Origin of the sequence: Streptomyces sp. NPDC005866 (assembly GCF_040629895.1) — a bacterium.
GTDB lineage: Bacteria > Actinomycetota > Actinomycetes > Streptomycetales > Streptomycetaceae > Streptomyces.
The window spans coordinates 1-113,014 of sequence record NZ_JBEXWP010000013.1 but is presented as its reverse complement, the minus strand read 5'-3'; the positions used below and the strand labels follow the sequence as shown (position 1 = coordinate 113,014).

The window sequence follows — 113,014 nt, the reverse complement described above, 5'->3', positions numbered from 1 at the left end:
GCAGAACACTGCGTGGCTCGAAGTCGTGGACCTCGCCGGCCATGGTGCGCGGGAAGCCGCTCGCATCGAACCCACGGATGGGCGACACACCGCTGCGGCCTTCACGAATCCCGGCGGCAAATATATGAGCACCGATACCCAGACTGCTGACGGCGCCGAGCCCGGTCACCACGACCCGGCGTCCGGTGGTGTCACGCATTCGGTATCTCCCAGCCGGCGTTGCGGGCAACGACGTCGTAGACGGCGGTCAGCGTGACCATCTCCGGCAGCTCCTCCTGCGGGATCGCCACCCCGAGGTCGAGTTCGATCCGTGCGAGGATCTCCAGCGCCAGCAGAGAGTCCGCGTCGTGGTCGTTGACGAAGTGGCTGGTCTCCGTGAGCTCGTCCGGTCCGAGCTCGAGCACCTGGACGACGATGGTCCGCAGGGCCTCCAGCCGCTCTGTCTGGATCAGGTTCTCGCTGGTCTGAGGCATGACGTTTCCCTTCGCTGATAGGTGGGGGTCTAACGTGCGCAGGCGAGGCATCACGCGCCGCCGGCGTGCAGCCCTGGGGCAGGCCGCAGCCGGTGGCGGAGGTTCACCAGGGTCGCCTTGGCGATCGAGGACGGTGAGAGGAACGCTCCGGTTCCGATGAGGCGTGAGCCGAAGCTGTGGAAGTGCCGGGCCATCTTCGGGTCACGCGCAGCCGCCGAGAACATCAGCTTCTCGACGGGGTTGAACGGCCGGCTCGAGGCGTAGTCGGAGATCAGGAACTGATAGCCCTTGAGCTTCGAGCGGCGGCTGCGGTAAGCGGCCAAGGACCGGTCAAGGTCCCTGGACCCTTGCGCAGCGGCCGATGTCGAGGCAACGAGCCACTGCGCGCTCTGCAGCGCCCAGCCGCAGCCGACCCCCCACAGGGGGTCACTGGTGAGCGCGGCATCGCCGATCAACGCCCAGCCCGGACCTACGGGTTCACGAACGATCAGAGGGTAGTTGACGGTTCCCACGATCTTGCCGACGAGCTCGCCCTGGTCCAGGTCGGGTGCCTCGGGAAGAGACTTCACGAAGGCGCGGTAGGAACCCTCAAGATCGGCCTTGAACTGCGGGAGTTTCGCCTTGGACGGGATGCACGCGACGAGCGTGATGTCGCCGTCGTTCGGCATCGCGTAGGCGACGTCGGGCTCGCGGAACCACGACAGCGTCATGTCGCCCGCAGGGCGCGGAAGTCCTTTGAAATGGGCGAAATAGCTGAAGCGCTCGTTGTCGACGGTCTTGGTGGCGGCCCCGGCGAACTTGCCGATCGCTGAGTCCTTGCCGTCGGCACCGACGACCAGCCGCGCGCGGAACTCCCGTCGCTCGCCGCTCGCCGACGCAGTGACCCCGACAACCTTCTCGCCCTCGGTGAGCACGCCGTCGACGGTGTGCCCCAGGAACAGGTCGACTCCGGCGGTGCCTTGTGCGAGCCGTCGCAGGATCGGGTCCAGGGTCTGGCGCCGGACGTTGTACCCGTAGGGCAGACTCCGCTTCAGAGGATCACGCTCGGGCCGTATCCAGCCCCAACGGGTCCAGTAACGAGCCGAATTGGGGACCGCGCCCGCAGCTTCCAGCTCTTCGGTCACACCGAGTTCCGCCAGCGCGGGGTACCCGCAGGCCTGGATGTAGTGCGTGCACAGCACCTTGTAGGCGGACATGTCGGAGCGGCGTTCCAGGAGGGCGACTCTGGCCCCGCGCCGGGCGTAGAGGACGGCTGCCGTGCACCCCGCGATGCTCGCTCCGTTCACGATGACGTCGTACGACTCGCTCATGATTCCCCTCTTTGGGACATGCGTGAGAAGGCCACGGCCGACACAGGCCGTGCGAGGCCTCGGCTGATGTCAGCTACCGGGCCGCAGATAGCCGCACGCAATCGGTGGGCGCATCCGGCTGCGGGAAGCAGCAGAGTCGGGCGATTGTGCACAGCATTGGGCACACTGGAATGCCCGCCGGTCTATACCCGCGATGGCCACGCTGATAGGCGTTTAGCGGTGCTAGTGCAATACTGATCACCCAGCTTGACTACATCGTCAAGTAAGGGAGTCAGTCGACGGGGCGTGTAACGCAAAATTATTGCGAGAACCGGCCCCGGTGAATGGAATGGGAAGTTCCGCTCAGTGTCGGCCGGGGCAGGGTCGGTCTTTCCTGCAGACCCGGGCGGACGACGCATGAGGCTTGGTCAGGGGCCCTGTGGCCGCGCTGGCGCCTGCGTCCGAGATGGAAACTTCGGCGGGTGTTCCGTGCGGATCTCCGCGCATTCTGCTATGCCCCCGTGCGATGAAATATAGTAGGTGTTAACTACTTTCTTCGCCTGATCCTAGCTAGTCGCCGACTCGGGTGTCAAGGCGGATTCAAGGCACCTGCCCACTTGTCAAGAGTCAGTCATGAGCGAGCATTATCGAGTGAAAGAACGGCAGGTTTTCGTGCCACGCCTGCGTGCACTGCGCTAAGCAGGCGGACTGCCGCATGCCCCGTCGGGCGGCGCCGCGGAGAGCGGCAGGCCGGCGTTGACGCCGCCTCGTGAGTGAGGGACACGAGGCGGCGCACAAGCTGCTGGACATGCGAGGGGCGTCAGTGCGCGCCCTCTGCAACATCGCCCTCTGCCTGGTCGAACCGTCTGACGGCGTCGTAGACGGTTTGCCTCAGGGCTTCGGGAACTGTCCCCGAAGCCTGTACCAACGCCGCCAACAGGTCCTCGTCGGCCGGGCCAGCAGGCTGATCAGGAGACATCGGTACCCCCAGCTTCATCGGTGCCGAGCCGAAGTGGGGCCGTGCTCACAAAGCGATCCCCCCATCGACCTGGAACGTCTGCCCGGTGATGTAGTCGGCCCGGTCGGAGAGCAGGAAGGCGGTGATCTCCGCAACCGACTCGGGCGTACCGAACCGGCCCAACGGAACGCTGCTGAGCGCCTCTTGGCGGGCCTTGTCCGTGAGGCCTGCTGTCATGTCGGTCTCGATGAACCCCGGAGCAACGACGTTGACACGGATGCCGCTCCGCGCGACCTCCTTCGCCAGCGCCTTGCTCATGCCGATCACGCCGGCCTTCGCGGCCGAGTAGTTGGTCTGCCGGGCGTGGCCGAACACACCCGCCACGGAGGACATGTTGACGATCACTCCCGCCTTGCGCTTCATCATGGCGAACGCGGCAGGCTTGCAGAAGTTGAAGGTGCCGCTGAGGTTTGTGTCGATCACCGACCGCCAGTCCGACGACGGCATCAGCACCATCGGGTTGTCCCGGACGATGCCCGCCGAGTTGACCAGTGCGCTCACCGGCCCGAGTCCGGCCTCTGCCTTCGCCAGAAACGCCGCAGCCGCTTCGGCGTCGGTGACATCGCACGCGTCGTGATAGACGCTGGCTCCGTGCTGTCGCAGCTGCTCGGCGACGTGCTCGCCCGCCTCGCGGTTGGAGTGGTAGCAGAACGCCACGTCATAGCCGTCCGCGGCCAGACGCAGAGCCACGGCGGCACCGATCCCGCGTGACCCACCGGTGACCACGGCTACTTTTCGCTGAGGCATCGCGACTCTCCCAGTCCTGTGGATGACAGATGCAGGGCGATGCGCGAGCACGCCCACCTTCACAGAGCGCCGACCGCCGCCGGGAGATACGTTGCGGCCGCGGCGCGGTGGGGTCAGCCGCGCGGGGGCGCGATTCAGCCCGCCTGCCGAAAACAGACCGCACGCAGCTGTATCCGTGTCAGCCCCCTGCGGATCTGTGCTCATGAACGCGCCTGCTGCGCCCTGCTGCAAGGAGACCGCCGCGATGACACAGCCCATCGGCACCCCAACCGGCATCGAAGAATTCAAACTCATGGCCGAGGTCCTGCCGGACGATCTGCCGGACGACCTCGGCACGCTCATGCGCGAGGCCGGGGTCGGAGCCGGCGGCCTCTACTGGAAGCTGGGCATCCAGCTTGAGGAGGCCTCAGCGCAACTGGTCGTCGGCACCATGCCGGTAGAGGGCAACACACAGCCGCAGGGACTGCTGCACGGCGGCGCGTCGATCGCGTTCGCCGAGACTCTGGCGTCCACAGCCGCGGCCATGTACGCGGGCACCCGCCGTGTCGCCGTGGGCGTGGAGGTCAGTGCGACGCACCACCGTTCAGCCCGCAACGGAACAGTGCGCGGCAGTGCCCAGGCCGTCCACCTCGGCTCCTCCATGGCCACCTACAACGTCGAGCTCACCGATGAGCGGGGACGGCTCCTGTGCTCATGCAGGGTCAGTTGCATGCTCAAACCGCGCCCCGCCCTGAGGTGACCTGCCACCGCCTGGAGCCCCCTGCAAGCCACCCGACGCACATCGCCTGGGAACAGGAACTGAGATGGCTGGACATGCCGAACAAGGACCTCTGATCGCCTCTGAGATCATCGCGAGCTGGGTCGCGGAGTTCTCGGGCAGACTCCAGGCACTGTCCTGTGCAACGGGCTTCGGCCAGGGCGGGCCGACCGAGCGGCATCCCGGGCAAGCCCGGGTCACGGAGACCGAGGAATGATCTCTGAAGTGCTGCCGGCCGGTGCCAGGGGCGCGGAATCGTTCGGAGAGCAGGACGAGATCGCCCTCGAGACCTTGCTGCCGCAGGAGTCGGAAGCCATCTCGCATGCCGGTGTGCGGCGCCGGCAGGAGTTCGCGGCGGTCCGGCACGGCGCGCGGCAGGCACTCGCGGCGCTCGGACTCCCCCCTGCCGCACTTCTCCCGGACCAGGCAGGCGCACCCCTCTGGCCTGCCGGTGTGGTGGGAAGCATGACCCACTGCACCGGCTACCGGGCAAGCGCCGTGGCACTCAGGCAGGACATTGCTTCCCTCGGCATCGATGCCGAGCCTAACTCACCGCTTCCCGCCGGGGCCCGGCGATTGGTGCTCCTGCCACCCGAGGCCGAGCGTGCACGGGAGTTGGACAAGGTGCGACCCTCCGTCGCCTGGACCCGACTCCTCTTCTGCGCCAAGGAGGCAGCGTACAAAGCCTGGTACACCCTGACCGGACAGCCACTCAACAGCGGCGATGTGGAGATCGTGGTCAACCCGGAGGGCACATTGGCTGCAGCGATCTCGCTGACGCCGCGGGCCCGAACAGTCCCGACACTCCGAGGCCGCTGGCTGGCGCGGGAGGACCTTCTGCTAGTGGCGCTCGCCGTCCCGCGGCCGCGCCGGCTGTCCTCCGAGCCCCAACGGAACCGGGACCGTCCATAGTCGGCCTCAGGGGCAGGTCCAGGGCCTCGCGCAGACCCCGGGTCCATTGCACGTGCGAAGCCGTCGCAGGTGTTTCCCGGTATCTTCGACCGGCGCGAGCGCAGGCTCTACTCCTGCCGTGGCAGAGGAATTCTCATGTATTTCGGAAACGTCCTCGCCGTCGCGACAGCCGTTTTTGCGCCGGCTTCGTTTACGTGCGACCCCCGTGAAACCTGAGACACTCGCAGGATCGTCACCACGAACTTGGTTTCATTGGGCGCCCAGCGCATTCGCACTGTCGCTGCTGCCGACCTCGAATCAAACTCCAGGTCATAGCGGCGAAATCTAATTCTCGAAGAATGCGGAGCGAATTCGGGTGGGCGTCGGCTTGTCCGGCGGGCGCCAGTCCGTTCATGGCGTTCATGGCGTATTCCTGGCTCACACACAGGTTGAGGCGAAACGGCTGCCGGCAACCTTTGCGTGTGGTCGTACGGTTATATTTCGGTACTGTTCAGCGTCCCCAAAGCGGAATAGACAGAGGCGTCGATGACGGTGTAGGCATCGTGCACCCACTGCTCGTCGATGCTCGTCGACGTCTTGGCGTCGATCATCGTCAGGTTGTTCAGCAGCAGGCCAAGTGCCATGTAGATCTTCATTTGCACGGGCTTCACGCCTGCCTGCTCGGCCAGCTGGCGCCACTGATCGCTGTAAGCCTCTCGGACGGCCTCGCGTACCTCGTCGTGGGCGCATGCGGCGAAAGCCTGGGTCTGGATCAGCACATCGGGATTGTTCTCGAGGTTCGACCGGTACTGATTACCCATCGCGATGAGCGCGTTGACCCCGGACAGGCCTTCGGCCGCATCCAGCATTCGCGCCGTCGATTGTGCAAATGAAATTCGAACGCATTCGGTGAACAGTTTGGTCTTACTGCCGAACAGCCGGAAAACGTACGGCTGTGTAACACCCGCTGCCCTGGCGATCACTTCGACAGGGGTGCCGAAGAGCCCGGTTCGGGAGAACTCCAACATGGCGATATCGAGAATCTGCGCTCGTCGCTGTGCTGCTGACATGCGGATTTTTTGCATGGCTCAGTATGTCACACGGAGTGTTTCTCATTCCAGGAGTTCGTAACGGATCATGGGCGTCGCCGAGTTCGAGTTGTCGTTCCCAGCGCACGGCGGGGCGTTTGGACTGGTGGAGCGGGGCAACTGCTCGACCCGCGCGCCTTCCTGTACCCGCCTCCCGTGCCTCACTGCCACGGCACTCCCCTCGTCGCGATGACCTCACTAGTTGGAAGCTATCACTAACTACTCTGGTCTGGCGAAGATTCCAGAACCTCGCGTTCGGTCAAGTTTTGGCAGGTCAAAGCTATGTCATCAACGTCTAGGCAGTTGTGAACGCCTACTTACTTAAGGGTTGTGGAGGATGGTCGGGCTGGGCTACAGTAGGTCCTACTGGGCGGCGAGTCGTCGTCCCGCCGGGGTTCCGACGGCCGGCATCTGCGCGATCGGCTACGGCCGCGACCAACTGGTCCGCGGCGAGGATGACTTCACGCTCGTAAACGGCACGGCGATGTGGCGCCGCACCAGCTCATGCGGGTCCGTTGCGCCACTTTTCACCTCGATCGAGTCCGACGGCGGCGCGCGGCAATGATTCTGGCCGCCGACACCGAAGGAGAAGGACGATGCGAACAACATCTTTGGCAGGCAGCCCGTCAACCGACGTCGGGCAGGAGATCTGGGAATCCTGGACCGGTCTGTGGAACGGCACCGGCGGGCAGGACCCGGCCGAGTTCATCGCCGACAACGTGACAGTGCACCTGCCGACCTTCGGGATGCCGCCGTCTGCGTCGTTGACGACCCGCGACGACGTCACGCGCTGGATCGCAGGATTCCGGAGCTGCTATCGCCCCGGCGCGCGGTTCGCCGCCGAACTCGGGCCGTGGCTCGTAGGTGGCCAACTCGTCGTGGCGCGCTGGCGTTTCACCGGGACGTGGCAGGGCGGTGTTCCCGCGACGGCCACGGCCGCCGCGGGCACCGAGGTCTCGATCTGCGGCGTAGACATCCTGCGGCTCGAGAACCGACGCATCGCGGAGTACTGGCTCACCGACGACCAACTCGACTTGTACGGCCAGCTCGGCGCGACGATCCCGGCGGGAGCTCGGTCCTGATGAGGAGGACGACCATCGTCGTCGACACACGACAGGAGCCGTTACATGCGGTCGCCGGCTGAGTCGAGCGCCTTCGTGATCGGCAGCGCCGTCGTGCTGCCACCCGCGGTGGAGTCCGCCGCCGAGGCCGTGTGCTCAGGGCGGATCACCGAGGAGGAGCGTGAACTGCTGGGGGTGACGAGCGTGCACGTCGGTGGCGAGCCGGCGCCGGTACTCGCCGCGGCCGCCGCTCGTGCCGCTGCCGCCGAGGCGGGTGTCGAGCCCGACCGCGTCGGTCACCTGCTGCACGGCCACACGTACTACCAGGGGCACGACTTCTGGGCACCCGCGCATTTCATCGCGCACGAAGCCGGATTCGACAGTTGCGTTCCGATGTCCATCGCGCAGATGTGCAACGGCGGCGCCGCGGCGCTGGGCATCGGCGTCGAGCGGGTTCGGTACGCGGTCTCCGGCGAGCCGGTCCTGAGCGTGGCGACCACGGCTGACACGTTCGGCGGCAAGGGCTTCGACCGGTGGGGCAGCGACTACGACACCGTGTACGGCGACGGCGCCACCTGCGTGATCCTCTCCCCGGAGCTCGGCGACACGAGTGTGCCCGCCCTGCGCATCGTCGCACTGGACTCGCGCGCCCGGCCGCAGTTCGAAGCCATGTACCGCGAGGGCGACGCGTTCGGCACCACCCCCCACGAGTTGCGGGCGGCCATCGACGTGAAGGCCACCAAACGCGCCTTCTTCGAGCGTTCCGGCGGGACCGCCGAATTCCGCGCCGCCGCGCTCAAGACGATCGGCGAACTCGTCGCCGGCGTCATCGACCTGGCCGGTGTCGGCACCGCCGACGTGGCGGCGACGATGCTCCCCCGGCTGAGCCCCAAGGTGCTCGACCTCATGTACTCCGAGGCGATGGATCCTCGGCTGGTGCCGACGCTGCACTGCGAGCGCGACACGACCGGGCATCTGGGTGCGGGCGACTTCCTCGCGAACCTGGATCACCTGCGGCGCACCGACCTCATCGCCGACGGGCAGTACGCGCTCGTCATCGGTGGCGGCGGCGGGTTCACCTGGTCGGCGGCGCTCGTGCAGAAAGTGGCCGCCACCTCGCGGACTTGACCGCTCACCCTCCTGTCCAGCAATGCATCTTCACCTCGAAAGGACCCACCGATGTCTGACCCCGGCGCGCGCGACTGGTCGATTCTGGATGTCGATCCGCTGCAGCGGACCGTCACTGATGCCGACACATACGTGCGCACGCTCATGCAGTGGCACTTCGGGCCCGAGACGGGGTCGCCGTTCTGGCTGAAGCGCAAGGCCGCCCTGGCCTTCGACCCCCTCACCGACGTGAAGTCCGTCGATGATCTCGCGCTCTTCCCCAACCTCATCGACGAGTTCCGCGACGTTGCCGCCGAGGAGCTGGTTCCGCGCGGCCTCGGCGACTCGCCGAAGATCGCGGCCATCTTCGAGAGCGGCGGCACGACGGGCCGGCCCAAGCGGTTCATCATGTTCGAGGACTGGTTCACCCGGTACCTGGCCTGGGCGGGCCGCAAGGCCGCGTCAGGCCTCGGCGGCTCGGGCATCAACCTGCTCGCCACGACGCCGTCCGGCCCGCACATGATCGGCGAGGTCACCGTCCGGCAGTCGCATGCGCTGGGTGGCAAGCGGTTCACCATCGACATCGACCCGCGGTGGGTCAAGAAGCTCATCGAGCGCGGTCAGACCGACGAACTGCGCGCCTACGTCGACCACCTCGTCGACCAGACCGCAGACATCCTGGCGACCCAGGACATCGGCATGATCCAGACCATTCCGATTCTGCTGGCGAAGATCGCCGAACGCCCAGAGCTCGTCGAGCTCGTCCGCTCGAAGGTCAAGCGCATCGCCTGGGGCGGGGCGCACATGGATCCGGACACCCGCGCCATCCTGCGCGAGGAGGTGTTCCCCGGCATCCCGATCGTCGGCGGCTACGGCAGCACGACGATCCTCAGCGTCTCGGTGGAGCGGAAGGAGGAGCAGCCCTCAGGCCTGGCGACCTTCGACCCGTTCTCCCCTTACGTGTTCTTCAGGGTCGTCGACCCCGAAACCGGCCGGCCGGTGGCCTACGGCGAGCGCGGGCAGATCGTGATGAACCACATCACCAAGTTCGCGCTCATCCCCAACAACCTGGAACGCGACACCGCGATCCGGGTGCCGGCCGAGGACGGCCACATCGGCGACGCGGTCGCCGACGTCGCGCCGGTGCAGACCTTCGACGGCACGGCCATCACCGAGGGGGTCTACTGACGATGAGCGCCCACGAGGACGCGCCGGTGTTCGCCCACGTCGACGCCATCACCGACGCGGGCGAGTACCGGGCCCGGGCGAGGAAGCCGCTCCGCCTGCCGGACGGACGTGAGATCGGCGCCATATCCGAGGTTCCCCGGCTCTATGTCACCCGCGCGTTCGCCCGGCTGTCCCAGGCCCCGGTGCTGCCGTACGCGACGCGGCTGGAGATGCTCGCCAAGGCGGCGGATCTGTTCGAGAACGCCGTGGTCGAGGGGCAGTCGATCGACGACTACCTCGATCTGGTGAGCCTGTGCGCCGGTGTGCCGCGCGCGATCGCACACGCCTCGATCGCCGCCATCGCCCGGACCCTGCGCGCGTTGCCGGACACGCTGGCTCAGGAGATACCGCGGGGCGCGGTCACCGACATCGACGACCCCCGGGTGAGAGAGGGCGCGGCGTACTGGGCGCGCCACGGCAGGACGCTCGCGGTCCACGCCTCCGGCAACACTCCGGGCGTACATGCTCTGTGGCCCAGCGCGCTGGCACTCGGCTACTCGGTGGCGGTCCGGCCGTCGAGCCGCGAGCCGTTCACTCCGCAACGGCTCGTGCGCGCGTTCCGGGAAGCGGGTTTCACCTCGCACCTGGCCCTGCTGCCCACCGACCACAACGTCGCCGACGCGCTCATCGAGCACGCCGACCGGGCGCTGGTCTACGGCGGACAGGCCGTCGTGGACAAGTACGCCGCGAACCCGGCGGTGCTCACCCAGGGGCCGGGGCGCTCGAAGACGGTCGTCACCGATGACGTCGACTGGCGTGACCACCTGGACACCGTCGCCGCCTCGGTCGGGAGCCTCGGCGGCGCCGCCTGCACCTGCACAACCGCGGTGCTTGTCGAAGGCGATGTGGCGGAGGCGAACGCGTTCGCCTCCGCCCTGGCCGACCGGCTCGCCGAACTGGAGGCCGGCAAGCACCGCACCGAGCTGCCGCAGGCGACGGCCCGTCAGCTTGCCGACTACGTCGAGCGGGTCGGCGCGGGCACGACCAGCTTCGGCCGGGACGACATCGTGGAGACGGTCCGGCCGGGAACGGCGGTACTGCACCCGGTCGTCCGGGTCGCGCCCGATGCCAAGTCCCCGGTGCTGGGCGTGGAACTGCCCTTCCCGTGCGTCTGGATCGCGCCGTTCAATCGCGCCGACGGGATCGCGCCGCTGACCTCCTCGCTGGTCGTCGCCGCGATCACCGAGGACATGGAGTTGGCGCAGCAACTGCTCGACGAGCCGAGCATCACCAACGTCTACATCGGCGCCCACACCACGACGTGGATGAAACCGGGGGTGCCGCACGACGGCTACCTGTCCGAGCACCTGATGAGAACCAAGGGCGTCATCCGATGACCTGGCCGCTCTAGCGCAACCACCCCCACAACGGAAAGAACCGATCATGAGCGCTGACACGCCCGCCCTCGCCACCACCGCTCCGGTGGACAAGGCGGCCGACCGCCGCCGAGCGATTGTCTTCGCCGTCCTGTGCTGCGGATTCGTGCTGACAAGCCTCGACATGATGATCGTGAACGTCGCTTTCCCGGCGATCGAGCACGAGTTCCCCGGCTACAGCAATGCCGTCCTCAGCTGGACGCTGAACGCGTACACGATTCTCTACGCCGCTGCGCTGATCCCCGCCGGCCGGCTGGCCGATCATCTCGGCCGCAAGCAGACGTTCCTCGGCGGGCTGGTGCTCTTCACCCTGGCCAGCGCATTGTGCGCGTTCGCCCCGAGCCTGCCGGTACTGATCGCGGCGCGGGCCCTGCAGGCGCTCGGCGCCGCCGCCCTCACCCCGACGTCCATGGGCCTGCTGCTGCAGGTGAACCCGCCTGAGCTGCAGCAGCGCGCGATCCGCAGCTGGACGGCGGCTGGCGGGATCGCCGCGGCCATGGCACCGATCATCGGCGGCCTGCTCGTCCAGTACGACTGGCGGCTGATCTTCCTGATCAACGTGCCGATCGGCGCCCTGGCCACGGTCGTCGGGCTGCGTGTGCTGCCTGCCTCGGCGCAGCGTTCCTCGGCACCGAGCCCGGACCTGCTCGGTGCGCTGGCCGTCGCGCTCTTTGTCGGTGCGCTCGTCTTCGCACTGGTCGAGGCGCCGGATGCCGGATGGGGCTCGGCGACCACGCTGTCGGCGTTCGCCTGCGCGGTGGCGCTGCTCGTCGTCGCCGTCGTCCGGAACCTGCGGCACACGTCGCCGGTCGTCCCGCGTGAACTGCTTGCGTTGCCCGTCTACGTCCGGACGAACATCGCGGCGTTCGTCTACAGCGCGGCCTTCGCGGTGATGCTGCTCTCGGTCGTCCTCTGGACGCAGAACGTACGCGGCTACTCCGCGATCGAGACGGGCCTTGCCATCGCGCCGGGGACCGTGCTGATGCCGATCTTTGCCATCCTCACCGGGCGGATGGCGAAGAGCATCGGCCTGGCCCGCACCGCGGCGCTCGGCTGCGTCGTCCTCGGCCTGGGCATGGTCTGGTGGACGGTCACGGCTCCGACGGACCTGCCCTACGTGCTGGCGGTCATGCCCGGTTCCATGCTCACCTCCATCGGCACGATCGTGGCGATGGCGGCATTCGCCGGGCAGGTGTCCACAACCATCCCGCAGGCCTTCTACGCCTCTGGCTCGGCCGTGCACACGATGGCCAAGCAGATGGGCATCGCGATCGGTGTCGCCCTGCTGCTTGTGATCCACGACAGCGCCAACAGCGACGGGACGTCACCGGTGCCGGCCCTGCGCGACGCATGGATCGCCGCCGCCGTACTCACCGTCGTCGCGGCCGGCATCGCCCTGGTGGCTCCGCGTAAAACGGCTACCACTCCTGCTGAATAGACCACTCCTGCCGAATAAGAGGGAATCGTCACATGCTCACGTTGGACACGTCTGCCGCGCGCAAGATCTGGGAAAACTGGCTGCGCATGTGGAACGAGGATTCTGACGTCGCCCACGAAATCATTTCTCCGGCCGGGTACGTGCTGCACCTGCCCGACGTCGGCGCCACGATCGACCCGTCGAAAATCTCGGGCCCGGCGGAAATGTCGAAATGGGTTTCCGGCTTCACCGGGAAATTCGAGGGCCTGCGGTATTCGACGGACTTCGGACCATTCGTCGACGACTCCGAGCGTCGTTTCGCCTATCGCTGGATAGGCACCGGGACCTGGACCGGAGCCACCAACTGGCCGCACGACATCCCGGGCGAGGAGGCGATCTTCGTCGGGGTCGACATCTTCCAGGTCGACGAGGCGCTGCACATCACCGAGTGCTGGTCCCAGGGCGCCGTCACCAGGACGACGTGAGCGCCCACCCGCAGGCCCCCCAGACCGACGAGGAGTAGCCCATGGCACTGCACACAGGGACGACGGCCGAGCCGATTCTCGGTATCCGGGCAGCGCGCTGTTGGTTCCCGGAGAAGACGCGTACCCCCAAGGACGAGGTCCGGACCGGGAACCTCACCGCCGAGCAGGCGGCCCGGCACGGTGATGTGACGCTGCACATCAGCCGCTGGTGGGACACCGAGTCCGCGCCGGCGATGGCCGTGGCCGCCGGCCGCGCGGCGCTGTCGGCGTCGGGCGTGCCCGGCGACGCCATCGGGTTGCTGGCCTACGCGTGGACGAACTACCAGGGCAATCCCTTCTTCACCGCGGCGCACTGCGTCGCGGAGGGGCTGGATCTCCCGCGCTCGTGTGCGCCGGTCGGCATCCAGCAGGCCTGCAACGGCGCGGCGATGGCCTTCTCCCTCGCGGCCGGTCAGCTGCGGCTGGGCGAGCACTCCCATGCGTTGATCGTGGCTGCGGACCGGTTCGAGGCGCCCGCCGTCGACCACTGGCGCAGCCACATCATGCTCGCCTACGGCGACGGCGCGTCGGCCGCGGTCGTCGGGCAACCGGCCCCCGGCGACGCGTTCCACCTCCTGGCCATCGAGCACGTCGCCGCACCGGAGCTGTGGCGCACGCGCGACGACTACGACGGCTTCGGCCAGCAACCGGCGTTGGCGCCGCCGTACATCAACGCGATGCCGACCACGAAGTTCTCCGACGAAGGCGGGCGGCCCCGCCTGCGCGCGGTGTCGCACGAGTGCATCACCGAGGCGGTGGACAAGGCCTTGGACCGCGCCCGGTTGGCGCCGGGTGATCCGCGGATAGTCAGGGTGCTCGCCCCGCGGCTGAGCGACAAGGTGCGCGAGCTGATGATCGGGCCGATCGAGGAGAAGTACAGCGATCGGATCGTCTGCCACTACAGCGCGTCCGGCCACCTCGGCGCGGGCGACTTCCTCGCCAACATCGCCGAGGCCGAGACGGCGGGCGATCTCGCGCCGGGGGACATCGTGCTCGTCCTCGGGGCCGGCGGCGGCTACTCCTACACCTGCGCGGTGTTGCAGGTGCCGCAGGAGCGTGCGGCATGACCCGACTCGCGATCACCGGGATGGGATTCACGCTGCCGGGCGGGGTCCGCACCGCGGACGACTTCTGGCAGCGGGTGCGGGCCGGGCAGTCGGCGCTCACCCAGCACTCGGCGTTCCACGACCGCGGTGTGCCGACCGTCATGGCGGGACGGCTCACGCACGCCCCGGTGGTCGAGGGGCTGGACCCGAAGCACGCGAGCAAGTACTCGCGCGAGATCCTCGCAGCGCTCGCCAGCATCGACGAGGCGCTGGACGACGCTGGCATCGGCGACGTCGATCCGCATCGTGCCGGTGTCATCGCCTCGTCGTCGCGCGGCCCGCTGCAGTGGTGGGAACGCGAGTTCGCCTCGGCGTCCGGGATCGGTCGGGTCCTGGGCGGACTGCCGGGCGCGCCCGCGAGCATCGCGGCCATCCGCACCGGCGTCCAGGGCTACGTCAGCACCGTGTCTTCGGCCTGTGTTGGCGGCACCCATGCGCTGCGGTCGGCGGCCGCCGAGCTGCGGTCCGACGAGGCCGACGTCATGGTCGTCGTAGGCCACGAGTTCCCGCTGACCGCCGACCTGCTGCGGGTGTACACCGATCCGAAGTCACGGGTGCTGAGCCTGGGCACCACGGCGGCGGACTCGATCCGCCCCTACGATGCCGACCGCGACGGCACCGCCCTTGGCGAGGGAGCCGTGGCCCTTGTCTTTGAGCGGGAGGCCGACGCGGTGGCCCGCGGTGCGCACATATACGCGTTCGTACTGGCCACTGGGGTTGCCAACGAAGCGGCCCACCCGACGGCGATGGAGCAGTCGGGCGAGAAGACCGCGGCGCTCGCTGAGCGGGTGATCAAGAAGTCGGACCTGTCGGTCGGCGACATCGGCTATGTGTGCGGTCACGGCACGGGCACCCGACTGAACGACGTCGCCGAGAGCCGGGCGGTCCGGCGCGTCTTCGGCGACGACACCGATGTGCCGCTGACCTCGGTGAAGCCGATATTCGGGCATCTCTTCGGAGCGTCTTCGCTGGTCAACATCGCCGCCACGGCCTCCATGCTGAACGCGCAGACGATCGCGCCGACCGCCAATAGCGTGCAGACCGACGCCGAGTGTGGGCTCGACTCCGTCTTCGGCGGCGCACGTCGCGCCGAGTTGGCGGCCGCGCTGTCGTTCGCGTTCGCGCTGGGCAGCCAGTCCGCGGTAGTGGCCCTGGAGGCGGCGTGACGACCGCACTCCCCGACGAGGCCATGGCCAGGGCGACGATCGGGCACGAGTACGCGCAGGAATCGGTGCGCGCCGGCGAGCACGTGAGGTCGAGGCTGACGACGCTCTACGATGTGCCGCCGGGCATGACCTTTGCGCAGTACCGGGCGACGGTCCGCTTCGGCGACGACGCCACGGTGCCGGCCGCGCGCGACCTGACGATCGAGGGCGTACCCGTCCGTACGTTCACCCCGAACGGACCCTCCCGCGGCGACTACCTGCATCTGCACGGCGGCGGATGGTGCCTGGGCAGCCACACCATGCACGACGAGACGCTGCAACAACTCGCCGATCGCACCGAGTTGACGGTGACGTCCATCGGCTACCGGATGGCGCCCGAACACCGCTACCCGGCCTGCCTCGACGACATCCTCGCGGTCGCCCGCGCGGTCAGCGAGCGTCCGGGCACGGGATTCCTGGCCATCGGAGGCGAATCCGCCGGCGCCCACCTGGCCGCCCTGACCGTGATCCAACTCCCCGAACGCCTCGGGCGCCAGCCCTTCTCCGCGGTCTCGCTCAACTACGGCGCCTACGACCTCACCGCTGGCTTGGACCGCGCCCTCGCCCTCCTGATGCCCGACGCCGACACCGAGACCCGACGGGCCGCCTCACCCCTGCTCGCCGACCTGACCGCCGTGCCGCCGGCCCGCTTCTGTATCGGCACCGGCGACGCACTGCTCGCCCAGACCCTGTCGATGCAGGCCCGTTGGCGTGAACACGCACCGACCGAACTGGATGTCTTCGCTGGGGCGGCCCACGCGTTCACGACGATACGTTCGACGGCGGCGCGAGTGGCGAAGGAGCGTGAGGCGGAGTACCTGCGCCGTGGACGTGACGCCTCATCGACGCCGAGACCGACGTAGAACGCACAGGACACCGGATCCCACTGACACGGCAACAACAGACAACAACACGACAAGGCGGGACGCAGGAATGATCGACCTGAAGAAACTGGATCTGTGGAACGAAATGTGGAACGGCGAGCTCGCTCTGGCGGACGAGCTCTGCTCCCCGCAGTTCACCATCTTCTTCGGCCGCGACGCCTCGACCCACAACGGCGACGAGATCAACGATCCCGCCCAACTCAAGACGTTCATCAACGACTTCCGGGTCTCGCTGAACAACGACCTGGAGTTCACCTTGGTCCGCACCTACGCCGACCGCGGCGCGGGCGCAGAGTTCGCCGTATCCCTGTGGAACCTGCACGTCGGCCCGGACCGAGTGGTCGGCGGGATCGACGTCTTCGAGTTCGACGACGCCGGCCGGATCGGCAAGGTGTACTCGGTGACGGGGCAGCGCGGCATCATCGGTTAGGTGACGGAGAGCGACCGAATGCTGGGTGTATTGCGCATGCTCATCTGGTCGATCCGGTTGGCCGGCACCTGGCCAACCGGGAGTTCCCCGCCACGATCCACGGCTACGGGGACTGGATGCACTCGCACGGCGTTGACGGCGGCCGGGGTGGAGGGCACCGGCGCCCAGTACCCCAGCAGGACTGTCCTGCCGGTGCACTAGGTGCCGAGCCGGGCCGGGTGCTGACCGCGGCCGGGATCACCGTCGTCGACGTGGACCACTCCGACCGCAAGACGCGGCGGATGAAGGGCAAGTCCGACCCGATCGAAGCCTACGCCGCCGCGACGGCCGTGCTTTCTGGCCGGCCCACCGGCATCCCCAAGAGCATGGACGGCGTGGTCGAGGCCGTGCGCGTCCTGCGCAGCGCGCGCCGCAGCGCGGTCAAGGCCCGCACCCAGACGATGAACCAGATCCGCGGCCTGCTCGTCTCGGCCTCCGCGATGCTGCGCGAGCAGGTCGCGGGCCTGGACCGGGCCGCACTGACACGCGCCCTGGCCCGGCTGCGTCCCGGCGACGCCCTGTCCCTCCCGCTGGCCGCGACCCGGGCCTCGCTGCGGCGCCTGGCCCGCCGTCACCAGGCCATGGACGAGATTGCCGAGCTGGACACCGAGATCGCGCCGCTGGTCAAGCGGGCGTCTACAGCGGCCGGGAGCTGCTCGCGCTGGGCGTGGCGTGACCTGGGGGTCGCGGGTGGGGGCGTTGTCGCGGAAGAGGCCGGATGCGATGGAGATCGTGTAGGCGTCGGCGTCGACGGCTGAGCCGCGGTCGTGGGGGAGGGCGGCGACGCGGGTGCGCAGTTCGTCGCGAATCCGGGTGGCCATGGCGGCGGTGAGCTGCCGGTGGAGATGCGGGGCGGGCCGGCGCCGTGGCGGGTCAGGCGTATGGCTGGGAGGGGCAGAGGGCTCCCCACGTACTCGTAGCTGAGCGCGCTGCCTTACTCCCTGTCCATTGGCAAAACCACCGCAAGGTGAGTCCCTCTCTGGAGTGCCGGGATATTCAAGACGACGCCTTGGTAAACAATGAGCGTTGCGCGGTCAATGTGCGGGTGCCGGCACCGGCTGGATGGGGTGAGGGACATGGAGGAGCCGAGGATCGCGGTCGCCGTGGTGACCATGGGAAACCGGCCCGGCGCAGTCGACGCCCTGCTGCGGTCCGTGGCCAAGCAGGACCTCGCCCCCGCCCGCATCGTGATCGTCGGCAACGGCTGCCGGCTGCCTGAGTTCGCTCACCGCCTCGACCTGCCCGGCGAGGTCACCACCATCGATGTCGAGGAAAACCTCGGCTGCCCGGGCGGCCGCAACATCGCCCTCGCCCGGCTGCGCGCGTACGGCGACGTCGACATCGTCGTCGAACTGGACGACGACGGACTGCTCCTCGACGTCGAGGTGCTCCGGCAGGTCCGGGACCTGTACGCCGCAGACCCGCGCCTCGGCATCGTCGCCTTCCGCATCGTGGACGAAGGGGGCGAGACCCAGCAGCGGCACGTGCCGCGCGTCGGGAACGCCGACCCGATGCGCGGCGGTTACGTCACCGGCTTCCTCGGCGGCGGGCATGCCCTGCGCATGGCCATGCTCACGGAGACCGGGGACTGGCCCGCCGAGTTCTTCTTCGCGCACGAGGAGACCGACCTGGCCTGGCGGGCCGCCGACGCCGGCTGGAAGATCCTCTACGCGCCCGAGCTGCTCCTCCAGCACCCTCGGACCTCACCGGCCAGACATGCCGTCTACTTCCGGGTGACCGCCCGCAACCGGGTCTGGCTGACCCGTCGTCGGCTGCCCCTGCCCCTGATCCCGGTCCACCTGGCCGTGTGGACCCTGATCACCCTTCTGCGCACCCGTTCGACGGGCGGGTTACGGGCCTGGTTCGGGGGCTTTGTGGAGGGGGTGCGCGAACCCGCCGGTGAGCGCCGCCCCATGCGCTGGCGCACGGTCTGGCGGCTCACCCGCCTCGGACGCCCGCCCGTCATCTGACTCCGGGCGACGGATCGCCAGACGGACCTGGAAGCAGACCTGGAACCAGAGCTGGAAACAGACGTGGAAACAGTGCTGAAACGGGACGAGGGTTCCGGTCGTTCACCTCCGCCGACCGGAACCCTCTCGCGTCCCCGGATCAAGTCCTGCGGCGACACTCCCCCGAGTTACGCGGCAAACGCGCGCGCCGTCGGCCCGGTCCGATGCGAAGATCACATCAGGGTTCGCCAACGGATCGCTAACATATGGCCAGCGGTTCTCCCGGAGGTCGCCAACCGGTTGGCGTGAAGCCGTCGTGCGACTCCGGGAACAGGCCGGAAACCCAGCGGATTCCGGCCCCGACGGCACGGAGAAGGTGGCGGGAATTCGTCCTCGACGGGACCGGATTCCGCCAGGAGCCAGGTACCGGCGGGCACCCGCCGTACGGCGCGGTCGGCCAAGACCGCGCGGGAAGGCGATGGGCGGAGTGATGCGGCGGTACGAGCTGAGGTTCGGACTGCTGGGACCTCCGGTGCTGTATCTCCCCGGCGGCGAGGTCCGGCCCATCGGCAGCCCCAAGGTGCGCGCGCTGCTCGCCGCGCTGCTCCTGGAGGCCGGGCGGGTCGTCTCCGTCGAGTCGGTCAAGGACGCGCTGTGGGGCGGGGCGCCCCCGGTGTCCGCACAGGCCTCGCTGCACAACCACGTCACCCGGCTGCGCCGGCTCCTCGATGATCCTGAGCGGCTGCGGGCCGTACCGCCCGGGTATCTGCTCCGCGTCGACGACGGTGAGCTGGACGCCGACGTGTTCGACGCGCGGGTGGCGCAGGCGCGCGCGGCGCACGGGCGCCGGGAGTGGGCGCCGGTGCTGCGCGCCTGCGCCGCCGCGCTCGCGCTCTGGCGCGGCAGCCCGCTCGGCGGCCTCCCAGCCGAGTTCGGCGGCTACGCCTTCGTGCAGCGCGTGGAGGAGGCCCGGCTGCTTCTGATGGAATGGCGCTACGACGCGGAGCTCGCCATCGGCGGGCCGCGACTGGGCGGAGTCGTGCCGGAGTTGGCGGCGCTCGTCGCGGAGTACCCGCTCCGTGAGGCCTACCACCGTCAGCTGATGCTCGCCCTGCACCGCACCGGCCGGCAGGCCGAGGCCCTCGCCGTCCACCGCGACCTGCGCAACCGCCTGATCGAGGAACTCGGCGTCGAGCCGGGCGCTGCGGTCCGCGAGGCCCATGTGGAGGTGCTGCGGGGGAGTGGCGGGGTGGGGGAGGGCGGATGGTACGAGGGTGTGACCGACGGGGGTGTGCCGGACGCGGGTGTGCCGGATGAAGGGGTGCGTGATGGTGGTGAGGCTGCCGCGGGCGTGTCGTGGCCGGTCGCGCAGTTCCCCGCGTCCCCCGGAGGCGCGTCGACGGGCCGTCAGCCGGCAGCCGAGGGCGTCGAGGCCGGTGCGGAGTTCGACCCGGTCGGGGAGCAGCCCGCAGGCCCCGGTTCTGCGCGAGGCGACTCCCCGGTACCCAGGCCCGCCCAACTCCCCCCGTGCCCAGCTCACTTCACCGGACGCACCGCCGTCCGTGAAGAGCTGGTCGATGCCCTCACCTCGGCGCCCGCCCCGGCTGTCACCGTCGTCAGCGGTATGGCGGGTGTCGGCAAGAGCGCGCTCGCGCTGCACGTCGCCCATCACCTGCGGGAACGTTTCCCCGACGGTCAGCTCTACGTCAATCTGCACGGCGCCACTCCTGGCGTACCCCCGCTCGCCCCCGCCCAAGCGCTCGCCGCGCTGCTGCGGGACCTCGGTGCCGACCCCCGGCGCGTCCCCGAACACCTGGACGCGGCCGCCGCGTTGTTGCGCTCCCTGCTCGCACCGACCCGCACCCTGCTGCTGTTCGACGACGCCGCGAACGCCGCCCAGGTACGGCCGCTGCTCCCCGGCGGGCCAGGCTGCGCGGTGATCGTCACCAGTCGTTCGCCGCTCACCGCGCTCGACGGCGCCCGCCGGTTTCCGCTCGGGCCGCTGACCGGTGAGGACAGTGCGGCGCTGCTGCGCGCGGTCAGCGGGCGGGAGGAGATCGACGCCGGTCACCCGCTCGTCGGCCTCACCGGCCGGCTGCCGCTCGCCCTGCGCGTGGTCGCCGCCCGGCTGGCCGCTCGCCGCGCCCTCACACCAGAGGTGCTGGCCGGTCAACTCACCGCCACCGAGAGCAGGTTGCAGCACCTCGAATACGACGACCTGAGCGTCCGGCGCTCCCTGGCCGTCGCCCATGACGCCCTCGCCGCCTCCGACCGGTCACCCGACCGTGACGCCGCCCTCGCCCTGCGCCACATCGGCTCCCTCGACCTGCCCACCTACGGCGCCCCGCTGATCGCCCGCCTCACCGGCACCGACGAGCGCCGCGCCGAAGCCGCCCTGGACCGGCTGGTCGACGTGGCTCTCCTGGAGGAGACCGCGTACGGCCGCTACACCCCGCACGACCTGGTACGGGACTTCGCACGGGAGCTGGCCGAGGGCACCGACCGCACCGAGGCCTCCCTTACCGCCCTGCGCTGGTTCGCCGCCGCCGCCGAACTCGCCCTCGTCGCCATCGTCGAACCCGGCCTCGAACAGGGCGACCGCCGCCGGCCCACCGCCGCCCAGCCCGCCGAACACCAGCCGTACGCAGCCGCCTTGCCCCCCTTCGAGTGCGCAGAGCACGCCTTCGCCTGGGGCGATCTGGAGCTGGAGAACATCGTCGCCCTGGTGGAGCGGTACGCCGGCACGGCCGAACCCCGGATCAGCGCCTACCTCTCCACGCTCGTCCGGCTGCTCTTCCCCTACGTCCTGCGCAGCGGCCGGGTCGCCGAGATGGAGGTGCTCGGCACGGCAGCCCTGGCCGCCGCCCGGCGCCTGGGCGACGCGCCCGCCGAGGCCTACGCCCTGGGCGACCTCGCCGGCCTGCACTTCCTGACCGGCCGCCAGCGGGAGGCCCTCGCCCTGACCGACCAGGCCCTCGCCCTCTGGCGGCGGCTGGACGTGGCGTCCTGGATCCGGCGCAGCCTGAACAACCGGGGGCTGCTGCTGGAGGGGCTCGGACGGTACGACGAGTCGGGCGAGGCACTGCGGCAGAGCCTGGAGTACTCCCGGCAGCTGAACGACCCCTACGGCGAGGCCGTCACCCACAGCCACCTCGGCAACCTCTACGAGCACACCGACCCCCGCGCCGCAATCGAGCAGCACCGGCGCTCACTGGCGATCGGGGACGCCATCGGCGCCGTCATCGTGCAGCACTCGGCGCACTGCAACATCGGCTACGCCCATCTCGCCCTCGGCGAACCGGCGGCCGCCGCCGCGCACTTCGAGGAGAGCCTGCGCATCCTCGGCCGCCACGGCGACTGGCACGGCGAGTCCCAGACCCGGCTCGGTCTGGTCCGCGCCCTGCGCGGCCTCGGCCACACCGACCGTGCGCAACACGAGTGCGCCGAACTCCTGGACCGCGCCGACGCCCGCGCCGACCGCTACAGTGGCGGGCTCGCCCGCCACCAGCTCGGTCTGCTCCGGCGCGAGCAGGGGCGTATGAGTGAGGCGTACGACGCCTGGCGCGCGGCCCTGGCCGCCCTGGACGGCACGGACGAGGCCGACGTCCTCGTGGAGCTGCGCGAGCTGCTGCCGGCCGGTGACTGATCACTTCGCGTCGGCATAGCACTCCACCACCGCCGTCGTGAACGGGAAGCGGACCGGCGTCTCCCCGAACGTCAGCCGTCCCGCCAGGTCGGCCGCCTCCCCGATCGCCGCCGCGACCGCACCCGTCTCCTCCTCGGGACAGTGCACGATCACCTCGTCGTGCTGGAAGAAGACCAGCTCGGCCGCCATGTCCGCGCAGGTCCGGCGCAGCGCCGCGAGCATCAGCAGAGCCCAGTCGGCGGCGCTGCCCTGGACGACGAAGTTGCGCGCGAAGCGGCCTCTGGCACGGGAGTTGGTGGACGCGTAGCCCGGCACCCAGCCCTCCGCCGCATGCTCCTCCGGTTCCTCCTGGGGCATGCCCGCCTCCTCCGCGCCGTCGCCCGCACCGGCCGCCGGCGGACAGGTCCGGCCCAGCCAGGTCCGCACCAGCCGTCCCTCCTCGCCGGCCCGCGCCGCGTCGTCGACATAGGCCACCGCCCTGGGGAAACGGCGTCTGAGCGCGGCGAGGTTCTTCAGGCCGTCACCCGAGGTCTGGCCGTAGACCGCGCCAAGGACGGCCAGCTTTGCCTGCTGCCGGTCACCGGAGAAGGCGCGGTCGGAGACGGACTGGTAGAGGTCGGTCTCCCGCCCCGCGACCTCCATCAGCCCGGGGTCGCGGGAGATCGCCGCGAGCACCCGCGGCTCCATCTGGTCGGCGTCCGCGACGACCAGCCGCCAGCCGGGTTCGGCGACCGCGGCCCGCCGGATCACCTTGGGGATCTGCAGGGCGCCCCCGCCGTTGGTCACCCAGCGCCCGGTGACCGTGCCGCCGGCCTGGAACTCGGGCCTGAACCGGCCGTCGCGCACCCAGTCCTGGAGCCAGGTCCAGCCGTGCGCCACCCAGATCCGGTACAGCTTCTTGTATTCGAGCAGCGGCTTCACCGCGGGGTGGTCGATGCCGGAGATCTCCCAGCGGCGGGTGGACTTCACCTTGATCCCGGCCTGGGCGAAGGCCTTGATCACATCGGCCGGCAGATCCGGGCGGACCCGCCTGCCGAACGCGCCCGACACCTCGTCCGCCAGTTCGGCCAGCCGGCGGGGCTCGCCACCGCCCGCGTACCGTTCGCCGAGCAGTTCGCGCAGCACCTCGCGGTGGACCTCGGCGCTCCAGGGCAGGCCCGCGCGGTTCATCTCGGCGGCGATCAGCATCCCCGCCGACTCCGCTGCCGTCAGCAGGCGCATCCGGTCCGGGTGTTCGGCCCGGTCGTGCCGGCGTTGCTGCTCGGCGTAGACCGCGAGGAGTTCGTCGAGCGTCAGGCGGGTGGTGCCCTGAGGCTCGAACAGCGGGGACTGTGCGCCCGGTTCGGCCGAACGCTGCGGTGGATCGGGCGGTACGGGGCCGCCACGGAGGCGGGCCAGGGCGGCGGCGGCCGAGTGCGGCTCGCCGGACCTTCCCTCGTGGCCCAGCAGGAGTGTCTCGGCGTCCTCGATGTCGTAGCACCGCTCGACTCGCACCCCCGTGGCGAGCAGACGCGGATAGACCTCGGCGGTCGACCTCCACACCCAGCGCGTGACCTCCGGGCGGCCCCTGACCGCCCCGGCGAGATCGGACTCCCGCCGCACCGGCCCGGCGGGCAGCCCGTCCGGACCGAGGGGGGCGACATCCACGCCACCGTCCTCGGCCGGAGCGAGAGCCCACCGGTCGGTCATGCAGCGAGTGTGACACCCCGCACTGACAAATCCCCTGACCTGCGGGTTCAAGGGTGCGCGACACACCGACGGCGGAGTCAACCGCCTGTTCGGCTCCCGCTTGTTCGGCTCCCGCCTGTTCGGCTCCCGTCCGTTCGGCACCCGGCCGTCCGGGCGGTTTCCCGGTCGTTCGGACCTGGTCGTTCGGCCCCCGGCTGTTCGGACGCCGGCCATCACCGCGCCCGGGCTGACCGGAGCCGCCGCCCGCGAGGCCCTGCTCTCGGTGGACCCGGACCCCGTGGACGCGGCCCGTAGATCTCGCCGGCCGGTGGGGTCCCGGCCGATGGGGTGGGGCGGCCTTGGCTGTCCGGACCCCGGTTTCCCGGCCGGTCGGCCCCCGGCTGTTCGCCCCGCGGCTCTTCAGATCCCGGCCGTCCGGCCCCGGTCTTCCGGTCGTTCCCGGCCGTACGAGGCGCGCCGTTCAAGTCTCCGGCCCGCTCGGCCCCCGGCCGTTCAAGTCTCCGGCCCGCTCGCCCCGGCCGCGTGAGACCCCGCCCGTCTCAGCTCGCCCCGCCCTCCTCCGTATCGTCCGGCGTCTCCGCCGCGTCTGCCGCTTCCGCGGCCCCCTCTGCGGCTTCCGCCGCCCCGTGGCTGTCGCGTTGTTCCACCCACAGGGCCAGCACCTTGGCGATGTACTCCTCGGTCGCCGGCTTGGTGATGCCCAACCCGCTGAGGACGCCTTCGCCGTTCTCGTGTTCCAGGAGGGCCAGCAGCAGGTGTTCGGTCCCGACGTAGTTGTGGCCGAGGCGCAGCGCCTCGCGGAAGGTGAGTTCGAGGGCCTTCTTGGCCTCCGGCCCGTAGGGGATGAGGTCGGGGACGTTCTCCGCGGCCGGCGGGAGCGCGGCCGTCGCCGCCTGGCGCACGGAGTCCAGCAGGACGCCCTGCGCGACGATCGCCTTCGCCGCGATGCCGTCCGGCTCGGCCAGCAGTCCGAGGACCATGTGCTCGGGGCGGCCCTCCGGGTTGCCCGCCGAGATCGCCTCGTTGTGCGCGGCCATGACCACGTTCCGCGCTCGCGGCGTGTAGCGGCTGAAGCCCTGGCTGGGGTCGAGGTCGGCCGACTCCTTGGGCACGAAGCGCTTCTGGGCCGCCTGCCGGGTCACGCCCATGCTCTTGCCGATGTCGGTCCAGGACGCGCCCGAGCGCCGGGCCTGGTCGACGAAGTGGCCGATCAGATGGTCGGCCACGTCATCGAGGTGATCGGCGGCGATCACCGCGTCCTGGAGTTGGTCGAGGGGTTCGGGGTGAACCTTCTTGATCGCCGCGATGAGGTCGTCGAGGCGTACGGATGCCGTGATGTTCGGGTTGGTCGCCATGCGTCAACCGTAAGTTGACACCCCGGGACTGTCAACCCTTGGTTGACAGTCCTGTCATGCTTCGCACCGCTACGCGCGCGTGCGAGCGGATTCCGGTGCCTGGGACGAGGGGCCGCCGGGCGGTTGTCCACAGGCTGTGGACAACCGCCGACCGCTGTCGGTGCCGCGTGGCACGATCGACAGGTGACCAGCAGCCAGCCCAGCACCGTCGACCGAGCCTTTCAGAGCGCCCTGTACGACGGCACCGACTCCGGCCTCGACACGGGCGCCTCCCTCCTCGCGGCGGATTCCGGCGCGGACGCGGAACTCGCTCGCCGGGGCCGGGAGTTCGTCGCGGCGGCCTGGCGGCGCGGCTGGCAGCCCGCCGACGTCGTACGACTGGTGCGGCGCGAGCTGGACGACCCGCACGTCCGGCTCGCCGCCGGGCTGATCCGGGCGCAGGCGCCGGACGACCGGGCGCGCGGGCCCCGCTGGAAGGCGCAGCTCGACGCGCTGCCGGACGGTCACGTGCGCGTGGGCGACCGTTTCTCGCACGCCACCGCCGTCCTGGAGCTGCACCGGCTGCTGCTGCGGCTGCCCGCCCTGGAGCCCCTCGACGACGCCGGTTCCCGCGCGGACGCGCACCGGCCGGAGTCCCGCATGCTCACCCGGATCCGCGCTCTGCTCGCGAAGGCCGAGGCGACCGGCTACCCGGAGGAGGCCGAGGCGCTCAGCGCCAAGGCGCAGGAGCTGATGGCCCGGCACAGCGTCGACGAGGCGCTGCTCGCCGCGGGGGCGCCCGCGCCGGACGCGCCCGGAGCCTGCCGGATCGGGGTCGAGCCGCCGTACGAGCAGGCCAAGGCGGTGCTGCTGGACGCGGTCGCCACGGCCAACCACTGCCGGGCGGTGTGGAACGAGCCGCTGGCCTTCTCCACGGTCGTCGGCTTCGAGGCGGACCTGGAGGCGGTCGAGCTGCTCTACACCTCCCTGCTGGTGCAGGCCACGCACGCGATGACGAAGGCGGAGACGGCGCAGCGGGCGGGAGGCCGGAAGCGGACGAAGACGTTCCGCCAGTCCTTCGTGGCGGCGTACGCCCACCGGGTCGGTGACCGGCTGGCGGCCGCCGCGCGGGCGGCCGTCAGCGAGACCGACGCGCCCCAGGACCTGCTCCCGGTCCTGGCCACCAGGGAGATGGCCGTGACCGACCGCATGGAGCGGATGTTCCCGGAGACCATCACGACCCGCCTGCGCGGGGTGACCGACGAGGCGGGCTGGACAGAGGGCACGAGAGCAGCGGACCAGGCCCAGGTCCGCTCACGAACGCAACTGCCCTAGGGCCTGTCGTTTGGATCACTCCGCAGACGCGGGGGCTGGCACGCGCATCTGCCGCGTTGTCGTCGGTCGCCGACGTCCCCCAGCCTTCGGCCGGGGGTGCCCCCACCGCGTCGCCCGCCGCGGTAGCGGCTGATTGTCCACGCCTCCTCCGCCTTGCGGCTACACGCACCGGCCCCCGCTCCCCGGCATCGAACCGCACCGCCACTGACCTGCGGCCTGATCCAAACCGCAGGCCCTGGTCCCGGCTCGAAACCAGGCCGAACCGCCCCAGATCAGTCCCCGGCCTGCTGGAACGCCCCCACCGTCGCGTCCGGCTTGTCCGCGGAGCCCTTGCCCGCCACCGGCCCGTACTTCCACGGGAAGCTCTGCGTCGCGTCGCTCCCCGGCAGGGTCACCGTCATCGACGTGGTCGCGAGGCTCGCCTTGTCGCCGTCCTTGCCGCGCACATACGTGATCGAGAAGGTCGCGGAGTCGCCCTTGGCGAGCTTGAGCTTGTCGGACTTCGCGCCCGGCTGGGTGGACAACGTCGCCGACGTGCCGCCCGCCTTCAGCGTGACGCCGGGAAAGCCGTCCAGCGTGCACGGCGCGCTCTGGTTCGTGAGGCTCACCGGCACCTCGCCGGTGTCTCCCGCGGCCGGCGCGACGCTGGCGGAGCCGACCTGGACGGAGACCTTGCCGATCTCGCAGGCCGAGCTGTTCTTGCCGTTGGCCCCGGCGTTGCCGTCGTCGCAGGCGGTCAGGGCGAGGGCGGCGGCGAGGGCCGTGACAGTGAGCGGAATGGCGCGCATGAGCAGATCCCCATCGAGGTCGTTGCGGTGTCCCAGCATCATCACGCCCCTGCCCGGGTCCAGCGCGCCCGCCCCCGCCCTTGACCGCTGCACGGCCTACTCCCAGCCGCCCGCGCGGACCGGTGCGGGCGGGCTCAGCCGCCGAACACGGCCCTGCCGGCCCTACTGCCCAAGGCCCGCCGTCGGCAGCCCCGTCGGCAGCTTGCCACCCTCCGCCTTCGTGTAGGTCTCCGCGCCGGACTTTCCGGACCAGGTGACCTTCATGCCGTCCTTGCTGACCGAGTCGACCATTCCGGTGACGCGGTCCTTGCTGCCGCGCGTGCAGGTGAGGTGGATCATCCGCATCCCGGCCTCATCACCGGCGGTCCCGCTGCACACCGACCCGCCGGTCTCGAAGAGCCCGGCCTGCTTGCCGGTGATCACAAGGGCGACGATCTTGCCACCGCTCGTGGTGATCCAACTGCCCTGCAGTGCGTCGGACGAGGCCGCGGCGCTGTCCGATCCGGACGTGGCGGTCGCGCCCGCGGACGACGTGCCCGACGGGGTGGCCGAGGAGTCGCCGCCGCTGCACCCGGCCAGCGCGAGCACGCCCACCAGCCCCGCGGCGGCGGCCACGATCCGCACGGCCGACCGCACGGCCGGCCGCACGGCCACCGGGGCCGATGCGCCGCGCGCCCCAGCCGAAGCTGCGGCCGAAGCCGTATCCATGTGCGTCGTAGCCGTACTCGCCGTAGCCGTGGTCACCGCAACGCTCCCATGCTCTAGGGGGTCGGCCGCCCGGTTGCCCGGACGACAGCGGCAAGCTACCAGGACTCACCAGGAGGATTTGCGTACGCCAGGTAGGTATCCGCTATGGGCCTGGTCCCGCAGATTCACGCGGGACAGACCGAACGTGCGGAAGTAGCCGCGCGGGCGTCCGTCGACCTGGTCGCGGTTGCGCACGCGCGTGGCGCTCGCGTCCCGCGGCTGCCTGCGCAGCTCACGCTGGGCGGCGAGACGTTCGGCTTCGGTGGAGGACGGCCGCCGCAGGATCTCCTTCAGCTCGGCCCGGCGGGCGGCGTGGCGGGCGACGATCTCCTGTCGCCGCTCGTTCTTCGCGATCTTGCTCTTCTTCGCCATATCGGTGCCTCGCCCCCGTCAGACCTTCACGCCCCGACTCCCCGGAGGCCGACGACGAGGACCGCGAGCTGCTGGCGCAGCTCCACCCGACAGCCCGCCGAGTCCCCCTGCCGGGCGGCATCCCGGGGGACTCGGCGGGCCCTGCGCCCGACTCCCCGCTGGCCAGGGCCGCCCTCGCCGGCTTCGACGTGGAGGCGGCCGCCGCGGCCCAGCACCCGGCCTGCGCGCTGCTGCCCACCGAGGCCGACGCCCACGGCGTCACCACGCTCGTGTGGCACCGCAGGCGGCCCTTCCACCCCGAGCGGCTGTACGCGGCCCTGGAGGACGTGACCTGCGCGGCCGCCCGCAGCCGGGGCCGGTTCTGGCTCGCCGACAAGCCCGACGTGCTGCTGCACTGGGACGCGGCGGGCGGCGCCCTCTGTGTGGAGAGCGCCGGGCCGTGGCTCGCCTCGCTCCCGGACGCGGCCTGGGAGATGGTCCCGCCGGTGCGCCGGGCCGCCGCCGCGCTGGACTGGCACCCGGAGCACGGCGACTGCTGCCAGCACCTCGTCTTCACGTCCCCCGGCCTCGACCGCGACGGGCTCGAACGACTGCTGGAGTCCTGCCTGTTGACCGACGCCGAGTACGCCGCCGGGCGCGCCGCCTGGAAACGGCTGCCGCCCGCCTTCGACAACCTCCTGGAGGTCTGACCCCGCCATGCCCCGCACGACCGACCGCAAGCCGGCGAAGAACCGGCCGAACCCGCTGGACCAGGCGGGCGTGACCTATATCGACTACAAGGACACCGATCTGCTGCGGAAGTTCGTCTCCGACCGGGGGAAGATCCGCAGCCGCCGCGTCACCCGTGTCTCCGCCCAGCAGCAGCGACTGCTGGCCCGGGCGATCAAGAACGCGCGCGAGATGGCGCTGCTGCCGTACGGAGCCGCCCAGATAGGGCGCCGGACCCGGCTGATTAGGTAGGCACTTCCCTACGCTTGACTGGTAGGGAAATGCCTACCTATTGTTGCCGCATGAGCACCCACATCACCCACGCCTCGTTCGTCACCCTCCCCGTCACCGACCAGGACCGCGCCCTGCGCTTCTACCGGGACATCCTCGGATTCGAGGTGACCGCCGACCTGGACATGCCCCAGGGACGCTGGCTCCAGGTCGCCCCCGCGGGCGCGCAGACCGTCTTCACGCTCTCCGGGCCGGAGATGGGCCGGGGGTCTGGGGGCGTCCCCCGGAAAAGCGGTGCCGAGCCGGGCTCGGCACGGGGGATCATGTTGGTGACGACCGATGTCGACGCCGGCTGTGCGAGGCTCGCCGAGGCGGGCACCGACGTACAGGGCCCGGACGACCTCCCGTGGGGCCGGATGGCCTCCTTCCGGGACCCGGACGGCAACGGTCTGATGCTGCTCACGGAGGCTCACAGCTAGGAGACCGGCCATGACCACGACCGGCGCCGTCGAGGACCGCGTCTTCGCTGCGCTCGCCAACGCCACCCGGCGTGAGGTGCTGCGGCTGTTGCGCGACGGCGGCCCCCAGCCGGTCCAGGCCCTGGCCGACCACTTCGACATGCGCCGCCCCAGCCTCTCGGAACACCTCAGGGTGCTCCGGGAGGCCGGCCTGGTCTCCGAGCAGCGCTCCGGCCGGCGGCGCATCTACCGCCTGGAGGCGGCCCCGCTGGCCGACCTGCAGGACTGGCTCCACCCGTACGAGCGGTTCTGGCGGGACCGGCTGAAGGACCTCGGCGCACTGCTCGACCGCATGCCCGACGATGAGCGGCCATGACGACCGGCCTGCCCCCCGACGGTGACGACCTGACCACCATCCGCGTGGACCAGTTCCTTCCGCATCCGCCCGCGAAGGTCTGGCGCGCCCTCACGGAACCCGGTCTGCTCGTGCAGTGGCAGATGCAGGGGGCCGAGAACTTCCGTCTCGAGGTCGGTCACCGATACCGGATGACATCGGTCCCGCGTCCCAACAGCCGCTTCTCGGGCGTCGTCGACGTGCGGGTTCTCGCCTACGACCCGGAGCGGATGCTGTCCGTCCGGTGGTCCGATCCCGATCCGGCCAATCTCTCTCACTGGACCATCACGTGGACGTTGGAACACGAGGGCCGCGGTACGCGTCTCTTCCTAGTGCATGAGGGGTTCGATCCGGACGACCCGGCGCAGATGATGGCGCGAAAGATCATGAACGGGGGCTGGCGGTCGCATGTCTTGGCGGCTCTGGGGCAGACGCTGGAACAGCTTGGGTAAAGCGGGCGTCAAAGCTGTAACCGCAGGAACACCGCGCGTGCACGTGCATTTGCTCATGCATCTGCAGGTGAACGGGGTTATGATCCGGATCAGTTGACCACAGCATCAATGGTCACATCAGCCAGTTAGTGCACCAGCGGGGAGCGACCTGTGGACCTCGACGTTGACGGCGTGTACGGGGGGTTTGACGTGTACAACGGCATGGCTGCGACGCAGCTGGACGGAGTGGCCTGGCAGAAGAGCAGGCACAGCAACTCGCAGGGTTCCTGCGTGGAGTTCGCGCGGCTGCCGGGCGGCGAGGTGGCGGTCCGCAACTCGCGCTTCCCGGACGGGCCGGCGCTCGTCTACACCCGGGCCGAGATCGAGGCGATGCTCCTCGGCGCGAAGGACGGCGAGTTCGACCACCTGATCGCGAGCTGAGGGAGCCATATCGGGGGAACCCGATGCAATCGCCGCACAGGGAACGGTAACGCGCGTAGAAACCCGGCGTGCGAAGACGCCGCATTCCCTATTCGGAGGGCTGGAGCCGGAACAGTGCCCATACGACCTTGCCGCTGAGGGTGCCCGCGAGCGGGTGCCAGCCCCAGCCGTCACTGAAGGAGTCGACCAGGAACAGCCCGCGGCCCGACTCCGCCGAGAAGTCGTCGGAGTCCCTGGGGACGGGGGTCTCGTGGCTCGGGTCGCGCACCGCGCACACCAGCCGCTCGGTCCATCGCATCAGGTGCAGCCGCACGGCAGGCGTCTGCGGCGCGGCGAGGCAATCGGTCTCACCGGGCACCGCGTGCCGCAGGGCGTTGGTGACGAGCTCCGAGACAACGAGGCAGATGTCGTCGAAGCGGTCGCCGACGTCCCACTGGCCGAGCGTTCTGCGGGTGAACAGCCGGGCCTCGCGCACCGCTTCGTGGCGGGCCGGCAGGGCACAGGAGGCGGCGTTGGACACGGCCGCGGGATCAAGCGGCGGAAGGCCCTGCCGTAACGGCTTGAGCATGGTCGATCCATTCGTCCCCATGCGAGGCACTCCCGGGAATTCGCGGTCGTTGCGATGCAGCGGTGGCGCGGGACCATGGTTTCGGATGCGCACAGCAGATGCAAGGGCAGATGCACGTGCACGCGACCGAATTGGACCCTCCCGTACCGCTTGTTGGCCATTTTTTCCGCCAACTTGCTGCTCTTGGCTCACTACCTGCTTGCGTCTTCCTGTGCTTAAACTTTGGCCGCTTTCCGTTTCCGTAACCGGATGAGTACTGCTCGAAGTGTTTTAGTGGCAGACTGCGGGGCCCTGAAGACGGTTGGGGAGGCTGGCGAACGTGAGCGCGGGAGAGCCCGGATCGGTGGTGCGGCGCATGCTGCTCGGTTCGCAACTCAGGCGGCTGCGCGAGGCGCGTGGCATCACCCGCGAGGCGGCGGGCTACTCGATCCGTGCCTCCGAGTCCAAGATCAGTCGCATGGAGCTGGGCCGGGTGAGCTTCAAGACCAGGGACGTGGAAGACCTGCTGACGCTGTACGGCATCACGGACGAGGCCGAGCGCGAGTCGCTCGTCTCCCTCGCCAGGGAGGCCAACGTGGCAGGCTGGTGGCATAGTTACTCGGATGTCCTGCCGAGCTGGTTCCCCACCTATGTCGGCCTGGAGGGCGCGGCGCATCTGATCCGGGCCTACGAGGTGCAGTTCGTCCACGGCCTCCTGCAGACCGAGGAGTACGCGCGCGCGGTGGTGCGGCGCGGTATGAAGGGCGCCGGCGAGGCCGACATCGAGCGCCGGGTCACCCTGCGCATGGAGCGGCAGAAGTACCTGGTGGCCGAAAGCGCCCCCGACTTCCACATCGTCCTCGACGAAGCCGCCCTGCGCCGGCCCTACGGCAGCCGCGAGGTGATGCGCGGTCAGCTCCAGCACCTCGTCGAGATCTCCGAGCGGTCCAACGTACGGCTGCAGATCATGCCGTTCAGCTTCGGCGGCCACTCCGGTGAGGGCGGCTCCTTCACGATCCTGAGCTTCCCGGAGTCCGACCTGTCCGACGTGGTCTACCTGGAGCAGCTCACCAGCGCCCTCTACCTCGACAAGCGCGAGGACGTCGCCCAGTACGAGCAGGCGCTGAAGGAGCTCCAGCAGGACAGCCCCGGACCGGACGAGAGCCGGGACCTGCTGCGGGGCCTGCTCCAGCTCTCCTGAGCCCGGTAGAGGGTTTTCCCCCGGTGCTGCGCGGAGATCGCCGGCGGGTGTCCCAACTCCCAGGTGGCGCAAGTACGATGACGCGTGATCAGACCGTGATGTGGATGTGGATCAGGTGTCTGCATCGACTGCCGACGCAGCAGGGGATCGAGGGATCACATGTCGTCCTATTTCAGCGACCTGGCCCAGCAGTACATCGACGGCGAGTGGCGCCCGGGGACCGGTTCCTGGGACATCATCGACTTCAACCCGTATGACGGGGAGAAGCTGGCGTCCATCACCATAGCCTCGGCAGAGGAGATAGATCAGGCCTACCAGGCCGCCGCGCGCGCCCAGAAGCAGTGGGCCGCCACCAGTCCGTATGCCCGCCGGGCCGTCTTCGAGAAGGCCCTGCGCCTCATCGAGGACCGCGAGGCGGAGATCACCGAGGCGATCATCGCCGAGCTCGGCGGCACGCATCTGAAGGCCGCCTTCGAACTGCACCTCGCCAAGGAGTTCCTGCGCGAGTCGATCCAGTGGGCGCTGCGCCCCGAGGGCAAGATCATGCCCTCCCCGGTGGACGGCAAGGAGAACCGCCTCTACCGCGTGCCGGTCGGTGTCGTGGGCGTGATCAGCCCCTTCAACTTCCCCTTCCTGCTGTCGGTCAAGTCGGTCGCCCCGGCGCTCGCGCTCGGCAACGCCGTGGTCCTCAAGCCCCACCAGAACACCCCGATCGTCGGCGGCACCCTGGTCGCGAAGATCTTCGAGGACGCGGGCCTGCCGGGCGGTCTGCTCAATGTCGTCGTCACCGACATCGCGGAGATCGGCGACGCCTTCATCGAGCACCCGGTCCCGAAGGTCATCTCCTTCACCGGCTCCGACAAGGTCGGCCGGCACGTGGCCACCGTCTGTGCCTCGCTCTTCAAGCGCTCGGTGCTCGAACTGGGCGGCAACAGCGCGCTGGTGGTCCTCGACGACGCCGACATCGACTACGCGGTCGACGCGGCGGTCTTCAGCCGGTACGTCCACCAGGGCCAGGTCTGCATGGCCGCCAACCGCGTGCTCGTCGACCGCTCGATCGCCGACGAGTTCACCGAGAAGTTCGTCGCCAAGGTAAAGACCCTCAAGGCCGGCGACCCGCGGGACCCCCGGACCGTCATCGGCCCGGTGATCAACTCCCAGCAGGCGGAGTCGATTTCGGCCATTGTCGAGCAGGCCGTCGCCGAGGGCGCCACCGCCCTGGTGCACGGCACGACCACCGACAACCTGGTCGAGCCCTCGGTCCTCACCGACGTCCCGGCCGGCTCCGAGCTGCTCCGCCAGGAGGTTTTCGGGCCGGTCGCCTTCCTCATTCCGTTCGACGGCGAGGAGGAGGCCGTACGCATCGTCAACGACACCCCGTACGGGCTCAGCGGCGCGGTCCACAGCGGTGACATCGAGCGGGGCGTGTCCTTCGCCAAGCGGATCGACACCGGCATGTTCCACGTCAACGACGGCACGGTCCACGACGAGCCCGTCGTCCCCTTCGGCGGCGAGAAGCACTCCGGCCTCGGCCGCCTGAACGGCGAGAGCACCGTGGAGGCCTTCACCACCCTGAAGTGGATCTCGGTCCAGCACGGCCGGAGCGGCTTCCCGTTCTAGCGGTCGAAAAGCCGGCCGCCCCGGGCCCTTTAGGACGAGATCTGTCCTAAGGGGCCCGTAGCTTCGTCCGTGTCAGGGCAACACGACCCCAGGAAAGGCGGCCCGTCATGGTCACTCACGTTCCCGCGGAAGAGCAGGGCGACGAGCGCGGAGCACTGATCTCCTTCATCGAGGAACAGCGCGGCGGCATCCGCCGGGCACTGCTCGGCCTGACGGACGAGCAGGCGGCGAGCAGGCCGAGCGCGAGCGAGCTGTCCCTGTCGGGCCTGCTCAAGCATGTCGCCGAGGTCGAGCAGAGCTGGATCGCCCGCGCCAGGCAGGAGCCGCCCACCGTAGAGCGGGACCAGTCGAACTGGCACGAGACGTTCCAGCTGATCGGCGACGAGACCGTGGCCTCGCAGCTCGCCTACTGGGAGCAGGTCGCCGCCGAGACGGAGAAGTTCATCCGCTCCGTCCCCAGCCTCGACGACACCTTCCCGCTCCCGCCGCAGCCGTGGTTCCCGCCGGAGGGCCGGGTCTCCGTGCGCTGGGTCTGCCTCCACCTGATCCGCGAAACCGCCCGGCACGCGGGCCACGCCGACATCGTCCGCGAGTCCCTGGACGGGAAGACGGCCTTCGAACTCGTGGCGATGGAACAGGCCTCCTAGACACCCCCTGGGGCCTGTTGCGAAAGTCCCGCCTGCCCCGCGACGCCCGGCACGCACTCTCGCCGCACCGGGCACGAACCCAAGTACGTCCAGTACGAGGGCTTGCACCCGGCACCCCGAGAGCACGCACCGGACGCCGCGGGGCCCGCCCTCCGGGCGGACGACGGGACTTTCGCAACAGGCCCTAGTGGTGGAAGCTGGTGGCCGCGTCCTTGTCCCTGGTCAACGGGTGCGGCTGCCGGCGCAGTTCGGGCAGCAGCCGGGCGAGGTCCTCCAGGAACAGCTCGGCCAGGTCCTTGGAGAAGCCGTTGCGGCACACCACCCGCAGCACGGACAGGTCCTCCCGGTTGGCTGGGAAGGTGTACGCCGGCACCAGCCAACCGCTCCCGCGCAGCCGCCGGGAGACATCGAAGACGTCGTACGACGTCACGTGGTCGGCGGTGGTGAAGGTGAACACGGGCAGCTGGTCTCCCCGGGTGAGAAGCCGGAAGTCGCCGAGCGCCTCGATACGTTCGGCGAGCCCGGTGGCCACGTCCCGCGAGGCCTGCTGCACCGCGCGGTAGCCGTCCCGGCCGAGACGCAGGAACGTGTAGTACTGCGCGACCACCTGGGCGCCGGGGCGGGAGAAGTTGAGGGCGAAGGTGGGCATGTCGCCGCCCAGGTAGTTGACCCGGAACACGAGCTCTTCGGGCAGCGCCTCCTTGTCGCGCCACAGCGCCCAGCCGACGCCCGGGTAGACCAGGCCGTACTTGTGCCCCGAGGTGTTGATCGACGCCACGCGCGGCAGGCGGAAGTCCCACACCAGGTCCTTGTCGAGGAAGGGCGCGACCATCGCGCCGGACGCGCCGTCGACGTGGACCGGGATGTCGAGGCCGGTGCGCTCCTGGAGGGCGTCCAGGGCGGCGCAGAGGTCGGCGACCGGCTCGTACGACCCGTCGAAGGTGGAACCGAGGATGGCGACGACCCCGATGGTGTTCTCGTCGCACAGCTCGGCGGCGGCCTGCGGGTCCAGGTGGTAGCGCTCGCCCTCCATGGGGACGAACCGGGGCTCCACCTCCCAGAAGTTGCAGAACTTCTCCCAGCAGACCTGGACGTTGATGCCCATGACGAGATTCGGGCGGGCCGTCCCCGGATACCGGTCGGTGTTGCGTTGCGTCCAGCGGCGCTTCAGCGCCATCCCGGCCAGCATGCAGGCCTCGCTGGAGCCGGTCGTCGAACAGCCGATCGTGCCGGCCGGATCCGGCGCGTTCCACAGGTCGGCGAGCATCGCCACACAGCGCCGCTCCAGCTCGGCGGTGCGCGGGTACTCGTCCTTGTCGATCATGTTCTTGTCCCGGCACTCCGCCATCAACTGCCCGGCCTGCGGTTCCATCCAGGTGGTGACGAAGGTGGCCAGATTCAGCCGGGCGTTGCCGTCCAGCATCAGCTCGTCGTGGACCAGCTGGTACGCGGTCGTGGGCGGCAGCGGGCTGTCCGGGAGCCGGTGCGTGGGCGGGGCCTCCGTCATGCCGCCGACCGGGTTCGCCTCACCGAAGAACGGGTTGACGGAAATGGGTCGCTCCTGGTGCTTCCCGGGTCCTTTGTGGAGCGCCATGAAGGGTGCCTCCTAGAGCAATGTCACAAGGTTCAGCGCAGGGCCGTGCCGTCCGCCCGCAGTTGCATCTTCGGCCGCCCGGTCACCAGCAGCCAGGCGGGCAGCGACGCGATGCACATCAGGGCCAGGATCGCCGGCGAGGCCACGAGCACCGCGGCCGTGAACAGGCTCACCCAGCCCTGCCGGGTGACGGCCAACAGCATGCCCAGCACACCCGCCGCCACGCCCACCGAGGGCTGGACGGCGGGCAGCAGGGCGTGGGCGCACAGCCCGAGGGCCGCGCCGATGAAAACCGACGGAAAGATCCGGCCACCGCGGAAACCGCAGGCCGCGGCCACCAGCAGCGCGGCCAGCTTGACGACCGTCATCACCGCCAACTGCCCGGCCGACCAGCCCTCGGGGTCCTTCGCCAGCTCCGCGACCTGGTCCAGCCCCTTGAAGAGCGTCAGATGGCCGCCCAGCGCGCCCAGGAGGCCAAGGACCACGCCGCCGACCGGCAGGGCCGCCATGGGGTGCCCGAGGCGCCCGAAGGCGCCGTGGACGTACGGGAAGGCACAGACGGCGAGCATGCCGAGCAGCGCGGCCGCGGGGGCGATCACCAAGGCAGCCAGCAGATCGGCCCAGCGCAGCCGGCCGACCGCGGGCAGCCCGAGATCCAAGGCCGGACGGGCCACCAGGGCGGTCGTCAGCGCGCCCGCGCCCGCGGCCATCAGCGGCCCGAACAGGTTGTCCCACAGCGCCCCCTTCAGTGGCTTCCCGGCCAGCGACTCGGAGATGACCAGGGCCGCCGCCACCGGCGTACCGAACAGCGCGCCGAGCGTCGCCGCGTCGGCCAGCGCGGGCCACAGCGAGCCCGGCAGCCGGGGCATCGCGAGGCGCCCCAGCCACAGCGCCAGCCCCACGTTCACGGCGATGATCGGGTTCTCGGGACCGAGACTCGGCCCGCCCGCCAGCATCAGCACGGTCGCCAGCAGCAGCCCCGGCAGCACGGCGGGCGGCAGCGCCACCGCCTCCAGGCCCAGGGTGGCCGGATCTGGCCCCGCGTGCCCCGGTACCTTCCACACCACCAGACCGACCGCGACGCCGGTCGCGGTCAGCATCAGCAGCATCCACAGCACCGAGTAGCGCCCGATGCCGAGCGCGTCCGGCAGGTTGTTCCAGAGTACGTGCTGCAACCGCTCCGCCAGCGAGCTCACCAGCAGGTACAGCAGGCTGCTGCCGACGCCGACGACCAGGGAGGGCAGGATCAGCGGCAGCAGGGCGCGCGCGGGGGCCGAGGGCGGGGTGGGGGGCGCCTGCCGCGCGGTGTCCTGGGCCACGGTCCCACCATAAGCGGGCAAAACCGACACAACATCCTGGAGGAAACGGACGTCCGGGGGCGGGCCGGCCCGAACGCAAGGGGCTTGCACCTCACGTGACGTGAGGAGTCAAGGTGGAGCGCGGAAAGGAGCGGAAGTGAGCTACTCCGTAGGTCAGGTCGCCGGATTCGCCGGCGTCACCGTGCGCACCCTGCACCACTACGACGAGATCGGCCTGCTGGTCCCGGGCGAGCGCAGCCCCGCCGGGCACCGGCGTTACGGGGACACCGATCTCGACCGGCTGCAGCGGATCCTGTTCTACCGGGAGCTCGGCTTCCCGCTCGACGAGGTCGCGGCCCTGCTCGACGACCCGGACGCGGATCCGCGCGCGCATCTGCGCCGCCAGCACCACCTGCTGACCGCCCGGATCGAGAAGCTGCAGAAGATGGCCGAGGCCGTGGAGCACGCCATGGAGGCACGCAGGATGGGCATCAACCTCACACCCGAGGAACGCTTCGAGGTCTTCGGCGACAAGGACCCCGAGCAGTACGCCGAGGAGGCCGAGCGGCGCTGGGGCGGCACCGAGGCCTACGCCGAGTCGCAGCGCCGGGCCGCCCGCTACACCAAGGCCGACTGGCAGCGCATGAAGGCCGAGGTCGACGACTGGGGCGAGCGTTACGCCGCCCTGGTGAACGAGGCCGAGCCGCCGACCGGCGTCCAGGCCATGGACATGGCCGAGGAACACCGGCAGCACATCTCGACCTGGTTCTACGACTGCCCCTACGAGATGCACCGCGGCCTCGCCGGGATGTACATGTCCGACGAGCGCTTCAAGGCGTTCTACGACTCCATGGCCCCGGGTATGGCCGAGCACCTGAAGGAGGCGATCGAGGCGAACGCGGCGCGGCACACGGCGTAGCCAGTGCCTGTTGCGGCACTAGACCTTGTCGACGATGACGGCTGTGCCGTAGGCGCACACCTCCGTACCCACGTCGGCGGCCTCGGTCACATCGAACCGGAAGGCCAGCACGGCGTTCGCGCCACGCGCGCGTGCCTGTTCCACCAGCCGGTCCATGGCCTGATTGCGGGTCTGTACGAGCGTTTTCGTCAGCCCCTTCAGCTCGCCCCCGATCATCGACTTCAGACCCGCGCCGATCTGACTGCCCAGGTGCCGGGAGCGCACGGTCAGCCCGAAGACCTCGCCGATGACCTCGCGCACCCGGTACCCGGGAAGGTCGTTCGTGGTGACCACCAGTACATCGGGCTGGGGTCCCTGACCGCCGCCGTACTCTTCGATACCCATGTCCACAGCTATTCCCCAGGGCGGGCACAGTGCACCCTGGATCCACCGGTGGAACCTGGGGCGGACACAATGCGTTGATAGCTTTGTGCGGCCGCACAAGGAACCCGTAGTGCCCTCACCCCCAGGAGCCCGGAACCGTGACGACCACGATTGCCCTTGGCCCGAGCTGGATGGATCCGAACAGTCTTCTCGACTCGTTCGGTATCTGGGGCCTGCTCCTGGTCGTCTTCGCCGAGTCCGGCCTTCTGATCGGCTTCTTCCTGCCGGGTGACTCTCTCCTGTTCACCTGCGGCCTGCTGATCACCTCGCACCAGCTGGACTTCCCCCTGTGGGGCGCCATCGCCCTGATCTGCGTCGCCGCGATCCTCGGCGACCAGGCGGGCTACATGTTCGGCAAGAAGGTCGGCCCCTCGCTCTTCAACCGCCCCGACTCCCGCCTGTTCAAACAGGAGAACGTCGCCAAGGCGCACGAGTTCTTCGAGAAGCACGGCCCGAAGTCCCTGATCCTGGCCCGCTTCGTGCCCGTGATCCGCACGTTCACGCCGATCATCGCCGGCGTCAGCGGTATGGCCTACCGCTCGTTCGTGACGTTCAACGTCATCGGCGGCGTCCTCTGGGGCGCCGGCGTCACCCTGCTCGGCTCCTGGCTCGGCAAGATCGGCTTCGTCAAGAACAACGTCGAGGCGATCCTGATCCTGATCGTCCTCGTCTCGGTGATCCCGATCATCATCGAGTTCCTGCGCAGCCGCTCGAAGAACAAGAGGGCGGCCCGGACGCAGCAGCCGCTCCAGCAGCACGCCGCCCCGCCGGTGATGGACGACGCGACGACACAGCTCCGCCGGATCGAGCCGACGTACGGCCGGCAGCAGCCTCCGCAGCAGCAGTACGACCAGCCTCAGCAGTACGGGCAGCCTCAGCAGTACGGGCAGCAGCCCCAGCAGCAGCCGTACCACGGCCAGGGCGGCTACAGCCAGAACGGATACGACCAGAACGGATACGACCAGAACGGGTACGACCAGAACGGGTACGGCCAGCAGCGGTACCCGCACAGCGAGGACCACTACCGGGCGCCGTAAGCGGAGACGCCGTCCCGGCCGAGCCCCTGCCCAACAGGGGCTCAGAACCCCCTGGTCCGCTTCGCGGCCCTGCGCTTCCCTGCCGAACCGATCCGCAGGCCCAACCGGGAGATCTCCGACCCCAGGTTGACGCCGATGGCGATGGCCATGGCGAGCGACGCCGCCTTTGCCAACGACACCAGCCCCTTGTCGACCTCGTTCTGGGCCATGGACAGCAGCCCGAAATACGTGGCCGACCCCGGCAGCAACGGCCCGATCGCCGCGGTCGTGTACGGCAGCGCGGAGGCGAACCGGTACCGCGACAGCAGCTGCCCGAACAACCCCACAAGGCCGGCCGCCGCGGCCGTGGAGGCGACCGGCGAGATCCCCCCTGCGTAGTGCATCGCGCCGTAAACGCACCACGCCACACCGCCGTTGAGGGTCACGGGCAGCACGGTGGACCGTTCCTGCTGGAGCAGCACCGCGAAGGTCAACGACAGCAGCATCGACGCGGCGATCTGCAGCAGCGGCCGCTCGGCGAAGTTCAGCCCCGCGTCGGGATTGAGCCTGCCGCCCAGCTTCACGCCGAAGTACAGGACCGTCAGCACCCCGATGACGATGCCGACGAAGAAGTACATGACCTCCAGCAGGCGTGCGGAGGCGGTGATGTAGAAGCCGGTGAGCCCGTCCTGGACGCCCGCCACGAGGGCCCGCCCGGGCAGCAGCGCGAACAGCCCAGCGGTGACGACGGCGGAGGCCGCGACATCGACGTGGGCGAGCGCGAACGCGACCCCGATCGCGGCCGGCGGCATGGCGGCGATCATGAACTGGTAGAACTCCGGCAGCCCCCGCCCCGCGCACAGCCACGCCAGCCGGTCGCCGAGCATCGCGCCGAGCGCGGCCGCCACGAACACCAGGCCGTCACCGCCGACGAGCACGGAGGCGGCCCCGGCGAGAAGCCCGCTCGCGGTGGTCAGCGCCCAGCCGGGGTACGGGTGCCGGTTGCGGCGGATCTCCGCGAGCCGCCGGTAGGCCTCCTCCAGGGAGACATGGGTCTCGGGGTCGGTCAGGTCGTCCACGAGCCGGAAGACGGCCGCCAGACGCGTGTAGTCGGTGCCGCGCCGCCGTACCGTCCGGGACGCCGTCACCGGGTCGTCGACCAGTGAGGGCTGGTAGGAGATCGCCAGCAGCGTGAAGGTGACGTTCGGCTCGCAGCGGTCGAGGCCGTACGACCGGCAGACCGCGAACATCGCGGCCTCCACGTCCTCCGCGCCCTCGCCGCCCGCCAGCAGCAGTTCCCCGATACGCAGTGTCAGGTCGAGCACCCGCGGGACGGCCGGCCCGCCCTCGTCGGTCTTCTGCACCGGTTCCGGCGCCGGCCGCTCGGCCACCGGCATGCGCAGCATCGTGCGCATCCGGTCCTGCCAGGGCGCGTCCTTGACGAGATTGACCGCGGGGAATCCGGAGGCGGGCGTGAAGGCGGCCGGGCCGTCCAGGGCGCTGTAGGTGCTCGGCATGCTGAACGCCGAGCCCTCCGGCTCGCCGGACACCTGCTGCGGCACCGCCAGCCCCTCGGGTACCGAGAACTCGGACGTGGCCTCAGGCTCGACGCCGACCTCGGGGACCGCGATGCCCGCCGGAACGGCGAACTCGGACGTGATCTCCGGGTCGTACCGCGCCTCGTCCGACCGGGGCTTGCGGTCCTCCTCCTCCGTCACCGGCGTAACGCTCCCTGAACGACAATTTCACGTAAGGCTCAGTATGCGCGTGACCACACAGTGGAACGAAAACGGGCCACGCAGGGCAGCGGCACGGAAAGCGGGCCTCACGCGTGCGTGCGGCCCGCTTTCCGTGCTCGGACTGGATCAGTGACCGCCCTGCTCCTTGAAGCGCTTGTACGACCGCTCGATCTCCGCCTCGGCGTCGGTGCGGCCCACCCAGTTGGCGCCCTCGACGGACTTGCCGGGTTCCAGGTCCTTGTAGACCTCGAAGAAGTGCTGGATCTCCAGGCGGTCGAACTCCGACACGTGGTGGATGTCACGCAGGTGCTCCACACGCGGGTCGGACGCCGGGACGCACAGCAGCTTGTCGTCGCCGCCGGCCTCGTCGGTCATCCGGAACATGCCGATGACCCGGCACTTGATGAGGCAGCCGGGAAAGGTCGGCTCCTCCAGGATGACCAGCGCGTCCAGCGGGTCGCCGTCCTCGCCGAGGGTGTTCTCGACGAAGCCGTAGTCGGCCGGGTAGCTGGTCGAGGTGAAGAGACGACGGTCCAGGCGGATCCGACCGGTCTCGTGGTCCACCTCGTACTTGTTCCGCGAACCCTTCGGGATCTCGATCGTGACGTCGAACTCCACCGGTGGCTCCTCCATGATCAACACATAGTTCTGGTGATTAAGTGTCCCTCACGCAGGTGTGTGATCGCGAAAGGGGCTGGTGGTCGTGCCAGAGCCGAGGCCTTGGCAGTCCGCGAAACCGCGTGTGCGGAAGATCGCGGGCGCCGTGCGACCGCGTCTGGCACGCGTCGCGACCGCCACGAAACCGCAGGTCACGCGGTTGGCGCGGGCAGTCGGACCGCAGCTGGCACGCATCACGCGCGCGACGGGACCCCGGCTTGCCACCCTGGTCCGCCCCTCTCGCCCTCGGACCCTCAGGACCTGGCAGTACACCGCGGGCGCCGCCACGGCGGGGCTCGCGCTGGCCGCCGGTGTGGTGACCGCGGCGGGCCCCTGGGACGCCACCGGTCAGCGTACGGCCGAGCGGGACCGGGCCGCCGCCCTGGAACGGACGGGTGGCGCAGATCACGGTTCCGACCTCGCCGCGGGAGAACCCAGCCCCGCGCCGAGCGCCGGATCCGTCCTGACGGGCCTGGGCGGCGTCACGAACACCGTGAAGTCGGCGCCCACCGGGGAACCCGCCGAAATCTCCGGAACGGCCCTCACGGACCTCCTGGAGCCCCTTCTGGAGGCCTCGGCGCTCGGCAGCACCCGCACCGCCGTGGTCGTCGACGTGGCCACAGGCGAGCGCCTCTACGACGCCGGCGCCGACACGGCCCTCACCCCCGCCTCCACCACCAAGATCGCCACCGCGGTCGCCGCCCTCTCCGCTCTCGGCGCCGACCACCGCATCACCACGCGCGTGGCCCTCGAACCCGGCACCAGGGAGGTCGTCCTGGTCGGCGGCGGCGACCCGACCCTGACCGCCCGCAAGGAGAACGGTGGAGGCTGGGCCAGCCTGCGCACCCTGGCCGCGGACACGGCCGGTTCGCTGACCGCGCGGGGCATCAGACAGATCACGCTCTCGTACGACACCACCCTCTACACCGGCCCCGACCTGCACCCCATCGGTGTCAACGACAACCTCGCACGCGTGAGCCCCCTCATCGCCGACGAGGGCCGCACCAACGACTCCGACGACGGCCCGGCGACCCGGGTGAGCGACCCGGCGGCCGACGCGGCACGGAAGTTCGCCGGATTCCTGGCGGAAGCCGGAATCAAAACCTCGCCGCCCGGCACCTCCAAGGCGAGCAGCCGGGCCGAGACCCTCGCCACCGTCTCCTCGCCCCCGCTGTCCTCGCTCGTCGAGCGCATGCTGACCAACAGCGACAACGACATCGCCGAGGCCCTGGCCCGTCAGACGGCACTGGCGAGCGGCGAGCCGGCCAGTTTCGCCGGGGGCGCGGCCGCGATCGACACCCGACTGACCAAGCTGGGCCTGCCGATGACCGGCGCCTCCTTCCATGACGGCAGCGGTCTGAACCGTGACGACCGGCTGACGGCGAACCTTCTCGCCGCCCTGCTCGTCAAGGCCGCCGACGTGGACCGGCCGGGCCTGCGCCCGGTCCTCACCGGCCTCCCCGTCGCCGGCTTCACGGGCACCCTGACCAGCCGTTACACGGACGGCGCGGCAGGCGTCGTACGCGCGAAGACCGGCACCCTGACCGGCGTCAACACGCTGGCGGGCACGGTCGTCGACAAGGACGGGCGCCTGCTGGTGTTCGCCTTCCTCGCGGCGAACACCACGAACCCGCTGGAGGCCCAAGCGGCACTGGACCGGACGGCGACGGCGCTGGCGGGTCTGTGAACGCAGGCAGGGGCGACCGGACGCTCTTCCCAGCCGGCGCAAGCACCACCAACCCGCCCACCGCACAAATCAGCCGCACCTCCACGGCCTGCCCCAAGTGGGAGCGCTAACGTACGGTTGACGCATGACGAGCATCGGTGGCGCTGCTTCTGGGATGGTCGACTGGAATCTCGCGGTGGCGACCGCGACCCGACTCGTGCGGCCGGGCCCCGAGGTGAGCCGTGACGAGGCCCGGGCCATCGTCGCGGAGCTGCGGCGGCACGCGAAGGCCTCGGAGGAGCACGTCCGGGGCTTCACTCGTATGGGGAACGACGACATTCACGACACCCCCATCCTGGTGGTTGACCGCCCGGGCTGGGTGAAGGCGAACGTCGCCGGGTTCCGGGAACTGCTCAAGCCACTGCTGGACAAGATGCAGGAGCGGCGGGCCGGCAGCCCGGGCAGCGCCGTCCTCGGCGCGGTCGGCGGCAAGGTCACCGGCGTGGAACTCGGCATGCTGCTGTCGTTCCTGTCCTCCCGGGTCCTCGGCCAGTACGAGACCTTCGCCCCCGCCTCCCGCGACCTCCCCGCGGACGAGCACGGCGGCGGACGGCTGCTGCTCGTCGCTCCGAACATCGTCCACGTGGAGCGCGAACTCGACGTACAGCCCCACGACTTCCGCCTGTGGGTTTGCCTGCACGAGGAGACGCACCGCACCCAGTTCTCGGCGGTGCCCTGGCTGCGGGCCCACCTGGAGGGCGAGATCCAGGCGTTCCTGTCGGAGACCGACGTCGACCCGATGACCATCCTCGAACGCGTCCGGGACGCCGCCCAGTCCCTGGCCGGGAGCCGCCCCGAGGCCGAGGAGGACGACGGCGGCCGGTCCTTCGTGGAACTCGTGCAGACCCCGGCCCAACGCGAGATCCTCGGCCGGCTCACCGCCGTCATGTCCCTCCTGGAGGGCCACGCCGACTTCGTCATGGACGGGGTCGGACCGGCGGTCGTACCGACCGTCGCCGAGATCCGCGAGAAGTTCCAGCAGCGGCGTGCCAAGGGTGCCTCCCGGCTGGACATGACCCTGCGCAAGCTGCTCGGCCTGGACGCCAAGCTCCGGCAGTACCGGGACGGTGAGCGCTTCGTGCGGGCCGTCGTCGAGCAGGTCGGCATGGACGGCTTCAACCGGGTGTGGACATCCCCGAACACCCTGCCGACCAAGGCTGAGATCGCCAAACCGGCGGACTGGGTCGCACGGGTGCACCGCAAAGCCGAGTCGTGAACCGACGGAGGTGGGGTGAAGCGGATCCTGCCTACGGCAGGCGAACGCCCCTCCAATCACCCGTCCGAGGGACCGTGAGCGATGGGTAGGCGTGCGATGCTCGGGGAACGGCCCGTTTCTGTCACCATCTACACACTCTGAGTGACCGATCTCGGGCTCACCTCCCGAAAACTTCATGAAGGGAACCGGACATGGGTCCCCATCCTGCGGTCGCGGCGATACGCCTGGCGGTCCGCCGCGTCCTCCACGACATCCTCACCGACAACAGCCGTCACAGCCGTACCCCCGGTGATCGCGCCGGCGGGCGCATCGTCGCGCGCACGCGCCCCACCGGAGACATCCCGGAGCAGACACCGAACGAGCGGACCCCCTCCCCGCTCGTCCTCGTGGCGTGCTCCGGCGGCGCCGACTCGATGGCGCTCGCCTCCGCCCTCGCCTTCGAGGCCCCCAAGCTCGGCGTCCGCTCGGGCGGCATCACCGTCGATCACGGCCTGCAGCCCGGTTCCGACCTGCGGGCCGAAGAGGTCGTCCTGCGGCTGCGCGAACTCGGCCTGGACCCGGTCGAGTCCATCACCGTGACCGTCGGCCGCGACGGCGGGCCCGAGGCCGCCGCCCGGGACGCCCGCTACGCCGCCCTGGACGCCGCCGTCGAGCGACACGGCGCCACCGCGATCCTGCTCGGCCACACCAGAGACGACCAGGCTGAAACCGTCCTGCTCGGCCTCGCGCGCGGCTCGGGCATCCGCTCCCTGTCCGGAATGGCCGCGGTCTCGGGGGCCGACGGCCGTTACCGCCGCCCGTTCCTCCAGCTGGACCGGCAGACCGCCCGCAAGGCCTGCATGGTCCAGTCCCTGCCGGTCTGGGACGATCCGCACAACGCGGACCCGGCCTACACCCGCTCCCGGCTCCGCCACGAGGGCCTGCCCGCCCTGGAGAAGGCCCTGGGCAAGGGCGTCGTCGAGGCCCTGGCCCGCACCGCCCAGCTCTCCCGCGACGACGCCGACGCCCTCGACAGCTGGGCCAGCCAGGCGGAGGCCTCCGTACGGGATGCCGCGGGTCTGCTGGAGTGCGCCAAGCTCTACGCCCTGCCCTCCGCCGTCCGCCGCCGGATCCTGCGCCGCGCGGCCATCGAGGCGGGCGCACCGGCCGGTTCGCTCTTCGCCCGGCACATCGAGGAAGTCGACCGGCTGATCACCGGCTGGCGCGGCCAGGGAGCCATCAATCTCCCGGGCAAGGTCGTCGCCCAGCGCCAGGGTGGCAGACTGGTCATCCGGCAAGGCTGAATCCGTACCCCTCCGGGGGGCCGGGCTCCGCCGGTGGGACGACCGAAAGTGGTGCGGGTGGACGCGAACGACATGGGTGCCGATCTCCAGCGGGTACTCATCACCAAGGAAGAGATCGACGCGAAGCTGGCCGAGCTGGCCGCGAAGATCGACGCGGAGTACGCGGGCAAGGACCTGCTCATCGTCGGCGTCCTCAAGGGCGCCGTGATGGTCATGGCCGATCTCGCCCGGGCGCTGTCCACCCCCGTCACCATGGACTGGATGGCCGTGTCCTCCTACGGCGCGGGCACCCAGTCCTCCGGTGTGGTGCGGATCCTCAAAGACCTCGACACCGACATCAAGGGCCGGCACGTCCTGATCGTCGAGGACATCATCGACTCCGGCCTGACGCTGTCCTGGCTGATCAACAACCTCGGCTCCCGCGAGCCGGAGTCCCTGAAGATCTGCACCCTGCTGCGCAAACCCGACGCTGCCAAGGTCGCCATCGACGTCGAGTGGGTCGGCTTCGACATCCCCAACGAGTTCGTCGTCGGCTACGGCCTCGACTACGCCGAGAAGTACCGCAATCTCCCGTTCGTCGGTACGCTCGCGCCTCACGTCTACGGCGGCTGACCCCCGGCTGATACGCCGGAGGGTCCACTTGCCCAAGACGATCGGGAACCCCAGCGGGTTTCGCGCCGTTGGAGCATGCAGAGACGGGTTTAACAGCCGTCCGAGCCGCTCCGTGCGGCGTCGGGCACTCAGGCTGGGGTACCGTCAGAAGAACTGTCTTATCAAACTCACTATGGCAGGAGGGACGGGGCGACACGCTCCGTATGGATGGACGTGAAGCGATACTTCCGTGGGCCGGTCATGTGGATCGTGCTGGCCGTCCTTGCCGTGGTCGTGTTGATGCAGGTCGTCGGCTCGTCCGGCGGCTACAAGACGGTGGACACCGGCCAGGTCGTGGCGGCGATCAACAACAACAGGGTGGAATCGGCGAAGCTGACCACCGGTGACGAGCAGACCATCAAGGTCACGCTCAAGAACGGCGAGAAGGTCTCCGGCAGCTCGAAGATCCAGGCGAGCTACATCGGCGACCAGGGCGTGACCATCGCCAACACGCTGCAGACCAAGTACCAGGGCAAGCAGATCCCCGACGGTTACACCGTCGCGCCGACCAAGCAGAACGCTTTCGTCGGTGTGCTGCTGTCCCTGCTCCCCTTCGTCCTCATCGTGGTCGTCTTCCTGTTCCTGATGAACCAGATGCAGGGCGGCGGCTCCCGGGTCATGAACTTCGGCAAGTCCAAGGCGAAGCTCATCACCAAGGACACCCCGAAGACGACCTTCTCGGACGTCGCGGGTTGTGACGAGGCCGTCGAGGAGCTCCACGAGATCAAGGAGTTCCTCCAGGAACCGGCCAAGTTCCAGGCCGTCGGCGCCAAGATCCCCAAGGGCGTGCTCCTCTACGGCCGTCCCGGCACCGGCAAGACGCTGCTCGCGCGTGCCGTCGCCGGCGAGGCCGGGGTGCCGTTCTACTCGATCTCCGGGTCCGACTTCGTCGAGATGTTCGTCGGTGTCGGTGCCTCCCGGGTGCGCGACCTCTTCGAGCAGGCCAAGGCGAACGCCCCGGCGATCGTCTTCGTCGACGAGATCGACGCGGTCGGCCGTCATCGCGGCGCCGGCCTCGGCGGCGGTCACGACGAGCGCGAGCAGACCCTGAACCAGCTGCTCGTCGAGATGGACGGCTTCGACGTCAAGGGCGGTGTGATCCTCATCGCCGCGACGAACCGGCCCGACATCCTCGACCCGGCGCTGCTGCGCCCCGGCCGCTTCGACCGCCAGATCGCGGTCGACCCGCCGGACCTGCAGGGCCGTCTGGAGATCCTCAAGGTTCACCAGAAGGGCAAGCCGGTCGCGCCCGACGTCGACCTCTCGGCGGTCGCCCGCCGCACGCCGGGCTTCACCGGCGCGGACCTGTCGAACGTGCTGAACGAGGCGGCGCTGCTCACGGCCCGCAGCAACCGCAAGCTCATCGACAACCAGATGCTCGACGAGGCGATCGACCGCGTGGTCGCGGGCCCGCAGAAGCGGACCCGGATCATGTCGGACAAGGAGAAGAAGATCACCGCGTACCACGAGGGCGGCCACGCCCTGGTCGCGGCGGCTTCCCCGAACTCCGACCCGGTCCACAAGATCACGATCCTGTCCCGGGGCCGCGCCCTCGGCTACACGATGGTCCTGCCGGACGAGGACAAGTACTCGACCACGCGCAACGAGATGCTCGACCAGCTCGCCTACATGCTGGGCGGCCGCGCGGCCGAGGAACTGGTCTTCCACGACCCGACCACCGGCGCCGCCAACGACATCGAGAAGGCCACGACCACCGCCCGCGCGATGGTCACGCAGTACGGCATGACCGAGCGTCTCGGCGCGATCAAGTTCGGCGGCGACAACACCGAGCCCTTCCTCGGCCGTGAGATGTCCCACCAGCGCGACTACTCGGAAGAGGTCGCCGCTCTGGTGGACGAGGAAGTCAAGAAGCTCATCGAGAACGCGCACAACGAGGCCTGGGAGATCCTGGTCGAGAACCGCGACGTCCTCGACAACCTGGTGCTCCAGCTCCTGGAGAGGGAGACCCTGGGCAAGGAGGAGATCGCCGAGATCTTCGCGACGATCGTCAAGCGGCCCCCGCGGCCCGCCTGGACCGGCTCCTCCCGTCGTACGCCGTCCACCCGCCCGCCGGTGCTCTCCCCGAAGGAGCTCGCACTGACCAACGGGGCGAACGGCGTGACGCCGGCGGTCAGCACCGTCAAGTCCACGGCGGCTGAGTCCGCCCCGGCGGTCGAGAAGGCCCCGGAGGACCGTCCCGAGAGCTGACTCACACCGGCCTCACCTGGCTCGGAATGGATGCCGCGTCCCTCAGGATCTAGCCTGGGGGGCGCGGCTTTTCGGTATGCCCGCATTTGAGGCGCGTGACCCACCCGCGCCCCCCTAAGGAACGAGGCACCCCAGATGACCGACCCCGTGACCCTGGACGGCGAGGGCACCATCGGCGAATTCGATGAGAAACGCGCCGAGAACGCCGTACGCGAACTCCTGATCGCGGTCGGCGAGGACCCCGACCGCGAAGGGCTCCGGCAGACCCCGGCGCGGGTGGCGAGGGCGTATCGCGAGCTTTTGGCGGGGAATCAGCAGTCGCCCGAGGAGGTCCTGACGACAACGTTCGACCTTGGTCATGACGAGATGGTCTTGGTCAAGGACATTGAAATCGTTTCCTTGTGTGAACATCACATGTTGCCATTCCACGGCGTCGCCCATGTCGGCTACATCCCGGCGGAGACCGGCAAGATCACGGGCCTGTCGAAGCTGGCACGGCTGGTCGAGGTGTTCGCACGCCGCCTCCAGGTGCAGGAGCGGCTCACCACGCAGGTCGCCGACTCCCTGATGCGGATCCTGGAGCCCAGGGGTGTGATCGTCGTCGTCGAGGCCGAGCACATGTGCATGTCGGTGCGCGGGATCCGCAAGCCGGGTGCCAAGACGACGACGTCGGCGGTCCGCGGCCAGCTTCGGGATGCCACGACCCGCGCCGAGGCGATGAGCCTGATACTGGCGCGCTGACCGTCCCCGGGGCGGGGTTCAGGCGACCGGCTCGGCCCCGTTGTGGTGGTTCTCGTCGTCCTCCGGGAGCTTGCACACACGCTCCAGGAACATCGCCGCCGCTATGACGCCGATGCCTGCCAGCACCGAGAAGGCCGCGTAGATGGCCTGGTCGCGGCGCGCGGGGAGGTTGAGGAGCTCCAGCAGGAAGACGCCCGTGCCGCCGTACATGCCGGCGACCAGGGCCGCGACCAGGGCGCTGGCCTGGCCGAAGACGACCGCGCGGGCGGCCATCAGGGGGTCGACGCCCTTGGCGCCCGGGCGGCGCTCGCGCTGGGCCTTGAGACGGGCGCGCAGCGAGAGCGCCGTGGAGAGCAGGACCACGGCGATCAGGGCGAGGACGATCGGGGCGGCCACCGGCACACTGGGCAGGGTCCCCACCGAGTTCCACAGGCGGGCCCCCGCCCAGGACAGCACCCCGGCCAGGACGAACACACCGGCCAGCACCCTGATCCGCAGCTCTTTCACTGTGTTCCTTCAGCTCCCCCGCAGCGATGTGGTCGTCTCGACCTTAACGACTACTCCGGCAGTCGGAGTTCCAGGTCCGCACGCGCCTCCACACCGTGCCGGGTGACGGCCGCCAGCAAGTCGGCGACCGTGCCGCGGCCGGGCAACTGGGCCTCGGGGTCGACGTCGTACCAGGGCGCGAGCACGAAGGCGCGCTCGTGGGCCCGCGGGTGCGGAAGGGTGAGCTGCGGGTCGTCGGAGACGACGTCGGCGTACGCGACGATGTCGACGTCGAGGGTGCGCGGACCCCAGTGTTCGTCCCGCACCCGGTTGAACGCCTCTTCGACCGCGTGCGCCCGCTCCAGCAGGGAGGACGGCGGGAGGGTGGTCTTCAGGACCACGACCGCGTTGTAGTACGTCGGCTGGCTGCCGGGCTCGACGCCCCACGGTTCCGTCTCGTACACCGGCGACACGGCCTTGATGCGGACGCCCGGGGTGTCCTCGAGGGCGTCGACGGCACCCTGGAGGGTCTCCAGGCGGTTGCCGAGATTGGAGCCGAGGGCGACCACGGCGCGTTTGGGGTTGGAGAGGGTGGTGTCGGCGGCGTCGACCTGTTCGACGACGGAGGCGGGCACCGGCTGGACGGTCGGGTCGCTGGGACCCCGCAGAGAGAATGCGGTCATACTCGGCTCCGGGTGATGGTGACGGTGACGTCGTCGAAGGGGACGGCGATCGGCGCGTCCGGCTTGTGGACCCGGACCTCGACCTCTTGTACCCCCTCGTGTTTCAGGCAGGCCTGGGCGATCCGCTCGGCCAGCGTCTCGATCAGGTTCACCGGCTCCCCCTCGACCACGGCGACGACCTCTTCGGCCACCACGCCGTAGTGCACGGTCTTCGCCAGGTCGTCGTCGGCCGCCGCCGGCCGGGTGTCCAGGCCAAGGACGAGGTCCACGAGGAAGGTCTGGCCCTCCTCGCGCTCCTTGGGGAAGACACCGTGGTGCCCGCGGGCCTTCAGGCCGCGCAGCGCGACATGATCCACGCGAATCACTCCTGCAATCGTCGGTAACGGCGAAGTCGCATCACGTGCGGGCGATGGACCGGCCTCAGACGAATCTACCTGCGGACACTGACAGAGCCGGGTCACGGGGCGGGCGTCCGCGCCGGGGTCGGCAGGGTTCATCGCGCGTTTTCCCTGGAGAACCCGGCGGCTCACGGGCTGGTAGCCGGACCTACTCGCGAGTTAGTGATTCCAGCCACTTCTTGCGCCGCGCGGACCGTACGGACCGCGCGGCGGCTCAGGAAGGCGTGTCCTCGTCCTCGTCCTCGTCGGTCTCGGACAGCACCGGGGAGGCGTGGTGGGACCAGATCTTCCAGCCTTCCGGGGTGCGCCGGAACACGTTCGTCGCGACGACCAGCTGCCCCACCAGCGGGCCGAGCTCCTGCCCGCCCGCGGGGGCCGGGCCGCCGCTGAGGATGTTCTCCGTGCAGGTCACCAGGGCGGTGTCGCCGGTGACGGAGACATGCACATCGGTGAGGAAGAACTGGATGTAGTCGGTATTCGCCATGATCAGCGCGTACGACCTCAGGACCTCGCCGCGGCCGGTCAGCACCGGCCATCCCGGGTGCACACACGAGACCACGCCGCTGTCCGCCGGGTCGTGGTACTCCTCGTCGACGCCCAGGTCGGCGGGGGCGAGCCAGAGGCCGGACACCGCCTCGAAATCGCCGCGCTCCACTGCCTCGTAGAAGGCGGTGTTGGCGGCCTCGACCCGCTCGACGTCGGTGTGGGGGGCGCTCACCGGGCTCCTTCTGCGCGGTGGGGAGGGTTCTGCGGGGCCTGTGCGCCCGGCGTGTCCGTTCCTGTTCGCGCCCCCTCTATGGCGCGCGCGACCCGCACCGCGTCCGCAGTGGCGCGCACCTCATGGACGCGCACCGCCCACGCGCCGGCGTGCGCCGCGAGCGCGGAGACGGCGGCCGTCGCCGCGTCGCGCTCCCGGGCCGGCGGGGGCGCCCCCTCGGGCCCGGCCAGGACCCGGCCGAGGAACCGCTTGCGGGAGGCGGCGACGAGCAGCGGGTGGCCCAGGGCGTGCAGCCGGTCGAGGTGGGCCAGGAGGGTCAGGTCGTGCTCGGAGCCCTTGGAGAAGCCGAGGCCGGGGTCGACGACGATGCGGTCGGGGGAGATGCCGCCGACGAGGACGGCGTCCACGCGCGCGTGCAGTTCGTCGAGGACTTCGGCGACGACGTCGTCGTACACGCCCTTGACGTTGCCGCCGTCCAGGAAGCCGCGCCAGTGCATGACGACGAAGGGGGCGCCCGACTCGGCGACCACAGGGATCATGTCGGGGTCGGCGAGGCCGCCGCTGACGTCGTTGACGAGGGCGGCACCGGCGGCGAGGGCCTGCTGGGCGACGGAGGCGCGCATGGTGTCGACGGAGACGACGACGCCCTCGGAGGCGAGGCCGCGCACGACGGGGATGACCCGGCGCAGTTCCTCGTCCTCGTCGACGCGGGTGGCGCCGGGGCGGGTGGACTCGCCGCCGACGTCGACGAGGTCGGCCCCCTCGGCGACGAGGTCGAGGCCGTGCTTGACGGCGATCGTCGTGTCGAACCAGCGGCCGCCGTCGGAGAAGGAGTCGGGGGTGACGTTCACGACCCCCATGACCGCGCACCGGTCCCATGCCGGAAGCCCTGTCACCTGGCCACGTCCGCTGTGGTTGCTCATACGTTCAGCGTAGGCCCAGGAGACGGCGGCCCTGGCGGATGGCCCGAGCGGAGCCCCCGGCGTGGAGGGGGAGGGGCGTCCGCTCGGGCCGGTCATGGGCTCAAGCCGCTCGTATGCCCTGTTCGGCGAGGCCGTGGGCGCAGGGCCGGGCGGCCGGGGTGCCGCGGCGCAGGAAGCGGGGCAGCGGGAGGGCGAGGTTGACGAAGCCCTCGGCCTGCATGGCGGCGAGGCCGATGCGCGGGAGGTCGCCTGAGGCCCGGTAGACCACGAAGCGTGGCTCCCAGCGCGGCTGGAACTTGGCGTTGAACTTGTACAGCGACTCGATCTGGAACCAGCGCGACAGGAAGACCAGCAGTCCGCGCCAGGCGCGCAGCACCGGGCCCGCACCGATCTTCTCGCCCCGCGCGAGCGCCGAGCGGAACATCGCGAAGTTGAGCGAGACCCGGGTGATGCCGAGGTTCGGGGCGGCCTGGAGGGCGGCCACGATGAGCAGTTCGTTCATCCCGGGGTCGGCCGCGCGGTCGCGGCGCATCAGATCGAGCGAGACGCCGTCGGTGCCCCAGGGCACGAAGTGCAGGATCGCCTTGAGGTCGCCGTGGGGGCCGGGCTGGTCGTCACCCTTGTGGGCGGTGGCGACCAGGCAGTCGCCGTCGGCGGGGTCGCCGATGCGGCCCAGGGCCATCGAGAACCCGCGCTCGGTGTCGGTGCCGCGCCAGTCCTCCGCCGCCCGGCGGATGCGGTCGAGTTCGGCCTCGCCGAGGTCACGGATGCGCCGTACCCGGGTTTCGTAGCCGGCCCGCTCGATGCGCTTGACCATCTGGCGCACGTTGCGCATCGCGCGTCCGGCGAGCGAGAAATCCGCTACGTCCACCACCGCCTCGTCGCCCAGTTCAAGGGCGTCCAGGCCGGTCTCACGGGTCCACACCTCGCCGCCCGTCTCCGAGCAGCCCATCACGGCGGGGGTCCAGGAGTGGGCCTTGGCCTCGTCCATGAAGCGTTCGATGGCGCCGGGCCAGGCCTCGACGTCGCCGATCGGGTCCCCGCTGGCGAGCATCACGCCGGAGACGACGCGGTAGGTGACCGCCGCCTTGCCGCTGGGCGAGAAGACCACCGCCTTGTCGCGGCGGAGCGCGAAGTGGCCGAGGGAGTCGCGGGCGCCGTGCTTCTCGAGGAGGGCGCGCAGCCGCGACTCGTCCTCTTCGGTGAGGTGCGCGGCGGGGTGTTCGGGGCGGAAGGCGAAGTAGACGGTGGTGACCGCGGTGATCAGGCCGAGGGCGCCGAGCGAGAAGGCGACCGTCCAGGAGGTGGATCCCTCGTAGTCGACGGGGCCTTCGAAGCCGAACAGGCCGTACAGGACGTGCGTGATGCGGTCGGCCAGGCTCGGGTCGCCGATCGTGCGCTTCGGGTGGGCGCTGACGATGACCAGCCCGAGGGCGAGCGAACCGGCGCTCATGAGCACGAAGTTGGCGAGCGCGCGCCACCGGCTGCGTGGGTCGGGCAGCGCCTTGAACTCGTCGCGGTGGATCACCAGGGGCACGAACAGCGCCAGCGAGATCAGGGCTCCGATGACCGAGTGCCGGTACACGAACTGCGAGACCGCGCCGGCCGGCAGCAGCGCGACCGCGGCCCGCCACGCCCGGCGCTTGCGCCGCTTGAGCCCGTGCGCGAGCAGCAGCAACAGCACACCGACACTGAGCGAGAGCGCGGCGGCGAACGGCCCGAGCGACCCGGGCAGCACCTCGGCCATGGCGTGCATACGGCTGTGCCGGAAACGCGGGAACACACCCGCGGCGATGTCCAGGACGCCTACGACCGCGCATGCCCTGCCGACCAGAGCGGGGACCGCCTCAGGGCGCGGACCACGGACTATGCGCCGCGCCCGGCTTGATCGGCTCGGAACCTCGCCTGGCATTTCCCCATCTATCCTGACAGACATCGCATCCCGTAGTTCTGCGAGAGACCTTGAATCCGGTGCCGATTCGGGCATCCGGCGACATTGCGCCCTCTAGGACGGTGTCTCAGGGGGAGAGGTTCACTCCCCACCGGAAAGCCGGGTCAAAGGCCAGGGAAAGACCGGGGCAAGCCTCGCTGAAAGCGGCGGTCGCCACGGGGGAAAGCGCAGGCAGGAAGCACCTCATGGGTCTCACAAGCGATAAAATGCTGGCATTGGCGATCCTGTTCGCCGTACTCCTGTTCGTCGGCACGGTGTGGCTGTGGCCCCGGCTGGCCCGCCGGAGCTGGCGGGCCGTCAGCGGCCGCGTGGGCCTTCTGCTGGCCACCCAGGCGGCGCTCTTCGCGTGCCTCGGGATAGCGGCCAACCAAGCTTTCGGTTTCTACGCAAGTTGGGCCGACCTGTTCGGCAGGGAGACGGACCAGGGTGTCGTCGTCGACCATGCGTCGGGCGGCGCCGGCGGCGGTCCGCTCCAGGTGGTCGCCACCTCAAAGGTGAACGCCGTGGATGGTTCGCGGCCGGGGACGGCCGGTCAGATCCAGCAGGTCGACATCGTCGGCCGTACGACCCACATCGCCACGCCCGCCTACGTGTACCTGCCGCCGGAGTACTTCCAGCCGCAGTACCGCACGCGTACGTTCCCGGCGGCGGTCGTCCTCACCGGCTACCCGGGCACCGCGCGGGCGCTCGTCGACAAGCTGCACTACCCGCGTACGGCGCGGCAGCTGGCCAAGGACGGGCGCACGCGGCCGATGATCCTGGTGATGCTGCGGCCCACGGTCGCACCGCCCCGGGACACCGAGTGCGTGGACGTCCCGCGGGGCCCGAAGACCGAGACCTTCTTCGCCAAGGACCTGCCCGACGCCGTGACCGCGCACTACAGGGTCGGCAGGAAGCCGGGGAGCTGGGGGATCATCGGCGACTCGACCGGCGGCTACTGCGCGCTCAAGCTCGCGATGCACCACCCCGGCGTGTACGCGGCCGGCGCGGGTCTCTCCCCGTACTACAAGGCGCCCATCGACCCAACGACCGGTGATCTCTTCCAGGGTGACGGCAAACTCCGCAACCGCGCGAACCTTTGGTGGCTCCTCGGGCACGAACCCGCTCCGGACACGTCCCTGCTGGTCACCAGCAGCAGGATCGGAGAAACCAACTACAAGGACACACTGAGATTCATCGCGCGCGTGCAGGCCACCAACCCGACCCGGATCTCGTCGATCATCCTCGACAGCGGCGGCCACAACTTCAATACCTGGCGCCGCGAGATCCCCGCGACACTCCAGTGGATCAGCGGCCGGTTGAGTGACCGCTGAACCCGGCCCCGGGCGATGCCGTGTGAAGACTTCCTCGTCGCCGTGTTTTTACGGCCCGGGGCACCACGATTTGCCTACGCGCGGTAAGTTTCTGGCCATGCCACGTGGACGCCACCGTCATTCCCCGCCCTTGCACAGGCTGTTGCCTCCTTCGGTGATCGCCGGTGTCTCCCTCGTCTGCGCGCTGGGCCCCTGGTTGGTCTCCCAACCGACGGTGCTGCGCACGCTGGCCGCGATCGCCGCGGCGACCGCGGTCGTCGGCGCCGCCGTCATGCGCCGCTGGGACAGCGAGGCGGGCAGGCAGGTGGCTGACCTGTCACGCGCGCGTGCGAGCGACGAGTGGCGCCACGAGGAGCGGATCGCCGAGCTGGAGACCGACCTCGAGGAGTCGCGGGAACTGCGCGCCAAGCTGGAGCAGCGGCTGCGCGCGAAGCGGGCGGAGCTGGCGGGACTGCGCAACGAGCACGCGTCCCTGCTGCGCCGCTACGCCACGGCCGAGACCGAGCGCGCGAGCGCCCTGGAGGGCCGCCGTCTGCTGGAGATCGAGGCCACCGCGCCGTCGAACGCGCTGCTGCCGGCCGCGCGGGCCGCGGAAGAGGCGGAAGGGCCCGAGGAGGCCGTCGAGGAGCTGAGGGCCGAGGACACGACCCCCGCGGTCTTCTCGCCGGAGGGTTCCAAGCTGTTCCTGCGGGCCAAGGTGGCATTGGCCCGGTTCGACGAGGGCGACGCTCCGGCGGTCAAGACCGACACCGGCACCGAGGTTTCGGCGGAGACGGCCGCCGAACCCGAGGCGCCGAAGGGCGAGTCCGCACCGGAGGACGAGGACCAGGGGCAGTCCGAGGCGGTCGACGGGCACACGCGCGCGGCCGCCATCACCACGGCAGAGCCGGAGGACACCGCCGCGGCACCTGCGGAGCAGGACGCCCACGCCTCGACGGCACCGTCGGCGAACTCCGTACAACCCACCGGGCACTTCACGGTGCCGACCGCGGTGGCCGTCCTGCCGGCCGCGCCCATCCCGCGTCCGCTGGTCACCGGCGGGTTCGACTTCTTCGGCACCCAGAAGGGCTCGTCGGCCGGCGGGCCGGAGTCCATGCACAACGAGGACCTCGCGGACGTCGTCGGCCAGGAGGCGCTCGCGCTCCACAAGGCCGAGTCCGAGGCCGAGTTCAAGCCCGCCGACCCGGAGGCCCGGGGGGTCGGACAGGTCATCGACCTGACCGCGCACGATGAGACCGAGCAGATCAACCTCGGGGGTCTGCGCAGCGCCGCCTCCTGAACACGACTGGAGAACCCGCGCCGATCCGGTCCTGAGCTGAGCTGGGCACCCGCAGGCGCTCCGCCTCGGCCCGTTCTCGGGCCCTCCTGGGGCTGTTCTCGGATCGTCCCCGGGCTGTCCTCGGACCGTCCTCACGCCATCCAGCGGTCCGGCCGCGCCGACCGGCGCCCCGTCCGGGACCGCTCGGCCTGCTCCCGCAGCAGCGCCGCCGCCTCTTCCGCGCCCCGCAGACGGGCCGTCACGGTCTTGTCGGCCCCCGTGTCCACATGAACGTCCGCGAGCCGCCACAGCCGCTCCCAGGGCCCCTGCGTCAGCCGTACGCTCTGGACCTTCGCGTGCGGGACCAGCGCCAGGCGCCGGCGCAGCAGCCCGTGCCTCGCGGCGAACACCGTGTCCGTGACCGCTAGCCCGTACCCGCGCCACCACAACGGCACACACCAGCCGGCCCGCCGGGGCGGCCGCAGCAACGCACCGGGCACCGTCACACCGGGCAGCACGCGCGCGACGACCGACTCGGCGACCGCGCGCGGGGCGACCGGCACCAGCACCGAGTTCGCCGACCCGGCCACGTCCAGCTCCACCCGCACCCAGTGCAACGGCCGCCACAGCAGCGGCTCCACGATCCGCACGGTCTGCACGCGGCCCGGCGGCACCGTCTCGTGCGTGCGGTCGAGCAGCCCATGGTCGATGCGCAGCCCGTCCGGGGACTCCGCCAGCGTCCAGTCGTACTCCGTGACGAAACGTCCCACACTGGTCGTGGCCGCCGCACCGAGCAACGGCAGGGCGGTGGCGAGGACCGTCCACACGCTGTGGGTGGCCAGCCACAGCACCGGCGGTACGACGAGTGCGGCGGCCAGGGAGCCCCAGGTGGCGCCCGTCAGCACGAGAGAGAGCGCGAGCTTGCCAGGGGGCACGCGCATCAGCTCGTGCGCCGGCGCCTCGCCGACTTCATGCGCCGTCTCGGGTGCGAATCCGGCGGCGCGCGCCAGCAGTTCCGCGCGGAGCGCACGCGCCTCGCCCTGCCCCAGGAAGGCCAGTTCGTCCTTCTTGTCGGTGCCGACGACGTCGATGCGCAGCTTGGCGACGCCCGCCACGCGCGCGAGGAGCGGCTGGGTCAGGTCGACGGCCTGGATCCGCTCCAGCCGGATGTGCGCGGTGCGCCGGAAGAACAGGCCGGTGCGTATGCGCAGTTCGCTGTCGGTCACCGCGAAGTAGGTGAACCACCAGCTGAGAAACCCGTACAGCGCGCCCGCCGTGACCAGGACGGCGAGTCCGCCCAGGAGCATGGTCGTGGTCAGCTTCGTCAGCTGCTCCTGGGCCTGGTTCGGGTCGTGCACCGCCCAGCCGGTGAGCACCGCGACCGGCGCCCACGCCCGCCGGAACGGCGTCACGGGATGCAGCCGCCGCTCGCCCACGGCCTTGCCGGGGCGTATGGCGCCGCCGACGCCGGGCGCGGTCACAGGCCCGCCGATCGGGCCTCGCCGAGCTCGGTGAGCCGGTCGCGCAGCCGTTCCGCCTCGGCCGGGTCGAGGCCGGGGATGGCCGCGTCGGTGGCGGCGGCCGCGGTGTGCAGTTGGACGCTCGCCAGGCCGAAGTACCGCTCGACGGGCCCCGAGGTCACCTCCACCAGCTGCATCCGCCCGTACGGCACCACGGTCTGCTCGCGCCACAGCACACCACGGCTGATCAGCAGGTCGTCGGCGCGCTCGGCGTACCGCCAGGAGCGCCAGTTGCGGCCGAGCAGCACCCAGCCCCATGCCATCACGGCCAGCGGCAGCAGCGCGAAGGCCGCCCACACCGGGCCCGCGAGCAGACCCGGCAGCAGGCCCACGGCGAGCGCGAGCAGTCCCAGCCACACCACCAGCAGCAGCCGGCGCATCCGAAGCAGGCCGGGCGGCAGCCCCCGCCACACCGGCTCGGTCTCCGTCGCCCCGGCGCCGGCCGGGCTCCCCGTCTCCATAAGGTCAGCGTACGTAGGAGAGACTGGGTCCATGACTCCTACGACGGAGACCACGGTCGGGATCGGCGGCGGCGCGGAGAGCACGGACATGGTGCTCAACATCGGCCCCCAGCACCCCTCCACGCACGGCGTGCTGCGGCTGAAGCTCTTGCTGGACGGCGAGCGGATCCTCACCGCCGAGCCCGTGATCGGCTATATGCACCGCGGCGCGGAGAAGCTCTTCGAGGTGCGCGACTACCGGCAGATCATCATGCTCGCCAACCGCCACGACTGGCTGTCGGCCTTCTCGAACGAGCTGGGTGTGGTCCTCGCCGTCGAGCGCATGCTCGGCATGGAAGTGCCCGTCCGCGCGGTGTGGACGCGCACGCTGCTCGCCGAGCTGAACCGGGTGCTCAACCACCTGATGTTCCTCGGCTCCTACCCGCTGGAGCTGGGCGGGATCACCCCGGTCTTCTACGCGTTCCGCGAGCGCGAGGAGCTCCAGAACGTCATGGAGGAGGTCTCCGGCGGGCGCATGCACTACATGTTCAACCGCGTCGGCGGCCTCAAGGAGGACCTCCCGGCCGGTTGGACCGCACGCGCGCGTGCCGCCGTTTCCGCCGTGCGTTCCCGCATGGGCGTCTTCGACGACCTGGTCCTCGGCAACGAGATCTTCCGCGGGCGCACCCGGGGCGTGGGCGCCCTCGCGCCGGAGGCCGTGCACGCGTACGGCGTGAGCGGGCCCATCGCACGCGCCTCGGGCGTCGACTTCGACCTGCGCCGCGACGAGCCCTACCTGGCCTACGGCGAGCTCCAGGACACCCTCAAGGTGGTCACCCGGGCCGAGGGCGACTGCCTGGCCCGCTTCGAGTGCCTCCTGGAGCAGACGCACAACGCCCTGGACCTGGCCGACGCCTGCCTGGACCGGTTCGCCGACCTGCCGCCGGGACCGATCAACCAACGGCTCCCCAAGGTCCTCAAGGCACCCGAGGGCCACACCTACGCCTGGACCGAGAACCCCCTCGGCATCAACGGCTACTACCTCGTCAGCAAGGGCGAGAAGACCCCCTACCGGCTGAAGCTGCGCTCGGCGTCGTACAACAACATCCAGGTGCTGACCGAACTGCTGCCGGGGACGCTGGTGTCGGACATGGTCGCGATTCTGGGATCGATGTTCTTCGTGGTGGGGGACATCGACAAGTAGGACGCGTGGCGTGGGGTGTGGCGCGCCGCCGTACGTGTCGCGTGTGCGTCAGAGCAGCGGGTTCTGGATGCCCACCGGCTGCAGCAGCCAGCCGAAGTCGCCGAGGCCGCCGGAGGCGGTGAGCTCGGCGGCCTCGCCCGCGCTCGCGAGGGCGCGTACGTAGGCGGCGGGGTGTGTGGAGGCGAGCGTGAGCGGGGGGCGTGCGCCGATGATGCCCAGGGCGCGCAGGGCGTCGCGCTGTGTGCACAGGAGCGCTTCGGGGAGGTCGTACGCCGTGTCGAGCGCCGAGCACGCGTCCAGCGCGACGTGCGCCGTGATGTCGCACGACCCGTCCGGCACGGGCGCCGTCGCGCGCCCCTCACGGAAGCCGGTGAGCGAGCCGAACGGGGGGCGCGTGTCCACGGTGTGCGCATAGTCCACGGCCACCGCGAGCCCCTCCCGCACGCAGGTGACGGCGTCCGCCCACGCCCGGTCCCGGGGCAGCCCGATCTCCGCCCGCAGTCCCGGCTCGCCGCCCAGCGGCCACCACCGCGCGAGCCACTCCGCGTCCGCGCCCGACACCCGCTCTCCGAGCAGCTCGGTGCCGTCGCGCCGGACCCGCACCAGCCGGGGCACACCGGCCGAGTCCACCTCGGCGACGTCGACCGGGACGTTGTCGAGCCATTCGTTGGCGAAGAGCAGGCCGCTGACCGTGCGCGGCAGTTCGGTCAGCCAGGTGATGCGGTCGGGCAGGCCGGGCGGCCGGTCGGCGACCTCGACGGCGCAGGCACGCGCGCGTGCCGCCACGTCGGCGGGCAGCGCGGCGAGCACTCCGGTGACCAGCTCGCCCCGCCCGGCGCCCATGTCGACGAAATCCAGCGTCTCCGGGCACCCCAGCGCCTCGTCGACCCGGCACAGCAGCCCGGCAACGGCCTCGGCGAACAGCCGCGACGCGTGGACCGACGTACGGAAGTGCCCGGCCGGCCCCTCCGGGCGGCGGTAGAAGCCGCCGTTGCCGTACAGGGCCGCCTCGGTGGCCGCACGCCAGCCGCGGGCGTCGTCGGCCGTCTCTACGGTCGCCTCATCCGTCACCGGGCCAGACTAGGCGCACAGGTGATCACCTTCTCCACCTTGCGGAGTACGTGCGCGGAACAGGGATCGGCCCTCCGGTTGACCCCTGCACCTATCGTGCTTCCCTACTCTGGGTTACGTGCAGCGCCTCTATGACTTCCTCCGCAGGAACCCGACATGGGTCGACAGCTTCTGGGCCGTCGTCCTGCTCGGGCTCTCCTGCGTGAGTGTCGTGAATCTCAGCGAGGCGCGCGGCCATCACGGTTCGACCGCCGCCATGCTGGCCGTATCCGTCGTCATGGGCGTGGTGGTGGCGCTGCGCCGCCGTCTCCCGGAGCCGATGCTGGTGCTGGCCGCCGCGACCGGCCTGGCCCAGCTGGTACTGGACGTGGAGACGACCGTCGCCAACTTCGCCATGCTGGTGATCGTCTGCACGGTCGCCGCGGTCGGCGAGCGCTGGGCGTCCCGGTTCGCCCTCTACGCGGGGCTGTGCGCGGCGCCACTGGCGCAGATCCGGTGGCCGGCGGAGAAGACGAGTCTCCTGGGGCACCTGGCGATCGTGGTGTTCCAGGCGGTGCCGTTCGTGCTCGCCTGGGTGCTCGGCGACTCCGTGCGCACCCGCCGTGCCTACTTCGCGCAGCTGGAAGAGCGCGCCGCCCGGCTGGAGAAGGAGCGCGAGGCGCAGGCCAAGGTCGCGGTCGCGGCCGAGCGCGCCCGGATCGCGCGCGAGCTGCACGACGTGGTCGCGCACAACGTGTCGGTGATGGTGGTCCAGGCCGACGGTGCCGCCTACGTCCTCGACGCCGCCCCCGACCAGGCCAAGAAGGCCCTTGAGACGATCTCCTCCACCGGCCGCCAGGCCCTCGCCGAGATGCGCCGCCTGCTGGGCGTGCTGCGCACGGGCGAGCACAAGGAGGTCGGCGAGTACGTTCCGCAGCCCGACGTCGAGCAGATCGACGAGCTCATCGATCAGTGCCGCAGCTCCGGCCTGCCCGTCGACTTCAAGGTCGAGGGCACCCCGCGCCCGCTGCCCAGCGGCGTCGAGCTCACGGCGTACCGGATCGTGCAGGAAGCGCTTACCAACACTCGCAAGCACGGCGGCCCCAACGCGGGCGCCAGCGTGCGGCTGGTCTACTTCGACGACGGACTCGGCCTGCTGGTCGAGGACGACGGCAAGGGCGCCCCGCACGAGATGTACGAGGACGGCGGCGCCGACGGGCAGGGTCACGGCCTGATCGGCATGCGGGAGCGGGTCGGCATGGTGGGCGGCACCCTCGACGCCGGCCCCCGTCCCGGCGGAGGATTCCGCATCAGTGCTCTGCTGCCGCTCAAACCGGCGCATTGACACAGACGCACGCCCCCGTTTGAGACCTGTCCCGCCCCGGAAGACGCGCAACAAACCGACGTACGGAAACGGAAGAGGACCCGATGACGATCCGCGTGATGCTCGTCGACGACCAGGTGCTGCTGCGCACCGGGTTCCGGATGGTGCTCGCGGCACAGCCGGACATGGAGGTCGTCGCGGAGGCGGGCGACGGCGTCGAGGCCCTCCAGGTGCTGAAGTCCACCGAGGTGGACGTCGTGCTGATGGACGTGCGCATGCCCAAGCTGGACGGTGTGGAGACCACCCGCCGTGTCTGCTCTGAGCCCGATGCGCCCAAGGTGCTCATACTGACCACCTTCGACCTCGACGAGTACGCCTTCTCGGGGCTGAAGGCGGGCGCCTCCGGCTTCATGCTCAAGGACGTGCCGCCGGGCGAGCTGCTGGCCGCCATCCGCTCCGTGCACAGCGGCGACGCCGTCGTCGCGCCCTCCACCACCCGGCGGCTGCTCGACCGCTTCGCGCCGATGCTGCCCGCTGCCGGCAAGGAGCCCCAGCACCGCGAGCTGGAAAGGCTCACCGACCGCGAGCGCGAGGTCATGGTGCTGGTCGCGCAGGGACTGTCGAACGGCGAGATCGCGAGCCGGCTGGTGCTCTCCGAAGCCACCGTGAAGACCCACGTGGGCCGCATCCTGACCAAGCTCGGGCTGCGCGACCGGGTGCAGGTGGTCGTGCTGGCCTACGAGACCGGGCTGGTGCGCGCGGGCGGCGGCCACGGCTGACACACGGCATCTGCGGCAGGCGCGGCCGGCGTACGGCACGCGTCGCTAGCGGAGTATCCCTTCCAGGAAGTCGCTGCCGAGGCGGGCGACGACCGTGACGTCCAGCTGGTGCAGTACGTACCGGCCGCGGCGGCGCGTGGTGACCAGGCCCGCCTTCTTGAGCACGCTCAGGTGCCGGGACACCTCGGGCGCCGACAGGCCGTGCACCTGCGCCAGCTCGCTGGTGGTGTACGCGCTGCGCGCCAGGTACCGGCACAACCGCATCCTGACGGGATGGGACAGCGCCGCCATCCGCAGCGTGACCGCCTCCACCGACGCCGGTGAGGCAAGCTCCGGCGAGCCGACCGGATAGTGCAGCACCGGCTGCCAGCCGTAGCGGTGCAGGACCATCAGATGCGGCCAGCCCAGACTCGTGGGCACCAGCAGGAGCCCGTCGGCCTCGGCCACGGCGTGGCCGTCGGTGAGCTTGTCCACGGTGATCCGCGCGCCCGCCTCGTCGAGCGTCACGACCGGCGAGACCGCCGCCAGCGCCTCGGCCAGGCCCTTGCGCCGCAGCAGCTCCGTCTTGTGCCGGGCGTCCGCCGCCAGCTGGTGGCGCAGCCGCGACCAGGCCTCGTCGAAGAACGCCTCGGCGCAGTCCCCCAGGAACCGGCGCAGCCACGCGCGCACACTCGGCGGATCGTCGAGCAGCCGCTGCGCGAACCGGACCTGCTGCGGACCGCGCGAGGCGGCCACCTCCAGCGCCCTGCGGCGCCCGACCGGATCCGACAGGAGGGCCGGTGTCCGCGCGTCGTACGAGAGCACGCACGTGAACTCCAGGGCCGCGTCCACGAACTGTTCGTCCGTCAGCTTGTCGAGCTGGTCGAGCTCCTCGGCGAGTGTGCCGCCCGGGACGGCGCCGGGAACGGCCGCGTACGGCAGGAACAGGTCGGAGAACGTCGTCCGCCACAGGAAGTCCGCCTCGCACATCCGGTCGGCCAGATGCGGCTCCATCCGGGCGCTCACGCCGGTCACCCAGCCCTGGAGGCCGGGATGGTGCCCCGGTTCGGACAGCGCGTGCAGCGCCATGCCGAGCTCGGCCAGCGGCGAGGGCACGACGGCGACCCTCTCCGGCCGCAGCCCCGCGATGTCGATGCGTACGCTCATGTCACCATCGTGCACCCCGCCTCCGACAACGCCCCCTCGATTGACGGGCGCCGTCAATCCACGCGACTGCGGGGCCGTGGGCGCGCAGGCTGGGGAGCCATGAGCATCGTCCAGCAGTTCCTCCTCGACACGTACCGAGCTCAGCAGCACGGGGAGCCCGCGCCGCCCGCGCCCGGCGCGCACGATCTGCGCGTGGCGCGCGCAGCGCGCCAGTACCGCCGCTTCCGCGCCGTCGTCGCCGGGCGGCCAGCGCGGGGGAAGGTGCGCCGCGCCGTGGTGAGGTGGGTGCGCCCCGGCGCGCCGTGACGGGCGCGCGCCGGGCGCTCACGGCGGTGCCGGGTGCCGTGCGTGATGGCTGCGCGCCGGTGGGGGCCCGGTCGCGCCCATGCGGCGGAGCCGCATGTCACATACAGCCCCCGTACAGACCCGCGCCCTACTCGGGCGCTCCAGGCAACCGTGTCACGAAGTCCGCGACCGCTGCCCTCACGTCCTCCGCCGTCCACTCCAGGCCCGCCGCCGTCACCGTCACCTCGGTCACGGCCAGCCCCGGCCCCCTGGACCCCCAGTGGCCGCTGAACAGGTAGGTGCCGGTCTCCTCGGCCTGGCGGACCGCCGCCTCCATGAGCACGTCGCCGTCGTACGGCAGCCAGACCTGGAACTCGTGGGTGTGCGGTTCCTCGGGGAAGACGCGCGTCCAGGGCAGGCCCGCCTCGGCGAAGCCGTCGCGCAGCGCCGAGGCCACCACGCGCGCGTGCCGCACGTAGTCCGGCAGCCGGGGCAGCTCGCGCTCCAGGCCGGCCAGGGCCGCCAGCGCGGTCGGGAACTGCTGGAAGACCGTCCCGCCGTACCGGTGCCGCCAGGTCTTCGCCTCCTCGACGAGGGGCTTCGGGCCGGCCAGCGCGGCGCCGCCGAAGCCTTCGAGGGACTTGTAGAACGACACGTAGACGCTGTCCGCCAGGTCCGCGATCTCGTGCAGGGGGCGCCCGAAGTGGACGGTGGACTCCCACAGGCGCGCGCCGTCGAAGTGCACCACCGCGTCGCGCTCCCGCGCCGCCTCCACGGTCTCCGTGAGCTCTTCCCAGGAGGGCAGCACGAAACCGGCGTCCCTGAGGGGCAGTTCCAGCATCAACGCCCCGAAGGGCTCCTCGAAGTCGCGTATCTCCTGGGCGGTGGGGAGCCGGGGCTCACCGGTGACGCGCACGGTGCGCAGGCCGGCGACCTCGCGAAGGGCGTTGCGTTCGTGGACCTCGGGGTGGGCCAGGGCGTGCAGGGCGACCGTGGGGTTGCCGGTGCGGGCCGCCCAGCAGCGCAGGGCCACCTGCTGGGCCATCGTGCCGGTCGGGAAGAACGAGGCGGCCTCCGTGCCCAGCAGGGCCGCGACGCGCGCCTCCAGGGCCTCGACGACTCCGTTGCCGTAGAGGTCCGCCGGTCCGTCCAGGTCGTACACCTCGGGGGCCGCTTCCTGGAGCCGCGCGAGTCGTTCGCGGAGCGAGGAGAGCGCGCCCACGCGCGCGAGGACGCGTTCGGCCTTCCGGTAGGCGGCCGTGCGCCGCTCTCGCATCCGCTGCTGCGCCGAAGGGGGTTCGTTCGGCTGGTCGTCCTGGGTGCTCGCCGTATCGCTCATGCCCTGGATGATGCCGTGGCCCACCACCGGAGGGCCTCGCATTTTCCGTCCGGGAGGGAAACCCGGAGGGATGTCCGGGAGATGTGACCGGTCACCCACAGCCTGTGGACAGCCAACTGGCGCCGGACCCGATAGCGTTAACATGACGAGAAATCGTCCGGTACCCAGAGCGGACTGGAACGGGAAGGTCACCGTCGCGTGAGTACAGTCCAACAGCCAGACCTCAGTGACCGCCCCGCGCGGCTCACCGTCGGCGTCGTCGGCGCCGGCCGGGTGGGCCCGGCGCTGGCCGCGTCACTGCAGCTCGCCGGGCACCGCCCGGTCGCCGTCTCCGGGGTCTCCGACGCCTCCCGGCGGCGCGCCGAGACGATGCTGCCCGACATCCCGCTGGTACCCCCCGCCGAGGTTCTTCAGCGTGCCGACCTGGTGCTCCTGACCGTCCCCGACGACGCCCTGCCCGGCCTGGTCGCCGGCCTCGCCGAGACCGGCGCCGTACGGCCGGGCCAGCTGCTCGTGCACACCTCCGGGCGGTACGGCGCCAAGGTCCTGGACCCGGCCCTGCGCGCGGGCGCGCTGCCGCTGGCCCTGCACCCGGCCATGACCTTCACCGGGACGCCGGTGGACGTGCAGCGGCTCGCGGGCTGCTCGTTCGGCGTGACCGCGCCCGAGGAGCTGCGGCTGGCCGCCGAGGCACTCGTCATCGAGATGGGCGGCGAACCGGAGTGGATCTCCGAGGAGAACCGTCCGCTCTACCACGCGGCCCTCGCCCTCGGCGCCAACCACCTGGTCACCCTGGTCGCCCAGTCCATGGAGCTGCTGCGCACGGCCGGTGTCGAGGCGCCCGACCGGATGCTCGGCCCGCTGCTCGGCGCTGCCCTGGACAACGCCCTGCGTTCCGGTGACGCGGCGCTGACCGGGCCGGTCGCGCGCGGGGACGCGGGCACCGTCGCCGCGCACGTCACGGAGCTGCGCCGGCACGCCCCGCAGGCCGTCGACGGCTATCTGGCGATGGCCCGCGCCACGGCCGACCGGGCGCTCGCCCACGGCCTGCTGAAGCCGGAACTCGCCGAGGACCTCCTCGGCGTCCTCGCGGGCGGCACTAGCGGCACGAGCGGCACCGAGGGGAACCCCCGATGAGCACCGCCCTGCTGCGCACCGCCGACGAACTGCACGCGCGTGTGCGGCGCGGCCGCCGCGCCGTCGTGATGACCATGGGCGCCCTGCACGAGGGCCACGCGACGCTGATCCGCGGCGCGCGGGAGGTCGCAGGCCCGGACGGCGAGGTCGTCGTCACGGTCTTCGTCAACCCCCTGCAGTTCGGCGCCGGCGAGGACCTCGACCGCTACCCGCGCACCCTGGACGCCGACCTGAAGATCGCCGAACAGGCGGGAGCGGACGCCGTGTTCGCCCCGTCGGTCGAGGAGGTCTACCCGGGCGGGCAGCCCCAGGTGCGGATCACCGCGGGGCCGATGGGCACGTTCCTGGAAGGCGCCTCGCGGCCCGGGCACTTCGACGGCGTCCTCACGGTCGTCGCCAAGCTGCTGCACCTCACGCGCCCCGACGCGGCCCTGTTCGGGCAGAAGGACGCCCAGCAGCTGGCCGTGATCAGGCGCATGGTGGGGGACCTGAACTTCGGCATCGAGATCGTCGGCGTGCCCACGGTGCGTGAGGACGACGGGCTCGCGCTCTCCAGCCGCAACCGCTACCTGTCGGTGGACGAGCGGCGCACGGCGCTCGCGCTGTCGCGCGCGCTGTTCGCCGGGCGCGACCGCCACGCGGCGCAGGAAGCGTTGCGAGCCCGGGCTCGCGAGGTGCCGTCCACGCGGGCGCGTGCCGAGGCGCTCAGCGCCATAGGGGAGTCCCGCGCGGCGGCCGACGCGCACGCCGTCGCCAAGGCCGTGCCGAACGCCGCTGCCGCCGTCCGCGCGGCCGCGCGGACCGTCCTGGACGAGGCCGCCCACTACGACCCGCCGCTCGAACTGGACTACCTCGCCCTGGTCGACCCCTCCGACTTCACCGAGATCGACGACGACTTCACCGGAGAGGCCGTCCTCGCCGTCGCCGCCCGGGTCGGGACGACCCGGCTGATCGACAACATCCCTCTCACCTTCGCCGCTCCCGGAGCCGCCTCGTGACCAGCACAGGCATACGACTGCACGCGCCCGCCCCCGGTTGGTCCATCGACGCGGACGTGGTGGTCGTCGGGTCCGGCGTCGCCGGCCTGACCGCCGCCCTGCGCTGCGAGGCCGCGGGACTGACCACGGTCGTCGTCACCAAGGCACTCCTCGACGACGGCTCCACGCGCTGGGCGCAGGGCGGTGTCGCGGCGGCTCTGGGCGAGGGTGACACCCCCGAGCAGCACCTGGACGACACCCTGGTCGCGGGCGCGGGCCTGTGCGACGAGAACGCCGTCCGGACCCTCGTCACCGAGGGCCCGGACGCGGTACGGCGGCTGATCTCGACCGGGGCGCACTTCGACACCGACGAGGACGGTGACATCGAACTCGCGCGCGAGGGCGGCCACCACCGGCGCCGGATCGCGCACGCGGGCGGGGACGCGACCGGCGCGGAGATCTCTCGCGCGCTGGTGGAGGCGGCTCGCGCGCGGGGAGTGCGGATGATCGAGAACGCGCTGGTACTCGACCTCCTGACCGACGCCGAGGGGCGCACGGCGGGCGTGACCCTGCATGTGATGGGTGAGGGCCAGCACGACGGCGTGGGCGCCGTGCACGCCCCCGCCGTCGTCCTCGCGACCGGCGGCATGGGCCAGGTCTTCTCCGCGACCACCAACCCGTCGGTGTCAACCGGAGACGGGGTGGCCCTGGCGCTGCGCGCGGGCGCGGATGTCTCCGATCTGGAATTCGTCCAGTTCCACCCGACCGTGCTGTTCCTCGGCGCCGACGCGGAGGGCCAGCAGCCGCTGGTCTCCGAGGCGGTCCGCGGGGAGGGCGCGCACCTGGTCGACGCGGACGGCGTGCGTTTCATGGTGGGGCAGCACGAGCTGGCCGAGCTCGCGCCCCGGGACATCGTCGCCAAGGGCATCATGCGGCGCATGCAGGAGCAGGACGCCGAGCACATGTTCCTGGACGCCCGGCACTTCGGCGCCCACATGTGGGAACACCGTTTCCCGACGATCCTGACCGCCTGCCGGGCGCACGGCATCGACCCGGTCACCGAGCCCATCCCGGTCGCGCCGGCCGCGCACTACGCCTCCGGGGGCGTGCGCACCGACGCGCGCGGGCGCACGACGGTGCGCGGGCTGTACGCGTGCGGCGAGGTCGCGTGCACCGGCGTGCACGGCGCGAACCGGCTCGCGTCCAACTCCCTCCTGGAGGGCCTGGTCTACGCCGAGCGCATCGCCGCCGACATCGCCGCGCGGCACGTGGAGAACCGCCTCCACGCGCGCGTGCCCGTTCCGGTCCCGCACCCCGGCAAGCCCGCGCACCCGCTGCAGGTCCCCGAGGCGCGGTTCGCGATCCAGCGGATCATGACCGAGGGCGCCGGCGTGCTCCGCTCCGACGAGTCCCTGACCAAGGCCGCCGAGCAGCTCCAGCGACTGCACACCGAGGCCCGTGACGCCCTCGCCGAGAACGGCAAGACCGCCGAGCCCGGCGTCGACACCTGGGAGGCCACCAACCTCCTGTGCGTCGCGCGCGTGCTCGTCGAGGCGGCCTGGCGCCGCCGGGAGACCCGCGGCTGCCACTGGCGCGAGGACCACGCCGACCGTGACGACGCCGCGTGGCGCCGCCATATCGTCGTACGGCTGAATCCGGACCGGACGCTGGCCGTAGGCACCACAGACACCGCAGACTTCCCCCCGACCCGGCCGCACCAGCCACCCCAGGAGTGACAGACGTGAGCACCAACGACCTTCCCCTCGCCGACGGCGGCGGCTGCGGCGACGGCTGTGCCTGTGGCGCCGAGGGCGAGGAGGAGTACATGGAGTGCGGGCTCGACCCCGCGCTCGCCGAACTCCTCGCCGCCGCCGGACTCGACCCACTGGAGGTCGAGGACGTCGCCAACGTGGCCATCCAGGAGGACCTGGACAACGGCGTGGACGTGACGACCGTCGCGACCATCCCCGAGGAGGCCGTGGCGACCGCCGACTTCGTCGCGCGCGAGGCGGGCGTCGTCGCGGGGCTGCGGGTCGCCGAGGCCGTGGTCTCCGTGGTCTGCACCGACGAGTTCGAGGTTGAGCGGCACGTCGAGGACGGTGACCGGGTCGAGGCCGGGCAGCAACTGCTGTCCATCACCACCCGCACCCGCGACCTGCTCACCGCCGAACGCAGCGCCCTGAACGTCCTGTGCCGGCTCTCCGGCATCGCGACCGCCACGCGCGCGTGGGCGGACGCGCTGGAGGGCACGCGGGCACGCGTGCGTGACACCCGCAAGACCACCCCCGGCCTGCGCTCCCTGGAGAAGTTCGCGGTGCGCTGCGGCGGCGGCGTCAACCACCGCATGTCGCTCTCCGACGCGGCCCTGGTCAAGGACAACCACGTGGTCGCCGCAGGTGGCGTCGGCCCGGCCTTCAAGGCCGTACGCGAGGCCTTCCCGGACCTGCCGATCGAGGTCGAGGTCGACACGCTCCACCAGCTGCGCGAGGTCGTCGACGCGGGCGCCGACCTGATCCTGCTGGACAACTTCACGCCGGGGGAGTGCGAGGAGGCCGTGGCGATCGTCGGCGGCCGCGCGCTCCTGGAGGCGTCCGGACGGCTCACCCTGGAGAACGCGCGCGCGTACGCCGACACCGGCGTGGACTTCCTGGCCGTCGGTGCCCTGACCCACTCCTCGCCGATCCTGGACATCGGCCTGGACCTGCGCGAGGCGGAGTGACCCCATGCTCCTCACGATCGATGTCGGTAATACGCATACCGTCCTCGGGCTCTTCGACGGCGAGGACATCGTCGAGCACTGGCGCATCTCCACGGACGCGCGCCGTACCGCCGACGAACTGGCGGTGCTGCTCCAGGGGCTGATGGGCATGCACCCGCTGCTCGGCGACGAGCTCGGCGACGGCATCGACGGGATCGCGATCTGCGCGACCGTCCCGTCCGTGCTGCACGAGCTGCGCGAGGTCACGCGGCGGTACTACGGCGATGTGCCGGCGGTGCTGGTTGAGCCGGGGGTGAAGACCGGGGTGCCGATCCTCACCGACAACCCCAAGGAGGTCGGCGCGGACCGGATCATCAACGCGGTCGCCGCCGTGGAGCTGTTCGGCGGGCCGGCGATCGTCGTCGACTTCGGTACCGCCACGACCTTCGACGCGGTGTCCGCGCGCGGGGAGTACGTCGGCGGTGTGATCGCGCCCGGTATCGAGATCTCCGTGGAGGCGCTGGGCGTCAAGGGCGCGCAGCTGCGGAAGATCGAGGTCGCCCGGCCGCGGAGTGTGATCGGCAAGAACACGGTGGAGGCCATGCAGGCGGGCATCGTGTACGGGTTCGCCGGACAGGTCGACGGGGTGGTCGGCCGGATGGCGCGGGAGCTGGCGGACGATCCCGACGATGTGACGGTGATCGCGACGGGCGGGCTGGCGCCGATGGTGCTCGGGGAGTCCTCGGTGATCGACGAGCATGAGCCGTGGCTGACGCTGGTGGGGCTGCGGTTGGTGTACGAGCGGAACGTGTCGCGGATGTGAGGTGGCGGGGGTGGCGCGGCGTTTTCACGCCCGCCCCCACCCGTCCCCTCGCCAGGGGCTCGGCTGACGGGCAGGTAGGCCCCACCGAGCGGCGGCGGCCAGGTGGGTGGCCCTGCTGCGCCACACCCGCCCCCTATGTCGAGTTTGTCTGATTTACGCGTATCTTCGGTCCATGCCCACGCCATATGGATCCCGCGGCGGCATGGCGTTCGGTGCGGAGGAGCTGCGTGTGCTCCGCCGTGCTCTCGCCCTCGCCCTTCACCCCGGTCCCGCCTCCGCCGAGGACGTCAAGGACTGTCATCGGCTCGCCGAGTCGTTCGACGAGGCGATGCGTGAGGAGGCCCGGCTGCGCGCCTTCCTGGTGGCCGATCTCGTCCGGTACCGCGCGGCCCTGCCGGGGACCCTCGCCGGTTATCTCGCCCTCCTGGAGGAGGCGCTGGGCGCCGGACACCGTCCCACTCCGGACGACCTCGCCGCGCTGCGGGCGCTGCGCGGGAACCCCGGTGCCGCCGCGCTGCTCGCCCGTTGCCAGGACCTCACGGAGCGCGATGTGCGGGCCCGGCTCGCGCAGGGGGCCCGCAAGGTGCCGGCGCCGGCTGTTCCGGCGTCCAGGGTGCGTCTGACGGCCCTGCCGGGCGGTGTGGCCAAGGAGCCGGAGAAGAAACCGAAGGAGAAGCCCGCCGAGCGGCCCGCCCCGCAGCCCGGGGCCCCCGAGCCCGTCGCGCCGAAACGGCCCATTCCGACCCCGGGCGAGGTCTTCCCCCGGCGCCGGCCCACCCCGCCGCCCGCCGGTCCGCCGCAGCAGCTCGCCGTCGGCTGAGCGGAACCGGCGGCGCAACCCGCGGAGCCGGCCGGGAAAACGGCGGCTCGCGCACATGGGCGACGCTTCGCCCACCCCGCACCTTTCGCCCGGTCCCCCGTGGCTACTGTGGACGCATGGACTATTTCTCCGCGCTGCTGCCTCCGGTCGTCATGGCCATCTTTTTCATCGGTCTGGTCCGGGTGATCGTGAAGACCCAGGGCGGCGCCGCCAAGGCCAAGGAGGACGCCGCCGTCGACGCCGCCCTCGCGCGCGCGGAGAACGCCCGGCAGGCCTCCGCCCCGGGCGGCGACGCCTGATCGCTGCCGGTACCTCCCGGGCGTAGGGCTCGCCGCACGGTCACAGCCGCACCTTCCGGACCGCACGCCCCTTTTGTTGGCCTTTGTTGGCGAAAGTGCACGTCCGGCACGCCATTGGCTGGATCTCCCACTATTGTCTGAGCTGTGCCTCGCCCATTGGGAGAACTCGAAGACGCGGTCATGACGCGGGTGTGGAAGTGGAACCGCCCGGTGACCGTTCGAGAAGTCCTGGAAGACCTCCAGCAGGAACGGTCCATCGCGTACACCACGGTGATGACCGTTTTGGACAATCTCCACCAGAAGGGCTGGGTGCGGCGGGAGGCCGAAGGGCGCGCCTATCGATATGAGGCCGTCTCCACACGGGCCGCCTACGCCGCCGCCCTCATGAACGACGCGTGGTCGCAGAGCGACAACCCGGCCGCCGCTCTCGTCGCCTTCTTCGGGATGATGAGCGACGAACAGCGCCAGGCTCTGCGGGACGCCGTACGGATCGTGCAGGGTCCGGATAGGCCGGAACAGCAGGAACGCGAAGAGCCGGAAGCCCCGCAAGAGGAGAACCCCGGCTCCATGGCGGACCGCGGCGGGCGATAGCGTCCGCTCATGTCAGTGATGCGCCCCGAAGTCACCGCAAAAGCCATCACCGTCCGGCGGGCCCGGACCAGCGATGTCCCGGCGGTGCGCCGACTCCTTGACGCGTACGTCCGTGACCGCATCCTGCTCGACAAAGCCACGGTGACGCTTTACGAGGACATCCAGGAGTTCTGGGTCGCGGAACGCGACGACAACGCCGAGGTGGTCGGCTGCGGCGCACTGCACGTGATGTGGGAAGACCTCGCCGAAGTGCGCACTCTCGCGGTGAAGCCAGGCCTCAAGGGCGCCGGCGTCGGTCATCAGTTGCTGGAGAAGTTGCTGGAGACCGGGCGTTGGCTGGGTGTTCGCCGGGTTTTCTGTCTGACCTTCGAAGTCGAGTTCTTCGGGAAGCACGGGTTCGTGGAGATCGGCGAGACGCCCGTGGACACCGATGTCTACGCGGAGCTGTTGCGTTCCTATGACGAGGGCGTCGCGGAGTTCCTGGGACTCGAACGAGTGAAACCGAACACCTTGGGCAACAGCCGGATGCTTCTGCATCTGTGATCGCCGAGAGGGATCGCGGCGGACAAGAGGCGCATCGGGCATCGGGGCAGAGTTGGCGGGAGATCGGGTCCTTATTCCGGGCGCCTCGCCTTGCCCCGGTGCCCTATGTCCGAAACGCGCAAGTTTCCGGACGTGAGCGGGCCCCTCGGTCTCTCCCAGGGGTTTGTGTTTTTCACGCAAAAGCGGTTTGCTTTCCGACGTACTGCAGTACTGCATATAACAGGGGGCGGCGAAACGGCGGGCGCCGCAGACCCCCGGCCCTCAAGTTATCGATGAAAGGAAATCCGGTGGCACAGAAGGTTCAGGTCCTTCTTGTCGACGACCTCGACGGCGGCGAGGCGGACGAGACTGTGACGTTCGCGCTGGACGGCAAGACGTACGAGATCGATCTCACGACCGCCAATGCGGACAAGCTGCGCGGCCTTCTCGACCCGTATGTCAAGGGTGGGCGTCGTACCGGTGGCCGTGCTTCGGGCGGACGTGGAAAGGCCCGTGCGGCTTCCGGCGGCAGCCAGGACACCGCGCAGATTCGCGCGTGGGCAAAGGAGAACGGCTACGAGGTCAACGACCGCGGCCGTGTTCCCGCGACGATTCGCCAGGCCTACGAGGACGCCAACAGCTGACTGTCCTCCGGCCCGCGGCCCCTACGCCGCAGCCGGACCCGGTGGCACTCGGTGGCCACCGTGTCCACCAGCCGTACCAGATCGGGGGCGCCCCCAACGCCCCCCATGGCCGACAGCGACGAGAGTGTCGGCAGCGAGGCCTCGACCTCGCACCCCGACTCGGGGGGCCGCAACCAGACGGCGGCCCCCTGCACGGGCCCCGCTGGGCATTCGGCGGCTTCGGGAAACGGCCGGGTGCCGGTGGAGACCGGCTCGGGCCGCACCGGAGCGTCCATCAGGCCGTGCGCGCCCAGCGCCCGCAGATCGAGGGCCAGCGCGCCCCACTCCAGCCAGTCCAGCAGCCCCGGCAGTTCCTCCGCGCAGCCCGCGGCTACCAGCAGCCGCATCCGGTCGCCCTGGAGGGCCACCGGAGAGCCCGGCCCCAGATGTCTGAGCGCCTTCGCGCCCGCCCGGACCGGCACGTCCAGCACGTCGAAACGCACGCCCGTGACCAGCCGCAGCGGCTCTCCGGGCGCCGCGGGCACTGTCGCCCAGCCCAGATCGTTCTCGTACCAGTGCCGGAGCCGGGCCGCCCGCCCGTCCGGCCCGACGGCGCAGCCGGAACCCGGTGCCACGGCGCACCCGGAACCGGACGCGACGGCCGAACCGGAACCGGAATCGAGCGGGGGACGAGGGTGAGGGACCGTGGAAGCAGCCAGAGGGACTGTGCCAGCCATGCCAAGTGCAACCGTCACCAGCCCGCCAGAGTTACGCTGGGTGTGCGTGTGAAAGCGCTGAGCTCCCGAAAAGGGGGCGTGTGGGGGTCCGGGGAGACGCAAGGTTGTTCGCCCGTAGCGGAGGGACCGGGGGCATACGGCATGGACTGTCAGTCCGGACGGGTAAGACATCCCTAGTGGGAGGGGGGGCGACACGCAGGCGAGGCCGTCTCACGTTCGCCATCGGCGTACTGGAGGAAGGGGTAACTGCCTGGCCTGCGGGAACATCGTCTCGCACCATCGGGTTGGAGCAGATGTCGGCGTTCGAGGTCAGGAGGCCATCGACGGTGTCGGCAGTTGGAATGAGCGGTCCCCGCTTGCGGGACTAAGCTGCGGAAGGACAGGGAGGGGAAGTTCCCCCCACTGCCTGACCGCTCTGAGGAGCGATTAACGATGTTCGAGAGGTTCACCGACCGCGCGCGGCGGGTTGTCGTCCTGGCTCAGGAAGAAGCCCGGATGCTCAACCACAACTACATCGGCACCGAGCACATCCTCCTGGGCCTGATCCACGAGGGTGAGGGTGTCGCCGCCAAGGCCCTTGAGAGCCTCGGGATTTCGCTCGAGGCGGTCCGCCAGCAGGTGGAGGAGATCATCGGGCAGGGGCAGCAGGCCCCGTCCGGGCACATCCCCTTCACCCCCCGTGCCAAGAAGGTCCTGGAGCTGTCGCTCCGCGAGGCCCTTCAGCTGGGCCACAACTACATCGGCACGGAGCACATCCTGCTCGGCCTGATCCGTGAGGGCGAGGGCGTCGCCGCCCAGGTCCTGGTCAAGCTGGGCGCTGATCTCAACCGGGTGCGGCAGCAGGTCATCCAGCTGCTCTCCGGTTACCAGGGCAAGGAGACCGCCACCGCCGGCGGCCCTGCCGAGGGCACCCCCTCGACGTCCCTGGTCCTCGACCAGTTCGGCCGGAACCTCACCCAGGCCGCTCGTGAGTCCAAGCTCGACCCGGTCATCGGGCGCGAGAAGGAGATCGAGCGGGTCATGCAGGTGCTGTCCCGCCGTACCAAGAACAACCCGGTCCTGATCGGTGAGCCCGGCGTCGGCAAGACCGCCGTCGTAGAGGGCCTCGCCCAGGCCATCGTCAAGGGCGAGGTGCCCGAGACCCTCAAGGACAAGCACCTCTACACCCTGGACCTCGGCGCCCTGGTCGCCGGCTCCCGCTACCGCGGTGACTTCGAGGAGCGCCTGAAGAAGGTGCTCAAGGAGATCCGCACCCGCGGTGACATCATCCTGTTCATCGACGAGCTGCACACGCTGGTCGGTGCGGGTGCCGCCGAGGGCGCCATCGACGCCGCTTCGATCCTGAAGCCGATGCTGGCCCGCGGTGAGCTGCAGACCATCGGTGCGACCACCCTGGACGAGTACCGCAAGCACCTGGAGAAGGACGCGGCCCTCGAGCGCCGCTTCCAGCCCATCCAGGTCGCCGAGCCGTCCCTGCCGCACACGATCGAGATCCTCAAGGGTCTGCGTGACCGGTACGAGGCCCACCACCGGGTCTCCATCACGGACGAGGCGCTGGTCCAGGCGGCCACCCTGGCCGACCGCTACATCTCGGACCGCTTCCTGCCGGACAAGGCGATCGACCTGATCGACGAGGCCGGATCGAGGATGCGCATCCGCCGGATGACCGCTCCGCCGGACCTGCGCGAGTTCGACGAGAAGATCGCCGCCGTCCGCCGGGACAAGGAGTCCGCGATCGACTCGCAGGACTTCGAGAAGGCCGCCTCCCTCCGCGACAAGGAGAAGCAGCTCCTGGCCGCCAAGGCCAAGCGGGAGAAGGAGTGGAAGGCCGGCGACATGGACGTCGTCGCCGAGGTCGACGGCGAGCTGATCGCCGAGGTGCTGGCCACCGCCACGGGCATCCCGGTCTTCAAGCTCACCGAGGAGGAGTCCTCGCGTCTGCTGCGCATGGAGGACGAGCTCCACAAGCGGGTCATCGGCCAGATCGACGCCGTCAAGGCGCTGTCGAAGGCGATCCGCCGTACGCGTGCCGGTCTGAAGGACCCGAAGCGTCCCGGTGGCTCGTTCATCTTCGCCGGCCCGTCCGGTGTCGGTAAGACCGAGCTGTCCAAGGCGCTCGCCGAGTTCCTCTTCGGCGACGAGGACGCGCTGATCTCCCTCGACATGTCGGAGTTCAGTGAGAAGCACACGGTGTCGCGGCTCTTCGGTTCGCCCCCCGGTTACGTGGGCTACGAAGAGGGCGGCCAGCTGACCGAGAAGGTGCGGCGCAAGCCGTTCTCGGTGGTCCTGTTCGACGAGGTCGAGAAGGCCCACCCGGACATCTTCAACAGCCTGCTGCAGATCCTGGAGGACGGTCGTCTGACCGACTCCCAGGGCCGGGTCGTGGACTTCAAGAACACGGTCATCATCATGACGACCAACCTCGGCACCCGGGACATCTCCAAGGGCTTCAACCTGGGCTTCGCGGCCACGGGCGACACGAAGTCCAACTACGAGCGCATGAAGAACAAGGTGTCGGACGAGCTCAAGCAGCACTTCCGGCCCGAGTTCCTCAACCGCGTCGACGACGTGGTCGTCTTCCCGCAGCTCACGCAGGAGGACATCCTGCGGATCGTCGACCTGATGGTCGGCAAGGTGGACGAGCGCCTCAAGGACCGGGACATGGGCATCGAGCTCTCCCAGTCGGCCAAGGAACTGCTGGCCAAGAAGGGTTACGACCCGGTGCTGGGCGCGCGTCCGCTGCGTCGCACGATCCAGCGCGAGATCGAGGACACCCTCTCCGAGAAGATCCTCTTCGGCGAGCTGCGTCCCGGTCACATCGTGGTCGTGGGCACCGAGGGCGAGGGCGAGACCAAGACCTTCACCTTCCGTGGTGAGGAGAAGTCGGCGCTCCCCGACGTCCCGCCGATCGAGCAGGCGGCCGGCGGAGCCGGTCCGAACCTGAGCAAGGAGGCGTAGCCCTTCGGGGTTCGCCGAATGAAGGGGCCGGTGCTTTTCGGAGCGCCGGCCCCTTCAGCGTTGTACGACGTCGAAGGCTGCGTCCGGGAAGAGAGCCGCGTACCGGTCGACGGAGAAGATCTTGCCCGGGGAGGTCTGGAGGGTCACTCGACGCAGTCCCGGCAGGCGGGAGGCCAGGACGGAGAGATCCTCGACGCCGTGCATCGCCGGGACCCGGAGAGTCTCGATCTGCGCCAGCTCGGGCATGGCCTCGACGGAGTCCGGGAAATTGGTGAGGATCGGCCCGTTGAGATGGAGGCTGGTCAGCTGCGGAAGCGCGGCGACGGCCCGCCAGTCAGCGGCGGTGAGCGGAGTCGACAGCGGGCCGAGGCTGAGCTCCGTGAGACTGGTCCAGTGAGCCAGCCCGCGCAGGCCCGTCCGGTCCGTGGTGTTCCGGCCCAGGAAGAGGTACTCCAGCGCGGCATCGACCGGCAGGACGTCTGTGAGGCTCTCGCCGGTGAGTTCCTGGGCCAGGGACAGACGCAGGAGCGAGCGCAGTGATCGGAGGCCGTCGAGGTCGGCGAGCGGTCCAACGGCGAGAGAGGCGAGCGGAAGATCTGCGAGCCGGCCCAGGCCATGTGCGGCCGGGCATGCGGTCAGCCACAGTCCGCGCAGCGAACTGAAAGGCAACAGGGTGCCCAGGTCGGTGAGCGCTCCGTTTTCACGTAGGTCAAGACGGGCCACGTTCTCGACCTCCCGGACGGCGGCCACAATCGCCCCGATCGGATGCCCGCCCCGGAAGACCAGGCCGTCCCAGGGCCGCATCAGTCCCAGGGCCGCCCGCTGCTCGGCGGATTCGCAGACGACGTTGAGTCCCGTACGATCCAGGTGCTCCAGCACCTCCGCCGCGTACTCCTCCGTGTCGAAACGGCCCCAGGTGCCGGCGAGTTGCCGCCGTACGTCGAGATCCGCGTGGTGGCGGAACCGGCGGAGCACCCCCAGTGCTCCCTCCGGTTCCTCTGTGCCGAGCACCGAGGCGGTGATCGTGACGCCCAGCGCTTCCTCGTTCGTCAGGCCCTCGGGTCCGGGCAGCAACTCCAGGACCAACGGTCCCGCCTCCGCCAGCACCTTCGCGTCCTCCGCGGACCGCGATGGAATCAGCGCCACCGCCCGCTGCTCCACCTCCGCCCTCACCCCCGGATCCACCGCGGCCGCGTGTTCCAGACACGCCAGCGCCAGCAGGATCAGCCGGGGTGCGTCGTGCGCCAGCAACTGCCTCAGCAGGGAAGCCCGTTCGCGTGGGCGGGCGTGTGCCACGGCCATGCGGATCACGTCCTCCCACTCGGTGTCGCCCGCGTGGCCGGCCAGGACATCCAGGTGGCCCTCCTCCATCGCGTACCGGGCGCCCAGGTAGTCCTGGAACGTACGGTGGACAAAGTCCACGGCTCCGTCGGCGGGTTGGCGGAGCAGCCCGCTGCGCAGCAGCAGGGCCCGCAACACGGTCGCCGCGTCTGCGGGCAGTGCGATCGACGGGAGGCACCGCTCCACGATCCCCTCGGCCGTCTCAACCCCCATCTCCGTACGGCCGCTCAGCACCAACGCATACGCCAATCGCTGCAGCAACTCCAGTTGCACCTCCTCGCCCAGCTCCACCTCGTCCACCGCTCCCATGCCCCGCTCCCGGTCGCGGCGGGCCAGCAGCATCGTGAGGGCGGCGTCGTACAGCTCCTTGCGGCCGGTGGGGAGGTAGCCCCGGCGCTCCCGGTGCAGGGCGCAGATCAGGCCGCACATCAGGGGGTTGGTGGCGAGGCGTGCCAGGTCGCGTTTGGTGCGGAGGGAGTCGAGGAGTGGGCCCTCGAAATCCGGGGCCTCGGCCGCCGTGTGCCAGCGGTGGACGAAGGTGGCCACGTCCGTGCGGCGCATGGGGGCGAGGGTCAGTTCGCGGAAGCCCTCCGGCGCGAGCCAGTCCGGGCGGACGGCGGCGGGGCGGGAGGTCAGGAGCCAGCGGTTGCCCGGGAAGGCGTGGATGAGGGAGAGGAGCCAGTCGCGGGTACGGTGGCGGTCGGTGGCGGGGATCTCGTCCAGGCCGTCGACGAGGACCAGGGCCCGGCCGGCGGTCAAGACCCGTTCGGCCCAGCCTTCGGGCGGGGAGTGTGGGCAGCCCACCGCGGTCAGGAAGTCCGCGGGGGACGGGAGTTGGCCGCCCCGGATCAGGGTGCGCAGCGGGAGGACGTACGGGATGTGCGCGCCTTCGCGTGCCGCCGTCACCGCCAGCCACTGGACCAGCGTCGTCTTGCCGGAGCCCGCGTCGCCGCGCAGCAGGGCGCGGTCGTGAGTGAGAAGGGCTTCCTCGGCGAGGAGCTGGAGGGTGACGGGGGGCGGGCCGGTGCCGTCCCCGGGGAGGCCGCGGTCGTCCGAGGCCGTCGCCTCCAGACTCAGATAGGCGACTTCCAGCGGCCAGCGGTCGGGGGAGTCCCTCAGGTCGATGCCGTAGATGGTGATGTGGTTGTGGCGTTCGGTGACGTAGGAGCGGTAGCGGCGCTCGAAGGCGGTGTCGCGGGAGTCGGGGCGGGGTGTGCGGGCGAGCAACTCGTCGATCTTGGCGATGAGTTCGGCCTGCGCCCGGGTCTGTTCCACCAGGGTGCGGGCTACAAAGGTGGAGCGACGGGTGAAGAACTCCAGGATCTGCAGGCAGGCCCACTCCGTCGCGGAGTCGAGGAAATAGCAGGCGTCGGAGGAGAGGCCGTCGGGCGGGGGCGCCTGCCGCCGCAGTTTCCCGGCCAGTTCGCGGTGGCCCAGCTGTACGGCTTGGACGTCGTCCATGTCCAGATCGCCGAGGGCGAGCAGTCTGCGGGCGAGGGCGTCGGCGACGGCGATCTGTTCCCTGGTGCGGAAGGGCGGTTCGCCCGGTGAGTCGACCGCCTGCCGGACCAGGTGTTCCGCGAGTCTGTGCACGTCCTTCTCGACCAGCGCCCGCTTCTCGCCCCTGAACGACACCAGGTCCTTGAGGCGGACGGGCCTGTCGACCAGGCCCGCGCCCGGACCGTCTGCCACGAACAGCTTCTTCAGCAGCGGCGAGATCAGGCTCGACGCCAGCTTGCCGCCCAGTACCGTCGGCTCCATCCGCCACCCCCGTGCGTTTGCGCGAACGGATGGAGCCTAGGGGGTGTCGTCTGGATCATGCCAGCGTCGCGGGCCCTGGCACGCACTCCCCCAGAGGGGGTGCCCCTGGAGGCGTTGTCGTCACTCCCCGACGTCCCCCAGTCTTCGGCCGGGGGTGCCCCCACCGCGTCGCCCGCCGCGGCAGCGGCTGATTGTCCACGCCTCCTCCGCCTTGCAGCTGCACGCACCAGACCCCGCTCGGCTCGGTCAAGAGGCACTGTTCCTCACTGCCGACCTGATCCAGACGACACCCCCCTAGCGGCGGATTACGACAGCTGGCCGTTGTAGTCCGGCAGTTTGAACGTCTTCTCCGCGCGGCCGCCCGAGAGGTCGGTGGCGCTGTTGCCGACGTTCGCGATGATCGTGTAGCCGTTGTTCTCGATGTCGACGCGCTGGGCGGTCTTGTAGGCGGCGACGTCCTTGAAGAGGTCGAGGAAGCCGCGGACGTACAGGCCGGAGACGTCGTAGCCGTCGTGTTCGAGGTTGTACTCGGTCGGCAGGTAGATGATGCCCGGGCGGGCCGTGACGAAGAACAGGGAGACGCCGTGCTCCTGGGCGTACTTGGCGACGTTCAGGACCGGCTTGTTGGCCGGCTGGGGGTAGCTGAAGCCGAAGTCGGTCTCCAGCGTGGTGTTGTCGACGTCGAAGACGATCGCCTGCCGCTCGCCCGGCTTGGCGGCGGCGATGCGCTCCTTCAGATAGGGCAGGGCCTGGTCCATCACGGACTGGCAGTCGTTCTGCCAGGTGGCGTAGTCGACCGTGGTGGAGCTGCTCTCCGTCGCGGCCTGGGCCGGCGCGGCCATCCCGGCGAGCGCGGCGACGGAGACGGCGGTGACGGACACGCGGCGGGTCCAGCTGCCTGTGGTCATCGGTTGGGGTCCTCTCACGTCCACGGCTGTGTCAGGGGCATGATGAGTGGAGGAGGTGGCGTGGAGGGAACCGTTGGATTACCGGCGGGTAGGTTGCGAGAGGTGTGGGTCACACGCCGGGGGGTGTGGATCTCGGTCGCCGGTGACATACCGCACGGGCGAAATGCCTGTTACTAGCCGAGGTAGTGGGGCCCGCAGTAGGCGAAAAGGGAATGTTTCGCCTGATGTGCCGGCGGGATACCGATGGCGGGACCGGATTGCCTGCTCAAGGCGACTCTGTCAAGAAAGAGTCAATTTCGCACAAAGGTACTAGGGGGTGCCGTAGATGCCAGGGTTTGGGGGGTGTGCGCCCTTCGGGTTACCAAGAGATGCCCCGTTCGGCGGCTGTCCGTTTCAGCCGGTGCCGGAGGCGAGTCCCCGTTGTCTACCCCACGAGGTTCCGATGTCCCTGCGCGCCGCTCTCCGTTCCCCCCGTACGTCCTCGCTCCGCAAGCGGGCCGCCGTTCTGGCCGCCGGCGTCGGGGTCACGGCCGTGGTCGGGTCCGGGGTCGCGTCGGCCGCCACCTCCAGCGCCGCCGCCTGGGTCGACCCGGTGAAGAAGTACACCCTCTCCGCGAGCTTCGCCCAGGCCGGCGGCCTGTGGACCGCCAAGCACAGCGGGCAGGACTTCGCCGTGCCGACCGGCACACAGGTCGTCGCCGCGCACGGCGGCACCGTCGTCAAGGCCGGCGGCAACGGCGCCGGTGACGGTCCCGCGTACGGCAACGCCATCGTCATCAAGCACGGCGGCAGCCAGTACTCGCAGTACGCGCATCTGTCGCGCGTCGACGTCAAGGTCGGGCAGATCGTCAAGACCGGTCAGGGCATCGGGCTGTCCGGCAGCACCGGCAACTCCACCGGGCCGCACCTGCACTTCGAGATCCGTACGACCCCGAACTACGGCACCGCCGTCGACCCGGTCGCCTTCCTCCGCACCAAGGGCGTGACCGTCTAGGCAGGGCGACCGGAACCCTGGTGGGCCTGGGTCACCAGGTCCAGGGCGACCTCCAGAACGGCTTCCTGCTTCTTCTGGGGGTCGCCTTCGATGTCCTGCATGACGAACATGCCCGCGTGCAGCGTGAACATCGCGCTGATGCAGCGGACCTGGTCGGTCAGGGGCGCGTCCGGGTCGATGATGATGTTCCGCAGGCCGCGCATCCGGTCCTTGAAGGTGTCACCGATCCGCAGCTCCCGCACGGTCGCCTGGTTCTCCTGCATGAAGCGGAACAGCGGCCCGGCGTCCGCGAGCGCCTGGCTGTAGCGCCGTACGATCTCCTGCTTGGTCTCCAGGGTGTGCGGCTGGCCCTTGCCCCACTCGATCAGGTCCTGGATCGGCTGTGTGAGGTCCTCGAAGACGCTGACCAGGATCTCTTCCTTGGTCTTGAAGTGGTAGTACAGGGCCGCCTTGGTCACGTCGAGGCGCTCGGCGATCTCCCGCAGGGAGGTCTTCTCGTAGCCCTGCTCGGCGAAGAGTTCGAGCGCCACGTCCTGGATGCGCTGGCGGGTGTTGCCCCGGCGCTGCTGCTTGGTGCCGTCCATGGTGACGCCCATCCTCTTACTCCTCGCGCTCCCGCGAAAACTCGTCCTGTCGGATACGGACGTCCGGTTCGGGAACTTACTTGACGACCGGCTAGTGACAGGTCTACTTTCCCAGTGTAATGAACTAGTCGGGCGACAAGTAAGTAGTTGTCGCCAGGGGGAGTGGGAGAGATGGCGGACACCCAGGCGGCCGGGACCGGCCAGAAATCACCGGGGGCACCGGACGCGGCGAACGCGCCGGGAAAACAGCCCAGGAGCGTGCGGGTCGTGATCCTCGCGCTCATGATCGCGATGATGCTCGCGATGCTCGACAACATGATCGTAGGTACGGCGATGCCGACGATCGTGGGTGAACTGGGCGGCCTGCAGCATCTGTCGTGGGTCGTGACCGCGTACACCCTCGCGACCGCGGCGGCCACCCCGCTCTGGGGCAAGCTCGGTGACATGTACGGGCGCAAGGGCGCCTTCATGACCTCCATAGTCATCTTCCTGATCGGCTCCGCGCTCAGCGGCATGGCCCAGAACATGGGCGAACTGATCGGGTTCCGGGCCGTTCAGGGGCTCGGTGCCGGTGGTCTGATGGTCGGCGTCATGGCGATCATCGGTGACCTCGTGCCGCCCCGTGAGCGCGGCAAGTACCAGGGCATGATGGCCGGCGTCATGGCGCTCGCGATGATCGGCGGCCCGCTCGTCGGCGGCACCATCACCGACAACTGGGGCTGGCGCTGGGCCTTCTACATCAACCTGCCGCTCGGCGTGGTGGCGCTGGCCGCCGTCAGTGCCGTACTGCACCTGCCCAGGAAGCGGAGCAAGGCGCGCATCGACTACCTCGGCGCCGCTCTGCTGACCCTCGGCATCACCTCGATCGTGCTGGTCACCACCTGGGGCGGTTCCCAGTACGCCTGGACGTCCGCGCGGATCATGGAACTGACCGCCATCGGCGTCGTCTCGCTGGTCGGGTTCGTCTTCTGGCAGACCAAGGCCGCCGAACCGGTTCTGCCGCTGCACATCTTCCGCAGCCGCAACTTCACCCTGATGTCGGTCATCGGCTTCATCGTGGGCTTCGTGATGTTCGGCGCCACGCTGTTCCTGCCGCTGTACCAGCAGTCCGTGCAGGGCGCGTCCGCGACCAACTCCGGTCTGCTGCTGCTTCCGATGCTCGGCGCGATGCTGGTGACCTCGATGGTCGCCGGGCGGGTCACCACCAGCACCGGCCGCTACAAGATCTTCCCGCTCGCGGGCGGTGTGCTGCTGACGGTCGGGCTGTACCTGCTGTCCACGATGGACACCGGCACCTCCCGGTTCACCTCCGGTGTGTACATGGCCGTCGTCGGCCTCGGCATGGGCTGCCTGATGCAGATCACCATGCTGGTCGCGCAGAACAGCGTGGAGATGAAGGACATGGGCGTCGCGTCCTCCTCGACCACGCTGTTCCGTACGCTCGGCTCCTCCTTCGGTGTCGCCATCATGGGCGCGATCTTCAACAACCGGGTCCAGGACGAGATGACCGTGCGGGCCGGCGCGCTGGGCTCGAAGGTCACCGAGCAGTCGGCCTCGCTGAACGCCGCGAGCCTGGCGAAACTGCCGGCCACGGTGCGGGAGGCGTACCAGCACGCGGTGTCGGCCGGCACCCACTCGGCGTTCCTGCTCGGTGCCGTGATCACCGTGGTGGTCGTGGTGGCGGCGGTGTTCGTGAAGGAGGTGCCGCTGCGGGGCGGACCCCAGAAGGTGAGCTCCGATGAGGCGGCGCCGCTGGCGGTGGTCGAGGCCGTCTGAGAAACGCGTGCGGGTGGTTCCGGGGACCGAGTCTCCGGAACCACCCGCTTTCGTTTGTTTCCTCGGCGTCGGCGTATGGACAGCCCGTCTCCTTGGCATCGGCGCATGCACAAACCGCGTCGGCTGCGGCTCGCCAAAGACGCGGTGGACCGGGACGTGGCCACGACCTGAGCCTCAGCGACTCACCTGCGTCGGACCCGGCAGCATCGGGTAGCTCCCTGTGGCCGTCGGCGCGTGCTCCGGCAGCCACAGCACCGCCACCGCGCCCTCCGCCGGGACGTGCTCGGGTGCGCCCGCCGACCGGACGTTGCGGAAGGTCAGGCGGGCGCCCAGCACCCGGGCCTGCCCGGCCGCGATGGTCAGGCCCAGTCCGTGCCCCTGCCCCGCGCGGTCCTCGCTGCCGGTGCGGAACCGGCTCGGACCCTCGGCGAGAAGCTTCTCGGGGAAGCCGGGGCCGTGGTCGCGGACCCGGATGACCCGGCCCTCGACGGTCACCTCGATGGGCGGCTTGCCGTGCCGGGCCGCGTTGGCGAGCAGGTTGAACAGCACCCGCTCCAGGCGGCGCGGGTCGGTGGTGACCTCCGACTCGTGCACCACCCGCACCTCGGTCGCCGGGTCCTTGGCGGCCACCCGCCGGGCGACGAACTCGCCCAGCATGATGTCCTGCAGTTCGGCCCGCTCCGAGGCGCTGTCGAGCCGGGCCACCTCCAGCACGTCCTCGACGAGGGTGCGCATCGCCTTGGCCCGGTCGAGGACCAGTTCGGTCGGCCGGCCGGGCGGAAGCAGTTCGGCCGCCGTGAGCAGTCCGGTCACCGGCGTACGCAGCTCGTGCGCGATGTCGGCCGTCACCCGCCGCTCGGCCTCCAGCCGCTGCTGCAACGCGTCCGCCATGGCGTCCACCGCGCGCGCCAGGTCGTCGGTCTCGTCCCGTACGACCCCGCCGATCGCCTCCCGCACCCGCACGGCAGGCTCGCCCTGGGCGACCTGGTTGGCCGCGGCCGCCGCCTTGCGCAGCCGGCGCGAGAGCTGCCCGCCGATCAGCACGCCGAGCGCGCTGCCACCGAGGACGACCGCGACGGAGCCGATGACGAGGGCCTGGTCGAGGTCCTTCAGCACTTTGCTGCTGCGGTTCGGGAAGGAGCCGTGCAGGGACAGCACGCGCCCGTCCTTGGCCTGTACCGCCGCCCAGATGTCCGGCGGGCCGCCTTGGTCGATGACATCGGTCGCCCGGCGGCCCGCTTCGACCCTCTCGCGCAGCCCCGCCGGCAGGTCGGGGTCGTTGAGTTTGACGTCGGGGAAGTTCGCCCGCCCGTACAGTTCATAGTTGCGCTGGGCGATCTGCAGCCGCTCGTTGGACAGGTCGCGCGCGTTGTCCAGCATCGAGACACGGGCGGCGTTGTGCACCACCAGGCTCAGTGCGATCGCGACGAGCGCCCCGACCAGCGCGATCGCCGCGCTCAGCTTCCACCGGAGCCCGGTGCGCAGCCTCGGACCTCGGTGCCGGATGGATCTGATGAGCCCCCGCATGGCCGCCCCGCTCAGGCCTTCAACTTGTAACCGAAACCGCGGACCGTCTCGATCCGGTCCTGGCCGATCTTCGTACGCAGCCGCTGCACATGGACGTCGACGACCCGGGTGTCCCCGCCCCAGCCGTAGTCCCAGACGCGTTCCAGCAGCTTGTCGCGGGAGAGTACGGTCCCCGGTGTCGAGGAGAACTCCAGGAGCAGCCGCATCTCGGTCGGGGTGAGCGCGACCGGCTGTCCGGCCCGGCGCACCTCCATGCCGTCGGTGTCGATCTCCAGTTCGCCGAAAGTCAGGGGGCCGCCGGTCACCGCGACCGCGTCCTCGTGCGGTCTGTCGGCGCCGCTCGCGTGCCCGAAGCGCCGCAGTACGGCGCGGATCCGGGCGACCAGCACCGCGCCGTCGAACGGCTTGGTGACATAGTCGTCGGCGCCCGCCTCCAGACCCAGCACCACGTCGATGGAGTCGGCGCGCGCCGAAAGCATGATCACCGGCACCGTGGACTCGTCGCGGATGCGCCGGCACAGGCTCACCCCGTCCAGGCCCGGCACCATCACGTCCAGCAGGGCGATGTCGGGCCGGTCCGCGCGGAACGCCTCCAGGCCCGACAGTCCGTCGGGCATGGCCGTGACCGCGAAGCCGTCCCGCTCCAGGGCGAGCTGGGTGGCCTCGCGGATGACATCGTCGTCCTCGACGAACAGGACGTGGGTCTGGTCTGCCATCCCGGCTCTTTCGTGTGGTCGGTGTGCGGTCACTTGGCGGGGGAGGGGAGCGGCGTGGCGTTGCCGCTGCCGGCCGCGTTGCCGTAGTCGGTGTGGTGGAAGTCCTCCTGGACGAAGCGCCTCGAGGCCCAGCCGTAGGTGATCACGTTCTCACCGGACGGGCTCGAGACCGGGTCGCCCTTCTCGTACACCTGTTTGGTCACGCTCAGATCGCCCCGGTCGATCTCCGCGTAGACCGGGGACTCCTCGGCCTTGAAGACATTCTTGTACGCGCCGCTCTCGTCGCGGTACACATACGCCCCCACCCCGACCGCGTCACCACAGGTCAGCACGTTCACGACGATGTCCTCGACCGGGCCGCCGGTCAGATCGCCGTAGGTCACGTCGACCGGGTACTCGTCGCCCGCGCACGGCTTCAGGTCCCGCTTCACCGTGGCGGAGACTGCCGGGTCGGCCTTCACCAGGGCGACCGCGTCGACCTTCGCATACGTCTGGGAGGGGTTGGGCGAGGGGGAGGCGGCGGCCGGGGCCTTTGCCGCCGAGTCGGCGTGCGCCGGGCCCTCGTCCCGGGCTCCGGTGCCGCCGGTGCCGCAGGCGGCGGCGAAAAGGCCGAGGGCGGCGAGCACGGCCGCCGCCGTGGTCACCGCCTGTGCACTCGCCGGGCCCCGGTTGGACCCTGTGCCGGTCAGGCCGCGCAACGCTCCCGCTCCTCACGCTCCAGCGCGCGTGCGTCGAGGTCGCGTGCCTCCAGCTCCTCGCGGAGCCGGGCGAGCGCCCGGTGCAGCGTGCTCTTGACCGTTCCGGCCGACATGCCGAGGGCGGCGGCCGTCTCCTCCGTGGACATCTGCTCCCAGTGTCGCAGCACGACGACACTGCGCTGCTTCGGTGCCAGAACCTTCATGATGTCCATGAGGAGTGCGCGATCCGCGTGCTGCTCCGTGGAGTCCTCCACACAGGCGTCGGGCAACTGCTCGGTGGGAACCTCCTCCAGCTTGCGGGCCCGCCACCACTCGGTCCGCGTGTTGATCATGACCCGGCGCAGATAGGCGTCCGCGAGCCGCTTGTCCTCGATGGTCTCCCAGCGGCCGTACGTCCGTACCAGCGCGGTCTGGAGCAGGTCCTGGGCGTCCGTCGGGTCCGGGACCAGCCGGCGGGCGCTGCGCAGCAGCGCGTCCTGCCGGGTGCGGACGTACTCCTCGAATCCGAGCACCTCGCCCTGCGCCATGATCAACCGCCTCCCGATCCCCGTTTTCCCCGGCCCTGTGCCTGAGTTCGTGCTGGCCCGCGGTCCTGGCGGGCACAGAAACGAAGCTACGGACCTGTTGTCACGGGGCTGTGCGGACCAGCCTGCGGCTAGCGATCGGCTGTCCGTCGGTTGTGTAACGGAAGTAGGTGCGGGGTAAGCGGGCGCAGTCTTATGACCGGTTATGCGGGGATTTGTCGTGCGGTCGGGGCCGTAACACAAGGCCTCCGCCTGTGATGTGGCTGTACGTCAGCCCAGCGGCAGCCGGTACAGACCGCCCGCGAGGGGCTCCACCAGCCCGTCCGAGACCAGCCCGTCCAGAGCGCGCGCCCGCTGCACCGGCTCGTGCCACACCCGGTCGAGCGCCGCCTGCGGCACGGGGGCGGGCGCCTCGCGCAGCACGGCCAGCAGCTTGCCGCGCACCTGCCGGTCGGTACCGGCGTACGTCTGCCCGCGCCGGGGCGGCCCCTCGTGCTCCGGCTTGCCGGCCAGCCGCCAGGCGCACGCCCCGGCGATCGGGCACCGCAGACACGTCTCGTTCTTCGCCGTGCACACCAGCGCACCGAGCTCCATGGAGGCGGCGGCCCAGCGGGCGGCGGTCCTCTCGTCCGCGGGCAGCAACTCGCGGGCGAGCCTGCGCTCGGCGGCGGTGGTGGCGTTGGGCGGGTACTGCACACCGGTCACGGCCCGCGCGAGCACCCGCCGCACATTGGTGTCGAGCACGGCGTGCCGCTGCCCGTACGCGAAGGAGGCGACGGCCGCGGCGGTGTACTCACCGATGCCCGGCAGCGCGAGCAGTTGTGCGTGATCCGTCGGTACGTCGCCGTCGTGCCGTTCCGTTATGGCGACGGCGGCGCCGTGCAGCCGCAGGGCGCGGCGCGGGTAGCCGAGCCGGCCCCAGGCACGGACCGCCTCGCCGGGCGCCTCCGCGGCGAGGTCGGCGGGGCGCGGCCAGCGGGCCAGCCACTGCTCGTAGACGGGCAGCACCCGGCTGACCGGGGTCTGCTGCAACATGAACTCACTGACCATCACACCCCACGGGCCCGCCTCCGGGCGGCGCCAGGGGAGGTCACGGGCGTGGGCTTCGAACCAGTCGATCACGGGGGTGTGGAGCTTCTCAGTCATGGCCCTTCCGATCCTGCCACGTCCGGCCACGGCTGGGTTGGACGTGGTTCGTGGCGAGGCCGGGGCGGCCGCCGGTCCAGGGTCTGGCGGTCGGGTCTGTCGGTCGGGTCCTCGTTCGGGTTTGTCCTTCCGGCCTGTTCTCCGCGCCTGCCACGTGAAGAGGAGTTGTGCCGAAGGGAGTTGCCGAAATGATGATCCGGAAAAGTTGAGGTTTGGGCGGCGGGTGGGGCGAGGAAGTGCACAGATCTCTCGTACAGTTTGCGCCGTGGGATCTCTGCGCAATCCGGTCGGGCCGCTTCCCTCCTCCATCTACTGGCGACGGAGGGTCGTCATGCTGTCGGTGGTCGTCGTCCTGGCGCTGCTGATCGCGTGGATCGTGACGTCCAGCGGCGGGGGCGGCAACAAGAACGCCGACGGGTCGAACGGCAAGAATCCCGCGTCCACGATCACGCCGGGGCCGTCCGGCAGCGGGCCGGCGATCAGCCAGGCGCCGGGCGGGCGGGACGAGTCGAGCGGGGGCGGCGGCGCGTCATCCAGCCCCGGCTCCGGTTCGAGTGCCAGTTCCGGTTCCGGCGACGGGAGTTCGCGTGGGTCGGGGGGCGGCTCGTCGTCCGGTTCCGCCGGTTCCTCGGGTTCCTCGTCGGGCTCGGGGGATGTCATCTCGGGTTCCGGCGGTACGGTCGCCTCGCTGCCGGGGACTTCTACCCTCCCCAACTGCTCCGCCGCGGCTGTGTCGTTGAGCCTGAAGAGCCTGCGCAACTCCTACTCGCCCGAGCAGACGCCGAGCTTTGAACTCACGGCGAAGAACACGTCGTCCAGCGACTGCAAGGTCGATCTCGGCCCGAAGAACGCGGTGTTGACGATCACGCCGGCCAGTGCGGACAACAGCTACTGGTCGTCGGCGGACTGCCCGAAGACGGCGGGGAGCCTGTGGTACCGGGTGCCTGCGGGAAGCAGCATCACGTACACCCTGAAGTGGGACCGCAAGCCGAGCGCCCCGCAGTGCGCGACGCCTTCGGCGGGGTCGGCCGGGGCAGGCACGTACTTGCTGGAGGCCCAGGCACCGGGGTTCGCCAAGGCGCAGGCGTCCTTTGTACTGGCGGCGGATTAGTGTGGAGCCGGGTGGGGTCGCTTGCCGGCGCTCGCCGGGTGCGGCCCGCGCCCACCCGTGCCCCCCAGCGGCACGACTGCCCGCAGGCTGGGTCAGCTGACAAGGCGCCTGCGCTGAAGCGCCCCTTCTGGGGCGCGGGGGTGTAGGTAGCAATGTGCGCCTCCGCCGCGGGGCGGCGAGAGCCCCCACGGGTCCGCGGTCGAGTAGCTGGCACGCGCGTGGGGTCGCTTGCCTACGCTTGCCGGGTGCCGCCTGCGCCCACCCGTGCCGCCCCAGCGGGGACGACTGCCCGCAGCTGAAGCGCCCCTTCAGGGGCGGGGGGAACTGCGCGACCAGCCCCCACCGGCCCGCGGACGCATAGCACCGGCCCGCGGTCGAAATGTCTGCCACCAGCGGAGCTACACGTACCGTTCGAGGATCGACGACTCCGCCAACCTCGACAGGCCCTCCCGGACACTTCGCGCCCGGGCCTCGCCCACCCCGTCCACGGTCTGCAGGTCGTCGACGCTCGCGGCGAGCAGCTTCTGCAGGCCCCCGAAATGCTCCACCAGCCGGTCGATGATCGCCCCCGGCAGTCGCGGAACCTTCGCCAGCAGCCGGAAGCCGCGCGGTGACACCGCCGAGTCCAGAGCCTCCGGCGAACCCGTGTAACCCAGCGCCCGTGCCACCGTCGGCAGCTCCAGCAGCTCCGCGTGGCTGAGGGCGTCCAGCTCGGAGAGCGCCTCGTCGACCGTGCGGGAGCGCTTTGCCGTGGGCTCGGGGACGTAGTCCCGGACCACCAGCTCGCGCTCGGGTTCCACACCGGCGATCAGTTCGTCCAGCTGGAGTGCGAGAAGCCGCCCGTCGGTGCCCAGTTCGACGACGTACTCGGCGATCTCCGTGGCGATACGGCGGACCATCTCCAGCCGCTGGGCGACGGCCGAGACATCGCGGACCGTCACCAGGTCCTCGATCTCCAGCGCCGACAACGTTCCCGCGACCTCATCCAGGCGGAGCTTGTACCGCTCCAGCGTGGCCAGCGCCTGGTTCGCACGGGAGAGGATCGCCGCCGAGTCCTCCAGGACGCGTCGCTGCCCGTCGACGTAGAGCGCGATCAGCCGCATCGACTGGGAGACCGAGACCACCGGGAAGCCGACCTGTTTGGAGATCCGGTCCGCCGTGCGGTGCCGCGTGCCCGTCTCCTCCGTCGGGATCGTCGCGTCGGGCACGAACTGGACGCCGGCCCGCAGGATCTTCGACAGGTCGGAGGAGATCACGATGCCGCCGTCGAGCTTGCACAGCTCGCGCAGCCGGGTCGCCGTGAACTCGACATCCAGGACGAAGCCGCCCGTGCACATCGTCTCGACCGTCTTGTCGAAGCCGAGGACGATGAGCCCGCCGGTGTTGCCGCGGAGGACCCGCTCCAGGCCGTCGCGCAGGGACGTGCCCGGAGCCACAGCGCTCAGCGAGGCGCGCATCAGGCCATCGGAACCGGCACTCCCACCCGACTTTCCGGGAGCCGCTGCCCGGTCGTTGGCTGCCACTGCACTCCTCCGGTCGCAGGTTCTGAGGCGCTCCCGCACCCGCACTCGGTTCGTACGGACGGGCGAGACCAGGGCAAAGTCTACCGGCGCTGCTCCGCCTCCTGGGGGGCCTCTCGGCGACGGGAGCGCGGCAGCACCCGCAGCGCCTCCCCCATGTCGGCGACTTCCAGGACCTTCATGCCCGCCGGGACCTTGCCGGGATCACCCGGCACGAGCGCGTGCGTGAAGCCCAGACGGTGCGCCTCCGTGAGCCTGCGCTGGACGCCGGTGACCCGTCTGACCTCGCCCGCGAGGCCGACCTCGCCGATGGCCACCAGGTTCTTGGGGAGCGGGGTGTCGCTCGCGGCGGAGGCCAGGGCGAGGGCGATGGCAAGGTCGGCCGCGGGCTCGGAGAGCTTCACGCCGCCGACCGTCGCGGAGTAGATGTCCCGCTTGCCGAGCGCGCTGATCCGCCCGCGCTGCTCCAGCACCGCCAGCATCATGGAGACCCGGGAGGTCTCCAGCCCCGAGGTGGTGCGGCGCGGGGAGGGGATCTGGGAGTCCACCGTCAGCGCCTGGACCTCGGCGACCAGCGGGCGGCGGCCCTCCAGGGTGACGGTCAGACAGGTACCCGGGACCGGTTCGACGCGTCGTGTCAGGAAAAGTCCGCTCGGGTCGGCGAGGCCCGTGATGCCCTCGTCGTGCAGTTCGAAGCAGCCGACCTCGTCCGTGGCGCCGTAGCGGTTCTTGACCCCTCGGACGAGACGCAGGCGCGCGTGCCGGTCGCCCTCGAAGCTCAGCACGACGTCCACGAGGTGTTCCAGGAGGCGCGGACCGGCGATCGCGCCGTCCTTGGTGACGTGGCCCACCAGGAGGGTCGACATCCCCCGCTCCTTGGAGGCGCGGATGAGCGCCCCGGCCACCTCCCGCACCTGGGCCATACCGCCCGGCGCGCCGTCGATCTCGGGGGACGCGACCGTCTGTACGGAGTCCAGGATCAGCAGCGACGGCTTCACCGCGTCCAAGTGGCCGAGAACGGCGGCCAGATCGGTCTCGGCGGCGAGATAGAGATGGTCGTCGATGGCGCCGATGCGGTCGGCGCGCAGCCGGACCTGGCTCGCGGACTCCTCGCCGGTGACATAGAGCGTGCGGTGCTCGTCGCTCGCCGCTTTGGCCGCCACGTCCAGGAGGAGGGTGGACTTGCCGACGCCGGGCTCGCCGGCCAGGAGGACGACCGCGCCGGGGACCAGGCCGCCGCCGAGGACCCGGTCCAGCTCGGGCACGCCGGTCGTCCGCGCGGTGGCCTGGCGGCCGTCGACCTGGCCGATGGGCACCGCGGAGGTGGTGACACGGCCGGGTGTCGTCGTACGGACCGCGGGTGTGCCGTACTCCTCGACCGTCCCCCAGGCCTGGCACTCGGGGCAGCGACCGAGCCACTTGGCCGTCTGCCAGCCGCACTCGGTGCAGCGGTAGGACGGACGGTCCTTCGAGGTCTTGGTACGGGCAGCCATGCGGAAACCGTAGCCCCCGCCACTGACAGCGGGGCCACGGTGGCCTCTGTGACTGATGTGGGTGGACGGATCTTGGCCATGCCCCGTCAGGAACGAGCCACTGAATTTCGGGTTCCTGTCCCCTTATGAGGGATCGTTTCACCCGTACGGATTAAAAGTGCTCAAGGCGCAAGAAGGGGCCATACGCCGCCGCCTACGGTCGCACGGGTGATGAGCAGCAGTCCGGAGACCTCGACCCGCATGACCGGCGCACACCGGGCGCACCGAGGGGTGCGTACGGCGCGCGATCGTACGGCGGCGCGCGCGCTGGCGCAGCGACCGCCGGCGCGCTACGAGCCCTACCTCGACGGGCTGTTCACGTACTGCCTGTCGGTGCTGTGCGACCACGACGCGGCCACCGCCGCCCTCGGGGAGGTCCTCGCCCTCGCCGAGCGGCGCGGCCAGCGCGTCCCGGAGGCCGGGGACTGCAGGGCCTGGCTGTACGCGCTGGCCCGCTGGGCCTGTCTGCGCGGGCTGGCCGAGGCCAAGCAGAAACGTCAGGCCACCCATGCGGCGGGGCGGCACATCGCCCCCGAACCGCTGGCCGCCGCCGAGGCAGAGGAGCAGCGGCACCGTGAACTCGCCCTGCTCGCCTGGCCCGAGGCCGCCGGCACCACCCCGGAGCAGCGCGAGGCGCTCGAACTCGCCGTACGCCACCACCTCGCCGCCCACGAGGTCGCCGCCGTCCTCGGCATGGACCTGGCCGGCGCCCGCGAGCTGCTCGCCTCCGCCGCCTGCGAGGTGGAACGCACCCGCGCGGCGCTCGCCGTCGTCGAGACCGGCGGCTGCCCCAGCGTGTCCCACCTCACCGGCGACAGCCAGCTGGTGCTCAGCAGCGCCCTGCGCCGCGAGCTGGTCCGGCACGTCGACGACTGCCCGCGCTGCCGCCGCACCGCCGAACGCGCGGCTCCCGGGCGGTGGCCCGGCGCGATGACCACACCCGCCGAACTGCCCGTCCTGGAGGCGCCCCGCGCGGCCCTGCACGTGGCCATGGCGCACCCGCCACGCGCGCGTGGCGCCGCCGTTCCGCGCTTCGACCGGCGCGGATTCCCGATGGACCCCAAGGACCGGGCGGCCCGCCGCGACCGGCTACGCGCGCGTGCCGTCACGACGACCGTCGTCGCCACGGTGGTGGCCGCGCCGGTGCTGGCCCTGTGGGCCGCGTACCGGGGCTCGCCCGGGGAGGGCCACGAGGGGCCGTCCGCGACCGCGCGGGAGGCCTCCGGCCCCGACGCGCTGGGCGGCGACGTGGCCGGGGGCTACGAGAACGCCGGGAACGCCAGCACCAGACCCGGGCCACGGATCGGGAAGGACGGCAAGGCCGACGTCTCGGTGGAGGTGGTCAGCGTCGCGGGCGGCGACCGGAAGAAGGCCGGTGCGGGGCACCTCGCGGTGACGGCCTCGAACGACGGCGACACGACGCTGATCACGCTCGCCGCGACCGGGGACTCGGCGGTGCGGTGGTCGGTGTCCACCTCGGCGGGGTGGCTGTACTTCTCGCGGCCTTCGGGAACGCTGCGGCCGGGCGAGTCGTTCACGATCAAGGTGTACGTCGATCATCTGCGGGAGCCGGCCGGTTACTGGAGCGCGCGGGTGGCGGTGGCGCCGGCGGGGGCCGTGGTGTCGATCTACGGGTACGGGATGGCTCCGCCGACCAGCAGGGGACCGAAGCCGACCCCTCCGGGGACGCCGGCGCCGACGGCGACCGGGTCGCCGTCCGGCGAGCCGACACCGACGGCTCCGCCGAGCGAGCCGACGCCCACGCCGACGCCCACCGAATCGGACACCGCCAGTCCGACGGATTCGGCTTCACCGACGGAGAGCGAGAGCGCGAGTTCGTCGGCGAGTCCTTGAGTGGTGGGCTGGGGTGTGCCGGCGGGTGCGCGTCCGTGTCGGAGGGTGCGCGTCCGCGGTGGCTGGTCGCGCCCACGCGGCGGAGCCGCATACCGATACGGCTCGCTACCGATGCGGCTCGCGCCCCTTGCGGTGCGCCTCAGCGGGCGTCAGTGCGCCGGGTCCGCAGGATCCGCCGGATGCGGTGCCAGCAGCGGAAGCTGCGAAGCCAGCCGCTCCTCGCACAGCTCCACCAGGCGGTCGTAGCCGGCCTTGCCCATCAGTTCCGTCAGTTCCGGCCGGTAGGAGACGTACACCGGGTCGCTCGCGCCGTGTGCCGACGTCGCCGAGGTGCACCACCAGTGCAGGTCGTGGCCGCCCGGGCCCCAGCCCCTGCGGTCGTACTCGCCGATAGAGACTTGGAGGACGCGTGTGTCGTCGGGGCGGTCGATCCAGTCGTAGGTGCGGCGGATCGGGAGCTGCCAGCAGACGTCCGGCTTGGTCTCCAGCGGCTCGCGGCCCTCCCGCAGCGCCAGGATGTGCAGCGAGCAGCCCGCGCCGCCCGCGAAACCGGGGCGGTTCTGGAAGACGCACGAGCCGTTGTACGGCCGGGTCTGCCGGGAGCCCTCGTCGTCCTCCGAGACCCAGCCGTTCCGCATGCCCTCGTCGTGGTGCTGCCAGATCTCCGGCGTGAGCCTCGCCACATGCTGGGCGACCCGCTTCTCGTCGTCCTCATCGGAGAAGTGCGCGCCCAGCGTGCAGCAGCCGTCGGCCGCGTGACCCGCCTGGATGCCCTGGCAGCCGCTGCCGAAGATGCAGTTCCAACGGGAGGTCAGCCATGTCAGGTCACAGCGGAACACCTGCTCGTCGTCCGCCGGATCCGGGAACTCCACCCATGCTCGCGCGAAGTCGAGGCCCTTCTCGTCCGCTGCCGGGGCCGGCTGTGACGTCCTCGACTTCTTCGGTGGTTTCACCCGAGAAGAACCGTCGGCGGATTTGGCGCCCTTGTGGTCCTTCGTCTTTTTCGTCTTTGGCACCCGTACAGGGTAAGTCGCGCAAGGCGGCTTCGGGGACGGCTCCGGCGGCGGGTCACCGACCGGCTGGCAGTAGCGTTCCGTACATGAGACTCGGTGTCCTCGACGTGGGATCCAACACGGTGCATCTGCTGGTGGTGGATGCGCACCCCGGCGCACGCCCGCTGCCCGCGCACTCGCACAAGGCGGAATTGCGCCTTGCACAACTCCTCGACGGCAACGGCGCCATCGGACCCGACGGGGTCGAGAAACTGATCGGTGTCATCCATGAGGCCCTGCAGGCCGCGGAGGACAAGGGCGTCGAGGATCTGCTGCCGTTCGCCACCTCCGCCGTGCGCGAGGCCAGCAACGCCGATGACGTCCTCGCGCGCGTGAAGGCCGAGACCGGCGTCGAGCTCCAGGTCCTCACCGGCGCCGAGGAGGCCCGGCTGACCTTTCTCGCCGTACGCCGCTGGTTCGGCTGGTCCGCCGGAAAGCTGCTGCTCCTGGACATCGGGGGCGGCTCCCTGGAGATCGCGTACGGCATCGACGAGGAGCCGGACACCGCGGTCTCGCTGCCGCTCGGCGCCGGCCGGCTCACCGCCGGCTGGCTCCCCGGCGACCCGCCGGCCCCGGACGACATACGGGCGTTGCGCCGCCACGTACGTGCCGAGATCGCGCGTACGGTCGGCGAGTTCAGCCGCTTCGGCGCCCCCGACCACGTGGTCGCCACGTCCAAGACCTTCAAGCAGCTGGCCCGTATAGCCGGCGCGGCCCGCTCCGCCGAGGGCCTCTACGTGCAGCGCGAACTCAGGCGGAGCTCCCTGGAGACCTGGGTCCCGAGGCTGGCGGCCATGAACACGGCCGAGCGCAGCGCACTCCCCGGAGTCTCCGACGGCCGGGCGGGCCAGCTGGTGGCGGGCGCGCTGGTGGCGGAGGCGGCGATGGACCTTTTCGGGGTGGACACGGTGGAGGTCTGCCCCTGGGCCCTGAGGGAAGGCGTGATCCTGCGGCGCCTTGATCACATGGGTTCGGTGTAAGCGCCCCGACGGGCTCGACGGGCTCGACGGGCTCGACGGGCTCGACGGGCTCGACGGGCTCGACGGGCACGACAGGCTCGACGGGCTCCACGGGCTCCACGGGCTCCACGGGCTCGACAGGCCCCGAACAGGGACGCGGGCCGCGTTTGACACGCGGCCCCCGCGGCGCGGACAACCACCCCGGCGCCGCACTCGCGAACGCACCGCGACCCGCAACGGCGGGCAGACGCCCGGCCCCACCCCGACGCGACGATCGTCACACCGGCGAAGAGGCACACCGCTCCCACCCGACCCCACCCCGTAACCTGTCCCTCGTGGCAAACCCAAGGGACGTCGTCCGCATCCCGGATGCGAAGGTCGCGCTCTCCACGGCCTCCGTGTATCCGGAGTCGACGGCGACGGCCTTCGAGATCGCCGCGCGCCTCGGCTACGACGGAGTCGAGGTCATGGTCTGGACCGACCCGGTCAGCCAGGACATCGAGGCCCTGCGCAGGCTGAGCGACTACCACCGCATCCCGATCCTCGCCGTCCACGCCCCCTGCCTGCTGATCACCCAGCGGGTCTGGTCCACCGACCCCTGGGTCAAGCTCCAGCGGGCCCGGGCCGCCGCCGAGAAGCTGGGCGCGAGCGCGGTCGTCGTGCACCCGCCGTTCCGCTGGCAGCGCCAGTACGCCCGCGACTTCGTCGACGGGATCTGGCGCATGGCGAACGAGACGGACGTCCGCTTCGCGGTGGAGAACATGTACCCCTGGCGCTATCGCGACCGCGAGATGCTGGCGTACGCCCCTGACTGGGACGTCACCAAGGAGGACTACCGGCACTTCACGATCGACCTCAGCCATGCCGCGACGTCCCGCACGGACGCGCTCGCCATGCTCGACCGGATGGGCGGCCGACTCGGCCATGTCCATCTCGCCGACGGCCGCGGCTCCGCCAAGGACGAGCACCTGGTGCCCGGCCGCGGCACCCAGCCCTGCGCCGAACTCCTGGAGCGCCTCGCGTTCACCGGCTTCGACGGGCATGTCGTCATCGAGGTCAACACCCGGCGCGCGATGTCCGGCGCGGAGCGCGAGGCCGACCTCGCGGAGGCCCTGGCCTTCACCCGCCTGCATCTGGCCTCGGCGGTGAAGGTGCCCCGCCGATGACCGGCACCGCCGGCCCGCGGCGCCGGGCGGACGCGGAAGACGGCACCGCCGCCCGCCGCCGCGGTCGTCCCCCGCGTACCGAGTCGGCGGACACCCGGGACCGTATCCTCGTCGCCGCTCGCGAGGAGTTCTCCGAACGCGGGTACGACAAGACGTCCGTCCGCGGGATCGCCAAGGCCGCCGGTGTCGACTCGGCCCTCGTCCACCACTACTTCGGCACCAAGGAGCAGGTCTTCGAGGCCTCCATCTCGGTCGCCTTCGCCCCCGCGCTCAACGCGCCCGTCGCGATCGCCGACGGCCCGGTGGACCGCGTCGGTGAGCGCCTGACCCGCTTCATCTTCGGCATCTGGGAGAACCCCACCACCCGTACGCCGCTGCTGGCGATCCTGCGCTCGGCCGTCAACAACGACACGGCCGCCGCCGTCTTCCGCCGTCTGATCGCCTCCCAGCTGCTGCGCCGTATCGCCGACCAGCTGGATCTCCCGGACGGGGAGCTGCGCGCCGAGCTGGCGGCCGCGCAGCTGGTGGGGTGCGCGATGCTGCGGTACGTGGTCAAGGTGGAGCCGCTGGCGTCGGCGGACCTGGAGCAGATCGTGGCGCGGGTGGCTCCGGTGGTGCAAGGGCATCTGACCGGCCCGTAAGCCCTACGCGACGAGACACCCGTCCCGTATTGCGGACACCCTGTCCCGAGGCCTGAACAACGGGCGTACGCTCGTTAGCAGCCCTATCTGCCTGAAGGAGCGAGCGACGATGCCCGAGCTGAGGTCCCGCACAGTCACCCACGGCCGCAACATGGCGGGCGCCCGCGCCCTTATGCGCGCCTCCGGTGTACCGGGTGCGGACATCGGCCGCAAGCCGATCATCGCGGTCGCCAACAGCTTCACCGAGTTCGTGCCGGGGCACACCCACCTCCAGCCGGTCGGCCGGATCGTCTCCGAGGCGATCAAGGAGGCGGGGGGCATCCCGCGCGAGTTCAACACGATCGCCGTGGACGACGGCATCGCGATGGGCCACGGCGGCATGCTGTACTCCCTCCCGTCCCGCGACCTGATCGCGGACTCGGTCGAGTACATGGTCGAGGCGCACTGCGCCGACGCCCTGGTCTGCATCTCCAACTGCGACAAGATCACCCCGGGCATGCTGATGGCCGCCCTGCGGCTCAACATCCCGACCGTCTTCGTCTCCGGCGGCCCCATGGAGGCCGGCCGCGCCACCCTCGTCGACGGCACGGTCCGCACCCTCGACCTGATCGACGCGATGGTCGACGCGGCCAACGAGAACATCTCCGACGAGGACGTCCTCAAGATCGAGGAAAACGCCTGTCCCACCTGCGGCTCCTGCTCCGGCATGTTCACCGCCAACTCGATGAACTGCCTGACCGAGGCGATCGGTCTCTCCCTCCCCGGCAACGGCTCGGTCCTGGCCACCCACACGGCCCGTAAGCAGCTGTACGTCGACGCGGCCCGCACGGTCATGGACCTCACCCGCCGCTACTACGAGCAGGACGACGACACGGTCCTGCCCCTCAACATCGCGACCTTCGCCGCGTTCGAGAACGCGATGGCCCTGGACATCGCGATGGGCGGCTCCACCAACACGATCCTGCACCTGCTGGCCGCCGCCCAGGAGGCGGGCGTCCCCTTCGGCCTTCCGGAGATCGACACGGTGTCCCGCCGGGTCCCCTGCCTGGCCAAGGTGGCCCCGAACGTCGCGAAGACCCGCACGTACTACATGGAGGACGTGCACCGGGCCGGCGGGATCCCCGCCCTCCTCGGCGAGCTGCACCGGGGCGGTCTCCTCAACGAGGACGTCCACGCGGTCCACAGCCCGTCCCTGTCGGACTGGCTGAAGACCTGGGACGTGCGCGGCGGTTCCCCGTCCCCGGAGGCGGTCGAACTGTGGCACGCGGCCCCGGGCTGCGTCCGCTCCGCCGAGGCCTTCTCCCAGTCCGAGCGCTGGGAGGCCCTGGACGAGGACGCGGCGGAGGGCTGCATCCGCAGCGTCGAGCACGCGTACTCCAAGGACGGCGGCCTCGCGGTGCTCAAGGGCAACCTCGCCGTCGACGGCTGTGTGGTGAAGACGGCCGGCGTCGACGAGTCGATCTGGACCTTCGAGGGCCCGGCGGTCGTCTGCGAGTCGCAGGAAGAGGCCGTGGAGAAGATCCTCAACAAGCAGGTCACGGACGGCGACGTGGTGGTCATCCGCTACGAGGGCCCCAAGGGCGGCCCCGGTATGCAGGAGATGCTCTACCCGACGTCCTTCCTCAAGGGCCGCGGCCTCGGCAAGACCTGCGCGCTGATCACGGACGGCCGCTTCTCCGGCGGCACGTCGGGTCTGTCGATCGGACACGCCTCCCCCGAGGCGGCCTCCGGCGGGACGATCGCGCTCGTCGAGAACGGCGACCGCATCCGCATCGACATCCCGAACCGCACGATCGAGCTCGTCGTCGACGACGCCGAGCTGGCCCGCCGCGAGCAGGCCCTGAACGGCGTGTACGCCCCGAAGAACCGCGACCGCAAGGTCTCGGCGGCCCTGCGGGCCTACGCGGCGATGGCCACCAGCGCCGACAGGGGCGCGGTGCGCGACGTGACGAAGCTGGGCTGAGACCGCCGCAGCACTTTGAGGGGCCGCCTCCGTCGGGGGCGGCCCCTTCGTCCGTCACCAGCCGCCCGGATCCTCCGCGTCCACGGCGAAGACGGTGCCATCGGGGGCGGTGGCGTAGATGTGGGAGCCGAGGATCATGGGGGCGGGCACCGAGGTGGCGACCCCGCCCGACGCCGATCCGAAGCGGGGCGAGGTCTGTCCGGCGACCGTTCCGCTGTGCGCGTCGACGGCTATGAGCCGTCCATCGGCAGCCGAGAAGTACACGTGCCGGTCGTCGGCGACGGGTTCCGAGCCCCGGCTCACCGAAGTCTCCGTATGCCATGTCCGCTTGCCCGCCTCCATGTCGACGGCGTCCAGCGAGCCGGTGGCGGCCAGCACATAGACCACGCCGTTGTGCACCCCGGCCTGCGCGTCCTGACGCCGTACGGGCAGCTCGACCCGGCGAGTGGCCCCGGACTCCGGGGTGTAGCGGACCACGGCACCGGTGTCGCCGTACACCGGATCGGCGGCCAGCAGAAAGACCGCCCCGTCCTGTGCGCCGACCGGCTTCAGCAGGCCCTGCAGCCGCATGTCCCTCCGTACGTCTCCGGTGGCCGGGTCCACGGCTGTGACCTCCGTGCCGGCTCCGTCCGTGGACGGCCGGGTCACATACGCCGAGGTCGGGTCCGAGGGGAAGAAGTCGATCCGCGGTGTGTCGCGACCCTCAGTCGGACGGCTCCACTTGGCGGCGCCGGTCGCACTGTCCACCCCGGTGACCGTGCCGTCCGCGCGCGAGAGCAGCAGCATGTCGCCGGCGTACTTCATCCCCTTGTTCTCGGGCAGATCCCGCTGCCAGCGGCTCCTGCCCGAGTCCGGATCGAGCGCCGTCACGTGCCGGGCCTCGTCCGTGACGAGCTGGACGAGGCCGCCGGAGAGGACCGGGGGCCTGTTCCAGTGGGCGTTCGCGACGGAGTGCCGCCAGAGCACGACACCCGTCACCGGGTTCAGGGCGAACGCCACCGACGCCTCCGTGCAGAACAACATCCCGTCGCCGGTGGCGCATTGGGGCGTGACCGCGCCTTCACTGACGGGGTTCGCCTGCCACGCGGAGAACGCGGCGGCCGTCGTCCTCGGGTTGCTCTTGTGCGGCTGTGAGCTGTACCCGGCCGTCCACTGGACCAAGGCCGCGACCGCGCCGAGCGCGAGTACGACAGCACCCGTGGCCATGCCGACTCGTCTGCCGAGACGTGTCCTGCGCGGTTGCCGCGGCGCCTCGACCTTCGGCGGCTCCGGCATCGCCGTGTCACTGCTCTCACCCGTGTCACTGGCCCGCTGCGCCGGTATGAACGCCTGTGTGTCGTACGACGCCGCCAGCGACCGCAGCTCCCGCATCAGTTCGTCGGGCGTCGGCCGGTCCTCGGGCTCCTTGGCGAGACAGCGCAGCACCAGCGGAGCGAGTTCCTCCGGTACGCCGGTGAGGTCGGGCTCGTCATGCACGACCTGGTAGGCGACGACGTACGGGCTGTCGGAGTCGAACGGCCCCCGCCCGGTGGCCGCATGCACCAGCACCGACCCGAGCGCGAAGATGTCGGCGGCGAACCCGACTTCACGCGGCCGCCGGAACTGCTCGGGCGCCATGAACGGCGGCGTACCGATCAACTTCCCGGTCTCGGTCCGCAGTTCACTGTCCTTTGGCCGGGAAATACCGAAGTCGATGACCTTCGGACCGTCCTCGGCGAGCAGCACATTGCTCGGCTTCAGATCCCGGTGCACCACCCCGACCCGGTGAATATCGCGCAACGCCTCCGCGAGTCCCGTCATCAGCCGGCGCAACTGGGCAGGGGGCATGGACCCGTTCCGCTTCACGTGCTCGGAGAGGGTCGGGCCGGGGATGAAGAGCGTGGCCATCCAGGGCCGTTCGGCCTCGGGATCGGCGTCCACGACGGGGGCGGTGAAGGCGCCGCTGACCTTGCGCGCCGCGGCCACCTCCTGCCGGAAACGCCCCCTGAACTCACGGTCCTTGGCGAACTCCGCGTGTACGACCTTCACGGCGAGCTTCAGCCCGGAGGTACTGCGGGCCAGGTGCACCACACCCATACCACCCGAGCCCAGGTAGGACTCCAGGCGGTAGTGCCCGGCGTACTCGGGAAGTTCCGCTTCCGCGCCCGCTCCGGTGTTGCGCTGTGGCGTCATGGGACCACCCCCCGTGCTTTTCTCGCGGCGCGCGACGCACGGAGCCTAGTCGATGACTCGTGCGAGACAGAGGCGGCTTGCTAGCCTCCGCGTGCGAGTTGCGTACATGTGTTTCGTGGCTCGATCCAGGGGAATCAACGGGACTCCATGGCACTCATGGGGTTCAGTGGGGGAGCTTCACATGGCTGTCGATCAAGCACAGGAAGCCGAGAGCAGCGGCGAGGACGAGGCCATCACGGCGCTGACGGCGTCCGTGCGCTACTTCTCGGTCGCCCCGGGCGTCCGTCTGAACGTCCGCAGCGGCCCCGGCACCAGTTACGACATCACCCGCGTCCTCCCCGAGGGCGCCAAGGTCCCGATCTACTGCCAGACGTCCGGTACGTCGGTGGCCGGTTACTACGGCACCTCCAGGATCTGGGACAACATCAGCAATGGCGAGTTCGTGTCAGACGCCTACGTCAACACGGGCAGCGACGGCTACGTGGCCGACCGCTGCGCCTGATCCGGTCCAGGGGGCTGGTATGACACCCACAAGACGCGCTTGCGTCCTTCTCGCGGGCTCCGCAGGAGCCTTTCTCATGCTCATGGGGTCGGCCTCCGTCGCGAGCGCGGCCGCCACCGTCAACACATACTCCGTCGCCCCGGGCCTCCGTCTGAACGTCCGTAGTGGCCCGGGCACCAACTACAACATCACCCGGACCCTCCCCGAGGGAACCAAGGTCCCGATCTTCTGCCAGACGCCGGGTACGACGGTGTCCGGCTACTACGGCACGTCGAACATCTGGGACAACATCGACAACGGCGAATACGTCTCGGACGCCTACGTCAACACGGGCAGCGACGGCTACGTGGCCGACCGCTGCGCCTGACCCGGCACGCCGACCCCGACCCGGAGCCCGCGGTCCCCGGCGCCATAATCGTCCCGTGAGCGACGAACCAGGCACCCCGGACACCCCCGCGGGCTCCACCGGCGGACCCCGCCCCGAGCCCCTCCGTTTCTTCGGCACGTCCTGGGTGAACCACGACGACGGCTACACAGCCCGCCGGATCGGCGTGGCCGTCGGCTCGCTCGCCGCCGCCGTCGCCTCCTGTCTGGTCCTCCGCTTCGCCTACGAGGGCGTCCAGCTCGCCGACACCGGCGCCTTCGTGACCGTTCTGGTCGTCGCGATGTTCGCCATCTGCAGCGCCCTCGCCTTCCGTAACACCTGGGACGGCTTCGGCAAGCGCCCCGACCCCGAACGCCAGGCCTCCCTGCGCGGTCTCCTCGCCGTCGGCTTCGTCGGCTCCCTCCTCGCCTACTTCTTCCGCTCCCTGACGGAAGCCCCTGGCGAGAGACTCCACCGCGCCGAGTACGAGACCGCCCGCCAGGAACACGAACGCCGCACCACGCGTCGCACCGGCAACCCGTCGAAGAAGAAGCGGAAGCGCTGAGGCCGTCCGGTACGGCACCGCGCGCATCCGCCCGCCTGTCGGAAACCCCTGTCGACCGCCACCCCACCCCCGGGACCATGGCCGTATGAACACAAGCCAGTCGCGCACCCCGAGCCCCACCCCCTCCGACGCAACCCGCGCCCACTCCTTCAACGCCGCCGCGGCCCAGTACGCCGCGAACCGCCCCTCCTACCCGCCGGCCCTCCTCGACGCCGTCGAGGCGGAGGCCGGCCGCCCCCTCACCGGCGCCCGGGTGGTCGACGTCGGCGCGGGCACCGGCATCGCGACCGCCGTCCTGCACGCGCGCGGCGCCGACGTGGTCGCGGTGGAACCGGGCGAGGGCATGGCGGCGCAGTTCCGGGCCACGCTCCCCGCCATCCCGCTCGTCCGCGGCAACGGCAACGCCCTCCCGCTCGCCGACGACACCGCCGACTTCCTCACCTACGCCCAGGCCTGGCACTGGACCGACCCGGCCCACTCCGTGCCGGAGGCGCTCCGCGTGCTGCGTCCGGGCGGCGCGCTCGCGCTGTGGTGGAACACCGACGCCCTCGACATCGACTGGATCGCCCGTCAGACCGACCGGATGAGCCACTTCTTCGGCGTGGACGCCGCCGCCGAGAAGCGCAAGGCCGCCGACCGCACGGACCTCGCCGACCCCAGCGGCCGCCTCCGCTTCACCCGCCGCGCGGTCCGCTGGAGCCGCCGCGTCCCCCTCGACACCCACCTCGCCAACATCGGCAGCCACTCGGCGTTCCTGGTCACCGCCGAGGACCGCCGCACCGCCTTCCTCACCGAGGAGCGCGCCCACCTCCTGAAGGCCTTCCCGGACGGGATCGTCGAGGAGACGTACGACGTCCTCCTCCTCGTCGCCCTCAGCACCTGACGTGTAACTGCCCTTTTAGTCCGTGACCGCGAACTCGGCGCCGGCGGCCAGCGCCACCTCGGGGCCGAAGAGCCTGGCCGGGGTGAACGCGCCGGGCCGGCCTTCGCCCTTGGCGAGGCGCTGGGCCACCTCGGTGACGGCGCCGACCGTGAACGTCATGCCCTCGCCGGTGCGCAGCCAGCCCTCACGCACGCGCCCGGACGGCCATTCGACTCGGGCGCGGCCCCAGGACGATCGGCGCGGGCGCTCCTTGGCCGTCGTCGTCGTGATGCGGGCGAGCCGCCGAGTGGCGAGGCCGGCCAGGCCGGGCAAACGCAGCACGCCACCGATCGCCGACATAGCCGCTCGGACGGCCGGGTTGGCCGGGGCGAGAGCCGAGGCGCCGATCACCGACGGGGCGCCGCTGGCCTGCCAGGCCGCGAAGAGCTCGACGCTGCCCAGAGAAGCGGTGGTGACCACGTCGCCGTCGGGGGTGGTCAATCGCTCGGCGGAACCGCCGGTCCGGGCGCGTACCATCCGGCCCTGCCGCACCTCGCGGCCGCCGTCGAGCAACGCGTTCACTATGGTGGCGGCCAGGGCTTCGCCGAGGGCGCCGGGTTCGATCGCGACTGACGCGACGGCGTCGACGCGTACTCGCGAAGGCTTTTCCCCCACCGCCAGCAGATGCAGCAGGATGCTCTCGGTCGCGAGTACGCCGAAGCCCGCCCCGGAGACCAGCGTGCGAAAGAGGCGCCTCAGCCGCGGGCACCTTGCCGACCGACGCAGCGCCATCCCCATGCCCGCGCGCCATGCGCATGCCTCCGCGGCCTGCCCATGCCTCCGCACGTCTCCCCTTGACGGCCCCTCTACTCCGGAGCATTATTCATCACATGGTGAATTACTCGCCGGAGCCGTCCGAGGCCCCCGGCAACTCCGCCCTGCCCCCCGCCATCAAGGCCGCCGGCCTCAGTGCGGTCCGCGGCCCCCGCACCGTCCTCCGCGGTCTCGACTTCACCGTCCCCCGCGGCCAGATCACCGGCCTGCTCGGGCCCTCCGGATGCGGCAAGTCGACCCTGATGCGCGCGATCGTCGGCAGCCAGGCCAAGGTCACGGGCGAGCTGAACGTCCTCGGCCGACCCGCCGGCCACCCCTCCCTCCGAACCCGCATCGGCTATGTCACCCAAGCCCCCTCCGTCTACGACGACCTGACCATCCGCCAGAACCTCGACTACTTCGGCTCGATCCTCGACCCCACCCGCCCGGCCCCCGACCGCCACGCCGACGTCGAACGAGTCCTCGGCGAAGTCGACCTCACCAGCCACGCCGACGCCCTCGCCGGCAACCTCTCCGGCGGCCAGCGCAGCCGCGTCTCCCTCGCCGTCGCCCTGCTCGGCACCCCCGAACTCCTCGTCCTGGATGAACCTACCGTCGGCCTCGACCCCGTCCTGCGCCGCGACCTCTGGCAGTTCTTCCACTCCATCACCACCACCCGCGGCGCCACCCTCCTCATCTCCTCCCACGTCATGGACGAGGCCGAGCGCTGCCACCGTCTCCTCCTCATGCGCGAGGGAGAGATCCTCGCCGACGACACCCCCGAGGCCCTCCGCACCCGCACCGGCTCCGAAACCGTCGAGGCGGCCTTCCTCCACCTCGTCGACGAAGCGGCCGCCAACTCCCGCACGAAGGAAAGCGCACGATGACCACCCAGACGGCGACCACCACGACCGCCCCCGTCAGCGCCCTCAACCTCTCCCGCACCACCGCAACCGCGGCCCGCGTCCTGCGCCAACTCCGCCACGACCCCCGCACGATCGCGCTGCTGCTCCTCATCCCCTGCCTGATGCTGGTCCTGCTCCGTTACGTCTTCGACGGCAGTCCGAGCACCTTCGACAACATCGGCGCCTCACTGCTCGGCATCTTCCCGCTCATCACGATGTTCCTGGTGACCTCCATCGCCACCCTCCGCGAACGCACCTCCGGCACTCTCGAACGCCTCCTCGCGATGCCCCTCGGCAAAGCCGACCTCATCGCCGGCTACGCGCTCGCGTTCGGCATCCTCGCGATCATCCAGTCGGCCCTCGCCACCGGCCTGGCCGTCTGGTTCCTGGGCCTCGACGTCACCGGCTCCCCCTGGCTGCTGCTCCTGGTCGCCCTGCTCGACGCCCTGCTCGGCACAGCCCTCGGCCTCTTCGTTTCGGCCTTCGCAGCCTCGGAATTCCAGGCGGTCCAGTTCATGCCGGCGGTGATCTTCCCCCAACTCCTCCTCTGCGGCCTCTTCGCCCCCCGCTCCACCATGCACCCCGCCCTCGAAGCGCTCTCCGACGTCCTCCCCATGTCCTACGCCGTCGACGGCATGAACCAAGTCCTCCACCACACCGACATGACCGCCACCTTCGTCAGGGACGTCCTGATCGTCGCCGGCTGCGCCCTGCTGGTGCTGACCCTGGGAGCGGCCACCCTGAGGCGACGGACGGCGTAGCCAGCGCCCACGTCCGCCCAGCGGACAACCGCCCCTCGCCCCCCACCCCCGGTGCCAGACTGAACCGTATGAGTCAGAAAGTCGCAGTCCTCGGTACCGGCAAGATCGGCGAAGCCCTGCTCAGCGGAATGATCCGGGCCGGCTGGGCGCCCGCCGACCTCCTGGTCACCGCCCGCCGCCCCGAACGGGCCGAAGAACTCCGCGCCCGCCACGGAGTCACCCCGGTCACCAACCCCGAGGCCGCGAAGACCGCCGACACCCTGATCCTCACGGTCAAACCGCAGGACATGGGCGCCCTTCTCGACGAACTCACCCCGCACATCCCCGCCGACCGTCTCGTCATCAGCGGGGCGGCGGGCATCCCCACCTCCTTCGTCGAGGAGCGCCTCGCCAGCGGCACCCCGGTCGTCCGTGTCATGACGAACACCCCCGCCCTCGTCGACGAGGCGATGTCCGTCATCTCCGCCGGCAGCCACGCCACCGGCGCCCACCTCGCCACCGCCGAGGAGATCTTCGGCGCCGTCGGCAAGACCCTCCAGGTCCCCGAGTCCCAGCAGGACGCCTGCACCGCCCTCTCCGGCTCGGGCCCGGCGTACTTCTTCTACCTGGTCGAGGCCATGACCGACGCCGGCATCCTGCTCGGCCTGCCACGGGACAAGGCCCACGACCTCATCGTCCAGTCCGCGATCGGCGCCGCCGTGATGCTGCGCGACAGCGGCGAACACCCCGTCAGGCTCCGCGAGAACGTCACCTCGCCCGCCGGCACCACCATCAACGCCATCCGCGAACTGGAGAACCACGGCGTACGGGCCGCCCTCATCGCCGCCCTCGAAGCCGCCCGCGACCGCAGCCGCGAACTCGCCTCCGGCAAGAAGGACTAAGAAGGACTAAGGAGTATCGAGAAGGACTGACGACTGACCGCCCCCCGGGGGGCGGTCAGCCCCGATGCCTCCCGCGCGCCTACCGCGCCGCGTTCAACGCGGGCTCGGCCGCGCCGGCCCCCGAGAAAGCGCCGGGCGGCAACAGCCCGATCGCCCGATAGGCGGTATCGACAATCGGCCGGGCGATTGCCCGAGCCTTCTCCGCCCCATGCCGCAGCACCTCCTCCACATAACCCGGATCGGCACACAACTCCTTGTGCCTGGCCCGCACGGTACTGAGCACGTCCAGCACCGCCTCCGCGGTGGCCTGCTTCAGAGCGCCGTACGAATCGTGAACGGTTGCCAGTGACTCAGGGTTCCCGCCCGTGCACGCAGCGAGAATCTCCAGCAGATTCGCGACCCCCGGCTGCTCCTCCCGGTCGTAGACGACCTCCCGTCCACTGTCCGTCACGGCCCGCATGATCTTCTTCCGGATCACGTCCGGTTCGTCGAGCAGATAGACGATGCCCGCCCCGGTGTCGTCGCTCTTCCCCATCTTCGACGTCGGATCCTGCAGGTTCATCACCCGAGCGGCCACCTTCGGCACGGTCGCCTTCGGCACCACGAACGTATGCCCGTACCGCTGGTTGAACCGCACCGCCAGATCCCGCGTCAACTCCACGTGCTGCGCCTGATCGTCCCCGACCGGCACCTCGTCCGCTCCGTACGCCAGGATGTCCGCCGCCATGAGCGCCGGGTACGTCAGCAAGGACAGCCGCACGCTCCGCCCGCGCGCGCCCTCGTTCGCGACCTTCTCCTTGTACTGGATCATGCGCCGCATCTCCCCGTCGGTCGCCACGCACTCCATGAGGTACGACAGCCGGGTGTGCTCGTCGACATGACTCTGTACGAACACGATGCACAACTCCGGATCCAGCCCAGCCGCCAGCAGCAGGGTCGCCGCCTGCCGGGTGAGCCGACGCAGCCGGGCCGGATCGTGGTCCACGGTCATTCCGTGCAGATCGACGATGCAGAACAAGGAGTCCGCCTGGTGCTGATCCACGGCGGCCCACTGCCGCATGGCCCCCAGGTAGTTCCCCAGCGTCAGGTGCCCGGTCGGCTTGATCCCACTGAAGATCCGTGTCATTCCCTCTCCACCTCCTGGTCGGAGCCGCCGTCCCGAGCGGCCGGCCCTCAGAGGTTCTGGAGGGAGATACGCGAACGGCCGCCGAGGCGGCGGCCGTTGATTGCGTACGTGAGCGCGGCCGCCGTCAGGCGGCCCACCACTGCTGGGTACACGTACGCGTAGTCATGCCGTCCACCATACGCCCCCGGGACGCCGTCCCGCCGCGAGTTGACACGCCCCAACCGGATACGTAGTGTTCTCCGAGTTGTCCGACGTGAGCGCCGACTCCGGTCGGTCCCCGGGCAGCCATTCCGCAAGTACCTAGCAGCAATCGGCGATACGTCGTTGTATTGCATCGGCATGCGTATTTGCGAAATGAAGGAATCCACGTTCGAAAGGACGCGGCCCCCCGATTAGCTCGGAGGCCGGGAATCCGCTAAAGTCTCACCCGTCGGAACGGCTCAACAGCTGTGACGGCAACCCCCTCTGACGGGGAATCAGCGCCGAAAGGATCTGATAGAGTCGGAAGCGCCGGAAAGGGAAACGCGAAAGCGGGAACCTGGAAAGCGCCGAGGAAATCGGATCGGAAAACGGTCTGATAGAGTCGGAAACGCAAGACCGAAGGGAAGCCCGGAGGAAAGCCCGAGAGGGTGAGTACAAA

Annotated in this window: 107 protein-coding genes and 1 pseudogene (1 of these 108 cut by a window edge); 66 read left to right on the top strand and 42 right to left on the bottom strand. The window is 70.5% G+C overall.

Features of this window, described 5'->3' with window-relative positions; all coding sequences use genetic code 11:
• The 4 genes from ABZ396_RS20790 to fabG form a co-directional block, all read right to left on the bottom strand.
• A protein-coding gene (locus ABZ396_RS20790; RefSeq protein ID WP_358917850.1) for a beta-ketoacyl-[acyl-carrier-protein] synthase family protein crosses the window boundary here: on the bottom strand, positions 1–199 show its start. 1,025 nt of this gene lie to the left of the window's left edge; the window shows 199 of its 1,224 coding nt (coding positions 1–199); its start codon is at positions 197–199; its stop codon lies off the left edge, out of view.
• Positions 192–473 (bottom strand): acyl carrier protein, encoded by a 282-nt coding sequence (locus tag ABZ396_RS20785; protein WP_358917852.1) that lies wholly within the window; start codon positions 471–473, stop codon positions 192–194. Before ABZ396_RS20785 ends, ABZ396_RS20790 begins: the two co-directional genes overlap by 8 nt.
• A gap of 50 nt (positions 474–523) precedes the next feature.
• On the bottom strand, positions 524–1,783 hold the full coding sequence (locus ABZ396_RS20780) for an NAD(P)/FAD-dependent oxidoreductase (protein WP_358917854.1): 1,260 nt from the start codon (positions 1,781–1,783) through the stop codon (positions 524–526).
• Between the two features lie 1,003 nt (positions 1,784–2,786).
• On the bottom strand, positions 2,787–3,578 hold the full coding sequence (gene fabG, locus ABZ396_RS20775; protein ID WP_359185356.1) for a 3-oxoacyl-[acyl-carrier-protein] reductase: 792 nt from the start codon (positions 3,576–3,578) through the stop codon (positions 2,787–2,789).
• Positions 3,579–3,771: 193 nt separating this feature from the next.
• Here fabG and ABZ396_RS20770 point away from each other — a divergent pair, with 193 nt between their 5' ends.
• Positions 3,772–4,266 (top strand): hotdog fold thioesterase, encoded by a 495-nt coding sequence (locus ABZ396_RS20770; protein ID WP_358917857.1) that lies wholly within the window; start codon positions 3,772–3,774, stop codon positions 4,264–4,266.
• Between the two features lie 231 nt (positions 4,267–4,497).
• The gene (locus ABZ396_RS20765) at positions 4,498–5,196 is read left to right on the top strand and encodes a 4'-phosphopantetheinyl transferase superfamily protein (RefSeq protein WP_358917858.1); all 699 of its coding nucleotides are present in this window, start codon (positions 4,498–4,500) and stop codon (positions 5,194–5,196) included.
• Between the two features lie 473 nt (positions 5,197–5,669).
• Here the strand turns inward: ABZ396_RS20765 and ABZ396_RS20760 are convergent, their stop codons facing one another.
• Positions 5,670–6,245: a TetR/AcrR family transcriptional regulator gene (locus ABZ396_RS20760; RefSeq protein WP_358917860.1), complete on the bottom strand. Its 576-nt coding sequence runs from the start codon at positions 6,243–6,245 to the stop codon at positions 5,670–5,672.
• 355 nt (positions 6,246–6,600) lie between these two features.
• On the opposite strand from ABZ396_RS20760, the gene ABZ396_RS20755 reads away from it, so the two are divergent.
• The 14 genes from ABZ396_RS20755 (at position 6,601) to ABZ396_RS20690 (ending at position 22,234) form a co-directional block, all read left to right on the top strand.
• Entirely contained in the window at positions 6,601–6,828 is a 228-nt protein-coding gene (locus tag ABZ396_RS20755) for a hypothetical protein (RefSeq protein ID WP_358917862.1), read from the top strand.
• 31 nt (positions 6,829–6,859) lie between these two features.
• Positions 6,860–7,345: a nuclear transport factor 2 family protein gene (locus ABZ396_RS20750; protein WP_358917863.1), complete on the top strand. Its 486-nt coding sequence runs from the start codon at positions 6,860–6,862 to the stop codon at positions 7,343–7,345.
• Positions 7,346–7,390: 45 nt separating this feature from the next.
• Positions 7,391–8,452 carry a 3-oxoacyl-[acyl-carrier-protein] synthase III C-terminal domain-containing protein gene (locus ABZ396_RS20745; RefSeq protein ID WP_358917864.1) on the top strand — a complete coding sequence of 354 codons (1,062 nt, stop codon included), beginning with the start codon at positions 7,391–7,393 and terminating at the stop codon, positions 8,450–8,452.
• Positions 8,453–8,503: 51 nt separating this feature from the next.
• Positions 8,504–9,619, top strand: a complete 1,116-nt coding sequence (locus ABZ396_RS20740; protein ID WP_358917865.1) for an AMP-binding protein — start codon at positions 8,504–8,506, stop codon at positions 9,617–9,619.
• Between the two features lie 2 nt (positions 9,620–9,621).
• On the top strand, positions 9,622–10,995 hold the full coding sequence (locus ABZ396_RS20735) for an aldehyde dehydrogenase family protein (protein ID WP_358917866.1): 1,374 nt from the start codon (positions 9,622–9,624) through the stop codon (positions 10,993–10,995).
• A gap of 46 nt (positions 10,996–11,041) precedes the next feature.
• Complete coding sequence (locus tag ABZ396_RS20730; protein WP_358917867.1) at positions 11,042–12,472, top strand: MFS transporter; 1,431 nt, start codon at positions 11,042–11,044, stop codon at positions 12,470–12,472.
• Between the two features lie 32 nt (positions 12,473–12,504).
• Positions 12,505–12,936, top strand: a complete 432-nt coding sequence (locus ABZ396_RS20725; RefSeq protein ID WP_358917868.1) for a hypothetical protein — start codon at positions 12,505–12,507, stop codon at positions 12,934–12,936.
• 41 nt (positions 12,937–12,977) lie between these two features.
• Positions 12,978–14,042: a ketoacyl-ACP synthase III family protein gene (locus tag ABZ396_RS20720; RefSeq protein WP_358917869.1), complete on the top strand. Its 1,065-nt coding sequence runs from the start codon at positions 12,978–12,980 to the stop codon at positions 14,040–14,042.
• Positions 14,039–15,247 (top strand): beta-ketoacyl synthase N-terminal-like domain-containing protein, encoded by a 1,209-nt coding sequence (locus ABZ396_RS20715; RefSeq protein ID WP_358917870.1) that lies wholly within the window; start codon positions 14,039–14,041, stop codon positions 15,245–15,247. The genes ABZ396_RS20720 and ABZ396_RS20715 overlap by 4 nt, the downstream gene beginning before the upstream one ends.
• Positions 15,244–16,149 (top strand): alpha/beta hydrolase fold domain-containing protein, encoded by a 906-nt coding sequence (locus tag ABZ396_RS20710; RefSeq protein WP_358917871.1) that lies wholly within the window; start codon positions 15,244–15,246, stop codon positions 16,147–16,149. Before ABZ396_RS20715 ends, ABZ396_RS20710 begins: the two co-directional genes overlap by 4 nt.
• Positions 16,150–16,219: 70 nt before the next feature.
• Complete coding sequence (locus ABZ396_RS20705) at positions 16,220–16,600, top strand: hypothetical protein (protein ID WP_358917872.1); 381 nt, start codon at positions 16,220–16,222, stop codon at positions 16,598–16,600.
• 218 nt (positions 16,601–16,818) lie between these two features.
• The gene (locus ABZ396_RS20700) at positions 16,819–17,397 is read left to right on the top strand and encodes a transposase (RefSeq protein WP_358917873.1); all 579 of its coding nucleotides are present in this window, start codon (positions 16,819–16,821) and stop codon (positions 17,395–17,397) included.
• 318 nt (positions 17,398–17,715) lie between these two features.
• A complete protein-coding gene (locus tag ABZ396_RS20695) occupies positions 17,716–18,609 on the top strand; it encodes a glycosyltransferase (RefSeq protein ID WP_358917875.1) in 894 nt (297 codons plus the stop codon).
• 457 nt (positions 18,610–19,066) lie between these two features.
• Entirely contained in the window at positions 19,067–22,234 is a 3,168-nt protein-coding gene (locus ABZ396_RS20690) for a BTAD domain-containing putative transcriptional regulator (RefSeq protein ID WP_358917877.1), read from the top strand.
• Here the strand turns inward: ABZ396_RS20690 and ABZ396_RS20685 are convergent, their stop codons facing one another.
• Positions 22,235–23,923, bottom strand: a complete 1,689-nt coding sequence (locus ABZ396_RS20685; protein ID WP_358917879.1) for a bifunctional 3'-5' exonuclease/DNA polymerase — start codon at positions 23,921–23,923, stop codon at positions 22,235–22,237.
• A 539-nt stretch (positions 23,924–24,462) separates the two neighbouring features.
• A complete protein-coding gene (locus tag ABZ396_RS20680; RefSeq protein ID WP_358917881.1) occupies positions 24,463–25,278 on the bottom strand; it encodes a Clp protease N-terminal domain-containing protein in 816 nt (271 codons plus the stop codon).
• Positions 25,279–25,461: 183 nt separating this feature from the next.
• On the opposite strand from ABZ396_RS20680, the gene ABZ396_RS20675 reads away from it, so the two are divergent.
• A complete protein-coding gene (locus tag ABZ396_RS20675; protein WP_359185341.1) occupies positions 25,462–26,592 on the top strand; it encodes a DUF2786 domain-containing protein in 1,131 nt (376 codons plus the stop codon).
• A 272-nt stretch (positions 26,593–26,864) separates the two neighbouring features.
• On the opposite strand, the gene ABZ396_RS20670 is transcribed toward ABZ396_RS20675, so the two are convergent.
• The 3 genes from ABZ396_RS20670 to rpsN form a co-directional block, all read right to left on the bottom strand.
• The gene (locus ABZ396_RS20670; RefSeq protein ID WP_358921629.1) at positions 26,865–27,380 is read right to left on the bottom strand and encodes a DUF4232 domain-containing protein; all 516 of its coding nucleotides are present in this window, start codon (positions 27,378–27,380) and stop codon (positions 26,865–26,867) included.
• Between the two features lie 162 nt (positions 27,381–27,542).
• Positions 27,543–28,034, bottom strand: a complete 492-nt coding sequence (locus ABZ396_RS20665; RefSeq protein ID WP_358921617.1) for a hypothetical protein — start codon at positions 28,032–28,034, stop codon at positions 27,543–27,545.
• A gap of 159 nt (positions 28,035–28,193) precedes the next feature.
• Positions 28,194–28,499 carry a 30S ribosomal protein S14 gene (rpsN, locus tag ABZ396_RS20660; RefSeq protein WP_358921615.1) on the bottom strand — a complete coding sequence of 102 codons (306 nt, stop codon included), beginning with the start codon at positions 28,497–28,499 and terminating at the stop codon, positions 28,194–28,196.
• A gap of 32 nt (positions 28,500–28,531) precedes the next feature.
• On the opposite strand from rpsN, the pseudogene ABZ396_RS20655 reads away from it, so the two are divergent.
• The 6 genes and pseudogenes from ABZ396_RS20655 to ABZ396_RS20630 form a co-directional block, all read left to right on the top strand.
• A pseudogene (locus ABZ396_RS20655) lies at positions 28,532–29,188 on the top strand (GTP-binding protein); the annotation flags it as partial.
• Positions 29,189–29,195: 7 nt separating this feature from the next.
• Positions 29,196–29,459 (top strand): 30S ribosomal protein S18, encoded by a 264-nt coding sequence (rpsR, locus tag ABZ396_RS20650; RefSeq protein ID WP_358921613.1) that lies wholly within the window; start codon positions 29,196–29,198, stop codon positions 29,457–29,459.
• Positions 29,460–29,509: 50 nt separating this feature from the next.
• Entirely contained in the window at positions 29,510–29,917 is a 408-nt protein-coding gene (locus ABZ396_RS20645; RefSeq protein WP_358921611.1) for a VOC family protein, read from the top strand.
• Between the two features lie 10 nt (positions 29,918–29,927).
• The gene (locus tag ABZ396_RS20640; protein WP_358921609.1) at positions 29,928–30,272 is read left to right on the top strand and encodes a metalloregulator ArsR/SmtB family transcription factor; all 345 of its coding nucleotides are present in this window, start codon (positions 29,928–29,930) and stop codon (positions 30,270–30,272) included.
• Positions 30,269–30,742 (top strand): SRPBCC domain-containing protein, encoded by a 474-nt coding sequence (locus ABZ396_RS20635; RefSeq protein WP_358921607.1) that lies wholly within the window; start codon positions 30,269–30,271, stop codon positions 30,740–30,742. Before ABZ396_RS20640 ends, ABZ396_RS20635 begins: the two co-directional genes overlap by 4 nt.
• Positions 30,743–30,943: 201 nt before the next feature.
• Positions 30,944–31,162: a DUF397 domain-containing protein gene (locus ABZ396_RS20630; protein ID WP_358921627.1), complete on the top strand. Its 219-nt coding sequence runs from the start codon at positions 30,944–30,946 to the stop codon at positions 31,160–31,162.
• A gap of 88 nt (positions 31,163–31,250) precedes the next feature.
• Here ABZ396_RS20630 and ABZ396_RS20625 read toward each other — a convergent pair whose 3' ends face one another.
• Positions 31,251–31,751 carry an ATP-binding protein gene (locus ABZ396_RS20625; RefSeq protein ID WP_358921605.1) on the bottom strand — a complete coding sequence of 167 codons (501 nt, stop codon included), beginning with the start codon at positions 31,749–31,751 and terminating at the stop codon, positions 31,251–31,253.
• Positions 31,752–32,085: 334 nt separating this feature from the next.
• Between ABZ396_RS20625 and ABZ396_RS20620 the strand changes: the two genes are divergently transcribed.
• The 3 genes from ABZ396_RS20620 to ABZ396_RS20610 all read left to right on the top strand — a co-directional run bounded on the left by ABZ396_RS20620 (position 32,086) and on the right by ABZ396_RS20610 (position 35,177).
• Entirely contained in the window at positions 32,086–32,910 is an 825-nt protein-coding gene (locus ABZ396_RS20620; RefSeq protein ID WP_358921625.1) for a helix-turn-helix transcriptional regulator, read from the top strand.
• A 159-nt stretch (positions 32,911–33,069) separates the two neighbouring features.
• Positions 33,070–34,530 carry an aldehyde dehydrogenase family protein gene (locus tag ABZ396_RS20615; protein WP_358921603.1) on the top strand — a complete coding sequence of 487 codons (1,461 nt, stop codon included), beginning with the start codon at positions 33,070–33,072 and terminating at the stop codon, positions 34,528–34,530.
• 107 nt (positions 34,531–34,637) lie between these two features.
• Positions 34,638–35,177 (top strand): DinB family protein, encoded by a 540-nt coding sequence (locus ABZ396_RS20610; RefSeq protein ID WP_358921601.1) that lies wholly within the window; start codon positions 34,638–34,640, stop codon positions 35,175–35,177.
• Positions 35,178–35,361: 184 nt separating this feature from the next.
• Here the strand turns inward: ABZ396_RS20610 and ABZ396_RS20605 are convergent, their stop codons facing one another.
• Both ABZ396_RS20605 and ABZ396_RS20600 read right to left on the bottom strand, forming a co-directional pair.
• Positions 35,362–36,771, bottom strand: coding sequence for a glutamate decarboxylase (locus tag ABZ396_RS20605; RefSeq protein ID WP_358921599.1), 1,410 nt, complete (start codon positions 36,769–36,771; stop codon positions 35,362–35,364).
• 32 nt (positions 36,772–36,803) lie between these two features.
• Complete coding sequence (locus ABZ396_RS20600; RefSeq protein ID WP_358921597.1) at positions 36,804–38,090, bottom strand: ion channel protein; 1,287 nt, start codon at positions 38,088–38,090, stop codon at positions 36,804–36,806.
• 136 nt (positions 38,091–38,226) lie between these two features.
• Between ABZ396_RS20600 and ABZ396_RS20595 the strand changes: the two genes are divergently transcribed.
• Positions 38,227–38,988 (top strand): MerR family transcriptional regulator, encoded by a 762-nt coding sequence (locus ABZ396_RS20595; RefSeq protein WP_358921595.1) that lies wholly within the window; start codon positions 38,227–38,229, stop codon positions 38,986–38,988.
• 18 nt (positions 38,989–39,006) lie between these two features.
• Here ABZ396_RS20595 and ABZ396_RS20590 read toward each other — a convergent pair whose 3' ends face one another.
• Positions 39,007–39,372 (bottom strand): YbjQ family protein, encoded by a 366-nt coding sequence (locus tag ABZ396_RS20590; protein ID WP_358921593.1) that lies wholly within the window; start codon positions 39,370–39,372, stop codon positions 39,007–39,009.
• A gap of 170 nt (positions 39,373–39,542) precedes the next feature.
• Between ABZ396_RS20590 and ABZ396_RS20585 the strand changes: the two genes are divergently transcribed.
• Positions 39,543–40,448 (top strand): VTT domain-containing protein, encoded by a 906-nt coding sequence (locus ABZ396_RS20585; RefSeq protein WP_358921623.1) that lies wholly within the window; start codon positions 39,543–39,545, stop codon positions 40,446–40,448.
• Positions 40,449–40,489: 41 nt separating this feature from the next.
• On the opposite strand, the gene ABZ396_RS20580 is transcribed toward ABZ396_RS20585, so the two are convergent.
• Together ABZ396_RS20580 and ABZ396_RS20575 are read right to left on the bottom strand one after the other, a co-directional pair.
• Complete coding sequence (locus tag ABZ396_RS20580; protein WP_358921591.1) at positions 40,490–42,145, bottom strand: threonine/serine exporter family protein; 1,656 nt, start codon at positions 42,143–42,145, stop codon at positions 40,490–40,492.
• 147 nt (positions 42,146–42,292) lie between these two features.
• Positions 42,293–42,784, bottom strand: coding sequence for an inorganic diphosphatase (locus ABZ396_RS20575; protein ID WP_352225761.1), 492 nt, complete (start codon positions 42,782–42,784; stop codon positions 42,293–42,295).
• A gap of 79 nt (positions 42,785–42,863) precedes the next feature.
• Between ABZ396_RS20575 and dacB the strand changes: the two genes are divergently transcribed.
• From dacB to folE, 6 genes are all read left to right on the top strand, one after another.
• Positions 42,864–44,510 carry a D-alanyl-D-alanine carboxypeptidase/D-alanyl-D-alanine-endopeptidase gene (gene dacB / locus ABZ396_RS20570; protein WP_358921589.1) on the top strand — a complete coding sequence of 549 codons (1,647 nt, stop codon included), beginning with the start codon at positions 42,864–42,866 and terminating at the stop codon, positions 44,508–44,510.
• Between the two features lie 124 nt (positions 44,511–44,634).
• Entirely contained in the window at positions 44,635–45,765 is a 1,131-nt protein-coding gene (locus ABZ396_RS20565; protein ID WP_358921587.1) for a zinc-dependent metalloprotease, read from the top strand.
• A gap of 191 nt (positions 45,766–45,956) precedes the next feature.
• Positions 45,957–47,048 (top strand): tRNA lysidine(34) synthetase TilS, encoded by a 1,092-nt coding sequence (gene tilS, locus ABZ396_RS20560; RefSeq protein WP_358921585.1) that lies wholly within the window; start codon positions 45,957–45,959, stop codon positions 47,046–47,048.
• A 72-nt stretch (positions 47,049–47,120) separates the two neighbouring features.
• A complete protein-coding gene (gene hpt / locus ABZ396_RS20555) occupies positions 47,121–47,660 on the top strand; it encodes a hypoxanthine phosphoribosyltransferase (protein WP_358921621.1) in 540 nt (179 codons plus the stop codon).
• A gap of 207 nt (positions 47,661–47,867) precedes the next feature.
• Positions 47,868–49,907 carry an ATP-dependent zinc metalloprotease FtsH gene (gene ftsH, locus ABZ396_RS20550; RefSeq protein ID WP_358921584.1) on the top strand — a complete coding sequence of 680 codons (2,040 nt, stop codon included), beginning with the start codon at positions 47,868–47,870 and terminating at the stop codon, positions 49,905–49,907.
• Positions 49,908–50,042: 135 nt separating this feature from the next.
• Entirely contained in the window at positions 50,043–50,648 is a 606-nt protein-coding gene (folE, locus tag ABZ396_RS20545; RefSeq protein ID WP_358921582.1) for a GTP cyclohydrolase I FolE, read from the top strand.
• Positions 50,649–50,666: 18 nt separating this feature from the next.
• Here folE and ABZ396_RS20540 read toward each other — a convergent pair whose 3' ends face one another.
• The 6 genes from ABZ396_RS20540 to ABZ396_RS20515 all read right to left on the bottom strand — a co-directional run bounded on the left by ABZ396_RS20540 (position 50,667) and on the right by ABZ396_RS20515 (position 55,768).
• The gene (locus ABZ396_RS20540) at positions 50,667–51,155 is read right to left on the bottom strand and encodes a DUF3180 domain-containing protein (RefSeq protein ID WP_358921580.1); all 489 of its coding nucleotides are present in this window, start codon (positions 51,153–51,155) and stop codon (positions 50,667–50,669) included.
• Between the two features lie 50 nt (positions 51,156–51,205).
• On the bottom strand, positions 51,206–51,817 hold the full coding sequence (folK, locus tag ABZ396_RS20535; protein WP_358921578.1) for a 2-amino-4-hydroxy-6-hydroxymethyldihydropteridine diphosphokinase: 612 nt from the start codon (positions 51,815–51,817) through the stop codon (positions 51,206–51,208).
• On the bottom strand, positions 51,814–52,173 hold the full coding sequence (gene folB, locus ABZ396_RS20530; RefSeq protein ID WP_358921576.1) for a dihydroneopterin aldolase: 360 nt from the start codon (positions 52,171–52,173) through the stop codon (positions 51,814–51,816). The genes folK and folB overlap by 4 nt, the downstream gene beginning before the upstream one ends.
• A 256-nt stretch (positions 52,174–52,429) precedes the next feature.
• On the bottom strand, positions 52,430–52,933 hold the full coding sequence (locus ABZ396_RS20525) for a nuclear transport factor 2 family protein (protein WP_358921574.1): 504 nt from the start codon (positions 52,931–52,933) through the stop codon (positions 52,430–52,432).
• Entirely contained in the window at positions 52,930–53,856 is a 927-nt protein-coding gene (folP, locus tag ABZ396_RS20520; RefSeq protein ID WP_358921572.1) for a dihydropteroate synthase, read from the bottom strand. The genes ABZ396_RS20525 and folP overlap by 4 nt, the downstream gene beginning before the upstream one ends.
• A gap of 100 nt (positions 53,857–53,956) precedes the next feature.
• Positions 53,957–55,768 carry a phosphatidylglycerol lysyltransferase domain-containing protein gene (locus tag ABZ396_RS20515; protein WP_358921570.1) on the bottom strand — a complete coding sequence of 604 codons (1,812 nt, stop codon included), beginning with the start codon at positions 55,766–55,768 and terminating at the stop codon, positions 53,957–53,959.
• A 224-nt stretch (positions 55,769–55,992) separates the two neighbouring features.
• On the opposite strand from ABZ396_RS20515, the gene ABZ396_RS20510 reads away from it, so the two are divergent.
• Positions 55,993–57,120, top strand: coding sequence for an alpha/beta hydrolase-fold protein (locus ABZ396_RS20510; RefSeq protein ID WP_358921568.1), 1,128 nt, complete (start codon positions 55,993–55,995; stop codon positions 57,118–57,120).
• Positions 57,121–57,217: 97 nt separating this feature from the next.
• On the top strand, positions 57,218–58,399 hold the full coding sequence (locus ABZ396_RS20505) for a hypothetical protein (protein WP_358921566.1): 1,182 nt from the start codon (positions 57,218–57,220) through the stop codon (positions 58,397–58,399).
• Positions 58,400–58,530: 131 nt separating this feature from the next.
• On the opposite strand, the gene ABZ396_RS20500 is transcribed toward ABZ396_RS20505, so the two are convergent.
• Together ABZ396_RS20500 and ABZ396_RS20495 are read right to left on the bottom strand one after the other, a co-directional pair.
• The gene (locus ABZ396_RS20500; protein WP_358921564.1) at positions 58,531–59,859 is read right to left on the bottom strand and encodes a PH domain-containing protein; all 1,329 of its coding nucleotides are present in this window, start codon (positions 59,857–59,859) and stop codon (positions 58,531–58,533) included.
• Positions 59,856–60,359 carry a PH domain-containing protein gene (locus ABZ396_RS20495; protein ID WP_358921563.1) on the bottom strand — a complete coding sequence of 168 codons (504 nt, stop codon included), beginning with the start codon at positions 60,357–60,359 and terminating at the stop codon, positions 59,856–59,858. Before ABZ396_RS20495 ends, ABZ396_RS20500 begins: the two co-directional genes overlap by 4 nt.
• Before the next feature lie 31 nt (positions 60,360–60,390).
• Between ABZ396_RS20495 and ABZ396_RS20490 the strand changes: the two genes are divergently transcribed.
• Complete coding sequence (locus tag ABZ396_RS20490) at positions 60,391–61,542, top strand: NADH-quinone oxidoreductase subunit D (protein ID WP_358921561.1); 1,152 nt, start codon at positions 60,391–60,393, stop codon at positions 61,540–61,542.
• Positions 61,543–61,590: 48 nt separating this feature from the next.
• Here ABZ396_RS20490 and ABZ396_RS20485 read toward each other — a convergent pair whose 3' ends face one another.
• Complete coding sequence (locus tag ABZ396_RS20485) at positions 61,591–62,613, bottom strand: SAM-dependent methyltransferase (RefSeq protein ID WP_358921559.1); 1,023 nt, start codon at positions 62,611–62,613, stop codon at positions 61,591–61,593.
• A 118-nt stretch (positions 62,614–62,731) separates the two neighbouring features.
• On the opposite strand from ABZ396_RS20485, the gene ABZ396_RS20480 reads away from it, so the two are divergent.
• Both ABZ396_RS20480 and ABZ396_RS20475 read left to right on the top strand, forming a co-directional pair.
• Positions 62,732–63,937, top strand: coding sequence for a sensor histidine kinase (locus ABZ396_RS20480; protein ID WP_358921557.1), 1,206 nt, complete (start codon positions 62,732–62,734; stop codon positions 63,935–63,937).
• Between the two features lie 83 nt (positions 63,938–64,020).
• Positions 64,021–64,695: a response regulator transcription factor gene (locus tag ABZ396_RS20475; RefSeq protein WP_358921555.1), complete on the top strand. Its 675-nt coding sequence runs from the start codon at positions 64,021–64,023 to the stop codon at positions 64,693–64,695.
• Positions 64,696–64,740: 45 nt separating this feature from the next.
• Here the strand turns inward: ABZ396_RS20475 and ABZ396_RS20470 are convergent, their stop codons facing one another.
• Entirely contained in the window at positions 64,741–65,841 is a 1,101-nt protein-coding gene (locus ABZ396_RS20470; protein ID WP_358921553.1) for a DUF5937 family protein, read from the bottom strand.
• Positions 65,842–65,940: 99 nt separating this feature from the next.
• Between ABZ396_RS20470 and ABZ396_RS20465 the strand changes: the two genes are divergently transcribed.
• Complete coding sequence (locus ABZ396_RS20465; protein ID WP_358921551.1) at positions 65,941–66,147, top strand: hypothetical protein; 207 nt, start codon at positions 65,941–65,943, stop codon at positions 66,145–66,147.
• Between the two features lie 127 nt (positions 66,148–66,274).
• On the opposite strand, the gene ABZ396_RS20460 is transcribed toward ABZ396_RS20465, so the two are convergent.
• The gene (locus ABZ396_RS20460; RefSeq protein ID WP_358921549.1) at positions 66,275–67,465 is read right to left on the bottom strand and encodes a beta-eliminating lyase-related protein; all 1,191 of its coding nucleotides are present in this window, start codon (positions 67,463–67,465) and stop codon (positions 66,275–66,277) included.
• A gap of 198 nt (positions 67,466–67,663) precedes the next feature.
• Between ABZ396_RS20460 and ABZ396_RS20455 the strand changes: the two genes are divergently transcribed.
• The 10 genes from ABZ396_RS20455 (at position 67,664) to ABZ396_RS20410 (ending at position 75,976) form a co-directional block, all read left to right on the top strand.
• The gene (locus ABZ396_RS20455) at positions 67,664–68,602 is read left to right on the top strand and encodes a DUF2520 domain-containing protein (RefSeq protein WP_358921547.1); all 939 of its coding nucleotides are present in this window, start codon (positions 67,664–67,666) and stop codon (positions 68,600–68,602) included.
• Entirely contained in the window at positions 68,599–69,600 is a 1,002-nt protein-coding gene (gene panC, locus ABZ396_RS20450; RefSeq protein WP_358921545.1) for a pantoate--beta-alanine ligase, read from the top strand. Before ABZ396_RS20455 ends, panC begins: the two co-directional genes overlap by 4 nt.
• On the top strand, positions 69,597–71,315 hold the full coding sequence (locus ABZ396_RS20445) for an L-aspartate oxidase (protein ID WP_358921543.1): 1,719 nt from the start codon (positions 69,597–69,599) through the stop codon (positions 71,313–71,315). Before panC ends, ABZ396_RS20445 begins: the two co-directional genes overlap by 4 nt.
• Before the next feature lie 5 nt (positions 71,316–71,320).
• Positions 71,321–72,298 carry a carboxylating nicotinate-nucleotide diphosphorylase gene (nadC, locus tag ABZ396_RS20440; RefSeq protein WP_358921541.1) on the top strand — a complete coding sequence of 326 codons (978 nt, stop codon included), beginning with the start codon at positions 71,321–71,323 and terminating at the stop codon, positions 72,296–72,298.
• A 4-nt stretch (positions 72,299–72,302) separates the two neighbouring features.
• The gene (locus ABZ396_RS20435; protein WP_089099902.1) at positions 72,303–73,100 is read left to right on the top strand and encodes a type III pantothenate kinase; all 798 of its coding nucleotides are present in this window, start codon (positions 72,303–72,305) and stop codon (positions 73,098–73,100) included.
• Positions 73,101–73,302: 202 nt separating this feature from the next.
• Positions 73,303–73,920, top strand: coding sequence for a hypothetical protein (locus ABZ396_RS20430; protein WP_358921619.1), 618 nt, complete (start codon positions 73,303–73,305; stop codon positions 73,918–73,920).
• Positions 73,921–74,036: 116 nt separating this feature from the next.
• Positions 74,037–74,219: a hypothetical protein gene (locus ABZ396_RS20425; RefSeq protein ID WP_358921539.1), complete on the top strand. Its 183-nt coding sequence runs from the start codon at positions 74,037–74,039 to the stop codon at positions 74,217–74,219.
• A 144-nt stretch (positions 74,220–74,363) separates the two neighbouring features.
• Positions 74,364–74,810 (top strand): BlaI/MecI/CopY family transcriptional regulator, encoded by a 447-nt coding sequence (locus ABZ396_RS20420; protein ID WP_358921538.1) that lies wholly within the window; start codon positions 74,364–74,366, stop codon positions 74,808–74,810.
• Between the two features lie 9 nt (positions 74,811–74,819).
• Positions 74,820–75,353, top strand: coding sequence for an amino-acid N-acetyltransferase (locus ABZ396_RS20415; protein WP_358921536.1), 534 nt, complete (start codon positions 74,820–74,822; stop codon positions 75,351–75,353).
• A 287-nt stretch (positions 75,354–75,640) separates the two neighbouring features.
• Positions 75,641–75,976: an Lsr2 family protein gene (locus ABZ396_RS20410; protein ID WP_358921534.1), complete on the top strand. Its 336-nt coding sequence runs from the start codon at positions 75,641–75,643 to the stop codon at positions 75,974–75,976.
• On the opposite strand, the gene ABZ396_RS20405 is transcribed toward ABZ396_RS20410, so the two are convergent.
• A complete protein-coding gene (locus ABZ396_RS20405) occupies positions 75,955–76,692 on the bottom strand; it encodes an SCO3374 family protein (protein ID WP_358921532.1) in 738 nt (245 codons plus the stop codon). The two genes, ABZ396_RS20410 and ABZ396_RS20405, sit on opposite strands and share 22 nt — an antisense overlap.
• Before the next feature lie 432 nt (positions 76,693–77,124).
• Here ABZ396_RS20405 and ABZ396_RS20400 point away from each other — a divergent pair, with 432 nt between their 5' ends.
• Entirely contained in the window at positions 77,125–79,650 is a 2,526-nt protein-coding gene (locus ABZ396_RS20400; protein ID WP_358921530.1) for an ATP-dependent Clp protease ATP-binding subunit, read from the top strand.
• A gap of 54 nt (positions 79,651–79,704) precedes the next feature.
• Here ABZ396_RS20400 and ABZ396_RS20395 read toward each other — a convergent pair whose 3' ends face one another.
• Together ABZ396_RS20395 and ABZ396_RS20390 are read right to left on the bottom strand one after the other, a co-directional pair.
• On the bottom strand, positions 79,705–82,752 hold the full coding sequence (locus ABZ396_RS20395; protein WP_358921528.1) for an NACHT domain-containing protein: 3,048 nt from the start codon (positions 82,750–82,752) through the stop codon (positions 79,705–79,707).
• Between the two features lie 305 nt (positions 82,753–83,057).
• Positions 83,058–83,660, bottom strand: coding sequence for an HAD family acid phosphatase (locus ABZ396_RS20390; protein ID WP_358921526.1), 603 nt, complete (start codon positions 83,658–83,660; stop codon positions 83,058–83,060).
• A 442-nt stretch (positions 83,661–84,102) separates the two neighbouring features.
• Between ABZ396_RS20390 and ABZ396_RS20385 the strand changes: the two genes are divergently transcribed.
• A complete protein-coding gene (locus ABZ396_RS20385; protein WP_358921525.1) occupies positions 84,103–84,654 on the top strand; it encodes a M23 family metallopeptidase in 552 nt (183 codons plus the stop codon).
• Here the strand turns inward: ABZ396_RS20385 and ABZ396_RS20380 are convergent.
• Positions 84,651–85,250: a TetR/AcrR family transcriptional regulator gene (locus ABZ396_RS20380; RefSeq protein ID WP_358921523.1), complete on the bottom strand. Its 600-nt coding sequence runs from the start codon at positions 85,248–85,250 to the stop codon at positions 84,651–84,653. The two genes, ABZ396_RS20385 and ABZ396_RS20380, sit on opposite strands and share 4 nt — an antisense overlap.
• Before the next feature lie 159 nt (positions 85,251–85,409).
• Here ABZ396_RS20380 and ABZ396_RS20375 point away from each other — a divergent pair, with 159 nt between their 5' ends.
• A complete protein-coding gene (locus ABZ396_RS20375; RefSeq protein WP_358921521.1) occupies positions 85,410–87,014 on the top strand; it encodes an MDR family MFS transporter in 1,605 nt (534 codons plus the stop codon).
• Between the two features lie 174 nt (positions 87,015–87,188).
• Here ABZ396_RS20375 and cseC read toward each other — a convergent pair whose 3' ends face one another.
• From cseC to ABZ396_RS20350, 5 genes are all read right to left on the bottom strand, one after another.
• Positions 87,189–88,541, bottom strand: coding sequence for a two-component system sensor histidine kinase CseC (gene cseC / locus ABZ396_RS20370; protein ID WP_358921519.1), 1,353 nt, complete (start codon positions 88,539–88,541; stop codon positions 87,189–87,191).
• Positions 88,542–88,552: 11 nt separating this feature from the next.
• Positions 88,553–89,257, bottom strand: coding sequence for a two-component system response regulator CseB (cseB, locus tag ABZ396_RS20365; RefSeq protein ID WP_358921517.1), 705 nt, complete (start codon positions 89,255–89,257; stop codon positions 88,553–88,555).
• Between the two features lie 29 nt (positions 89,258–89,286).
• On the bottom strand, positions 89,287–89,955 hold the full coding sequence (locus ABZ396_RS20360; RefSeq protein ID WP_358921515.1) for a hypothetical protein: 669 nt from the start codon (positions 89,953–89,955) through the stop codon (positions 89,287–89,289).
• On the bottom strand, positions 89,943–90,482 hold the full coding sequence (locus ABZ396_RS20355) for a SigE family RNA polymerase sigma factor (protein WP_358921514.1): 540 nt from the start codon (positions 90,480–90,482) through the stop codon (positions 89,943–89,945). The genes ABZ396_RS20360 and ABZ396_RS20355 overlap by 13 nt, the downstream gene beginning before the upstream one ends.
• A 267-nt stretch (positions 90,483–90,749) precedes the next feature.
• On the bottom strand, positions 90,750–91,625 hold the full coding sequence (locus tag ABZ396_RS20350; RefSeq protein ID WP_358921512.1) for an A/G-specific adenine glycosylase: 876 nt from the start codon (positions 91,623–91,625) through the stop codon (positions 90,750–90,752).
• Between the two features lie 265 nt (positions 91,626–91,890).
• On the opposite strand from ABZ396_RS20350, the gene ABZ396_RS20345 reads away from it, so the two are divergent.
• On the top strand, positions 91,891–92,736 hold the full coding sequence (locus ABZ396_RS20345) for a hypothetical protein (RefSeq protein ID WP_358921511.1): 846 nt from the start codon (positions 91,891–91,893) through the stop codon (positions 92,734–92,736).
• A gap of 398 nt (positions 92,737–93,134) precedes the next feature.
• Here the strand turns inward: ABZ396_RS20345 and disA are convergent, their stop codons facing one another.
• Entirely contained in the window at positions 93,135–94,259 is a 1,125-nt protein-coding gene (gene disA / locus ABZ396_RS20340) for a DNA integrity scanning diadenylate cyclase DisA (protein WP_358921509.1), read from the bottom strand.
• A gap of 80 nt (positions 94,260–94,339) precedes the next feature.
• Entirely contained in the window at positions 94,340–95,749 is a 1,410-nt protein-coding gene (gene radA / locus ABZ396_RS20335) for a DNA repair protein RadA (protein ID WP_358921507.1), read from the bottom strand.
• Positions 95,750–95,956: 207 nt separating this feature from the next.
• Between radA and ABZ396_RS20330 the strand changes: the two genes are divergently transcribed.
• Positions 95,957–97,642, top strand: coding sequence for a hypothetical protein (locus tag ABZ396_RS20330; protein ID WP_358921505.1), 1,686 nt, complete (start codon positions 95,957–95,959; stop codon positions 97,640–97,642).
• Between the two features lie 149 nt (positions 97,643–97,791).
• Here ABZ396_RS20330 and ABZ396_RS20325 read toward each other — a convergent pair whose 3' ends face one another.
• Positions 97,792–98,658, bottom strand: coding sequence for a hypothetical protein (locus tag ABZ396_RS20325; RefSeq protein WP_358921503.1), 867 nt, complete (start codon positions 98,656–98,658; stop codon positions 97,792–97,794).
• 83 nt (positions 98,659–98,741) lie between these two features.
• Between ABZ396_RS20325 and ABZ396_RS20320 the strand changes: the two genes are divergently transcribed.
• The 4 genes from ABZ396_RS20320 to ilvD all read left to right on the top strand — a co-directional run bounded on the left by ABZ396_RS20320 (position 98,742) and on the right by ilvD (position 103,423).
• A complete protein-coding gene (locus ABZ396_RS20320) occupies positions 98,742–99,674 on the top strand; it encodes a Ppx/GppA phosphatase family protein (RefSeq protein WP_358921501.1) in 933 nt (310 codons plus the stop codon).
• A gap of 314 nt (positions 99,675–99,988) precedes the next feature.
• Entirely contained in the window at positions 99,989–100,819 is an 831-nt protein-coding gene (locus ABZ396_RS20315; RefSeq protein ID WP_358921499.1) for a sugar phosphate isomerase/epimerase, read from the top strand.
• Complete coding sequence (locus ABZ396_RS20310) at positions 100,816–101,460, top strand: TetR family transcriptional regulator (protein ID WP_358921497.1); 645 nt, start codon at positions 100,816–100,818, stop codon at positions 101,458–101,460. The genes ABZ396_RS20315 and ABZ396_RS20310 overlap by 4 nt, the downstream gene beginning before the upstream one ends.
• Before the next feature lie 109 nt (positions 101,461–101,569).
• Positions 101,570–103,423 carry a dihydroxy-acid dehydratase gene (ilvD, locus tag ABZ396_RS20305; protein WP_358921495.1) on the top strand — a complete coding sequence of 618 codons (1,854 nt, stop codon included), beginning with the start codon at positions 101,570–101,572 and terminating at the stop codon, positions 103,421–103,423.
• Positions 103,424–103,477: 54 nt separating this feature from the next.
• Here the strand turns inward: ilvD and ABZ396_RS20300 are convergent, their stop codons facing one another.
• The gene (locus ABZ396_RS20300; RefSeq protein WP_358921493.1) at positions 103,478–105,595 is read right to left on the bottom strand and encodes a serine/threonine-protein kinase; all 2,118 of its coding nucleotides are present in this window, start codon (positions 105,593–105,595) and stop codon (positions 103,478–103,480) included.
• Positions 105,596–105,776: 181 nt separating this feature from the next.
• On the opposite strand from ABZ396_RS20300, the gene ABZ396_RS20295 reads away from it, so the two are divergent.
• The 4 genes from ABZ396_RS20295 to ABZ396_RS20280 all read left to right on the top strand — a co-directional run bounded on the left by ABZ396_RS20295 (position 105,777) and on the right by ABZ396_RS20280 (position 107,909).
• Positions 105,777–106,097 (top strand): SH3 domain-containing protein, encoded by a 321-nt coding sequence (locus ABZ396_RS20295; protein WP_358921491.1) that lies wholly within the window; start codon positions 105,777–105,779, stop codon positions 106,095–106,097.
• Positions 106,098–106,173: 76 nt separating this feature from the next.
• Positions 106,174–106,464 (top strand): SH3 domain-containing protein, encoded by a 291-nt coding sequence (locus ABZ396_RS20290; protein ID WP_358921490.1) that lies wholly within the window; start codon positions 106,174–106,176, stop codon positions 106,462–106,464.
• Between the two features lie 55 nt (positions 106,465–106,519).
• Positions 106,520–107,026 carry an EamA/RhaT family transporter gene (locus ABZ396_RS20285; RefSeq protein ID WP_358921488.1) on the top strand — a complete coding sequence of 169 codons (507 nt, stop codon included), beginning with the start codon at positions 106,520–106,522 and terminating at the stop codon, positions 107,024–107,026.
• 85 nt (positions 107,027–107,111) lie between these two features.
• A complete protein-coding gene (locus tag ABZ396_RS20280; RefSeq protein ID WP_358921486.1) occupies positions 107,112–107,909 on the top strand; it encodes a class I SAM-dependent methyltransferase in 798 nt (265 codons plus the stop codon).
• 15 nt (positions 107,910–107,924) lie between these two features.
• Here the strand turns inward: ABZ396_RS20280 and ABZ396_RS20275 are convergent, their stop codons facing one another.
• Positions 107,925–108,686, bottom strand: coding sequence for a hypothetical protein (locus ABZ396_RS20275; protein WP_358921484.1), 762 nt, complete (start codon positions 108,684–108,686; stop codon positions 107,925–107,927).
• Positions 108,687–108,778: 92 nt separating this feature from the next.
• Between ABZ396_RS20275 and ABZ396_RS20270 the strand changes: the two genes are divergently transcribed.
• The 3 genes from ABZ396_RS20270 (at position 108,779) to proC (ending at position 111,248) form a co-directional block, all read left to right on the top strand.
• Entirely contained in the window at positions 108,779–109,588 is an 810-nt protein-coding gene (locus ABZ396_RS20270; protein WP_358921483.1) for an ABC transporter ATP-binding protein, read from the top strand.
• A complete protein-coding gene (locus ABZ396_RS20265) occupies positions 109,585–110,367 on the top strand; it encodes an ABC transporter permease (protein ID WP_358921481.1) in 783 nt (260 codons plus the stop codon). The genes ABZ396_RS20270 and ABZ396_RS20265 overlap by 4 nt, the downstream gene beginning before the upstream one ends.
• 68 nt (positions 110,368–110,435) lie before the next feature.
• Positions 110,436–111,248 carry a pyrroline-5-carboxylate reductase gene (gene proC, locus ABZ396_RS20260; protein ID WP_358921479.1) on the top strand — a complete coding sequence of 271 codons (813 nt, stop codon included), beginning with the start codon at positions 110,436–110,438 and terminating at the stop codon, positions 111,246–111,248.
• A gap of 79 nt (positions 111,249–111,327) precedes the next feature.
• Here the strand turns inward: proC and trpS are convergent, their stop codons facing one another.
• Positions 111,328–112,374: a tryptophan--tRNA ligase gene (trpS, locus tag ABZ396_RS20255; protein WP_358921477.1), complete on the bottom strand. Its 1,047-nt coding sequence runs from the start codon at positions 112,372–112,374 to the stop codon at positions 111,328–111,330.
• Positions 112,375–113,014: the final 640 nt, after the last annotated feature.

Coding starts and splice junctions, on each gene's coding strand:
- ABZ396_RS20390 (WP_358921526.1), bottom strand. CDS start 83,660: ATGACCACAGGCAGCTGGACCCGCCGCGTGTCCGTCACCGCCGTCTCC.
- ABZ396_RS20690 (WP_358917877.1), top strand. CDS start 19,067: ATGGGCGGAGTGATGCGGCGGTACGAGCTGAGGTTCGGACTGCTGGGA.
- ABZ396_RS20270 (WP_358921483.1), top strand. CDS start 108,779: ATGGTGAATTACTCGCCGGAGCCGTCCGAGGCCCCCGGCAACTCCGCC.
- ABZ396_RS20760 (WP_358917860.1), bottom strand. CDS start 6,245: ATGTCAGCAGCACAGCGACGAGCGCAGATTCTCGATATCGCCATGTTG.
- rpsR (WP_358921613.1), top strand. CDS start 29,196: ATGCCCCGCACGACCGACCGCAAGCCGGCGAAGAACCGGCCGAACCCG.
- ABZ396_RS20610 (WP_358921601.1), top strand. CDS start 34,638: ATGGTCACTCACGTTCCCGCGGAAGAGCAGGGCGACGAGCGCGGAGCA.
- ABZ396_RS20510 (WP_358921568.1), top strand. CDS start 55,993: ATGGGTCTCACAAGCGATAAAATGCTGGCATTGGCGATCCTGTTCGCC.
- ABZ396_RS20635 (WP_358921607.1), top strand. CDS start 30,269: ATGACGACCGGCCTGCCCCCCGACGGTGACGACCTGACCACCATCCGC.
- tilS (WP_358921585.1), top strand. CDS start 45,957: ATGGGTCCCCATCCTGCGGTCGCGGCGATACGCCTGGCGGTCCGCCGC.
- ABZ396_RS20740 (WP_358917865.1), top strand. CDS start 8,504: ATGTCTGACCCCGGCGCGCGCGACTGGTCGATTCTGGATGTCGATCCG.
- ABZ396_RS20625 (WP_358921605.1), bottom strand. CDS start 31,751: ATGGGGACGAATGGATCGACCATGCTCAAGCCGTTACGGCAGGGCCTT.
- ABZ396_RS20375 (WP_358921521.1), top strand. CDS start 85,410: ATGGCGGACACCCAGGCGGCCGGGACCGGCCAGAAATCACCGGGGGCA.
- folK (WP_358921578.1), bottom strand. CDS start 51,817: ATGACCGCATTCTCTCTGCGGGGTCCCAGCGACCCGACCGTCCAGCCG.
- ABZ396_RS20405 (WP_358921532.1), bottom strand. CDS start 76,692: ATGGCTGGCACAGTCCCTCTGGCTGCTTCCACGGTCCCTCACCCTCGT.
- proC (WP_358921479.1), top strand. CDS start 110,436: ATGAGTCAGAAAGTCGCAGTCCTCGGTACCGGCAAGATCGGCGAAGCC.
- ABZ396_RS20770 (WP_358917857.1), top strand. CDS start 3,772: ATGACACAGCCCATCGGCACCCCAACCGGCATCGAAGAATTCAAACTC.
- ABZ396_RS20755 (WP_358917862.1), top strand. CDS start 6,601: ATGGTCGGGCTGGGCTACAGTAGGTCCTACTGGGCGGCGAGTCGTCGT.
- ABZ396_RS20470 (WP_358921553.1), bottom strand. CDS start 65,841: ATGAGCGTACGCATCGACATCGCGGGGCTGCGGCCGGAGAGGGTCGCC.
- folE (WP_358921582.1), top strand. CDS start 50,043: ATGACCGACCCCGTGACCCTGGACGGCGAGGGCACCATCGGCGAATTC.
- ABZ396_RS20310 (WP_358921497.1), top strand. CDS start 100,816: ATGACCGGCACCGCCGGCCCGCGGCGCCGGGCGGACGCGGAAGACGGC.
- ABZ396_RS20515 (WP_358921570.1), bottom strand. CDS start 55,768: ATGCCAGGCGAGGTTCCGAGCCGATCAAGCCGGGCGCGGCGCATAGTC.
- ABZ396_RS20415 (WP_358921536.1), top strand. CDS start 74,820: ATGTCAGTGATGCGCCCCGAAGTCACCGCAAAAGCCATCACCGTCCGG.
- ABZ396_RS20465 (WP_358921551.1), top strand. CDS start 65,941: ATGAGCATCGTCCAGCAGTTCCTCCTCGACACGTACCGAGCTCAGCAG.
- ABZ396_RS20385 (WP_358921525.1), top strand. CDS start 84,103: ATGTCCCTGCGCGCCGCTCTCCGTTCCCCCCGTACGTCCTCGCTCCGC.
- ABZ396_RS20490 (WP_358921561.1), top strand. CDS start 60,391: ATGACTCCTACGACGGAGACCACGGTCGGGATCGGCGGCGGCGCGGAG.
- ABZ396_RS20725 (WP_358917868.1), top strand. CDS start 12,505: ATGCTCACGTTGGACACGTCTGCCGCGCGCAAGATCTGGGAAAACTGG.
- ABZ396_RS20785 (WP_358917852.1), bottom strand. CDS start 473: ATGCCTCAGACCAGCGAGAACCTGATCCAGACAGAGCGGCTGGAGGCC.
- ABZ396_RS20505 (WP_358921566.1), top strand. CDS start 57,218: ATGCCACGTGGACGCCACCGTCATTCCCCGCCCTTGCACAGGCTGTTG.
- ABZ396_RS20355 (WP_358921514.1), bottom strand. CDS start 90,482: ATGGCGCAGGGCGAGGTGCTCGGATTCGAGGAGTACGTCCGCACCCGG.
- ABZ396_RS20425 (WP_358921539.1), top strand. CDS start 74,037: ATGGACTATTTCTCCGCGCTGCTGCCTCCGGTCGTCATGGCCATCTTT.
- rpsN (WP_358921615.1), bottom strand. CDS start 28,499: ATGGCGAAGAAGAGCAAGATCGCGAAGAACGAGCGGCGACAGGAGATC.
- ABZ396_RS20320 (WP_358921501.1), top strand. CDS start 98,742: ATGAGACTCGGTGTCCTCGACGTGGGATCCAACACGGTGCATCTGCTG.
- ABZ396_RS20745 (WP_358917864.1), top strand. CDS start 7,391: ATGCGGTCGCCGGCTGAGTCGAGCGCCTTCGTGATCGGCAGCGCCGTC.
- ABZ396_RS20460 (WP_358921549.1), bottom strand. CDS start 67,465: ATGAGCGATACGGCGAGCACCCAGGACGACCAGCCGAACGAACCCCCT.
- ABZ396_RS20275 (WP_358921484.1), bottom strand. CDS start 108,686: ATGGGGATGGCGCTGCGTCGGTCGGCAAGGTGCCCGCGGCTGAGGCGC.
- ABZ396_RS20695 (WP_358917875.1), top strand. CDS start 17,716: ATGGAGGAGCCGAGGATCGCGGTCGCCGTGGTGACCATGGGAAACCGG.
- ABZ396_RS20765 (WP_358917858.1), top strand. CDS start 4,498: ATGATCTCTGAAGTGCTGCCGGCCGGTGCCAGGGGCGCGGAATCGTTC.
- ABZ396_RS20435 (WP_089099902.1), top strand. CDS start 72,303: ATGCTCCTCACGATCGATGTCGGTAATACGCATACCGTCCTCGGGCTC.
- ABZ396_RS20605 (WP_358921599.1), bottom strand. CDS start 36,771: ATGGCGCTCCACAAAGGACCCGGGAAGCACCAGGAGCGACCCATTTCC.
- ABZ396_RS20640 (WP_358921609.1), top strand. CDS start 29,928: ATGACCACGACCGGCGCCGTCGAGGACCGCGTCTTCGCTGCGCTCGCC.
- ABZ396_RS20295 (WP_358921491.1), top strand. CDS start 105,777: ATGGCTGTCGATCAAGCACAGGAAGCCGAGAGCAGCGGCGAGGACGAG.
- ABZ396_RS20475 (WP_358921555.1), top strand. CDS start 64,021: ATGACGATCCGCGTGATGCTCGTCGACGACCAGGTGCTGCTGCGCACC.
- trpS (WP_358921477.1), bottom strand. CDS start 112,374: ATGACACGGATCTTCAGTGGGATCAAGCCGACCGGGCACCTGACGCTG.
- ABZ396_RS20720 (WP_358917869.1), top strand. CDS start 12,978: ATGGCACTGCACACAGGGACGACGGCCGAGCCGATTCTCGGTATCCGG.
- ABZ396_RS20265 (WP_358921481.1), top strand. CDS start 109,585: ATGACCACCCAGACGGCGACCACCACGACCGCCCCCGTCAGCGCCCTC.
- ABZ396_RS20290 (WP_358921490.1), top strand. CDS start 106,174: ATGCTCATGGGGTCGGCCTCCGTCGCGAGCGCGGCCGCCACCGTCAAC.
- ABZ396_RS20590 (WP_358921593.1), bottom strand. CDS start 39,372: ATGGGTATCGAAGAGTACGGCGGCGGTCAGGGACCCCAGCCCGATGTA.
- ABZ396_RS20300 (WP_358921493.1), bottom strand. CDS start 105,595: ATGACGCCACAGCGCAACACCGGAGCGGGCGCGGAAGCGGAACTTCCC.
- ABZ396_RS20350 (WP_358921512.1), bottom strand. CDS start 91,625: ATGACTGAGAAGCTCCACACCCCCGTGATCGACTGGTTCGAAGCCCAC.
- ABZ396_RS20395 (WP_358921528.1), bottom strand. CDS start 82,752: ATGGAGCCGACGGTACTGGGCGGCAAGCTGGCGTCGAGCCTGATCTCG.
- ABZ396_RS20645 (WP_358921611.1), top strand. CDS start 29,510: ATGAGCACCCACATCACCCACGCCTCGTTCGTCACCCTCCCCGTCACC.
- ABZ396_RS20670 (WP_358921629.1), bottom strand. CDS start 27,380: ATGCGCGCCATTCCGCTCACTGTCACGGCCCTCGCCGCCGCCCTCGCC.
- radA (WP_358921507.1), bottom strand. CDS start 95,749: ATGGCTGCCCGTACCAAGACCTCGAAGGACCGTCCGTCCTACCGCTGC.
- ABZ396_RS20495 (WP_358921563.1), bottom strand. CDS start 60,359: ATGGAGACGGGGAGCCCGGCCGGCGCCGGGGCGACGGAGACCGAGCCG.
- ABZ396_RS20565 (WP_358921587.1), top strand. CDS start 44,635: ATGACGAGCATCGGTGGCGCTGCTTCTGGGATGGTCGACTGGAATCTC.
- ABZ396_RS20735 (WP_358917866.1), top strand. CDS start 9,622: ATGAGCGCCCACGAGGACGCGCCGGTGTTCGCCCACGTCGACGCCATC.
- ABZ396_RS20620 (WP_358921625.1), top strand. CDS start 32,086: ATGCTGCTCGGTTCGCAACTCAGGCGGCTGCGCGAGGCGCGTGGCATC.
- cseC (WP_358921519.1), bottom strand. CDS start 88,541: ATGCGGGGGCTCATCAGATCCATCCGGCACCGAGGTCCGAGGCTGCGC.
- ABZ396_RS20280 (WP_358921486.1), top strand. CDS start 107,112: ATGAACACAAGCCAGTCGCGCACCCCGAGCCCCACCCCCTCCGACGCA.
- ABZ396_RS20430 (WP_358921619.1), top strand. CDS start 73,303: ATGGCGTTCGGTGCGGAGGAGCTGCGTGTGCTCCGCCGTGCTCTCGCC.
- ABZ396_RS20630 (WP_358921627.1), top strand. CDS start 30,944: ATGGCTGCGACGCAGCTGGACGGAGTGGCCTGGCAGAAGAGCAGGCAC.
- ABZ396_RS20685 (WP_358917879.1), bottom strand. CDS start 23,923: ATGACCGACCGGTGGGCTCTCGCTCCGGCCGAGGACGGTGGCGTGGAT.
- folP (WP_358921572.1), bottom strand. CDS start 53,856: ATGAGCAACCACAGCGGACGTGGCCAGGTGACAGGGCTTCCGGCATGG.
- ABZ396_RS20730 (WP_358917867.1), top strand. CDS start 11,042: ATGAGCGCTGACACGCCCGCCCTCGCCACCACCGCTCCGGTGGACAAG.
- ABZ396_RS20585 (WP_358921623.1), top strand. CDS start 39,543: ATGGATCCGAACAGTCTTCTCGACTCGTTCGGTATCTGGGGCCTGCTC.
- ABZ396_RS20780 (WP_358917854.1), bottom strand. CDS start 1,783: ATGAGCGAGTCGTACGACGTCATCGTGAACGGAGCGAGCATCGCGGGG.
- cseB (WP_358921517.1), bottom strand. CDS start 89,257: ATGGCAGACCAGACCCACGTCCTGTTCGTCGAGGACGACGATGTCATC.
- ABZ396_RS20715 (WP_358917870.1), top strand. CDS start 14,039: ATGACCCGACTCGCGATCACCGGGATGGGATTCACGCTGCCGGGCGGG.
- hpt (WP_358921621.1), top strand. CDS start 47,121: ATGGGTGCCGATCTCCAGCGGGTACTCATCACCAAGGAAGAGATCGAC.
- ABZ396_RS20750 (WP_358917863.1), top strand. CDS start 6,860: ATGCGAACAACATCTTTGGCAGGCAGCCCGTCAACCGACGTCGGGCAG.
- ABZ396_RS20400 (WP_358921530.1), top strand. CDS start 77,125: ATGTTCGAGAGGTTCACCGACCGCGCGCGGCGGGTTGTCGTCCTGGCT.
- ABZ396_RS20380 (WP_358921523.1), bottom strand. CDS start 85,250: ATGGGCGTCACCATGGACGGCACCAAGCAGCAGCGCCGGGGCAACACC.
- ftsH (WP_358921584.1), top strand. CDS start 47,868: ATGGACGTGAAGCGATACTTCCGTGGGCCGGTCATGTGGATCGTGCTG.
- ABZ396_RS20680 (WP_358917881.1), bottom strand. CDS start 25,278: ATGGCGACCAACCCGAACATCACGGCATCCGTACGCCTCGACGACCTC.
- panC (WP_358921545.1), top strand. CDS start 68,599: ATGAGCACCGCCCTGCTGCGCACCGCCGACGAACTGCACGCGCGTGTG.
- ABZ396_RS20615 (WP_358921603.1), top strand. CDS start 33,070: ATGTCGTCCTATTTCAGCGACCTGGCCCAGCAGTACATCGACGGCGAG.
- ABZ396_RS20705 (WP_358917872.1), top strand. CDS start 16,220: ATGATCGACCTGAAGAAACTGGATCTGTGGAACGAAATGTGGAACGGC.
- ilvD (WP_358921495.1), top strand. CDS start 101,570: ATGCCCGAGCTGAGGTCCCGCACAGTCACCCACGGCCGCAACATGGCG.